Below are 115,343 nucleotides of genomic sequence, written 5' to 3'. Positions count from 1 at the left end.
CGCCGGACTGGCGGCGGGGCTGACGGGCCTGGGCATCAAGCTGGCCCTGGCCCGGGCGCTGGGGACCATGCCGGGGGTGGAGGCGGAGTGGGGTGGAAGCCTGCTCGCCCCGCCACACCTACATCCGATCGTCCTCTTCCTGGCGGTGGTCCTGCCCTTCGGGGCGGTCTACTTCGGCGTCACGGGCGCCCTGGGCATCCCCGAGGCGAAGGCCGTCTTCCAGCGCCTCCTCCGTCGCGGAGCCGCGCGCTGACCGGGCGGGCGAGCCCGATTCCGGCGGTGGGGGATGGGACGGGCGACATGTCGCGTTATGGAGGGGTTCCGGGTGCGCTTGACAGAAGATGACCACATGCGTCTTCCGTCCAAGCACGGCGCATGTGTAGAGTGCGCCGCCTTTTTACCCAGCATGGGGGTACGGTCCCCCAAGGCTGGATTCCGATTACGTTCAGGAAGGTCCTGGCAGTGAGCGACGAGAAGAACGGTTCCGTTGGTTCTGGTGGCGGTGGCGGTCCTGGGGGATTTGGTCCCAAGAAGCCCAAGGCCACCTTTGGCGACGTGATGCTCGGCATCCCGGCGGGCCGTGGCGGCGAGCGCGAGGAGCGCGGCGGCCGTGATCGCGACCGCGGTTCGGATCGCCCGCGCGGCGAGCGGGGTGGCGAGCGCGAGGCCCGTCCGGCGAAGCCGGAGGGTGAAGCCGGTGCCCAGCCGCAGCAGGGTGCGCCGCGCGAGGGCGGTGGCCGTGACGATCGCCGTCCTCGGGGTGACCGGGGCGGTGAGCGCGGTGGCCGTGGCGGCGATCGGGGTGGCAAGGGGGGCGGCGAGCGCCGTCCCCAGGGCCCCATGGTGGTCGTCAAGCGCGCCTCGGGTGCGGTGGAGACGCGGGGCCCGGTGACCCCGGAGCCGTCGTCGACCGCTCCGGCCGAGCCCGCCACCGAGGCCTCGGCTCCGGCCGAGACGGCCGCTCCGGTGGCTTCCGCGGCTCCGGCCCCCAGGAAGGCCCCTCCCGCGCCGGCTCCCAGCACGGCGCTGTACGAGGAGGTCCCCGAGTCCGAGTCCTTCGCCGAGATGTTCGAGGCGCAGCAGAAGGACGGTGGCATGCCGGCCCGGCGCGCGGTGCGCATCGGCGAGAAGGTGTCGGGCACGATCTTCCAGCTCGGCGCGGACACGGCCTTCGTGACGCTGTCCAACGCCAAGAGCGAGGCGATGATCGAGCTGCGCGAGCTCAAGGACGACGAGGGCGTGCTGCGCTACGGCGTGGGTGACACCATCGAGGCGCACGTCATCGAGGCGGGTGCCCGGGGCATCCTGCTCAGCCGCGCGCTGGCCAAGGGCAGCGCCAACATGGCCATGCTCGCCGAGGCCCGCGCCTCCGGCATGCCCGTGGAGGGCATGGTCCTCTCCGTGAACAAGGGCGGCGTGGAGGTCGCGATCGGCGACGTGCGCGCCTTCTGCCCCATCAGCCAGCTGGACATCCGCTTCGTGGAGAAGCCGGATGCGTTCATCGGCGAGAAGCTCACCTTCCGCGTCACCGAGGTGCGCGATCGCAACGTGGTGCTCTCGCGCCGCTCGCTGCTCGAGGACGAGCAGCGCAAGCTGGCCGCCAAGACGCGCGAGACGCTCGCCGAGGGCAAGGTCGTCAAGGGCAAGGTCACCGGCGTGCGTGACTTCGGCGCCTTCGTGGACCTGGGCGGAGTCGAGGGCATGATCCCCGTCTCCGAGATGTCCTACATGCGCGTGGCCCACCCGAGCGACGTGGTGAAGCAGGGTGACGAGGTCGAGGTGGAGATCCTCCGCATGGAGGCCGCCCAGCCCAACTCGCCCGACAAGGCCAAGCAGAAGGAGCGGATCACCCTCTCCATGCGCGCCCGCCAGGAGGATCCCTTCAAGACGGCGCTCGCGGAGATCAAGGAGGGTGACCGGCTGCAGGGCAAGGTGGTGCGGCTGCAGCCCTTCGGCGCCTTCGTGGAGCTGCGTCCGGGCGTGGATGGCCTGGTGCACATCTCCGCGCTGTCCGAGCGCCGCATCGCGCACCCGCGCGACGTGGTGCAGGTGGGCGAGACCATCTGGGTGCAGGTGGAGAAGCTCGAGCCCAACGACAAGCGCATCGGCCTGCGCCGGATCACCGAGGAGGAGGCCCAGCGCCCCGCCGAGGAGCGTCCGGCTCCCGCCGCCGCCCAGGAGAAGAAGCCCGCCGAGCCCGCGGCGCCTCGCCCGAAGGTGGGCCAGGTGGTGGTGGGCAAGGTGGACCGCATCGAGCCCTACGGCGTGTTCCTCGTGTTCCCGGGCGGCAAGGGGCTCATCCCCGCCTCCGAGACGGGCACCGAGCGCGGCACGGACCTGCGCAAGAAGTTCTCGCTCGGCCAGGAGCTGAAGGTGGCCCTCGTGGACATCGACGCCTCCGGGAAGATCCGCCTCTCCATCACCGCCGCCGAGCGGGCCGAGGAGCGCGCGGAGGTCGAGGCGTGGACGAAGAGCCAGCAGCCTGTCGGCGGCGGCAAGAAGGGATTCGGCACGTTCGCCGACCTGTTGAAGAAGTCGGGCAAGTAACGCCCGGCGCGCTGGGCGCACACGGGAGGCGCGGGGAATGGAGCACGCGCCTTCCTCTGTTCGAGGAAAGTTGTTGACGGTACAGGGGGAGGGCGGTACTTAGCCTCCCGCTTCGACGCCGCGGGGTGGAGCAGCCTGGTAGCTCGTCGGGCTCATAACCCGAAGGTCGCAGGTTCAAATCCTGCCCCCGCAACTTCAGACAGGCCAGAGACCCTGTCGAAATAGATGACAAGGTCTCTGGTGTTTGAGATAGAGCAGCAGCCGAAAACGATATCGCGGGGTGGAGCAGCCTGGTAGCTCGTCGGGCTCATAACCCGAAGGTCGCAGGTTCAAATCCTGCCCCCGCAACTCGTGGATGAGGCCCCGCTGGTGCTGAGCCAGCGGGGCTTTATCGTTGCAAGCCGTACAGGGTGTAAGACATGTCGCGGGGTGGAGCAGCCTGGTAGCTCGTCGGGCTCATAACCCGAAGGTCGCAGGTTCAAATCCTGCCCCCGCAACTCGAAGAAAACGAAGCCCCGCCGGTGATGAGTCGGCGGGGTTTTGTCGTTTCCGGGCTCCGCGCGGCGCGGACCACACCACTTTCGGAGTCACCCGCCTTCAGGTGACGTTGCCGGTGGGGGTGGTTAGATTTGGCCCGATGAACCGGAAGCAGGGTGGCCAACAGCGACATGGGTCGACCTTGAGGGCCGAGCTCCGGGCCCGGCTGGAGTCCTGGCCCCGGGAGCGGCTGCTCGACTTCGCCGTGGAGCAATTCCTGGCGGATCCCCAGTTGCGGCATGTCCTCGACGGACCGGTGGAGGCGGGTGGGGCGGATGCGGCCCTGTCCCGGCGGTTGCGGCGGGCCATCGACGAGGCCATGGGGGTCCAGTACGTCGACTGGCGCGAGGTGCCTGGCTACATCGCGCGGTTGGAGCGGTTGCTCGGGGACATCCGCTCCTTCGCCGAGGGTTATCCGGTGGAGGGCGTGGCGGTGCTCCGCTACTTCGTGAAGGTCCTGCCGCGGGTGTTCGACAGCATCGCGGACGAGGACGAGCTGGCGCTCTTCTGCGCGCAGCTGGCCAGGGTGACACTGGGGCTCGCGGCGAGGGTGGCGGGAGCGGCACGGACGGTGGCCGAGGAACTGCTCGCGGCCTACGTCGCGGATGAGCACGGCCGCTTCTCGGAGGTGCCCGAGCTGCTGGTGGAGGCGGAGCTGCCAGCGGACGTGCGGCGGGAGGTGGCCGCGGCGGCCGAGGCGCTCGCCATCCAGGTGACGCGGAGGGACAGTCACAAGTCGCGCGAGCTGGGCTCGCTGGTGGCCCGGTTGCGATAGGTCGTGTTGCGCATGCTCCCTCTCCCTCTGGGAGAGGGGACATCCACGGTGCCCACGGACCACCTCTATGTGCCGCGTTCGCGGTGCTCCTGCAGGTATGCCGCGAATCCCGCCTTGGACTGGATTCGGAACTCGGGCAGCCGCGCGAGCGCCTCGGGCTCGAAGGCGTACTGCTCACACACGAGGCTCGCCCGCAGGGCCTCCGCTGGGCCTCCCGTGAAGGGCTGCACCTCGTGCGTCAGGTCTCCCCGGAAGTGCACCAGCATCCCCGGCCTCGGACGCACCTCGCCCGATGGCTGTGCCCCACGCGAGAGCACCAGCGCGCCTCCCTTCGCGCCCTCGGGCACGTTCAGGTAGAGCACGCTCACATGCTCCGGCGTCGCTCCCGGGACTCCGCTCGGCTCCTGCAGCGTCGCGTCGATGTGCCGGCCCACACTCCGCCCGGGCTCCAGCAACAGCAGGTTCACGTAGAAGGCGTTCGGCCCGCGCCGTTCCTTGCTCGGACCGAAGAGCCGCTCGCGCCAGGGCAACAGTCCCCGCGAGCTCGCCGGGTCCATCACCAGCGCCAGGTAGTCCCGGAGGAACGGGAAGCGCTCCTCCAGCTTCGCTCGCCCCGCCTCCGTGAAGATGAGCGCGAAACCCCGGCTGCTCTGGAACGTCCCCATCAGCGGACTCCGTGCCACGAAGCGCGAGGAGAGCAGGGCCTCCCGAAGGGCCTCCAGCTTCTCCGCGGGCATGGCGTCGCGATGGGTGACGAACTCGCTCACGCCCCGGAGCTTAGCGGGTCCACGCCCCCTTTTCCTTCATTGTTCCCGGCACCACATTCAGCCAAGAGCAGGTCTCGATCTTCCCGAGCGGAGCGCATGCCCAAGAATCGCGGTCACCACCTTCCAGAGACTCCAGGCGACACCCGGACGGGATTCGTCCGGGTGCGAGGGGCTCGAGAGCACAACCTGAAGAACGTGGACGTCGAACTTCCCCGTGACGCCCTGGTGGTCTTCACGGGTGTCTCTGGCTCGGGCAAGTCCTCGCTGGCCTTCGGGACGCTCTACGCGGAGGCGCAGCGGCGGTACTTCGAATCCGTGGCCCCGTACGCGCGGCGGCTGATCGACCAGGCGGGCGTCCCCGAGTTCGACTCGATCGACGGCCTGCCCCCGGCGGTGGCCCTCCAGCAGCACCGAGGCACGCCCACCACCCGCTCGTCGGTGGGCAGCGTGACCACGATCGCCAACTCCCTGCGCCTGCTGTACTCGCGCGCCGGGACCTATCCGCCCGGCCAGCCGCACCTCGACTCCGATGCGTTCTCGCCCAACACTCCGGCGGGCGCCTGTCCCAACTGTCATGGACTCGGCCGCGTCTATGACGTGACCGAGAAGTCGATGGTGCCGGATGACTCGCTGACCATCCGCGAGCGCGCGATCGCCGCGTGGCCTCCCGCGTGGCACGGCCAGAACCTGCGCGACATCCTGGTGTCGCTCGGCTACGACGTGGACCGCCCCTGGCGGGATCTTCCCCAGAAGGACCGGGAGTGGATCCTCTTCACGGACGAGCAGCCGACCGCCCCGGTCTACGCGGGCTTCACACCGGCGGAGACGCGCCGTGCGCTCAAGCGCAAGGACCCCCCGAGCTACATTGGGACGTTCACCGGCGCCCGGAAGTACGTGCTGCAGACCTTCGCCACGACGCAGAGCGCGCTGATGAAGAAGCGCGTGTCGCAGTACATGGTGAGCGGGGAGTGCCGCCTCTGCCAGGGCAAGCGGCTGCGTCGCGAGTCCCTGTCCGTCACCTTCGCGGGGCTCGACATCGGAGAACTCTCCCGGCTGCCACTGAAGCGCGTGGCCAGCATCCTTCAGCCCGCCGCGGACGGAACGGTACCCGGGGCGGCGAAGCTGGCGCGAGAACATCCGGAGAAGGCACTGGTCACCCAACGGATCGCCAGGGATCTGCTGGCGCGTATCCAGGTCCTCAGTGAGCTCGGGCTGGGCTACCTCTCGCTCGAGCGCAGCACGCCGACCCTGTCACCCGGCGAGCTCCAACGGCTGCGGCTCGCCACCCAGGTGCGCTCCAACCTGTTCGGCGTGGTGTACGTGCTCGACGAGCCCTCCGCGGGGCTCCATCCGGCGGACACCGAGTCGCTGCTCAAGGCGCTCGATCAGCTCAAGGGCTCGGGGAACTCGCTGTTCGTGGTGGAGCATGAGGTGGACGTCATCCGTCACGCCGACTGGATCGTCGACGTCGGGCCGGCCGCGGGCGAGAAGGGCGGACAGATCCTCTACAGCGGTCCGCTCGAAGGGCTCGCGGCCGTGGAGGCATCCCAGACGCGGCGTTACCTCTTCGGGGCCGGGAAGACAGCGAAGCGCCGCACGCCTCGCGAGCCCAAGGGGTGGCTCCGCCTCGAGGGCGTCTCCCGCAACAACCTCCACGACCTCGATGTCGACTTCCCACTGGGTGTCTTCACCTCCGTCACCGGCGTCTCCGGCTCGGGCAAGTCGAGCCTCGTGAGCCAGGTCCTGGTGGAGCTGGTCGCCGAGCAGCTCGGCCATGAGGTTGCCGAGGAGGAAGAGGAGGGGGAGGAGCTGGAGCGTTCCGTGGTGCTCACCACGGGCGGCCGGATCGTCTCGGGGATGGAGGGCATCAAGCGGCTGGTGCGGGTCGATCAGAAGCCGATCGGTCGCACGCCGCGCTCCAACCTGGCGACCTACACGGGGCTCTTCGACAACGTCCGCAAGCTCTTCGCGGCGACGAAGGCCGCGCGGGCCCGGAACTTCGACGTCGGGCGCTTCTCGTTCAACGTGGCCAAGGGCCGTTGCGAGACCTGCGAGGGCGAGGGCTTCGTGAGCGTCGAGCTGCTCTTCCTGCCCAGCGTCTACGCGCCGTGTCCCACGTGCCATGGGGCGCGCTACAACGCCAAGACGCTGGAGATCCAGTACCGCGGAAAGAACATCGCCGAGGTGCTGGGGATGACCGTCGACGCAGCCCACACGTTCTTCGCCGAGGAGCCGCAGGTGCTGCGCTCGCTCGGAGTTCTGCGGGAAGTGGGCCTGGGCTACCTGCGGCTGGGCCAGCCCGCGACGGAGCTCTCCGGCGGCGAGGCCCAGCGCATCAAGCTCGCGACGGAGCTGCAACGGCTCCAGCGCGGCAACACGCTCTACATCCTGGACGAGCCCACCACGGGGCTGCATCCCGCTGACGTGGACAAGCTCATGGCGCAGCTCGATGGGCTGGTCGAGGCGGGCAACACCGTCATCCTCGTCGAGCACGACATGCGGGTGGTCGCGGCGAGCGACTGGGTCATCGACATCGGCCCCGGCGCGGGTGACGAGGGCGGCCGGGTGGTGGTGGCCGGAACGCCCGCGGAGGTCGCCGCCTCGTCCGCGAGCCGCACGGCGCCTTTTCTGTCGGAAGGCATTGGGTGACAGCAGCGGGGCAGGGGAGGCCTACACCGCGGGCCGCTTGCCTTCCTCCAGCATCTCCAGCAGCGCCTTCTCCGCGCAGTGCAGCACCGGCTTCTCGTGCTGGGCCAGCTCGTCCACCGAATTGAAGTAGCGGTCCACCACCTGGCCCTTCTCGAACATCGCCAGCACCGAGGGATAGATGTACGAGTCCCTCGCCACCGCGGGCGTGTTCCCCAGGTGCTCGGACACCTCCTTCACCGCCGCCACCATCGTCTTCTTCGTCAGCTTCTTTCCCTCCTTCGCGGCCTCGTGGTGCACCCGCTCCTTCGCCCGGGCCAGCGCGCACGCGCAGATGAGCGTCCCGCCCCACGTGCGGAAGTCCTTCGCGCTGTAGCGCGCCCCCATCACCTCCTGGATGTACTCGTTGATGTGGCGCCGCCTCACGTCCACCACGAACCCATCGTCCAGCACGAACTTGAAGACGTCCCGCCCCGGCCGCTTCAGGCACTCGCGCACCACGCGCGCCACCTGCCGATCCTTCAGCTCCCGGTACTGCTGCTTCCCGCTCTTGCCCGGGAAGTCGAAGATGACCGTGTCCCCCTTCACCTTCACGTGCTTCGCCCGCAGCGTCGCCAGTCCGAAGCTCTTGTTCTCGTCCGCGTACTGCTGGCTCCCCACCCGGATGAAGCACGTCCCCAATATCCGCAGCAGGCACGCCATCACCTTGTCTCGCCCCAGCCCCGGCTGGCGCAGATCCGCCGCCACCCGCCGCCGCAGCTTCGGCAGGGCCCTCGCGAAGTCCACCACCCGCTTGTACTTCTCCGCGTCCCGCCGCTTCGTGAAGGACTCGTGGTAGCGGTACTGCCACCGGCCCGCGCTGTCCTTGCCCATCGCCTGCAGCTTCGACGTCGCCGACGGGCTGATCAGCACATCCGTCCACGCGGGCGGCAGCTTCAGCGCCTCGATGCGCTCGCGCTCCTTCGCCGGCACCGGCTTCCCGTTCGCCAGCACGTAGCGGAACCCTCGCTGGGGGCTCCCGCGCCGGCGGATACCGTCCTGCCGCAGTCTTTCGATATGCGTCATGCCCGTGCCCTGGCTCCCAGCCGTGCGCCCCGTGCGCCGCCGTCTGGAATGCCTGTGCAGCCGGACGCACCCCGTCAACGCAGCTCCGGCCCGCCCGCCTGGAGGGGAACCGGGCCGGAAATCGTCGGGAAGGATTGCCGTATCCCCGCCAGACTGGACTAGACTCCCAGCCACCTCTCCGCTTGCAGGCCCGATGACCGAGTTTCTCGCCGCCATCCTCGCCTTTCCCACCATCCTCTTCACCATCCCGCTCGGGGTGGTGGTCGGCTATTGGCTCATCGTCATGGTGGGTGCCGTGGGGGTCGACCTGCTCGATGGGGACATTGGCGACTTCGCCCTGGGAGCCAAGGCGGGCGCGGCCGAGGCGCTCGAAGGCGGCGTGAAGGGCGCCGTGGAGGGGGGAGCCAAGGCCGCCATGGAGGGCGGTGCCAAGGCGGCGCTCGAGGGCGGTGCCAAGGCCGGCGCCAGCATCTTCGAGGTGCTTGGCTTCGGCGGCGTCCCCGTGACGGTGTCCGTCAGCGCCGTGGTCTTCCTCTCCTGGCTGATGTCGCTGACCTTCGCCGGCCCGGCCAAGGATGCGCTCGGCTTCCTGCCTGGCGCGCTCGTCGGCGGTGGCATCGCCGCGCTGTGCCTCGCGGTGGGCCTGGTGTCCGCGGGCTTCGCGGTGCGGCCCCTGCGGCCCATGTTCGCCACGCACCAGGCGCCTCGCCGCGCCGAGCTGATGGGCCGCGTCTGTGTCATCGCCAGCGGTAAGGTGGACGGCAAGTTCGGCCACGCCACCTTCGAGGACGGCGGCGCCGGCCTCCTGCTCAACGTGGTGTGTGACAAGGGCAACCAACTCACGCGCGGTGAAAAGGCGCTCATCCTCAACTACGACGCCACCCGCGACGCCTACGAGGTGGAGCCGGTGGACTGGCTCCTGCCGCAGGAACTGGAGCACCTGAAGGATCCGCTCACCGCCTCCGCGCTCGCACGGGACAAGTCCCGCGCCCGGTAGCTCGCTGCCTCATCCGCTTCTTCCAGACTTCTCATTGCCGCGCCGGGGCTGTTAGCGGGGGACTCCGGCCGCGTGATAGGTTCCCCCGGTCTACTCGCTCGGGAATCGTACCGACATGGATCCAATCGTCACTGCTGGTATTGGAATCACCGGAGGATTGTTCATCCTCTTCTGTTCCGCGTTCATCGTCTCCAGGTTCTACCGGCAGGTGGATCAGGGACGGGCGCTGATCATCAATCCCTTCAAGGGAGAGCCGGTCGTCACCTTCACCGGCTCCGTCGTCTGGCCCATCATCAACCGGGCCGAGGTGATGGACATCTCCCTCAAGACGATCGACATCGATCGCCGCGGCAAGGAGGGCCTGATCTGCCAGGACAACATCCGCGCGGACATCAAGGTGACCTTCTTCGTCCGCGTGAACAAGACGCGTGAGGACGTGCTCAAGGTGGCCCAGTCCATCGGCTGCACCCGCGCCAGCGATCCGGAGACGCTCGAGAACCTCTTCGAGGCCAAGTTCTCCGAGGCCCTCAAGACGGCCGGCAAGAAGTTCGACTTCAAGGACCTCTACACCGAGCGTGAGGCCATCAAGGACGAGGTCCTCCGGGTGATCGGCAAGGACCTCAACGGCTACATGCTCGAGGACTGCGCCATCGACTTCCTGGAGCAGACCCCGGTGGAGATGCTCGACAAGGACAACATCCTCGACGCCGAGGGCATCCGGAAGATCACCGAGCTCACGTCCGTCCAGAACGTCCAGACGAACGAGTTCCGGCAGAACGAGCGCATGAACATGACCAAGCGCAACGTCGAGTCGGACGAGGCCATCTTCGCCCTCGAGCGCCAGCGCGCCGAGGCCGCCGCCAAGCAGAAGCGCGAGATCGACTCCATCACGGCCCGTGAGACCGCCGAGGCCGAGCGCGTGAAGGCCGAGGAGTACGCCAAGCAGCAGCTGGCGCGCATCAAGGCCGAGGAGGAGATCCTCATCAACGAGCAGAACAAGCACCGCCAGGTGGAAGTGGCGCAGAAGAACCGCGAGCGCGTGGTGGGCGTGGAGGCCGAGCGCGTGGAGAAGGATCGCGCCCTCGAGGCCATCAACCGCGAGCGCGAGGTGGAGCTGTCGCGCATCGGCAAGGAGAAGCAGCTCGAGGCCGAGAAGAAGGCCATCGCCGACGTGGTGCGCACCCGCATCGCCGTGGAGAAGGGCGTGGCGGAGGAGGAGGAGCGCATCAAGGACCTGCGCGTGAAGGCCGAGGCCACCCGCCGCAAGGACGCGCTGCTCATCACCGCCGAGGCCCAGGCCCAGGAGAAGCTCGTCAAGGACATCAAGGCCGCCGAGGCCAGCAACGAGGTGTCCAAGTACTCCGCCAAGGAGAAGCTCACCCTGGCCGAGGCCGAGCTGCAGGCCTCCGACATGACGGCCAAGGCGAAGATTCGGCTGTCCGAGGGCGTCCAGGCCGAGGAGGCCGCCCACGGCCTGGCCGAGGCCCGCGTGAAGGAGGCGGACGCCCTCGCCACCGAGAAGCAGGGCATGGCCGCGATGCGCGTGAAGGAGGCCGAGGCCGCCGTCATCGAGAAGCAGGGCATGGCCCAGGCCTCCGCCCTCAAGGAGCGCGGTCTGGCCGAGGCCTCCGCCGTCCGCGAGAAGCTGCTGGCCGAGGCCGCGGGTGAGAAGGAGAAGGGGCTGGCCCGCACGAGCATTGGCGAGGCCGAGGCCCAGGTCATCCAGAAGCGCGGCGAGGCCGAGGCCGTCGCCATCCGCGAGAAGCTGCTCGCCGAGGCCAAGTCCATCGAGGAGAAGCTGCTCGCCGAGGCTCGCGGTCTGGCCGAGAAGGCCGAGTCCATGAAGCTGCTCCAGGGCGCCACCCGCGAGCACGAGGAGTTCCGCCTGCGCCTCCAGAAGGAGCGCGACGTGGAGCTCGCCACCATCCAGGTGCGCAAGGACATCGCCGAGTCCCAGTCCAAGGTGCTCGCCGAGACCATGGGCCACGCGAAGATCAACATCGTCGGCGGCGACGGCCAGTTCTTCGAGCGCTTCATCAAGGCCATCTCCGTGGGCCAGTCCGTGGACGGCGCGCTCGACCAGAGCGAGACGCTGCGCAAGGCCTTCAGTGGCTACCTGAACGGTGAGAAGGACTTCCCGGCCGACCTCAAGGAGATCCTCTCCAAGCCGGGCCTCACCAGCGACGCGCAGAACCTGGCCATGGCCGCCCTGCTGCACCGCATGGCCCCCAACCCCGCCGCCGCGGCCGCCTCCAACCTCAAGTCCCTCGTGGAGTCCGAGCCCGCCCGGGTTTCGGCCCCCGAGAAGACCCAGGGCTGAGCCGGTTCGTCGTTCGCGGTAACACAGCTGGAAGACCCTCACCCTCGCCCTCTCCCAGAGGGAGAGGGGACCCACACAGTGGAACCTGGGTTCGTCCCTCTCCCCCTGGGAGAGGGTCGGGGTGAGGGTACGTGGATCCCTGGTTCCCTCCCTTTCCCGGTGAACTGAAGATGGCAACTGAAAGCACCCCCCCCGCGTCGGGCGAGGCCACGCTGGCGGGTGGCAGCTACGAGGTCATCCGCGCGCGCCTGCTCAACCAGGCCGAGACGCTCAACGCCAAGGCCACGGACCTCAACGAGCGGCGCAAGAAGCTCTTCGGCGGCACCGAGCTCACCGTCATCGGCAACGAGCGCGTCCGCACCGAGAACAACTGCATCCCGCGTGACATCGTCGGCGTCGGGAAGTACCTGCTCTTCGGCTACAACGTCTTCATCGGCCTCAAGAAGGAGATGACCGTCGCCGACGTCTTCTCGCTGCACAAGTTCGAGAAGACCGCCGAGGGCTTCGATTTCTCCGAGGTGCCGTCCACCGAGGCCGGCGGATTCCTCAAGGATCCGCGCTTCGTCAAGGACTTCAGCGAGCTCTACAAGTACTACAAGGACGCGCGGCTGCTGCAGTTGCGCCGCAACGAGACGCGGCTGCTCGCCATCTTCCAGACGGGCAAGTCCGATCGCGACATCAAGGTCTTCCGCTTCGGGCTCGATGTGGAGGGCAACGCCACCTACATCGACAACCAGGGCGAGCGCGATCACGTCTTCCCCCCGTCCCATGACTTCGAGTGGAAGGTGGCCACGCGCGAGGACTACGTGCTGGGCCAGCACCCGCACGTCAACGTCCTCGACCAGGTGTTCGTCGAGACGGTGAAGGGGGACCTCACCGTCAAGGTGGAGGACAACACCGCGGACGGCCTGGGCATCTACCGCGAGCCCGTGGACGACCCGGACCAGTCGCTGGATGACGCCGAGTTCGCCTACGCCCAGGTGGGCGCCCTCATCCTGCTGCGCGTGCTGCCGTTCCGCGAGACGAAACACCGCTACCTCGTCTTCAACACCCGCACCCAGCACGTGGTGCGCATCGACGCCATCGGCAACGCCTGCATCCGCCTGCCCGAGGATCAGGGCATCGTCTTCCCCGGTGGCTACTACCTGCAGACGGGCGACTTCAAGGTCTTCGAGGGGATTGGCGAGGGCCTCCAGTTCAAGCGCGCCATCCGCTCGCCCAATGGCGAGGACGTGCTCTACGTCTTCTTCCGCCGGGAGGAGGGCGCCTACGTCCTCTTCCCGTACAACCTCGTGCGCAAGGAGGTGCAGAACCCGCTGCTGGGCAACGGCTTCAGCCTCTTCGGGGACGGGCGCATGGTGCTCTTCCGCGCCGTCTCCAACGAGCCCACCCGCGTGCACCCCATGCAGGTGTGGCAGACGCCCTTCGTCTCCGCCGAGCACGCCGCGAAGATGCCTCCCGCCCCCGGCTACCTCGGCAAGGTGGGCAACGCCGAGCTCGTGCGCGGCATCTCCGACGCGCTGACGCTCGTGCGCATGGCCCGCACGGACAAGCCCTCCCGGCGCACCTACGAGGACCTGGCCTCCGCCGCCACCCGCATGCTCGATGCCTTCTATTGGCTCGGGCACGAGGAGACGAAGCTCCAGGAGGGGATCGAAACGCTGCGGCGCACCTCCGAGCTCATCATCGACGAGTTCGAGAAGGTGCTCGCGCTGCAGAAGCGCGCCACCGAGGCCATGACCGAGGCCCAGAAGGCCCAGGAGCAGGTGCTGCTGCGCGTGCGGCCCGAGGAGCTCCAGAACGCCGAGGGCTTCATGAATGCCCTCTCGGAGCTGCGCAAGCAGCGCGGTCACCTCATCACCCTCAAGGAGATCCGCTACATCGACACGGCGCGGCTCGATGCCCTCGAGAAGCAGGTCATCGAGGAGACCGACCGCGTCAGCTCCGACGCCGTGCAGTTCCTCCAGCGGGGTGAGGCGCTCAACCCGCTGGCCGAGCGCCTGGACGTGCTGTTGCAGAAGCTGGAGCCCATCCAGACCACCCAGGAGCTGGCCCCGCTCGGCGAGGACGTCGAGCAGGTGGGCAAGGGCCTGGAGGTGCTCAGCGAGACGGTGGGCGGCCTGCAGGTGGGCGATCCGCTCGCGCGCGCCAGGATCCTGGAGGGCATCTCCGAGCTGTTCTCCCGCCTCAACCGCGTGCGCGCGGGCCTGATCGTCAAGCGCAAGGAGCTGGTGGGCCGCGAGAAGCGGGCCGAGTTCGGCGCCCAGTTCAAGCTGCTCGGCCAGGCGGTGGAGAGCGCCCTGTCCGTGGCGGACTCGCCGGAGAAGTGCGACGAGGGCCTGTCCCGCCTCACCGTGCAGTTGGAGGAGATGGAGGGGCGCTTCGGCGAGTTCGACGAGTTCCTCGGCCAGCTCACCCAGAAGCGCGAGGAGCTGCTCGAGGCCTTCGGCCAGAAGAAGCAGGCCCTGGTGGACGAGCGCCAGCGCCGCGCGCAGAACCTCTTCGGCGCCGCCGAGCGCATCCTCACCGGCGTCAGCCGCCGCGCGAAGTCCTTCAAGTCCGAGGACGAGCTCAACACGTACTTCGCCTCGGACTCGATGGTGCTCAAGCTGCGGCAGCTCGCCGAGCAGCTCCTCGAGCTCCAGGACAGCGTGCGCTCGGACGAGGTGCAGAGCCGCGTGAAGACGGCGCGCCAGGACGCCCTGCGCGCGCTGCGCGACCGCAACGACCTCTACGAGGAGGGCTCGGGCGCGCCGGTCATCAAGTTCGGCAAGCACCGCTTCAACGTCAACACGCAGCAGCTGGACCTGACGCTGCTGCCGCGTGACGGCGCGCTGTACCTGCAGCTCACCGGCACCGACTACGCCCAGAAGCTGGAGGAGCCGGAGCTGGAGAAGTACCGCGAGCTGTGGGATCAGCACCTCATCTCCGAGACGCCCCAGGTGTACCGCGCCGAGTACCTCGCGGCGCAGGTGCTGCTGGACGCGGAGGAGGGGAAGGGGAGCGTGACGCTGGCCTCGCTGCACCAGGCGGTGGTGGAGCAGGGTGGGCTGCTGGAGAAGGTGCGCGCGTACTCGGCGGACAAGTACGACGAGGGCTACGAGCGCGGCATCCACGACGTGGACGCGGCGGCCATCCTGGAGAAGTTGCTGGCGATGCACACGGGAGCGGGGCTGTTGCGCTTCGCGCCCACGCCGCGCGCCTGGGCATCCCTGTACTGGGCCTTCGGTGGCGAGGGCGACGAGAAGGCCCTCATCCACCGGCGCGCGCGCAGCCTGCACCGGCTCCGCGCGGCCTTCGGTGAGTCGGCGGAATTGGTGGCCCTCGGTACCGAGGCGGGCGAGCGGATCGGCGCCTTCCTGACGGCCTCGGGCGTGGCGTGTGGCCCCGCGGAGGCGCGGCTCGCCGGGCGTTACCTCGTCGAGGAGCTGGCCGGAGACCGGCCGCGCTTCACCACCAGCGGCGAGGCCGTGGCGCTCAAGGACGCGCTGCTGGCGCAGCTGGACAGGGCGGGCACGCGCTCGGCCTTCGAGGATGATCTGCGCGGCCTGGAGAAGAACCTCCCCGAGCGGCTGCGCACCGTGCGCGCGTGGGTGGAGGCGTACCTGGCGCGGCGCGAGGGCGGCCCGGGCGCGGCGGCCCACGTGGCGGTGGAGGCCGCGGTGGTGCTGCTCACCGAGCGCAAGGTGGACCGCGAGGTGGCCGGTGCACTCACCTCCACCGAAGTGCCGGGCATGCTGGGCCAGCACCCCCGCATCCAGGACCGGAAGCTGCCGCTGCGGCTGGATGAGTTCCTCACCCGCCTGAGTGACTTCCGGCAGGTGCGCGTGCCGGCCTACCACGCCTACCGCGCGCTGCTGCGCGACCTGCTGGACCGCGAGCGCCGCCGGCTGCGCCTGGAGGAGTTCACGCCGAAGGTGCTGACGTCCTTCGTGCGCAACAAGCTCATCGACGAGGTGTACCTGCCGCTCATCGGCGCCAACCTGGCCAAGCAGCTCGGCTCGGCGGGCGAGAACAAGCGCACGGATCGCATGGGCATGCTGCTGCTCATGTCGCCACCGGGCTATGGCAAGACGACGTTGATGGAGTACGTGGCCAGCCGGCTCGGCCTCACCTTCGTGAAGGTGAACGGCCCGGCGCTGGGTCATTCGGTGAAGTCGCTGGATCCGTCCGAGGCTCCCAACGCCACGGCCCGCCAGGAGGTGGAGCGCATCAACCTGTCCTTCGAGATGGGCAACAACGTGATGCTCTACCTCGACGACATCCAGCACACGGATCCCGAGCTGCTCCAGAAGTTCATCTCGCTGTGCGACGGCCAGCGCCGGATTGAAGGCGTGTGGAACGGCAAGACGCGCACGTATGACCTGCGCGGCAAGAAGTTCTGCGTGGTGATGGCCGGCAACCCGTACACCGAGACGGGTGAGCGCTTCCGGATTCCGGACATGCTCGCCAACCGTGCCGACACCTACAACCTGGGCGACATCCTTGATGGCAAGGAGGACCTGTTCGCGCTGAGCTACATCGAGAACGCGCTCACGTCGAACAGCGTGCTGGCGCCGCTGGCCACGCGCGAGCCGGGGGACATCCACAAGCTCATCCGCATGGCGAAGGGCGAGGAGGTGCCCACGGGCGAGCTGTCGTACGGCTACGCGGCGGCGGAGTTGCAGGAGATCGTCGCGGTGTTCCAGCGGCTGTTCCGCGTGCAGGATGTGCTGCTGAAGGTGAACCTGCAGTACATCGCCTCGGCGGCGCAGGACGAGCGCTTCCGCACGGAGCCCGCGTTCAAGTTGCAGGGCAGCTACCGCAACATGGGCAAGGTCACCGAGAAGGTGGTGGCGGCCATGACGGACGATGAGCTGGAGCGGCTCATCGACGATCACTACCAGGGCGAGTCGCAGACGCTCACGACGGCGGCCGAGCAGAACCTGCTCAAGTTGCAGGAGATGCGTGGGCGGCTGACGCCGGAGAAGGCGAAGCGCTGGGAGGAGATCAAGCAGGGCTTCGCGCGGGTGAAGCGGATGGGCGGGAAGGAGGACGATCCGGTGGCCCGGGTGACGGGTCAGCTGAGCGCGATCGAAGAGCAGCTCGGCTCGGTGGCGGGCGCGGTGGTGAAGGCGGCCGAGGTGGCACGGCAACCGTCGGGTCCGAGCCCGGTGGCCGAGGTGGTGCCGAGGCTGGAGTCGCTGCGCGAGGCGCTGTTGGAGCTGGCGAAGAAGGAGACGCCGGCGCCGGTGGTGCAGGGGCCGGACCTGACGCCGTACTTGCAGCACCTGGCGAAGGTGCTGCGGGCGCTGGCCGAGCGCGCGGTGGCGGCGCCTGCCCAGACGGTGGACATGGGCCCGGTGATGGAGCAGCTGACGCAGGCGGTGAAGACGATGGCGGAGCGCCAGCCGGTGGCGGCGCCCGTGGCCGCGCCGCCCGCGGATCTGGGACGGTACATGGAGCAGATGTCCCAGGCGGTGAAGTCCATGGCGGAGCGGGCGCCGGTGCCCTCGCCGCAACGGACCTCGGCGCCACTGCCCGCGGACCTGGGCCGGCAGATCGTGCTGGTGGAGAACGCGCTGGCCCCGTTGGAGCGCCTGGCGAAGCGGACGCTGCAGGGCGGCGACGAGAGCCTCAAGGCCATGCAGGTCTGGCAGGCCGTCACCGAGGCGCTGGAGTTGCTCCAGGCGATGCAGCGCCCCACGACCTGAAGCAATCAGCGTCCACCGTCCCCTCACTCCGACCAACAACCCCTCGCCCTCCGGGAGAGGGACGGGGTGAGGGTCTCTCGGACATCGGGTTGGATCCCGACGGCGCGTTACTCGTCTTCCTCGGCGAGTCCCAGCTCTTCCAGCGTTGGTCTGCGCACCAGTACCCGGAGCTCGCTGTCGCGCGCGTAGCCCACGGAGTAGTGCTGGCCAGCGATGTCCACTCCTGCGCCGTGGGGAGGCCTGGGGTGGGCGTTCAACCAGGTATCGGCCTCCTTCCGGGAGCTGAAGGTACAGAGCGGGGGGCGGGGAGTGTCCGAATCAAAATTCTCGAGGAAACTCTTGAAGTGGGATGACTGGTTGCTCTCCAGGATGAAATGGATGGCGAGCAGGGCGATGTCGACCGACTCCTTGTCCTCGGGAGCGTGAGCATGCGCACGAGCCTGGCGGAGGACCGCAAAGGCCTCACTCATGAGCGCACTCAGGGGATGAATGGTTGTGGCCAGCCCTGCTCTTTCGGGGATGCGGACCAGGAATCGGCTTCCATGCTCGGGCGAGTAACCGACAGCGTATCGACTGCCTGAGATGACAACGCGATGTGCGACTCGAGGATCCATCGGTTGCTGTAGCGAAGCCTCGGCCCGCTCGCGTGTATCGAAGGAGGAGGGCGGGGGATGGGAATCCCCTGGCCTGAAACACGCCAGATAGTCCTCGAAATTGTGGAGATGACCGCTGCCCCAGATGAAATGGAGCGCGAGTGCTGCCGTCCTGAGCAACTCCGTATCTGATGGCGAGCCGAATTTCTCCTGGAGCTTTTCGAGGACGCCGCAAGTCGCGTCTATGTCGAGGCTCATGACAGCAGCACCAGGGGGGCGAGGACTATCAGTCCCGCGCCGGTGGAGATGACAACGAAAGCGGTTCCCGCGGCAACGACGGTGGCGCCGACCATGATTTCTTTCTGATGGCGCCACAGCCAATCCGCAGCCTGGCCAATGGCTGTAAAGCTGCACGCTGCAAGAATGCCGAGAAGTCCCATGAGGGTGATACGGAACATGGCCCGGGTGTACCTCACTTCTTCAACTCCTTCTTGGGCTTCCGGCTCTGGGCGGCTTCCATCCTGGCCGCGCGAGGCCCTTCCCCGAGCCACCACCCTGCGGCTACCGTGCGGCCCCCGAGCGCGCACAGGCGGGCCCGCTCTCCTTCGCCCCCCATCTCCGTTCCGCCCGCCCGAGGTCCCCCCGCATGTCCCGCGCCACCCCTGACTTCGATCCCTCGACCGTCGACGTGGAGGCCTTCCTGGCCGACATCCGCGCCTTGCGCGATGAGATCGACGCCTCCGTCAGCGAGGCGGACCTCGCCCACCTGCGGAAGATCGAGAACTGGGGCCGCGCCGCCTCCGTGCTCGGCCTGGCCACCTGCTGGGTGATGCCCAACCCGCTGAGCGCCGCCGCCATGGGGCTCGGCCGCTCCACCCGCTGGCTGCTCATGCACCACGTGGGTCACCGCGGCTACGACCGCGTCCCCGGTGCCCCCGTCGAGCGCACCAGCAAGGGCTTCGCCAAGGGCAATCGCCGCTTCCTCGACTGGCTCGATTGGATCCTCCCCGAGGCCTGGGTCTACGAGCACAACGTCCTCCACCACTCGCACACCGGCGAGGACGCGGATCCGGATCTCCTCGAGCGCAACGCCGAGGGCTCCCTCCGCAACCCCAACCGCCCGCTCGCCCTGCGCTACCTCCAGCTCGCCCTGCTCGCCATCACCTGGCGCGCCAGCTACTACTCCCCCGAGACGCTCGCCTCGCTCCGCCGCAAGCACCGCCCCAACGGGCCCCTCACCCGCGAGGAGTGGCGCGAGGTGCTGCTCAGCGGCTACGCCCCCTACGTCCTCTGGAACTTCGCCGTCCTCCCCGCGCTCTTCCTGCCCCTGAGCGCCTGGGCCGGCTTCAGCGCCCTGTGCAACTCGCTCATGGCCGAGGTCATCACCAACGTGCACACCTTCCTCGTCGTGGGGCCCAACCACACCGGCGAGGACCTCTACCGCTTCGACTCCAAGCCCGAGAACAAGGGCGAGCGCTACCTCCAGCAGGTGATCGGCAGCGCCAACTACCGCACCGGGGGAGATCTCAACGACTACCTCCACCTCTGGCTCAACTACCAGATCGAGCACCACATCTTCCCCGACGTCTCCATGCTCCAGTACCAGCGCATGCAGCCCAAGGTGCGCGCGATCTGCGAGAAGCACGGCATCCCCTACGTGCAGGAGAGCGTCTGGACGCGCGCGCGCAAGATGGTGGACATCGTCGTGGGCAAGGCCTCCATGCGGCGGCTCTCCCGCCGTGACGCCGCTCCGGCTGCCGGCCCGCTCCCCGAAGTCGCGTGATAGGGTGACTTCCCGTGCACACCATCTTCGTCATGATCAAGTGTGAGCTGGGGCAGACCTACAAGACCGCGGCGATGATCGCCGACCAGGTCGACGAGGCCTCCGAGGTCTACTCCACCTCCGGGGGCTACGATCTGCTGGCCAGGTTCCACCTCGACAAGGACCAGGACATCGGCCGCTTCGTCACCGAGCGCATCCAGACCCTGCCGGGTGTCAAGGACACCTACACCATCACCACCTTCAAGGCCTTCTGACTTCAAGGCCTTCTGAACCCGGACTTCGGGTGAAGCACGCCGTGTCGGACAAGCTCTCCATTCCCGTGAATCAGGAATTCTGTGGAATGAGCTAAAAATATCGTGCACCATGGATGCCGGAGTTGATAGGGGCCGCTCCCGGGCCCGGGGGGCATCCAAGGAGGCAGCGCACGTGACCACGCCGACCACCCCCATCCGCTTCATGATCTACCCGGCTCTGGGTGACGTGAGGGAGCACGTCCGCGTGGAGCTGTTCGGGCGGGCGTTGTCGGAGCGGCTGGGCCGGACGGTGATGGTGGAGATAGCGCCCACGTACGAGGCGCTGGAGGCGGAGCTGGTGGCGGGCCACGTGGACATGGCGTGGGCCACGGCCGAGCAGTGTGATGCCATCGCGCCGAGGGCGAGGGCGGTGCTGCGCGCGGTGCGCTCGGGGAGCTACCACTACCACTCGGCGCTGGTGTGCCGCGCGGACGAGCCGCTCACCCTGGAGACGCTCCAGGGCAAGCGCGTGGCCTGGGTGGCGCCGCGCTCCACCGGGGGGCACCTGCTGCCGGTGCGCTACCTGGAGTCGCGGGGGCTGCGCACGAACGAGCTCTTCTCCCAGCAGCGCTTCTGGGGCACCTACCGCAAGGCGATCCACGCGGTGCTGACCGGAGAGGCGGACGTGACGGCCATCTACTCCAACCACGCGGACGAGCATGCCATGCGCGCCACCCTGGCCACCTACGTGGGGGCGGAGGATGAGCCCCGGCTGATGACGTTCGCCTTCACCGCGCCCACGCTGGCCGATGGCATCGTCCTCACCCGGCGCCTGTCCGAGCCGGACGTCGCCTCGCTGGTGTCCGTCCTCACGCGGATGAACACGGATGGCTCCGGCCTGGAGATGCTGATGGGGCCGTTCCGGGTGGAGGGTTTCGTCCTGCCGTCGGAGGGGCGGGAGCAGGCCCCGGTGCCGCGCAAGTCCCGGAGCGCCGAGTACGTGGTGGCGGAGCTGGACGGAGAGGATCGGTGCCACCGGTTGTGGTCACCCACGGGCAGGGCCTTTGGCCGGGACGTGAGCGGCGCCGAGGGGCGCACGCTGACGGAGGTGTTGGGGGCTGAGGCGGCCGAGCCGTTGCTGTCGCTGATGTGCGCGGTGCGCCATGGCGGGGCGGACGGACGGCAGGAGTACCGGTTGGAGGTGGAGGGCGAGACGCGCTGGTACGCGGCGGAGGTCACCCCGTGCGCGCCGGTGCCTGGCGAGACGCGGCAGCGCCTGGGGTTGATGGTGCGCGACGTGTCGGGGATGCGCGCGCTGGAGGAGCCCATGTACCGGCTGGCCTCCTTCCCGCTGCTGCACCCGGAGCCGTTGCTGGAGCTGAGCATGGAGGGCGAGCTGCGCTACGCCAACCCGGCCGCGCACAGGGCCTTCCCGGAGATGGTGGTGCAGGGAGGGCGGCACCCGCTGGTGCAGGCGGCGCTGCAGTGGTCCTGGCGGGGTGCGCCCGCGGGCGAGCCCGCTCCCCTGGTTCAGCTGGCGGGCCACTACTGGGAGCTGACGGTGGAGCAGTTGTCGGATCCCGCGGGCCTGCGGGTGTTCGCCCGGGACGTGACGCTGCGCAAGCAGATGGAGACGCGGCTCCTCCAGGCGGATCGGCTCTCGGCGCTGGGCTCGTTGGCGGCGGCGGTGGGGCACGAGATGAACAACCCGCTGGCCTTCATGCTGGCCAACCTCTCCTACGCGCGCGAGGAGCTGGAGCGCATGGGCGAGTCGCTGCGCGGCCAGGGCGCGGCGGTATCCGAGGAGCTGGACGAGGTGATGGAGGCCCTGTCCGAGACGTCCGAGGGGGCGCTGCGGCTCAAGCATATTGTCCAGGATCTCCGGACGCTCTCTCGCAAGCCGCCGGAGCACCAGGCGCGGGTGGAGCTGCAGCCGGTGCTGGAGAACGCGTTGAAGCTCATCCGCGGCCAGGTGAGCCAGCGGGCCCGGCTGGAGCGGGACTTCTTCGAGTTGCCCGCGGTGGACGCGGACGAGGCCCGGCTCACCCAGCTCTTCCTCAACCTGCTGCTCAACGCGGTGCAGTCGATGAACCCCGCGGACGCCGCGCGCAACGTGCTGCGGGTGGCCGCCTACACCAGCGAGGATGGCGAGGCGGTGGTGGAGGTCCAGGACACGGGCAAGGGACTGGCGCCCGATGCGCTCTCCCGCATCTTCGAGCCCTTCGTCGCCACGGTGCCCGGCAGCTCGGGGCTGGGGCTGTCGGTGAGCCACGCCATCGTCACCAGCCTGGGCGGCACGCTGCGCGCGGAGAGCCGCGAGGGCCGGGGCACTCTCATCACCGTCACCCTGCCCGCGGCGGCCGAGGTCTCCCAGCCCCGTCAGCAGGTGCGGCTGGCCGCCGGGTAGGGTGTTGGCCGCGGCCTACGGGCCCGGCGTCCCCTGTAGGCTCGAGTCTACAGCTCACCGGCACCACGTGGTGACGCAGACCTTGTTGCGGCAGGCACCCGTGGGGCCGCAGTCTCCGTCCGCCAGGCAGCTCCCTCCCGGGGTGACGTACTGCTGGCAGACGAGCTGGAGGAAGGCACCGAAGGCGCACCGGCTCCCCATGCACATGGCCAGCTCCTTCGTGCCATCCGGGTCATAACAGGTCTGTCCGAGCTCCCTCCAGGGACGGCAGCGCGCCGTGGCGGCCTCGCAGTAGAGCAGGCCGCCACACTCGGAGGCTCCGGGCGTGCAGGACTCGTCCAGCCCCCGGGCCGGGCGGCACTCGCGCGGGGCGTCCGGGCCCGCGTCCACGTTGAGCTTCACGCAGGCCATGCCGGGCTCGCACTCGTCGGCGCTCTTGCACGTACCGGACGCCTTGCGCGCGACGCACCGGTTGTCCACGCACGCGGCGTTGGCCTCCGGCGCGCAGCGGATGCCCCAGGCGCAGGACTCGCCCAGGTTCGCGTGCGCGCGGCACACGTTGAGCGAGCAGGTGGAGCCGGGCTGGCACGGGACGCCGCCGTCACACCCGCTCCCCGCGGGCACGTAGCGCTTGCACACCCCCGAGGCGCAGCCGGCGCTCGTGTCGCACCAGCCGCCCTGGCAGTCCAGGTTGCTGCCACACGGGTTGCCTTCCGCCACCTGGGATTCCAGGGCCTCGCAGCGCGCCAGCAGGTTGCCCTGGCTGAAGTCATCGAGCGTCATCGCGCCACAGGGCAGGTCGCGCAGTTGGCGCACGCAGGCGCCGAACCGCTCCGGGACGAAGGCCTGCCGGCCCCCCTCGACGCTCGCCACCACCGAGGCGCACACCGACTCCGCGTCCGCCAGCCGCGGGTAGCTCTCCGGGGTCTTCCCGCCGTAACACTGGTCCGCGCGCCGGGCGAGCGTCTCCATCGCCGTGCGGCAGGACTCGAGCAGGTGCTCCCCGGAGCGGGCGCCCGCCACGCACTGCCCCTCGGGAGTGCAGCGCTGGGCACTCGGGCACTGCAGGTCGTCCTGGCACGGCGCGCCCGTCACCTGCACGCTACAGCCCGCCAGGGCCATCATCACCACCGTCAGCCACGCGCGCACGTCAGAAGCTCCCCTCGAAGTAGAACAGGGCCGTGCCCGCCAGCAGGGCCACGCCCGCGGTACCGGTGAGGATGTTGGAGGCCCTCGCCCGGCCCAGGGCCGAGTCGTGCAGCTGTTGCGCCTCGGCGCGCTCGTGCGGCCGGGCCAGCAGCTCCCTCGAGTCCGAGCGCGCCAGCAGACCGAGCGTCACCGCCCCCACCGCCGCCGCGCCCGCCGCGCTCGCCGCCACCCACGTCCAGACGCGCCGCCGTGGTTGGCCCGGCTGGAGCTTGCCCGCCACGCCGCTCTTCGGGAGGGGCGTGAGCATCAGTTGCAGCTCGAGGGGCTCGCCGGGCCGCAGCTCCACGTCGCGCCGCAGCGGCTGGTAGCCCTCGTGGGTCACCTCGAGCCGGTGCGGGCCCACCACCAGCTTGTCGCTCCAGGGCGTCACCCCGCGCGCCTCGCCGTCCACCTGCACCCGTGCACCCGACGGCTCGCTGGAGACGGTCACCTGGGGACGGCGCTCCTCCTCGTGGCGTTTCTCCAGCCGGGCGATGAGGGACTCGACGAGCGGCCGGTCCTCCGCGCCAGGCACCATGCGCAGGTAGTCGCGGTAGTAGCCGATGGCCCGCTGGAGATCGCCGAGCTTCTCGTAGCACTGGCCCAGGTTGTAGAGCACCACGCCGTTGGCGAGCGTCTGGTAGGCGGCCTCGAAGGCGGCGGCGGCCTCGGCGTAGCGGCCCTCCTGGTAGAGGGTGGTACCGCGCTCGAAGTGCTTGCGAGCGGCGGCGCGGGCGGCTCCGGGCTCGGCGGCGCTCGCCCCCGTACCTCCCAGGGCGAGCAGCAGCGCGACGAGGAGCGCCGGGAAGGACATGCGGCGGTGGCGGGTGGTCATCGTCGATTCAGAAGGGGTTGGGCTTGAGGTCCTGGACCTTGTCCTGGGCCTTACCGGGCCGGGGCTTGTCGGGCTTCACGCGCGGCGGCTGCTTCTTCGGCGGGGCTTCGGGTTGCTCGCCCTCGGGCGGGCGTTCGGCCGGAGCCGGCGTGGGAGCGGACTCCTTCGGGATTTCGGCTACGGGAGCGGGGGCCTCCACCGGTGAGGAGACGGCGGGGGGCTCCACGGCCGGAGTGCGTGAGGTGGCCGCCCAGAGTCCCATGCCGCCGAGGAGCAGCAGTGTGCCCACGCCTCCCACGAGGAGCCCTCCGCGCCTGGCACGGTGGACCGCCTCCAGGTTCTGGGTGGACACGACGATGGGCTCGATGGGCTCGGCCACGGCGGGCGGGAGCGCGGGCACGCGGCTGGTGGCCATGGCCGGCGTGAGCTGGAGGGGCACGCGGCCCGGGACGAGCGCCTCCAGGCCGGCGCGGAACGCCTCCAGGGTGGGGCGCGCGGCCGGGTCCTTGGCGAGCGCGCTCAGCACCAGCACGTCCAGCTCCGGCGGCAGGCCGAGGTCCGGGCGGCGCCGGCTGGGGGGCTCGGCGGTGGCCTCCAGGTGCTGCAACAGGGTGGCGAAGGTGTTGTCCCCGCGGAAGGGCAGCGTACCGGTGCAGACCTCGTAGGTGAGCACTCCCACCGAGTACACATCCGCCCGGGCATCCACCGGCCCACCCGCCGCCTGCTCCGGGGCCATGTAGTTGGCGGTGCCGAGGATGGCGCCCGCCTCGGTGAGCCCGCTGGCCGGCTGCCCCTGCATCACCTTGGAGATGCCGAAGTCCACCACCTTGACGAAGTCCGCCTGCTCCTGCCGCCGCGGCAGCATCACGTTCTGTGGCTTCACGTCCCGGTGGACGATGCCTCGCGCGTGCGCCGCCTCGAGCGCCCGGCACACCTGCGTCAGGATCGGCACCGCGCGCCACAGCGGGAGGGAGCGCTCGCGCAGCAGCAGCGCGCCGAGGCTCTCTCCCTCCAGCAACTCCATGACGTAGAAGAGCTCGCCGGTGGGGGTGCGGCCCAGGTCCGTCACGTTGACGATGTGCTCGTGGCCGATCTGGCTGGCGGCGATGGCCTCCTGCTCGAAGCGGCGGGTGAAGGTGGGATCCCTCGACAGCTCGCCGCGCAGCAGCTTCACCGCCACGCTCTTGCGCAGGCCCAGGTGCTCGGCGAGGTACACCACGCCCATGCCTCCCGCGCCGAGCTGGGACAGCAACCGGTAGCGGCCCTCCAGCACGGCGGGCAGCAGCGCCGCGCCGTCACGGGGGCAGTACGAGACGTCCTCCGCGTACTCGCTCTGGCACGTCGGGCAGCGCGGCATGGCACCCGGTTTCATATCAGCGCACCGCGTGCTTGCGGAGCAGCTTGATGACGTGGGCGCGGTCCACCTCGGCCTCGCGCGCCATCTGGCTCACGTTGCCGCCCGAGGCCGCCAGGCGCTGGCGCAGGTACGTCTCCTCGAAGTGGGTGAGCCACGCCTCCTTCGCCTCCTTGTAGGGCAGGTCCACGCGCACGGTGGGAGTCCCGGCCGCCGCGGCCGGGGCACTGGCCGCCTGGAGGAACGAGGCATCCAGCGCGCCGGAGAGGGCCACGCTGCGCTCGACGAAGTTACGCAGCTCGCGCACGTTGCCGCGCCAGGGCAGGGTGGAGAGCTGGTGCAGCGTCTCGGGGCCGGGCGCGGTGAAGGGCCGCGGCGGCAGGCCGAGCGAGCGGAACGTCTCCGCCCACAGGTGCTCCAGCAGGTGCGGCAGATCCTCCAGGTGCGCGCGCAGCGGCGGCACGCGCACCATGCCCACGGCGAGACGGAAGTACAGGTCCTCGCGGAACTGCCCGCGGTTGACGGCCTCGCGCAAATCCCGGTGCGTGGCGGCCACGAAGCGCACGTCCACGCTCCGGTACCCATCCGCGCCCACGCGCTTCACCTGCCGGCGCTCCAGCGCGCGCAGCAGCTTGGGCTGCACGGCCAGGGGCAGCTCGCCCAGCTCGTCCAGGAAGAGGGTGCCCCCGTTGGAGGCCTCGAAGGCGCCCCGGCGCTCGTGGGTGGCACCGGTGAAGGCGCCCTTCTCGTGGCCGAAGAGCTCGCTCTCCACCAGCTCGGCGGGGATGGAGCCGCAGTCCACCACCACGAAGGGGCCCGAGGCCCGCGGGCTCGCCTGGTGGAGCGCCTCGGCCACCCGCTCCTTGCCCGTGCCGCTCTCGCCCTCGACGAGCACGGTGGCATCCGTGGCGGCCAGGCGCGCCAGTTGGGCGAACAGGGCCCGCATCACCGCGCTCTCGCCCACCAGCCCGCCGAAGCGGGGCTCGGGGTGCAGGGGCAGCACGTCCCGCGTGGCCACCAGGGAGAAGCGCACCGTGGTGCCGCCGAAGGCCAGCGTGGAGCCGTCCGCCACGTAGGCGTCCTGCACGCGCACGTGGTCCACCCGCGTGCCGTTGGTGCTGCCCAGATCCTTCACCCGGTAGCCACCGCGCTCGCGCACCAGCTCGGCGTGGAAGCGAGACACGGTGGCGTCGGAGAGCGCCAGATCATTTCCCGGAGCCGAGCCGATGGTGAGCTTCTCGGCGGAGCTGCTCACCGTGGTGCCCGCGTCCGGACCGGCCGATACCTCGAGGTTCACCCTCCGGAAGGAGAGCCCGCTGGCCGGTTCCTGCGCGGGGATGAGCTCGGTACGCCCTGACATGCCCATCGTCCTTAGCACCTTCCGTCCGGAGAGGGCACGCGGCGAGGAAGCGCGGTCCCGCCGGCGTCACGTCTCCTCGTCTCCCCGGCCTTCGAGCAGGGCGGCGGAGAACGGGCTCGCGGCCCGTTTCTCGGAAACCGAGGTCCCCGGTTCTCGCCCGGCGGCGAGTGTCTCCGCCACCAGCGCGGCCACGTGCCAGGGCTGCTCCGCTCCCCCGCCGGTGTCCACGTCCAGCAGGGCACGCGCCATGTCTCCCGCGGAGGCGAAGCGCTCGGTGGGGTGGGGGCGCAGGGCGCGTTGGACGACGCCCGCGAGGGCGGGGCCGGCCCGTTGCAACAGGTGCTCCGCGGGCTCCAGGCGCGCGTCCCGCACGGCGAGCAGCAGTTGCGCGTCCGTGGCCGCGGCGAAGGGGCTGCGGCCCACCACCGCCTCGTACAGCAGCACCCCGAGCGAGAAGAGATCGGCCCGCGCGTCCAGGGGGCCGCCACGCAGATGCTCGGGAGACATGTAGCGCAGCGTGCCGCGCGTGCTGCCGGGCGCGGTGCGCGAGGGCGTGCGCAGCCCCTTGGCGATGCCGAAGTCCCCCAGCTTCACGTCGCCGGTATGCCCCAGCAGCACGTTGGCGGGGCTCACGTCCCGGTGGACCAGCCCCAGCCACTCGCCTCGGGTGTCGCGCAGGCCATGCACGTGCTCCAGCGCGCGCAGCAGGCACAGGCCCAGGTGCCGCACGAGCGCCGGGGCCAGCGGTCCCCGCGTGGCGAGCGCCCGGGCCAGATCCACTCCCTCCACGTACTCCAGCACCAGGTAGGGCGCGCCCGCCTCCTGCCCGAAGTCCAGCACCGAGACGACGTGCGCGTGGCCGAAGGCGGCCATCAGCCGCGCCTCCTGGGCGAACATCTGCCGGTAGGCCTCTTGTCCCGCCAGCTCCGGCAACAATCGTTTGACCACCACCGGCTTCTCGAAGCCCTCGGGCCCGGGCAGGACGCCGAGGAACACCTCCGCCATTCCTCCTCGCGCCAGGCGGGACATCAGCCGGTAGCGGCCCACCGTGCCCGCCTCTCGTCCCTGCGTCATGGCGCCAACATAGCGGGCTCTCCACCCCCTCGCCCCGGTCACTTCTGGAGCGTATGAGCTGTTCAGCTAGGGTAGAAAGTGCCGTTGTCTCCACATGCCTGTTCCCGTGCTCACCCCCTCCCTCAGCGACTTCGTCGACAAGCTGTTGGTGCTCGAGCTCTCCCTGCGGCAGCCGGGCTCGGTCGCGGACGGGCAGGGTTTTCTCGAGAAGCTGCTCATCACCGTGGACACCGCGCCCGTGCTGCTGTCGTACGTGGACAGCGCCGGGCGTTACCGCTTCTGCAACCAGGCGTACGAGCGGTGGTTCGGGGAGAAGCGCGAGTTCATCGTCGGCAAGGCCATGCCCGAGGTCCTCGGCGAGGCCGCGTACGCGAGCATCCAGGAGGCCGTCCAGTCGGCGCTGTCGGGGCGGCGGGTGCACTTCGAGCGCGTGGTGCGCTACCGCTCCGGAGGCTCCCGCATGGTGCGCGCGGACTACGTGCCGCACGTGCTGCCGGATGGGCGGGTGGCCGGCTTCGTGGCCATGGTGGAGGACATCACCGAGCTGCGCCGGAGCGAGCAGCAACGACGTGCCCACCTGCGCGTGGAGCGGCTGTACGCCGTGTCGTCGGCGCTCTCCCAGGCGCTGCTGCCCGAGGAGGTGGCCCAGGTGGCCGTGCGAGAGGGGGCCTCGGCGCTCGAGGCCCTCTCGGCCTCGCTCGTGCTGGTGGACGCGGAGGGCACCTCCTTCGAGCTGAGCGCGGCCCATGGCTTCCCCGAGGGGGTGCTGGACGAGCGCTGGCGGCGCTTCCCGCTCGGCACACCGCTGATGTACCGCGAGGCCGTCCGCACCGGCCGGTCCGTGCTGTACGGGAACCTGGAGGCCTTCCTGCGCGACTACCCGGAGCAGGCGGGCTCTCCGGCGCTCCTGGGGCGTGCGTTCGTGGCGCTGCCGCTGCGCGTGCAGGGGAGCGTCATCGGCGCGTTCGGCTTCAGCTTCGAGCACGAGCGGGAGTTCTCCCCCGAGGAGCTCCAGTTCATGGAAGCGCTCGGGCAGCAGTGCGCCGTGGCCATCGAGCGCGCGCGCCTCTATGCGGCCGAGCGCCAGGCACGTGCCGAGGCCGAGCAGCTGAGGGATCGGCTCGCCGCCGAGAGCACCCTGCTGGAGACCGTGCTGAAGCAGTTGCCGGTGGGCGTCGTCATCGCCGAGCCCGGGGGCCGGCTCGTGCGGAGCAGCGCGGCGATCGAGACCATCTGGGGCCACGCCTTCGTGCCGTCGACGGGTATTTCGGAATACGGCGCCTACCAGGGCTATCACCCGGACGGGCGGCCCTATGCCCCCGAGGACTGGCCCCTGGCGCGCTCGCTGCTCCACGGTGAGACGGTGGTGCGCGAGCCGGTGACGATCATCCGTCCGGACGCTTCCCGCCGGCAGATCGACGTGAGCTCCACCCTGGTGCGCGATGCCGCGGGGCGTCCGGTGGCCGGTGTGGTGGTGAGCACCGACGTCACCCAGCACCACGAGCTCCGGGAGGCGCTGCGCCGCGAGGGGGAGGTGCGCGAGCGGCTGCTCGGCATCGTCAGCCATGATCTGCGCAACCCCCTGCAGGCCATCTCCACCGCCAGCCACCTGTTGCTGAGCTCCCTCGCGCCCCTCACGGCCTCGCAGCGCAAGTGGGTGTCACGCATCCGCACGAGTGTGCTGCGGATGGATCGCCTCATCCGGGATCTGCTCGACTTCGTGCGGATCCGCCAGGGCGGGACGCTCCCCATCCAGCGCCAGCCGATGAGCCTGGAGGAGGTGGGCCGCGCCGCCGTGGACGAGCTGCTGGCGGCCCACCCCCAGCGCCAGCTGCTGCTCGAGGCTCGCGGGGAGACGGGCGGGGAGTGGGATCCGGAGCGGTTGATCCAACTGCTGGGCAACCTGCTGTCCAATGCCCTGACCCATGGGGCGGAGGGGGCCCCCATCCAGGTCCGCGTCAACGGCGAGGGCGCCCAGGTGGTGCTCGAGGTGGCCAATCAGGGCATCCCCATCCCGCCGGAGTTGCTGCCCCGCATCTTCGAGCCCTTCACGCGCGCGAGCGGGGGAGGCAACGCCCTCAAGGGCGTGGGGCTCGGCCTGTTCATCGTGCACGAGATCGTCGCCGCGCACGGCGGCCACATCGACGTGAGCTCCTCGCGGGAGGCGGGCACCGTGTTCCGGGTGAGGCTTCCCCGGGTGCCGCTCGCCTGAGGTGCGCCCTCAGTCCCAGGAGAAGGTCACCTCGTTGTCGAGCGGTCCGATCTGCCGTCCGGACACCCGCCCGTTCTGGATGCCCAGCGTGCGGAACAGGCCCAGCAGCCCGCCCTCGTGGTTGAGGTAGAGGAGGAAGTCCCGCTTCGTGGTGAGCACGCCGCTCCTCGGCCCCGTCCAGTGCACCACCGCCTCGCCGAAGCTCGACGCCGCCCGGTACGCCACCGGCATGTTGTTGAGCAACTGTCTCGGGCCTTCCTTGGTCAGCAGCATGAAGGCCTTGCCCACCACCGAGCCCAGGAACCCGGGAGCAATCCCCCCGCCGATGCGCCGGACCGCGTTGTCGAAGCCGCCGTGCTTCTCGCCCAGCAGCCACGCCGCGCTGTACTGCAACCGCAGGTACTCGCTGACGGGGTAGGTGAAGAAGCTCTTGTAGACCTTCTCCTTGAGTGGCTCGAGGCAGCGCTCCAACGCCTCCTCACCCAGGTCCGCGCGCAACACGTCCAGCGTGGTGTGGAAGGACATGCCCCGCACGGTGTCCGCGGGGGTGGCCAGTGCCAGCCTCCGATTCAGCTCCAGCTCCGTTCCGAGGCCGGATTCAACGCTCGTGGAGGTCTGACCATCACTCATCCGAAGCGCTCCCCCATCTCTCGTCTGGACGGAAGAGTGTAGCTTATCTGGAATGGCCCTGGCCACGGCCCCCGGTACGAAGTCAGGGCCCCGGTGGGTTGGGGCTCAACCGAGCACGGCGTCGCGGACCTCCTGGAGATCGCCGAACACGTAGCGCCGCCGCTGCCCGTCATGGCCCAGCCACCGCTGGAGGAGCACGAGGTAGGCCTTGGCCTCGGGAGGCTGGCCGGGTTGGAGGACGAGCTTGAGGTGGTTGATGCGCCGCAGGAAGACGGGGAGGGCCTTGGGGCCGAGCGAGGCGGCGAGCGCCCGCAGGTTGCCAGGGAGGGCCTCGGGGTGTGCGCGCAGGTGCGTATGCCCCAGCCACGCCACGAGCGCGTCGCGCTTGGCGCGCAGGCACAGGCCCTGCTTGACGAGCACGTCCAACAGCGACGCCCAGCGCTCGGAGTCGGCCTCGTGCAGGCTGTCCGAGAGGTGGCACTCCACACCCAGCCTGGGCAGCACGGCCGGGCCCACGTCGAGGCTCAGCGCCATGCGCTCCACCCGGCCGGCCACCGGGGCGAGCAGCGCCTCCACGTCGCGGGTGTCTCCCGGCCAGTCGATGAGGGCCAGGTAGTCGGGCAGGGTGTCGGGCCCCAGGCCCTGGAGACACAACCGCACGCCGTCGAAGCGGCGGGAGAACATGGCGCCCACGGCGGACACGGAGCCCCCGGCGGGCAGGGCCGCCAGACACGCCACCACCCGCTCCCGGACGGCGGGCGCGAGCGGCTCGCCCCACAGCAGTGCCAGGGACTCCTCCATCGCCGCCAGGCGGCGCCAGGCCCGCCGGTCATACTCGATGAAGAAGGAAGGGATGGGCACCGGAGGCGGTGTCTCCTCGACGTCGAACTCCAGGAAGACGTCGCCGAGCTCCTCCTGCAACAAGCTCCCCGGGGTGTCCCAGCGCGCGCCGAAGCGGCGCAGGCGCTCCCAGACGGGGTGGGAGAAGAGCGGGGAGGGCAGGGCGGGGCCCGCGTCCACGCGGCCCGCGAGCAGGGCGCGGCTGCCATCGCTGGCGAGGAAGCGGACGCCGAGGTCGGCCTGGGCCTCCTCCCGGCCCAGCCGGCACTCGAAGCCGGAGGCGGACACGGGTGGCATCAGGCGGGCGAGTTGCTCGAGCCGGGCCAGCGCCGTGGGAGAGATGAGCCGGGGGGAGAGGTGGGGCTCGGCGAGTCTCAGGTACTCATTCAACGTGGTGGACATGGAATCCCCCTGGTTCAGAAAAGACAACGGACGGGCGCTCCGGATGCACCCGTCCGTGGTTACCGCGGGAATGCCTTCCTGGTGTGACTACTCCCAGGCCTGCGTCTTGCTGAGCTCCTGCGCGCCGCCGGAGATGAGATCATCCAGCGCCTCGTCGTTGAGCTCGGTGAGGTTGGCAGTCTGCTCGGCGATGTTCTCGTTCATCATGGCATTGCCCTCCCTTGGGTGTGGAACCCCAGACAAGACTCATCATCCGTCCGGGGGCTCCCGGCGGCGGGTCATCCCCGTCGTCGGCAGCGATTGAGAATGTAGAGATTGGCATTTCCAAAGTCAAATCAATCGGAGCCACCGGTGCACAAGGGATTGATGTCTTTGATTGGGTGTGAAAGATCCATGGGCGCGCGAACGGGGAAGCTGGGTGAGGTGGAATGTCAGGGTTTGCCACGCCAGCCGGAGCGCGAGGTGGAGAGAAGGTCGGCCAGGGCCGACACCACCGTGGCGGTGGTGAAGAGCCGGTTTCTGTCCGTCAGCACCGGTAGGAGGAGACACCCCTCGGGATCCTCCCAGGGCGCGTGCTCCTCGGGGCGGGGCATCCGCATGATGGGCACGTTCGCCCAGCTCCCATCCGGCTGCTGGGTCCGCAGCAACCACTGGAGGCCGGCGTCGATCGCGGCACCGTGTCGCGGATGACCCCCATCGAGCAGCAGCACCGAGAGGGAGAGCGCGGTGTGGAAGGCGGCGGCCTCGCTCCCCGTGCCGTTGCCCCAGCCTCCACCGGGTTGCCGCGCACCCAGCACCCACTGGGCGGCGCGCGCCACCGGTCCGCTCTCTCCCAGGAGGAACAGCAACCGCGCCGCGTGCGCGGTGGTGTACGTGCGGCCGTGCCACCAATAGCCATCCCAGAATCCCTCGGGGGACTGAGTGTCTCGCAACAGGCGGGCGCAGGCCTCGAGGACGGGGCGGTGGCGGGGATCTCCCGCGGCGTGCAGGGCCACTGCCGCCAGCGCGGTGACACACAGGTGGATGTCACACCAACTGCTGCCCGGGTAGCTGGCCCAGCCGTTCAGCGAGGGCCGCTCGGCGGGGCGGTAGGTGCGGAAGCCGCTCCCGGGCTCGTCCCAATAATGAAGCAATCGCGCGCGGGCCTCCCCGAGCGCCGCGTCCCATTCCGGCTCGCCCCGCCCATGCGAGAGGAAGCGCACCACATTGGCGGTGGAGTCCGCGTCCGCCGGCGTCGCCAGGCTGAAACCCCACCCACCCCCGGGGTGCGAATGACTCATCAACCAGTCCCGCGCGGGCGCCAGCGTGGCCGGGCCCGCCCCCGCCCGGGCCAGCGCCTCGCCGACATACGCCGTCACCCATTGCGAGCTGATGACATCCCGGTCTCCCACCACGAAGCGGAAGCGGAAATCCAACCAGCGTCCATCCACCGTCCGCGCCTTCTCCAGGAAGCGCACGGCCCTCGCGAGCGCCTCGGTGACAGCGGACTCCCCTGTGTCCTCGTGTTCCAGGATTGCCTGCATCGGTCCCTCCCCGTGTGCCGTACGTGCAAGTCCTTACATGCGATGGGTCAACCCATGATGGATATCGGCCTTCCTCCGGGGCTGCTCCTGCTTGTTTGGGATTGTGCTGGAGGGCGATGATTCCTCTCGAACCGAGACAGGATTCATCGGGAGGTGGGAGTTCCCGGGAGTCCTCCGAGCCCCTGTTCCCCGCCGCCCCGTGACCCTTAAACTGGCCCCGCGTCACGGAGACGCGCGTGAGAGGTGTGCATGCGGCGCGGATGGGTCATCGGAGTGGGAGCGGGACTGCTGGTCCTGCTGCTGTGGCTCGTCTGGCGGCCCGGAACGGCGCCGGAGTCCAACGCTCGGGCCGCGGCCCCATCGAGGAGTCCCCAGGTGGAGCGGACCCAGGCCGCTCCGAGCCTCTGGTCCAGTGCCACGCCGATTGAGCCGCGGGGCACGTTGTCCATTCAGGGCCAGGTGGTGGGTCCCTGGGGACTGGTGCCCGGGGCGGTCGTCGTCGCCCTCGCGCCCGTGCCCCGGGGGTTGCCCACCCTGCCTTCTCCCTGGAGGTCCTGGCGGGATCATGGGTTCATGTCGCCGTGCGCGCTGAGCAGGGACGCGCTGCCCCTGGACCTGGCGGCGGAGTTCCGGGGATGGCAGGTGCCGCTGGCTCGCACGACCACCGATGCCCAGGGCCAGTTCCGCCTCGAGGGACTGAAAGGGGGCGCCGTCACGCTCTGGGCCGAGAGCGGGGAGGGCATCGGCCTGCGGACGGAGGTGGCCGCCGGCAGCGTGGACGTCGAGGTTCCGCTGGGCCCCGGAAGGACGTTCTCCGGCGAGGTGTACGACGAGCAGGGCAGGCCGATCGCGGGAGCGATCGTCACCACCCTCCTGCGGGACGTGGGGCACTTCGTCGAGGCCTCCACGAACGCGGAGGGCCGGTTCCTGCTCGGTCCGCTCCCGTGGGGAAGCTACGACGTCCTCGTCTCGAAAGAGGGCCTGGTGCCCGTCCGGCTGTCGTCCTCCATGTTGGGGCGGGTGACGTTGCCGACGCCCCTGCGGCTCTCTGGACAGGTGGTGGACGCGCGGGGCGCGGTTTCGGGCGTCACCGTCGAGGTCGAGGGTGGTTCGCGCGTGGCGCCGGCGGTCACGGATGTGAAGGGACAGTTCCTTCTGGAGGGGTTGTGTCCGGGACGGCATGTGCTGACGGCCAGTCTCGCGGAGCGCTACTCCCAGCAGGAGGTATCCCTGGAGCCGCGGGGGGAGCGGGAGTCCGTCGTGCTGCTCCTGGAGAACCGCCTGCGGGTGAGCGGGCGAGTCGTGGACACGTCGGGCCAGCCCATCCCGGACGCCGCGGTGATCGCCTTGTCGGAGGCCCTGCGGTGGCGCGACGAGGTTCGCACGGACGCGCGGGGCGGCTTCCTGTTCGATCGGTTCGTCCCGGGAACGCACAAGTTGGTGCTCAATTCGGCGCGCCATGAGGTGCTGGAGGTGCCGCCGCGTGAGTTCGTGGAGTCGCAGGAGTTGCCTCCGTTCACCATGAAGGATCGGGAGGTGCACCCCCGGGCCGCGGTCGGGGATTCCACCCTCGAGGTCGAATGGGTGGACGCGGTGGGGCGGCCCGTGCCCCAGGCCCCCGTCCATCTCTCCAGTCAGAACAGTCGCCCAGGGAGCGGGAGCACGGTCACCACCGGTATGGACGGCCTGGCCGTCTTCCAGGGTCTCTTGTCCGGGAGCTACGTCGTGATGCCACGGGCCCGGGAGCAGTGGTTGCGCTACGCACCGGTGCAAGTGGAGTTGCGGAGCACGGAGACGCGGAGGATCCGCCTCCAATCCGAGGAGGGATGGAACCTCTCGGGCCAGATCGTGGATGACGGGGGGAAGCCCCTCGCGGGCGCCATCCTCGTGGCGTCGGGGATGGCCAGGCACGGAGCGCCGCTGGCGGACGCGTCCTCGGGACGTCTCCGGAGGAGCTCCGTCGAGGGGGTCTCCGGGCCGGAGGGAGCGTTCACGCTGGCCGGCCTGCCAGAGGGCCCGTGCACCCTCCGGGTCAGCCTGCGTGGGTATGCGCTCGATGCCAGTGCCTCGAGTGGCCTGGACGGGAGCACCACCAAGCCCGGGTCGAAGTGGCCAGCCCGGAGCGCTCGTTCAGCGCCGGGGCGGAGTCCACCACGTACACGCTGCCGGATGGGAGCTTCTCCGTGGAAGGTGTGAAGGCCGGGAGGAAGACGGTCCGGGTGAGCCATCCGGACTGGCCGCCAACACAGGTGGTGCTCGCGGAGGCGCAGCGGGAAGTGACGGTGGAGCTCGAGCCTGGAGCCACGCTGGAGGGGCGGGTCGAGTCGGCCGGTGCTCCGGTGCGGTCGGGCTTCGTGCGGCTCCGCCCGGAGCAGGGGGAGGTCACCACCCGGGGCTTCGGCGAGGGGCGGTACTCCCTGCGAGCCATCCCCGCGGGCCGCTACCTGGTCCAGGTGGAGGGGCAATCCGAGGACGGGGTGGTATCGCGGTTCCCGATGCGGCAGGTGACGCTGTCCCGGGGCGACAAGGTGACGCTGGACTTCACCGAGCGGAGCGAGGGCACGCTCCTGGAGGTGCATGTGCCGGAGCGGAACCTCGAGGTCCATCTGATTCCGGGAAACATGCCGCTCATGGGTCCCAGGGACGGTCTGTTCTTGAAGCTCGGCAGTGGCCTCATGGGGAAGACGGTGCGCGAGGGAGTCCGGAGCTTCCCGCGGCTGCCGGCTGGCAACTACACGCTCTTCGCCATGCGGCGGGGCGAGGACTCCACCGAGGTCCATCGCGAGGAGCTGGAGCTCCCCGCCGAAGGTGATGTCTCCTTCACGCTCCTGCCGGTGTGGACCTACTACGACGATTAGGGCCTGAGGGCGGACTGGGCGAACGCGGCGGCGGGAAGGGCCAGACACCTCCACAGCGGCATCATCTTCCAGGACATGCGATATCTCCTTTTCCCCCAAGGTGCTTCCCGCACGTGTTGGGAAGATGAACGGATTGTTGCGAAACATTGACGGTGCCCTGGAGCCGCCCATGAACCTGTTGCCCTCCGCCTGTCTCGCCGTGTTGCTCGCCCTCGCGCCCGCCGTCCACGCCGCGCCACCGAAGAAGGCGGCGAAACCGGAACCGGCCAGACTGGTGCGCGTGGTGCTCCAGACGGAGAAGGGTGAGATCGAGCTGGAGCTCGACGAGGCCCATGCGCCCCAGACGGTGCGCAACTTCCTCTTCTACGTGGACGGGGGCTTCTTCGACGGCGGGCTCTTCCACCGCACGGTGAAGCCCGACAACCAGCCGAACAACAAGGTGAAGATCGAGGTCATCCAGGGCGGCATCAACCCCGCCCGTGAGTCCGAGCAGCGCCCGCCGATCGCGCTGGAGCGCACGAGCGTGACGGGGCTGAAACACAAGGACGGCACGCTCTCCATGGCGCGCGACACGCCGGACACCGCGGTGTCGGACTTCTTCGTCTGCATCGGCGACCAGCCCGAGTTGGATTTCGGCGGCAAGCGCAACCCGGATGGCCAGGGCTTCGCCGCTTTCGGCCGGGTGGTGAAGGGCATGGACGTGGTCCGGGCCATCCAGCGGGCGCCGGCGGAAGGGCAGAAGCTCACTCCTCCAGTGAAGATCCAACGCGCCGCGCGCAAGCCCTAGGAGGGGACGAGGAGCGGATCGCTCCTTTGGATACGAGGAGTGCTCCTCGCGCGGGGAGGGAATATTTGGAGCACCCATGGGCCTTCAGGGGACTCCACTCCACCTGGGGCATGCCTTACGGTTGCCCGTCCCCATGCCGCCCTTCTCGACACCTCGAGCTTCCCTGGCCCGTTCGACGCTCATCAAGATGGGTGCGCGTATCGCGGCCGTCATCCTGCTGAGCACGCTCTTCAGCTACTTCCACATGCTCCACACCCTGCGCGCCGAGGCCCTCGTGCAGTTGGAGCAGCATGTCTCGGAGCGCGGCCAGCGCGAGGAGTCCATCTTCCTGCTGGCGCAGGACAACCATGCCTTCCTCTCGAAGGCCCTGGTGGAGCGCATCCGGGACCTGTCCCACGAGGATCCGAGCGCCCGGTTCGACGAACTGTTCGTACGGATGCCAGACGGCTCGGTCCGCAACCGTCCCGAGGGTTTCGACGGCACGCGGATGGTGCAGGTCTTCATTCCACCACAGGTGGTGCTCGATACCGCCTTCCGTACCCGGCTGCTGGCCGCGTACGACGTGCTGCGCTGGTACTCGCCCGCCCTCCATGTCCGCTTCGTGACGACCTTCATGATCCTGCCGGAGGGGGTGATCATGGGCTACGCGCCGGATCTCCCCAGGTGGACCCGGGACCTCGATGCCAGCTACCCGGCCACCGCCGCGGAGTACTTCACCATCAGCCGGCCCGAGCACAACCCCCGGAGGCAGACGGCCTGGACCGGTGTTTTCCAGGAAGTGCTCTCCCGGACGTGGTTGGCCGCGGTCTCCACGCCGGTGGACCTCGACGGCCGCCATATCGCGACCATCGGCCACTCCGTCTTCCTCAACGAGCTGATGGCCCGCACCCGCAACGAACACCTGCCCGGTGCCTACAACATCCTCTTCCGCGACGATGGCCAGCTCATCGCTCATCCCTCGCTGAAGCAGAATGGCTCCGGGACGGCCTACAACATCCTGAGCACCGCCGGACAGCCCGGCGCCGAGGCCAGTCATCTGGGCTCCCAGGAGGAGGAGGCCCGGCTGCGCGACCTCTTCGAGTGGGCGAGGGCCCGCGAGCCCGGCCAGACCGTGCTGGAGCTGCCGGAGACCGGCGAGTACGTCGCCGTGACGCGGTTGCGGGGACCTGGCTGGAACTTCGCCACGGTGTTGCCCGGGCACGTGGTGTCCCGGCCCGCCTTCCAGGCCGCGCGGATCGTGCTGCTGCTCGGCGTGGTGTCCCTGCTGTTGGAGCTGGCCATCATGTATTGGGTGCTCCAGCGGCAGATCACCCGCCCGTTGGTGGCCTTCACCGAGGCCACCGACAAGGTGGCGGCCGGTGACTTCCAGGTGGGGCTGGACACCTCACGTGGTGACGAGCTGGGGCAGTTGGCGCGGGCCTTCCAATTGATGGCCGGCGAGGTCCAGCGGCGCGAGGAAGCCCTGCGCGAGGCCAACGAAGGGCTGGAGCTCCGGGTGGAGGAGCGCACCCGCGAGCTCAAGGAAGTCCACCTGGAGCTGGTGCAGACGGCCCGGCGCGCGGGCATGGCGGAGATCGCCACCAACGTGCTGCACAACGTGGGCAACGTGCTCAACAGCGTCTACACCTCGGCCCAGCTGGCCAGGGAGCGGATGGGCGGCATGCGGCTGGAGCAGGTGGGCCGGGTGGCGGAGCTGCTCGAGGAGCGCCGGACGGAGCTCTCGACCTTCCTCACCCAGGACGAGCGCGGGAAGAACGTGCTGCCCTTCCTGAGCCGGCTGGGGGCGAACCTGCTCGAGGAGCGCCAGCGGATCACCACGCTGCTCGACGACGTGGGCCGGTACACCGAGCACGTGGGCGACATCGTCAAGGTGCAGCAGAACTACGCCCGCACCCCGCGGATCCAGGAGCCGGTCCAACTGGCGGGGTTGGTGGAGGACGCGCTGCGCATCAACGAGGCCGGGCTCCTGCGCCATCAGGTGAAGGTGCAGCGGCACCTGGCAGAGCTCCCACCGGTGCTGGCCGACAAGCACAAGGCGTTGATGATCCTGGTCAACCTGGTCAGCAACGCCAAGTACGCCATGGACGCGGTGCCCGCGGGGGAGCGGATCGTGACGGTCACGTTGGAGCGCACCGCCAACGAGCAGGTCCGCATCGCCATCCACGACAACGGCATGGGCATCGCGCCGGAGATGCTCAACCGGATCTTCCAATACGGCTTCACCACGCGGGATGAGGGGCATGGCTTCGGTCTGCACTCCAGCGCGCTGGCGGCCCAGGAGATGGGAGGCTCGCTGACCGTGCACAGCGATGGACCGGGCAAGGGAGCGACCTTCACCCTGGAGCTGCCGTACGTCCTGGCGGTGGAGGCCGCGTAAGTCTTACCGGCTTCGGGGCCGGTGGTGCCCACGGCCACGAGATAAGCCCTTGAAATGACACGCACCTGCTCCGGAGGTCCTGCTGGCACGCGGGATGCTCTAGCTCCTGCACGAGAAGTCAGCGGGGCAGGGCGGTTGGGGTGGTCGGGGTCGGTGGGGTGGTCGGGGTAGGACGGGCGGGTCGGTCGGGGTTGGGCGGGTCGGTGGGGTGGTTGGGGTAGGACGGGCGGGACGGTGGGGTTGGGCGGGACGGTGGGGTAGGACGGGCGGGACGGTCGGGGTTGGGCGGGTTGGGGTTGGGTGGGCTGAGACAGGACGGGCAGTACGGGGGTTGGGAAGTCTTTGGGGAGGGGCTGCCGTGGGGGCGGCTCCTCCCCGGTTCTTTTTCCACTTCGCTACGGGCGGAAGCGGACCACCTCGATGCCCTTGTCCGTCCCCACGGCGAAGCGGCACCCGGCGGGGTCCAGTGCGAGCGGCGGCTGTGGCGGGAGGTGGCGGATGATGCTGCTGCCCTGCGTCCCCGTGGCGAGCCCGGGCCAGCGCTCCACGACACGGCCGGTGGAGAGCTCGATGAGCTTGGGGTGCTCGAAGAATCCCACCGCGTGGTTCTCCATCACCATGAGGGCCCCCACGGGCTCCGTCAGGGGCACCATGGACAGGAAGCGCCGATCGGTGAGTGAGTACACCCCGAGGCCTCCGGCGTCCTCCGGCCGATCCTCCTGCGAGGGCAGCACCGCATCCCAGTCCACGCCGGAACACCAGATGACGAGCGTGTCCCGCGCTCCGAGCGCCGCCGTGTGGATTTCGAGGAACGACTCGCCCAGCTCGAGGTCCTGAGGCCGGTCCAACGACTCGGGCTGCTCGAGCGCCCGGTTCACGTCGAATGCACAGGCCGTATCCACGGGATGCCAGATCCATCCCGCGCTGAGCAGGTAGCGCCCATCACGGCTGAACTGGAGCCGGGAGTGGAAGATGTCGGGGGAGTCGCCGCCCCGCCGGGTGAGCCGCTCTCCGGTCTCGGCGTCCTCTATCTCCAGACGGCAATACTCGTCGGGACAGTGGGCCAGGAGCGTGCGGCCGTTCGGCAGGGTATGGAGGGCGATGGGATATTCGTAGGCATCCGCGTGGTAGTAGCTGCGGTTGAGCTCACGCACCTGCTTCCCGTCGCGCAACAGGATGGCCTTGGTCCCGAGCTTCTCGTGGACGGCGGCGTACCGGCCGTCCTGGGACGACACCGCGGCGTCGAAGCGGTAGCCGTACCGGATGGACGGATCGGCGACGCTTCCGTCCAACCCGTAGCGGATGCCGCCGGAGACCCAATCCATGAGCGCGTCACCGCTCCAGCAGAGGGACTCGGGAGTAGAGGGAGCCGTGGAAATGACGAGATGTTCAGCTTTCATGGGGCCCGGGACGAGGGGAGGCCTGGGAACCTGACACGCGAGGAACCGTCACCAACCGCCGTACGGGACGGTGAGGGCCTCCATGTAGTGGCCCGAGGGATCCTGGAAGTAGACCCCGCGGCCCCCGTCGTTGGTGTTGATCTCATTGCGGCGATGGCCGCGCGGGTCGGCCCAGTGTTCGATTCCGCGGGAGCGGATCTTGTCGATCAGGGAGTCGAACACGTCCTCCGAAACGAGGAAGGCGTAGTGCTGACCGACGAAGTCGTCCTTGGTTTCGATGTAGTCGATCGTCGCCCCATCCGACAGCTTGACCACCAGGAAGTGCCCGAGGGGTTTCGGCTCGGGGAGCCCGAGGAGCTCGGCGAGAAAATTCGCGGAACGCGCCTTGTCCTTCGCGGCGACGATCGTGTGATTGAAACGGACGCTCATGGGTGGGTCCTCCAGGGGCCAGAGGATGTTCACGTGGCGGATTTCGAGGCAAGCTGAGGCAGGAACCCGTCAGGAGGAACGTTCGAAATCATGGGTCAAATCGATCCCAACCGTATCCGCGGCCTCGCGAATCACACCCTGGAGAAGGCGCTCTCGAAGAGCGCGACGGAGCCGTTGTCGCTCGAATCCCTCTCGAATGCGTCGCTCACCGAGTCGCCCGTCGAAGGTTCGAGTGGTGAGCTACGCGCCAGTCTTTCCTTCACGATCCCGAACGATCCCACGCCTCAAGTGGTCGCCGCGAGGACGGATCCCATGCGTCTCGCCTTCGATCAGTTCGCGAGCAGGCTCGGTGTCGAGCACAGCCTGCGTATCGACATGAAAGACCCCTTCACCCTGAGCCTGGTGCTCGTCGCTCAGGGCTCCGAGGAGAAGGTTCGTGCGTTCACCAGGGCCGCCGTCGGGTTCCTGCGGGAGTGACGTCGTGGTTCCTGGGGCGTACGGCCCTATGTTCATCCGCCTCGAGCAACGGAGGCATGGGCCGAGAAGATCGTCCGCAGGCCGGCGATGAGCGCGTTGCCGGGATGGGGCTCGCCCAGCGTGTCCAGCGCGGCGTGCAGCGCGCCAAAGAGTGCGCTCGCATGATGGCTGTTCGGATTGTCCCTGTTGAGACGCCTGGCGAGTTGCTCGCTCTGCTTCTCGAACTTCGTCAGCGCCTCATCGTACGGCGCCGCCGTGGGGATGTTGATGCGGAGGAGCAGTCCCAGGAGCGCGATGACCTCCGTGAAATCGTAGCGCCGCGCCTTGAAGTCGTAGAAGTCCTCGAGATGAATCTCGTCGGTACTGAACCAGAAGCCGATGTGGTCGACAGCCCACTGAGCGCTGTCCTCCACGGCCACGCTCATCTGCGTGTGGAGCTCCGGGTCGACCTGCGTCACGAGGGAGCGCTGGACGGTGAGTTTTCGCAGCGAGGTGCTGTCGAAGCGCCGCGCCGGCAGCGTGCGCAGTAACGTCCCACGGAAGGTCAGCTCCTCGAGCTTCGGCAGACGCGTGAGCACCTCGGGGAAGTCCCACATCAACTCGACCTTCTGCCAGCCGCCGAAGGAGGCCCGGACATAGGAGTACGGGTTGTTGGTGAGCTCCACCGTGCGCAGCTCGACGCACCGGGCGAGGGACTCCGGGAGACGCCAGACGCAGTTGGCCTCGAGGTCCAGGTAGCGGAGCTTCGTCAGCTCGCCGATGGACTCGGGCAGCGTCTGCAGGCCATTACCTTGGAGACGGAGCTCGCGAAGCTCCGTGAGGAGTCCGAGTTCCTCGGGCAATGTCCGGAGCTTGTTGCGCGTGAGGTCGAGCTTCTCGAGGCGCCGGAAGAGGAAGAGCTCTTCCGGCAATGACGTGAGGGCCTTACCTGCCAGCGACAGGCTCTTCACCTTGTCGGGGTCCTCGAGCTTCTTGGCGATGAGCTTCCGGAATGCGCTCCGGACGCTGATGAACTCGGGTTGGGAGATGGGCTTGCCGGCCGCCAGGAGTTCTCGAGCCTTGCCGAGATCGACATGATCGTCCTTCACCACCGCCGGAACGAATACGCCCTTCGCCTCGTAGGGGTCTTGCCTGTCCTCGGCGCCGCCCGAGACGGCGAAGACCTTCGCGCCCCATCCGAGGTACCGGTGCGCGTCGAGCCGGCCCTCCGCCGTGATGGAGTGCTCGGCGGCGATGGTGCGGGCCACGAGGTTGCCGCCGGCCACGAAGCTGCCGTGGTTGTAGACGCCGACCATGTCCCCAGTCGTGACGTTCCCGTTGACCCGGATCCGTGCGCCGCCAACCGCGATTCCCCGCGCGATGAGATCGCCATGGACCTGCAGGAATGGCCCGAAGTCGTCCTCGAAATTGAGGAGGCAGCCCTCGATGGTCAGGTTGCCACGGACGATGAGCCCGGCGAAGGGAGGCTCGTTCTCGTTGGCCAGGGCGAGGATGCCGCTGCGGTAGTCGAGCCACAGATTGTGGGGCATGACGACATCCCCGGTGAGCACCAGGACGCGATCGCTCTCGCCCTCGGAGTTGCTGGGGACCTTCACCTCGTCCTTCACCTGCGACCAGGTGAAGGTCTCGAAGGTGAGCTCGCTGGAGTAATAGCCCTTGTCCACCCTGGCCGCGACAGTCTTCCGGGCGAAGGTCGCCGCTGCCTCCTCCGAGGGAAAGGCCTTGGACTCGCGCTTGCCCGCCGTGCCCACCACCCCGTGATGCAGGTCGAGGCTCGCGCCGCGTTGCTCGTATGACCAGAACTTGAGAACCGCCCCCTCGAGGCCAAGGATCCGCAACTGAGGGCGATGGGGGATCGTCGGGAGCAGGGGTGCACTCATGAGGCCGGGGGAACTACGTCAAAGCGATGACGTCGCGCAATGAAACCGGTTGGTCTCGGGTCTTTACTGCCTCACGAGCCGAAGCTCGATGATGACACCTGGGACGCCGTCGACAAGGCGGCGCCGCTCCTCGACCAGCGCTTCGCGGCGTGGATGAAGAAGTAGACCGGGTCCGCTGAAGCCTTCCTGGACACCCGCGGCGCTCCGCCGCTGACCTGGGGGTCGTGAAGATGTGGGAGAGAATCCAGTCGGACCGGTCGACGTAGCGCAGTGCGCTCCAGCCGCGCGGCGACGAGGGACCCCAGACGGCACCGCCGGTCGGCGCCGAGTTGTCGCGGAACACGTCCTCACCGCCGCCGATCACGGGCGTGGGCACCCCCCAGGCGGGAGAAACCTTGGTGATGCTGTAGCCGACCCACCGGCACTGCTGCGTGCCCGTGGGGCCACAGAGGTCTTGCTTGACCGCCACCTTGATGGCGTAGAGGGCCCCGGGAGATAGCCGCTCGGAACCGCGGTGTTCTGGGCGCAGGGCACACTGCCGATGATGAGCCCCGTGCCATAGGCCGCCGGGCGCTTGAGGCCCGGTGTGTCGTCCCAATCATTGAAGTACGGATAGTTGTTGTAGGAAGACCCGTCCGGCAATTCATAGGGCAGGAACGTCCTGGGCGCGATGGTGATGTGCGCGGCCGGATTCCTCGTGAAGAAGTCGTTCGTGTGCAACTCGAACTCCATCACGTGGAATCGCGCCGTTCCAAGAGGGTCTTGCGCATGGATGCTGCCGCGGACCACGCCGCCGTTCCGATGCAACTGGTACTGCGTTGACACGGCGCTACGCTCGAAAGCATGCATGATGCTCGTGACACACGGACCGTTGGCCGGGCAGAGCGTGGTCAGCGGAGGCTGGTAGGGCCAGTGCTCTCCTTGGAACGTGAACTCCGTTTCACCGGGATACGCGGGCTCTCCGGCCTGTGCGCTCGTATGAGCGAACGCCACCAACGCGGCACAAAGCAGCAACCTTGCGGACATGACTTCTCCTGAGTGTCGTTGAGGGTCAAAACGATGCGAGCCTTGGGTCTTCACATCCGAATCCCTGTGAAGGTAGGGCTTGTCGGTGCGGAGGGTTCAGGGTTCACCATTCATGAAGTCTGCCTGCCCGGACAGCTTGCCCACGAGGTGCGTGGTCACATCCATTTTCTTTCTTTTTCTGAAACCGAGGCTGGAGCGGAGGGGCCCGTGTAGGGAGGGGGAGTGGCCGTCTCCAGAGGCAATCTCCAGTCGTTGGCGATACCCTCCGGTGACTCCCTTTGCTCCTGGGAGCAATGACTATGGAGTGCTGTCTGGAGACCCTCGTGACCACTCAACGCGTGAACATCCTGGCGCCAGAAATCCAGGCCAATCCCCATCCCCACTACGCGGCGCTGCGCCGCAATACCCCTGTCGTCCAGGTGGATCCCGCTGGGTTCTGGGCCATCTCCCGGTATGACGACGTGGCCTTTGTCATCAAGAATCCCCAGCTCTTCTCCTCCGAGGGGTTCAAGGCGGCGTGGCAGCCCGCGTGGGTGGGATACAACCCTCTCGCCAACTCGATGCTCGCCCTGGACGGGACGAATCACTCCCGGCTGCGGACGCTGGTGAGCCGGGCCTTCAACGCCAGCGCCACGACCCGGCTGGAGGCGCCCATCCGGAAGGTCGCCCACCGGCTCGTGGACGAGCTGGCCCAGAAGGGCGAGGCGGACTTCGTCTCCATGTTCGCCATGCCGCTGCCGGCGTTCGTCATCGGCGAACTGCTCGGGCTGGACGCCTCGCTCCACCATCGGTTCAAGGCGTGGTCGGACGACTTCGTTGGCGTCACCCCCGAGCCCCAGGGCCCCGAGCACGCCCAGCGCACGCTCGCCTCGATCGCGGACCTCACGCGCTACACCACCGAGGTCATCGAGGCACGCCGCCGCTCGCCCTCGGATGATCTGGTCAGCGACCTGATGCGCGCGGAGGTGGAGGGACAGCACCTGACGGACCGGGAGATCGTCGACTTCCTGGTGCTGCTGCTCGTCGCGGGCCTGGAGACGACGGTGCACCTGCTGGCCAACTCGCTGCTCTTCCTGGCCGAGCGCCCTGACGAGTTGGCACGGCTGCGCGCGGAGCCCACGTTGGTGCCCAGGTTCATCGAGGAGATGCTGCGCTACGACTCTCCCGTCCAATCCGTGCCGCGCATCGCCATGTCCGACGTGACGATTTCCGGAGTGAAGATTCCCAAGGGGGATGTGGTGCTCGCCATCATCGCCTCGGCCAACCGGGACGAGCGCCATTTCACCGAGCCCGATCGCTTCGACCTCCACCGCGGGCAGCCCGGTCTGTCCTTCGGGTATGGCGCCCACTTCTGCATCGGCGCGCAGCTGGCCAGGATGGAGGCCCGCTGCGGCCTGGAAGCACTGCTCTCGCGCTTCAGCGGCTTCGAGCGGACCTCCGCGAGTCTGACCTGGAGCCAGGCCATCACGGTGCGGGGGCCGCACGCACTACCGCTCCGATTCATCCCGGCGTGATGCGCACGCCCTATACCTCGTTGTTGCTCGTGGGCCTGGGCGGGCTCTTCGCGGGCGTCACCGGTCCGCTCCTCAGTGCGTTCGTCCCGCTCCTGGTGCGAGACGCGCTCGGCGAGCAGCGCACCGCCATCGGGGCCGTCATGGCCATCGACAACGTGCTGCTGCTCCTGCTGGTGCCGTGGGCCGGTGCGGCCTCGGACCGTGCCAGCGCCCGCGGTCGGGGCCGTCTGCCCCTCGTGCTCTCCGGGCTCGTGCTGGCTTCGGTGGGCATGGCGCTGTTCCCTTTCTCGGCGAGGTTCGGCCTCGTCGGCCTGGTGGGCGCGATCGTCGTGCTGTACTCCGGCATCAACCTCCAGCGCTCGCCCTTTCAGGCGCTCATGGTCGATCTCGTGCCGTCGCGCTTCCGCTCGCTCGCGAACGGCTCCGTCACGTTCCAGATGTGCGTGGGAGCCATTGTCTTCCTGATGCTCGGCCGGATGCTCGGGATGCGGCTCGCCTTCCTGATCGCGGCGGGCGCCGTGCTGGCCATCGCCGGGGCCTTCGCCCTCGGGCTGCGCGAGCCGGCGGTGTCGGAGTCCTCCGCTGCCGAGGCCACGTTCCGCTCGCTCCTCGAGGCCGCGATGTCCGCCGCGCGGGGGGTGGTGCCGGGCATGCGAGCCATCTTCGTCGCGTCGCTCCTGCTCCAACTGACCTTCCAGACATTCACCACCTGGTATGCGCTTCACGGCACCGAGCGTTTTGGTGTCCGGCCAGAAGACGTGTCCCTCGGCTTCATCGCCTGGGCGGTGGGCGGGGTGATTGGCGCCTTGCCCGCTGGCGTCATCGGTGTGCGCATTGGCCGGCGCAATGCGATGTTGGTTGGATTTGGGCTGATGGCTGTCTGCCTGCTCGCGCTCGACCGCGTCACCCAGGCCTCACAGGCCGTGCCGCTGCTCGCGCTCGCGTCGGCCTGCTGGACGCTCCCGACCGTGAATGCGTATCCGCTGTTCGTCGAGCCGATTCCGCGTCAGCGCCGGGGCGTCCTCGCCGCGCTGTTCCTGCTGTGCATGGCGCTCAGTGGGGCCATGGGCGATCCGCTCAATGGCGGCCTCTTCGACCTCTTCGGGGGATATCGTCCGCTCTTCTGGATGATGACGGGATACACGGCGCTGGCCTTCGTGGCGGTGCTCTTCGTCCCGCGGGGCGCCGGCGAGGCCGGCACTGGCCCGGATTCGGCCCCGCCTTCGGTGCTGTCAGACTGACGCACCGGCCACGAGAGGCTGGGTGAGCGTCGCTTTGGTTTGGGCGGGAAAGGTGTGTTGCCTCTGGATATGCGGAGCAATGGCATGGGAGAGTGGACGGTCTCCCAGACCCAGACACCGCTGGAGTCACCACGCCATGATGAAAATGCTTCGCTTTGCCTCGATGGGGTGGGTGCTGTGTTTCGCCGCACCCGCGCTCGCCGCTCCTTATTGGGGCACCTTCCAGTCGGACGCCTGCACGGGCCTCGGCCAGCGTCAGAAGTCCTCTGTCCTCTGGGGCATCCCCTCGGGAACCTCGTGGGAGACCGCCTGCGCGAATACGGGCGCCACCATTGATGGGCGCTGGTACGCACGGCCGAATCGCTGCGTGCGGACCAGCACCAACATGTGGGGCCAGTTCGACGTGCCCGACACCTCGTGCAATCCCACCTGGAGCACCTTCAAGCAGGATCGGTGCACGGACTCGGGCCGGCGCCAGCACTCGGCGCAGTTGCTGAACATCCCGCCCAATACCTCCTGGGAGAGCGCGTGCCAGGCCACCGGCGCCACCGTGGCTGGCTACACCTTCCTGCGCCCGACCCGCTGCGTGAACAAGGGCACCTCCGGCATGTGGGGCGAGTTCGAGGTGAATGACACCACCTGCAACCCGGTGACGGAGTGCAACTCCGCCCTCCCGGCGGGCACCTTCACCAAGCCCGGGAACAACGGCTCGGTGAGCTGTGAGGCCTTCTGCGCCAACCGTGACGCCAACTGGGGCCAGCGCGGTGCGTGTGTGAGGGGGCTCGTCACCAGCGGCCCTCATGCGGGCAGCTGCCTGGCCTGCACCGACGTCGCCGCCGATCAAGGCGACACCGGCGTCACCTGCACCTGCAAGGCGCCCGCGAAGGGCTACGCGGATCTCCATGCGCACCCGTTCGCCAATCTCGGGTTCGGCGGCCTGGCCTTCTATGGCAAGGCCTACGGTCCCCTCAGCTCCACCCTGCCGTGGTGTGACACCGTCCATGGGCCGGGAGGCACTCGGGACTCCTTCGGCAGCATCATGGCGATGCTCGGTTACGGCACGGGCGGTGCGGGCCATAAGGTGGGCGGCTATCCGCAGTTTGACGGCTGGCCCCGCTGGAACAGCTACACGCACCAGTCCATGTATGAGGATTGGCTCTACCGCTCCGTGCAGGGCGGCCTGCGGCTGCTCGTGATGCTGGCCGTCAACAACCAGGACATCTTCGGCTTCCCCATCTACGCCACCAAGGCGCCGGGCCGCACGGGAGAGGACATGGAGGCGGTGGATCTCCAGATCGCCGAGGCCTACGCCATGCAGAGCTACCTCGACAACAAGGCGGGCGGCGCGGGGCGCGGCTGGTTCCGCATCGTGAAGACTCCCGCGGAGGCCCGTGCCGTCATCGCCCAGGGCAAGCTGGCGGTGGTGCTGGGCGCCGAGGTGGATTACCTCTTCGACTGCCGCCGCGACAGCTCGTGCACGAGCGCGTATGTGGAGGAGCGGCTGAACCATTACCAGGCCATGGGCCTGCGCCATCTCTTCCCCGTCCACTTCAAGCAGAACGCCTTCGCGGGCTCGGCGCTCACCAGCATCACGACCGAGGGAGACTCTCGCGACTGCAAGGCGGAGGGCTATGTCTACAAGCGGGACGTCGCCAGGGATCCCATCTGCGGCGCGCAGGGGCTCACGACGCTGGGCCGCACGCTGGTGCGCGGAATGATGCGCCGCAAGATGCTGATCGACATCGATCACATGTCGAAGCTGGCCTTCGATGACACGATGGGGATGGTGGAGCCCTACGGCTACCCGGTGGTGAGCGGCCACACCACGCTGTTCGATACGGCCCGCGGCAACAAGCGCCACGAGGGCAGCCTCAAGGCGGAGCAGCTCCAGCGCATCCGCAACGTGGGCGGCATGGTGTCGCTCATCCTGGACCAGGGCAATCGCGAAGAGATTCCCACCTGGCGTGGTGCGGGTCAGCCGGTGGTGGATCACCAGTGCGGCAGCACCTCGCAGAGCTGGGCCCAGGCGTACCTCTATCTGACGAAGCAGTTGAACGGGATGCCGGTGGGCTTCGGCTCGGACTTCAACGGCTTCGCGGGCCTGCCGAGCCCCCGCTTTGGCGCCGAGGCGTGCCACGGCGGCAGCACCGCCCCGCAGGTGGCCCGCACGAGCTACCCGCTGAGTGTCGCCGTGGAGAACAGCGTCACGAAGCTGGAGCGCAGCGTGGTGGGCAACAAGGTGTTCGACATCAACGAGGATGGCGTGGCCCACGCGGGCATGATGCCGGACTTCATCTCGGATCTCCGCCGCCAGGGTCTGCGCAGCCAGGATCTGGATCCGCTGATGAACTCGGCCGAGGGCTACCTCCAGGTCTGGGAGCGCGCCGAGGCCATTGGAGCCACCGTGCCCTGAGCGGGTGGAATGCAGCGGGGCCTCATCCACACCGAGGCCCCGCTGCCTGGCCCGCTGAGATCAGATACCTTGCCGGGGGCGGCCGCACCCGGCCGCCTTGGAGCACCCCATGCTTCGCATCCTCGGCAGCGTACTGGTTGTCCTCACCCTGAGCGGCTGTGCGGCGGCGCCTTCTCGCCCATCCGCCATCGCTCCACCCACAGGATCCTCACCCATGAACCTCGGCAACTTTTCCGTCAGCCTCGCCGTCAAGGACATCGCCGTCTCGCGTGCGTTCTACGAGAAGCTCGGCTTTCGTGCCATCGGCGGTGACCAGGCCCAGAACTGGCTCATCATGCAGAACGAGACCAGCACCATCGGCCTCTTCCAAGGCATGTTCGACAAGAACATCCTGACCTTCAACCCCGGCTGGGACCGCAACGCCAATTCACTCGCCGAATTCGAAGACGTCCGCGAGCTCCAGCGGACCCTCCAGGCCCGCGGCATCTCCCTCGTCTCCGCCGCCGACGAGTCCTCCACGGGCCCCGCGAGCCTCATGCTCATCGACCCCGATGGAAACCCCATCCTGATCGATCAGCACGTCCCGAAGCCGAAGCGCTAAGGGAGCAGCGGCTCGCTTGCCCCCTGCACCAGCATTCCAACGGGTGGGGACGGCCGTCCGCCATGGGGGTCGTTTGAGCTGAAATTCTCCAGGTCGCTCAAGCGGAAGAGGCCCGGCGGGCGGGAAGCGTGGACGCGGAGCTCTCGACGGCGAGCCTCCACGGCCGGCACGAGTCCGAGTGCGAGCGCGTCCGGAAGGATGGGAGCCGCTACTGGGCGCATGTCATCACCACGGCCCTGCGGGACTCGGACGGAAGGCTGCGCGGCTTCGCCAAGGTGACGCGTGACGTGACGGACAAGCGGAGGGCGGAGGAGGAGCGGGAGCGGCTTCTGCTGGAGCTCAAGGAGGCCGTCGCGGCCCGGGACGAGTTCCTGTCCATTGCCTCTCACGAGCTCAAGACCCCCTTGACCTCGGTGAAGCTGAACCTGCGCGCCCTGGAACACCGCACGGAAGTGGCTGCCGTGAAGACGGAGGGGGAGGGGAGCCGCAAGCTCGTGCGGATCCACGGGCAGATCGATCGGCTGGCGAAGCTCGTGAACAGCCTGCTGGATGTGTCCCGTATTACGGCGAACCGGCTCGACTTCCATCTTGAGGAGGTGGACCTCGGAGAGGTCCTCCAGGACGTGCTGGGACAGTTCAAGGAGGAGCTCGATCGGGCGGGATGCTCCCTGCACCTGAGGACGGACACGGGCGTCATTGGCAGGTGGGACCGGCTCCGCGTGGATCAGGTCGTCAGCAATCTGCTCTCCAATGCCATCAAGTACGGACCGGGCAGGCCCGTCGAGGTGGACCTGCAGCGGTTGGGGAGAAGCGCGCGTCTCGTCGTCCGGGACCATGGCATCGGCATCTCGGCGCAGGACCAGGAGCGCATCTTCCAGAGGTTCGAGCGGGCGGTGTCGATCCAGCATTACGGGGGCTTCGGCCTCGGGCTCTGGATCAGCCGGCAGATCGTCGACAACCTGGGGGGCTCCATCGCCGTTCACAGCGAACCGGGTCTGGGCTCGACCTTCATCGTCGAGCTCCCCCTGAGTGGGCCCTCAGGGGGATGATCGCGCCTCCTCGTTGGTAGGCGAGAGCCTGCCATGACCCACTGAGCGGGGCCCTCCCCGGGAGATGCGGCCGCGCCTACCAGGAGATAGCCGGGTACTGGCTCGTGGAGATCCGCATGTGCATGCCCAGCTTGAACTCACAGATGTCCTGCTTGCCCACCGTTTCGGTTCCGATCGTGTCCTTGGTCGTCTTCGCCGACGAGTGCTGGATCAGAGAGGGAGGGGAGAGCTGCTGAGAGGTGTGCCAGGGTTGAGGCACCTGTCGGCAGCCCGCCTACCTCTTCGCACCAGACCAGGCCGCGTGGTGCGGCCTGGGCAGGCGTGTACCTCAAGGGGCTGCGCGGCCCGTCCACGCGCCCCGGCGGCGTCCGGACACGGCGCGCGCCAGGACGAGCAGGCCCAGCAGCAGTCCCGCGTCACTTCCGGACGTGGCCCCACACCCACAACCCTGGGCCTGGGTGGTGACGCTCACCGGCGCGGAGGTCGCCGTGTTGCCCGAGCCATCGGTGATGACCGCCGTGAGGGTGTGCTCGCCCGCGGGCAGCTGGGTGCTGTCCCAGACGGTGCTCAACGTGGTGTCCGTGCCCTGGGCGAGCGCCAGCTTGTAGTCGTCCAGGTACTCGCCGTTCCACGAATGGGTTGACGCGGAAGTTCCTGGTGTTCTCGCTGCTCTCCCTGGCGGGGTGTGATTGGGAAACGGTTACGCTCGCGCGACCCCGCCCCTTGGGAGATCACCCGATGACACCGCTCCACCTCGCCGCCGCGAGTCTCGCCCTCTTCCTCAGCCTTGCCGCGTCCGCCCAGACGGCGGCCCCCACCCCGCCGGCGACCGGGAAGAACATGAGTGAGCGGGTTCAGGCCTTCATCAGCCCGTTCACCTGCGGATAGGGCATCGACTCGGCCGTGACCGGGGCCGACAGCCCATCCTTCAGGAAACCGCCCGCGAGCCGCGCCGCATGGGCGTACATGGCCTCGGAGATCGTGCTGCCCGCCGTGATGCGCCGCACTCCCAGCTTCTCCAACTCGGCGGCGGGGGCGAGGGTGGGGCGGGCCATGATGTTCACCGGCAGGCGGGTGCCCTTCACCATGGCGGCGATATCCCCCATGTCGGTCATGCCCGCGGGAAAGATGCCGTCGGCGCCCGCCTCCTCATAGAGGCCGGCGCGGCGGATGCATTCGGCGGCGCGCTGGCCCTCGGGAGCAAGCCCACGCAGATAGACGTCGGTGCGGGCATTGATGAAGATGTCGAGGCCTTCGCGCTTCAGGGCGGCGCGGATCGCCTTGATGCGGGCGACGAGGTTTTCGGGCGGCAGGTCGGCATCCTCGATGTTGAGGCCCGCGACGCCCAGACGCGCGACGGAGGTCACGGCGGAGGCCACTTCCTCCGGCGTGTTGCCGAAGCCGCGCTCCATGTCGAGGGTCAGGGGCACATCGATGGCGCGGGTGAGGGCGCTGGCGGTCTGCAGCAGGCGCTCGAGCGGCAGGGCGTGGCCGTCCTTGTAGCCCCAGGCCCAGGCGACTCCGGCGCTGGTGGTGGCGACGGCCTTGCCGCCCAGGCTCTCGATGAGGCGCGCGCTCCCGGCATCCCAGGCGTTGGCCAGGATCAGGATGCCGGACTGATGCAGGCGGCGGAAGTCGGCGGTCTTGGTCATTGTTTCCTCCCCAGGTGTTCGACTGGCCGCTTCTATCGCACGGGCCGCGGCGCGGTGCTGGCTGTTTTCGGACCTGAACTGCACCGCGAAGCGGGACCGTCCGCGTCTCCCAGTTCACAGAGGCGCTCGCGCTCTTACCGCTGAAGCACCCTCTTCCGCTGGGAGTGCTCTACGCTTCCGAGTGGGGGGACGCTCGGAATGAACATGGGGCAAATCCTCGTGGTGTCTGGCGCGCAGGCGTTTCACGCGGGCTGCACGTTCTCGACGGTGGTTCCGTTCTGCATCGTGTCCTGGCTGCTGTACGTCATCGGAGAGGAGCGCTGCCAGCTGCTGCTCTCGTCATTGGAGGCTTCGCGCGAGAATCACCGGCAGCTCCAGCGGATGCATGCCCGGCTCGTGGCGCAGGAGAAGCTGTCCAGCCTGGGCATGTTGGCGGCGGGCGTGGCGCATGAGATCAACAACCCCATGGCCTTCGTGACCAGCAACGTCCACGCGCTCTCCAGGGATCTGCGGGGGCTGCACCAGCGCCCGGAGGAGTTGCGCGAGTACGTGGAGGAAGTGCTGCCCGCGACGCTCGACGGCATCCGCCGCGTCAATGCCATCGTGGCGGACCTGCGGCGCTTCGCTCGCGATGACCCGGGCAAGCCCGCCCTGTTCGAGCTCAACGCGGAGGTCTGCTCGGCGCTCCGGCTCTCGCAGGGCGAGCTCAAGGGCCACTGCGACGTGCAGGTGGAGCTCGGCGAGCTGCCCCCGCTGGTGGGCCAGGCCCGGCAGATAGGGCAGGTGCTCGTGAACCTCATCGTCAACGCCTCGCAAGCCTTGCCCGAGAAGGGCGGCGTGGTGAAGGTGAGCACCCATGCCGAGCCTGGAGCGGTGCTCGTGCGCGTCTGTCGCCGGAGGAGCCCACCCCCAGGATGCGTCCTCCCCTGGGCGTGCGGAGGAGCTCGCCCGCCTGATGGAGGAGGTCCGTGCCGCGACGCCTCCGCGTGCGCCTTGGCCGCGGGCGCCTGCTTCCCGGCGAATGCGCGAACGGGGCAGGTGGCGTGGTCACCTCAGTGCGGTGCTTCTGCCTCAGCGCGGGCTCCTCGATGTCCGCGAGCACCACGCGCATGCCTTCGCGCAGGCCAATAGCACTGGAGATGGTGACGCAAGCGTGCTCTCCAACAACCTCACAGGCCCCCTCAGTGGGGTGTCACCGAGGTCCTGCCCCTCCATCCGAGACGTGGCGGAGGATGGCGGCCAGGAATCCGAGTGCGGCCAGACTCAGGGCCGAGAACCCCGAGATGGGCCCCACGATCTCTCTGGGGGTGAACGGCACTCCCGCCAACACCTGATTCACCGTCCCCACGGCGACCCCGGGTCCCAGCAGCACGAGGACACCGAGAAGGGAGCAGGCCATGAGGTAGCCCAGGGGAGCACGCCGGAGGAGCAGGCCGCCCGATAGGAACGTGGCCGGCGTGATGATGGCCAGATCCAGGGCCTCGGTCACCATCGTCGTATAGCTGTCGAGCAGCTTGGGAGGCTGGCCCTGGAGCAGCGAGACCAGCAGCGGCCCGAGCCAGACACCGAGGGTCACCAGGCCACAGGCGAACATGAAGAAGGCGAGGCCTCGGCGCGGCAGGTGGGGCGTGAAATGCGAGGGCATGACCTGACGGTCGATGGATGCGAAGGCCAGCATGAACGCGAAGAGGCTGGCCGAGAGGAGGGAGACATAGGAGAGGAAGAGCGGATTGTAGGCCGTCCCGAGCGCCATCGAGGCATGGACATACAGGAAATAGGCGAGTGTCCCCAACAGCAGCAATGCCCCTCGCAGCGAGCCTCGGCGGTAGAGCAGGGCCGAGAGGATGAGCAGAGGGACGCCCAGGACGAGCACCACGGTGGCGACCCCCTTGTTGCCAGCGCCGATGAAGAGGGTGTCATGACGGTACAGTCCCCGCCCGTACATCTGCACGGTGTGCCCCCGGAGCGTCGTGAAGGTGAGCGGGCCCTTTCCCTCCTGCCAGAACAGGCCGAGGCCGGCGGAGACCGAAGCCAACACCACGATCAGCGCCGAGAGCCAGAGGACGGCGCTCGACGTCTTCACGGCCGGGTTCCCTGGATCGGCACGCATTCAGGTCACTCCTCCTTCCGAGCCCAGCCGCGGCTCGCGCGCCGACGCAGAGTACGAGATGCATCGTGGCCAGGGCCTTGTTCGCCTCGCGGGCCCGGTGCCAGAGCGAGTCCTACTTGGCCGCCGCGATGGATTTCCGGAAGAGCGCCAGGCTGTACATGAAGAACCCGAGACCTATCGCACTCACCATCAGGAACTGGCTCCAGACCGCGCTCAGGCCGCCGCCGCGATAGATGATCACCTGCGAGAAGCTGACGAAATGCCGCGCGGGCAGGAGGTAGGTGAGGTACTGCAGCCATTTCGGCTGACTCTCCACCGGTGTGCTCCCGCCCGACAGAAGCATCAGCACGAGGATCACCAGGGTGATCAAGAGCGCGAACTGGGCCATCGACCGCGAGACCGTACCCAGGAAGATCCCGAGCGCCGTCGCGAAGAAGAGATAGAGGACCACCCCAAGGAACCACAGGAGGACCGACCCGGCGAACGGCACCTTCAGCGCCATCCGCACCACCAGGAAGAGCGAGGCCCCGGTCGCGACGAGAATCACGATGCTGTTGGCCCACACCTTCGCCATCGCGATCTCGAATGCGCTCAGCGGCATCACGAGCAGGTGTTCCAGCGTTCCATGTTCGCGTTCGCGGATCACCGCGGCGCCCGTGAGAACGACCGTCAGGAGCGTGATCTGATTGATGATGGCCACCACGCTCTTGAACCACGAGGAGACGCCGTTCGGGTTGAACAGCTTGCGAACGACCAGGTTGATCGGCTTGCTGGGCGAGGCTTCCGTGCGCGCGAGGAAGGACGAGACGCGGTCGTTGATGATGTTCTTGATGTAGCCGGTGCCGATGCCTGCCTGCTGCATGGCGGTCGCGTCGATGTTCACCTGGATGGCGGGATTGCGCCCCGCGCGAAGGTCACGCTCGAAGCGGGGTGGGATCACGACGACGAACATGTACTGGCCCTTGTCCATCGTCCCCTGGACCTGGTCGGCCGAGATATTCTCCGGCAGCTTGAACCGCGGTGGATAGAAGGCGTTGAACAGTTCCTTGGACAAGGCAGAACCGTCCTCGTCCACGAAGGCAATCGATGCGTTGTTGACCTCGCTCGAGGTTCCCGTCGCCTGGACATAGATCGCGAAGCTGAACGCATAGATGACGAAGGCGACCATCACGAGATCGCTCGTCAAGCTGCGGATTTCCTTCAGCCCCAGCCAGAAGATGTTCAGCAGTGCTTTCACAGCTACTTCTCCTGCTTTCTCAGGCCAGCCACACTGATCGCCCAGAAGATTGGAATGCAGCAGGCCAGGAAGGCAATGTCTCCTAGCAAGAGGGAAACACCGAGGCCCTTGGTATAGGCACCCACACTCGTGTGCATGTAGTAGGAGGCCGGCCAGATCGACCCGATGAAGCCGGCGCTTCCCTCGAGCGTCGAGACGGGCTGCAGCAGCCCGGAGAACTGGATCGTCGGCACGATGGTGAGAATGGCCGTCACGAAGACGGCCGCGACCTGGCTGCTCGTGAAGATCGACGTGATCATCCCGAGGCCCGTGGTCGCCGTGACGTACAGCAACGTGCAGAGCGTCAACATCAAGAAACTGCCCTTGATGGGGACACGAAACACGATCAGCGCCAGGAGGGTCAGGATGAGGAAGTTGATCATCCCGATCGCGATATAGGGAAGCTGCTTCCCCAGCAGGTACTCGAACCTCCCGGTCGGGGTGACATAGAAATTGATCATCGAGCCCAGCTCCTTCTCACGCACGATGCTGACCGCCATGAGAATCGCCGGTATCAAGAGCAGCAGCAGCGCCGGAACGCTCGGCACGATGGAGTAGATGCTCTGGAACGTCGGGTTGTACATGTACCGCTCTTGGATGTCCGCCTGGCCTGCCTGGGGTGTGGCCGTCCGCAGTCCACTGGCGGGATCGCTCAGCGCGGTGTTATGCACCCCCTGGACGTACTGCTCGACCGTATCGCCGCGGAAGGTCATGGCACCGTCCACCTGAGCCATGATCTCCGGCCCGACGCCGCGGCGGAAGTCCCTGCCGAAGTTGGGCGGGATCTCCAGGACGACCGAGATGTCATCCGATTGCAGGCGCCTGAAGGCGTCCTCGTCCGAGTACGCCGGCGGGGTCGCGGAAAAGAACCGGCCGGACCCGGCGAATTGCTCGAGATACATCCGGCTATCGGGAGACTGGTCGAGGTCGAGCCATGAATAGCGGATGCGCTCGACATCGGTGGTGATCCCAAATCCGAAGACCAGCATCAACAGCGCCGACCCCAGGAAGGCAAACGTCAATCGAATGGGATCGCGAAGGATCTGCATCGTCTCGTTGCGGGTATACGCGAGCATCCGGCCAATCCGCAGCCGGAGGCCGGACAGCTCCGGCGGCGGTGTGGGCGGGGGCGCCGCCTTCTCCGCCGCTGTTTCCTGGACGGGAGCTCCGCGGCGTGACGCGGCGTCGGCAATCGCATCTTCCATGTAGCCGATGAAGGCCTGCTCCAGGCTGGAGGCGTTCCGTGCTTCGATCAGCTTCTGGGGCGCGTCACAGGCCAGCACCTTTCCCGCGTTCATGAGGGAGATGCGGTCGCAGCGCATCCCTTCATTCATGAAGTGAGTCGTCACGAAGATGGTCACGCCCTGCTTGCGCGAGAGATCGATCAGCAGCTCCCAGAAGCTGTCCCGAGCGACGGGATCGACGCCCGAGGTCGGTTCATCCAGGATCAATATCTGGGGCTCGTGCAGAACGGCGACGGCCAGGGAAAGCCGCTGGCGCAAGCCCATGGGCAGGTCCTCGGCCAACGCATCGAGGTGCGCGCGCAGCCCGAACCTCTCGGTCAACTCATCGATGCGGGCTTTCGCCTTCTCGGGCTCAATGTGATACAGGCGCGCATGCAAGGCGAGGTTCTGGTTGACGCTCAGCTCGCCGTAGAGAGAGAAGGCCTGCGTCATGTACCCGAGGTTTTCGCGCACCTCCATGCTGCCGGCTTCGACCGAGCTGCCGAAGAGCTTCGCGCTCCCCTCGGTGGGCGGCAAGAGCCCGGTCAGCATCTTCATGGTCGTCGACTTCCCGCAGCCGTTGGAGCCGAGGAAGCCGAAGATCTCGCCGCGCTCGATCGCCAGGGTGACATGGTCCACCGCGGTGAAATTGCCAAAGCGCATCGTCAAGCCATTGGCTTCGATGGCGAGCTCGGACGTGCCAGAGACCCGGGGCGGAATCGACAGCTCCGTATGCCCCCGCCGCATCTCTTCCGGAAGCAGGGCGATGAAGCATCGCTCCAGATCCTTCGTGCCCGTCCGCTCCATCAGCTCGGCGGGAGACCCCGTTGCCAGCACGCGCCCGGCGTCCATGGCCACGATCCAGTCCCAGTTCTGCGCCTCGTCCATGTAGGCGGTGGAAATGAGGACGCTCATGCTGGGGCGTCCCGCCCGGATCTCGTCGATGAGCGTCCAGAACTGGCGCCTGGAGAGCGGATCCACACCCGTGGTGGGCTCGTCGAGAATGAGGAGGTCCGGCTCGTGGACCAGCGCGCCGCAGAGCCCCACCTTCTGCTTCATTCCGCCCGAGAGTTTGCCGGCCGGGCGATCGGGAAACGGGTCGAGCCCGGTGGCGGCGAGCAGCTCCTTGATCTTGCTCTGACGCTCCTGGGCCGACAACCCGAACAAACGCGCCATGAAGTCGACGTTGTCGTAGACGCTCAGCTCGAGATAGAGATTCTTTCCAAGGCCCTGAGGCATGTAGGCGACCCTCGGGCCAACGGCGCGCCGATGCCGCACGTCCCGCATGTCCCCATCGAGGACCATGACATTCCCGTCCTGTATCTCCTTGGAGCCGGCGATCAGCGCCATGAGCGTCGACTTGCCGACGCCATCGGAGCCCACGATTCCCGCCATGATGCCGCTGGGGATATCGAGGGAGATTCCGTTGAGCGCCACGACCTTGCCATAGCGGTGGGTCACGTCCTTGACGGAAACAACGGGTTTGCCGCTCGCTCCGGCGGAAGACGCGGATGAGACCATGGATGAGTCTCCGGGCTGCTCAACGGATGGCGCTCACTACCGGGACGCGACGACATTCTGGAGCCAGCCAGGCCAGCGCGCGGAGGAGTCGGTCTTGACATAGCCAACACCTCGAACGCCTGTCTTGACGCTCTCGATGTATTGGCTCGCCAGCTCCTTGGGCACCTGAATCTTGACGCGGAACATCAGCGTCTCGCGCTCGCTGCGCGTCTCGACCTGCTTGGGCGTGAACTGGGCCTCCGGGGACACGAAACTGACGTGCCCGGGAATGGAGCGGTCGGGAGCGTAGTCAAGGGTGATCCGCCCTTCGGCCCCAATCGCCACGCGGGCCGCTTGTTCCGAAGGGAGGAATATCTCCATATAGACGTCCTCCAGATTCACCAACGTCAGCGCCTTTCCGCCGGCGGCGAGGACCTCCCCGGGCTCGGCCAGGCGATAGAGGACTCTTCCGAGCGCGGGGGACTTCAGCGTCGCGTCGTCGATGCGCGTCTGGATCGTCGCCGCGTTCGCCCGGGCTACCTCCACCTGCTGCTTGGAGGTCTGCAGCATCGCTTCGGCTTCCGCGAGGCTGGCCTTGGCCGTCTCCACCTTCGCGTTGCGGACGTCGAACTCCCGCTGCGAGCCAGCGCCTTCCTTGACCAATCGACGGGAACGTTCGAGCTCAATCTCGGCGAGCTCGATCTCGCTCTTCTGCTTGACGATGGAGGCCTCGGAGAACGCCAGTTTTTCCTCGGCGGCCGCGATGCTCTCGTTGGCCTCGGTCAGTTGAGCCTGAAGGGTGGTGGTGTCCAGCCGCACCAGCACCTGTCCGGGTTGCACGACGGCTCCCTCGTCCACCATGATTTCGAGGACCCTCAGCGGTTCCTTGGCGGCCACGTCGACGAGCTTCGCCTCCAGCCGGCCGTTCCCCGAGGCGATCCCCTCTGGCAACGCGGATTGCTTCCCCTTCCAATACCGGAAGCCCAAGAGCGCGGCCACCGCGACCACGGCCACCACCAGGATCCACTTGACACCCTTCTTCGAGAAAATCTTGGACACGTTCGACCCTCTAGTGCTTCGCGGGCTCGGGAGACTTCTTGGTTTCGGGCGCGCTTGGCTGCGTGAGCATCTCGCCCCAGTTGGTCCGTTTCTTCATCTCGTCCAACGTGGGCTCCGTGACGATGGGTTGGTCCTGGCGCGACTCCCAACCTCCGCCCAACGCTTTGTAGAGGGCTATCAAACTGGTAGCGACCGAGGAGCGCGCCTGCGCCAGGTTGTTCTGCTGCTGCAGGAGTGAGCGCTGCGCGTCGAGCACGCGCTGGTAGTCCACCGCGCCTTCCCGGTATTGCACGAGGGAGAGCTGCACCGACTTCTGGGCGGCATTCACGGCACGTTGCTCGAAGACCACGCTCTCCTGCGCGTTGAGGTAGCCGGCCAGGGCGTTCTCCACCTCCTGAGCCGCCTGGAGCACGGCATTGCGGTAGCCCACCAGCAATTGCTGGAAGCGTGCGTCCTCGACGCGCACGGTGTTCTTGATGCGTCCGTAATTGAAGAAGGGCCAACGAATCCGAGGACCCAGGGAGTAGAACAAGCTGTCACCCAGATTGAAGGATGTGCCCGCGCCGCTGGTTGCTTGAAGCCCGATCGTGCCGAACAGGGTAAACGACGGATAGAGGTCCGCCTTGGCGACGCCGACTCGGGCACACTGCGCGGCGGCGAAGAACTCGGCGGCGCGGATATCGGGACGCCGCCGCAGTATCTCCGCGGGCATGCCGACGGCGACAAGCGCGGGAGCCTGCGGAATCTCCTGGGGTCCCGCGAGCAGCTCCTCGACCATGCCCGGCGGCTGTCCCAGCAGGGTGCTCAAGGCATTGCGGGCTTGTTGCAGCCCGGCCTGAAGCTGGGGGATGGTTGCCCGGGTACTTTCCAGGAGGGTGGTGGCCTGGGCCACATCGAGCTCCGAGGTCGCGCCGTTGCGAAAGCGCGATTCGGCGATCTGCAGGCTCTCTTGCTGGACTCTTTCGTTTTCGCGAGCCTGCCCGATGAGCACCTCGAAGGTCCGAATCACGGTATAGGTTCGCGCGACCTCCGCCGTCAGCGAGACGAGTGAGGAGTAGTAGTCAGCGACCGACGCGAGCACGTTGTCGCTTTCCGCTTCCACGCCCCGTCTGTATCTGCCCCAGAAATCCAACTCCCAGACCGCATCGAACCCCAACTCATAATTGACGAAATGGGTGTCGAGACCGGACACATTGGCGGCGTTCTTGCTGATTCCCTGCGCCGTCACGTTGCCGAAGGCCGCCTGCACCTGCGGGTACTGCTGGCCCGTGGCGACCCCCAACCGCGCACGCGCCTCCACGATTCTCAGGCCGGCGACCTGCAAGGGTAGATTCTGCTGGTTGGCGAGCTCGACCAGGCGATCGAGTGCCGGATCGTTGAAAGCCTTCCACCACTGAATGTCGGTGGCCGTCTGGGTGGCGATCCGCGGATCGCCTTTCGCACCCCAGTTCTCGGTCAGTGAGACTTCGGGCCGCGTGAAATCGGGACCCACGGTGGTACACCCGCCGAGCGCCACGACAACGAAAAGCAGTGGCGCCGTGCCAAGGAAAGAGGGGCCCCCTCTGGATTTCGCTCGCCTGGCACCGTCATGACCACGCATACCTGACTCCCCCTGTGGGGGAGAAGAGTGGGCATGTCCACGAGCACGCCCGGCGCCGTCTGCCTTCTCCCCCCGCGGCGACCTTTGCCCGTAACCGCGCGTGCGAGCAAGAACCCGTTTCTCCCGACCCGAGGTTGTGTCCACAACCCGCCACGCTTGACCAGGCAGGTGTCCTGAACCTCCAAATACGCAAAAGCGTTGCAGGCTTCCGTGTCTCCTCGCCCGGCGCGAGGTTCAGCCAGGGACTCAGTCGCCCAGGTTGATTCCCAACGCGCGCGCGGTGAGAACGGTGTCGCTGTCGAGCGGCACGGATCTCATTCGTTCGATGGCCGAAGCCAATGGGATGGTCCTCACCGTGGGAGGATCGAGCACGACCATCACATCGACCTGACCCTCCGCGAGAGTGCGCACCGCCGCGGCGCCGAAGCGCAAGGCGATCAGGCGATCGAAGGTCGTGGGGCCGCCGCCGCGCTGCAAGTGCCCGAGCACCAGGCTGCGCGTCTCCTTGCCCGTCCTTCGCGAGATTTCGTCGGCGACGTACTGGCCAATGCCACCGAGCAGGACCTCACGGCCGGCTTCCTTGGGACCGCGGACCATCAACTGTCCCCCCTTGGGGGTGGCCCCCTCGGCGACCACCACGATGGAGAAGGTGCGGCCGGCGCGCTCGCGCTGCATGACCTTCTCGCAGACCTTCTCGAGCTCGAACGGGATCTCCGGCATGAGGATGACATCGGCGGTCCCGGCGACGCCCGAGGCCAGCGCGATCCAGCCCGCGTACCGGCCCATCACCTCGACGACCATCACCCGCTCGTGTGCCTCCGCGGTGGAGTGCACCTTGTCGATGGCATCGGTCGCCGTGCTCACCGCGGTGTCGAAACCGAACGTCGTCACCGTGCCCGAGAGGTCGTTGTCGATCGTCTTCGGCACCCCGACGATGGGAATGCCCTTCTGGATGAACTTCTGCGCGAGGCGCATCGAGCCGTCACCCCCAATGCAGATGAGGGCGTCGAGTTGCTTCGCACGAAAGTTCTCGACCACCTTATCGGAGATGTCGGTGAGCCGGACGCCCTCGGGCGTCTGGATGGGGTACTCGAAGGGGTTGCCCTTGTTGGCGGTGCCCAGGATGGTGCCACCGAGGTGCGTGATACCGCGCACGGTGTCGCGGGTCAGTGGGATGAGTTCCCGGGTGTCGAGGAGGCCGCGGTAGCCGTGGCGGATGCCGTAGACCTCCCAGCCACGTTCGATCGCCGCCAGGGTGGCCGCCCGGATGACGGCGTTGAGACCCGGCGCGTCGCCGCCGCCGGTATTGATTGCGATTCGCTTGATCTTCTTGGGGTCAAGCATGACCGTGGCTCCCCTTCATGTCAGCCGCTGTTCACGTTGGCCATCGTCCCCACCTCGAACAAGGAAAGGGCCTGCCGGCGCTAGAGGGCAAGGCGGGCCGCCAGCGCTGCCGCGCCGAGCAGTCCGGCGTCGCTGTTGAGCACGACCTTCACCGGTGTCGCCTCGAGCAGGGGGCTGAGCCGGCCCTTGGCGACAAAAGAGGAACGGAAGGTCCCGTCGAGGAGCTTGGGCAGGATCTTCGGGGCGATGCCTCCCGCGATGAAGACCCCTCCGCGGGCCACGACCTTGAGCGCGAGATTCCCCGCTTCCGCGCCGTAGATGGAGACGAACAGCGAGAGCGCCTGAGCGCAGAGCGGATCGTCGCCGGCGAGCCCGTGGCGGGAGATGATCGGGGCGGCGTCGCCGGACGCGCCGGCAATCTCCTCGCGCACCACGGGGGACTCGGCCCCGGGAGCGCGGCCCCGCATGAACTCGTAGAGCGCCACCAGCCCGCGCCCGCAGACGACCCGCTCATAGGAGACGCGCGCGTGGCTCTTCAACAGGAACCTCAACAGCTCGATCTCCAACTCGTTTCGCGGCGCGAAGTCCGCGTGGCCGCCTTCGGAGGCGAGCACCTCGTAGCCGTTCCCCGTGTGGACGACGATCGCCTCTCCGAGTCCGGTCCCGGCGCCGATCAACGCCCACGGCCCCTTGGGATCCGACGGTGAGTCGTTCAGGACGGCGAGCGCGGATGCGGGCAGAACGGTGATCCCAATGGCCAGGGCATGGAAATCATTGACCAGGGTGACGCGCGGTATCCCGAGGGTGCGCTCGAGGCTCCTCGCCTCGACGACCCAGCGCAGGTTGGTGGTCCGGCAGCTGTCCTCGCTCACCGGGCCGGCGATGCCAAAGCATGCTCGCGAGATCTCCTTGCCCCGCTGGCCCACGAAATCGCTCACCAATGCCTCGAGGCTCGCGTACGCGGCGCTCGGATAGACGCGCCGCTCGATGATGACCCCACCTTGCGCCAAGGCAAGCGCGGTCTTCGTTCCGCCTACATCTCCGGCAAGTACCAGCATGCGGCGTGACTCCCTCTCAGACTCCGCCGTCGAAAACGAAGCACACCTTGGCGGCCTCGCCCTGGTCGGCCATCTTGTAGCCACGTGCCGCCTCGCTCAGCGGCAAGCGGGTGGTGCAGATCTTCTCCGGATGCAGCCCCCATCGGTCGAGGCGATCCAGGAGATCGCTCATGTGCTTGAGCGAGGTCACCCAGGAGCCGAACAACGTGATCTGCGGATGAATCAGCAAGGGCGAGACATCGAACTCGATCTTGCCGCCTTCACCGACGAACGCGCATCGTCCCCACTGCCGGGTGGCTTGCAGGGCCAGCAGCCGCCCCCCCGCCGTCCCCGAGCAATCGATGCTGGCCTCGCAACCCCGGCCGCGTGTGAGGTCCTTGATCCGGGCCAGCGTTCTGTCATCCACTTCCAGGGCCTCGTCGACCAGGCCAAGGTCCAGGGCCAGCTTTCGCCGCACCGCCGACATCTCCGTTCCGATGACCTTGTTGGCGCCCAATGCCTTTCCCAGCATCGCGACGCCCATGCCAACCGGCCCCAGGCCCGTCACCAGCAGGGCGTCCCCACCGTTGACGCCAATGCGCGTCAGGGACTCCCATGCGGTACCGACACCGCAAGCGCACATGGCGCCGTCAACGTATGACAGACTCGCGGGCAGCGGGATGCAGTCGCGCTCGTCCGCCAGCATCCACGGCGCATGGCCTCCATGCCTTTGCCAGCCATACGCCGCCCGCACCGGGCTGGTGCAACTGATTTGATAGCCGTGGCGGCAGTCGTCGCAGACCCCACAGCCGCTGATATGGTAGACGGACACGCGATCGCCGACCTTCAGCGCCTGACAACCCGGTCCCACCGCGGCGATCTGCCCGCACGGCTCGTGTCCCGCGATCATCCCGGGGATGTAACGCTCGGCCCCTTCTCCGATGTGAGCCCGATAGATGGCGCGGATGTCGCTTCCGCAGATGGCCGAGGCCATGATCTTGACCAGCACCTGGCCGTGCTGCGGCTGGGGGACGGGGAACTCCTTGAACTCCACCGTCCTGTTGCCGGGCAGGATCACGCCCCGCATCACCTCTTCTCGTTGCCTGGCGGCTGCTTGTGCCATCGCTCGTGCCTCCCCATCGTCACGGAGCTTCCAGCCCCGGAGCGGAGTCCCGCTCGCCGGTGTTGATGAACTCGAGGCGGTAGTTCGCCCGCGGGTCGCTCTTCGAGGGACCCGAGACGAGCATGACCAGGGGTCCTGGGACTTGCTGCCGGCGGACCCAGTCCACCGAAAACCTTCGCCAGTCCGCCGGCTCGTCCGGCTGCAGGATGGCCAGCACTCCATACGAGAATGCCAGGCCACGGCAGACCTCCGGGTCGCTGCTCGCCGCGACCACCCACACCGCTGGCTTGAACCGGGAGATCATCCGGGCGGTCGTCCCACTCTGCGTCGGCACCACCACCGCCGCGCATGGGGCGGTCTCCAGCGCGTCTTCCACGACCGACGCAATGGCCTCCGCCGCCGTCGTCGCCTTGTACTCGGGGGAGAGGTGGACGAGCCGGCTGGCCGGGCGCTTCGCCTCGGTCGCGGTCGCGATGCTCGCGAGCATCGCGACGGCCTCCACCGGATAGAGGCCCATGGCCGACTCGGCGGACAGCATGACGCAGTCGGTGCCGTCGAGGATCGCATTGGCCACATCCGTGGCCTCCGCGCGCGTCGGGAGGCGGCTGGACACCATGGACTCGAGCATCTGCGTGGCGGTGATGACCGGCTTGCCCGCGAGGTTCGCCAGGGAGATCAACCGCTTCTGGATCAAGGTAACCTCCTGGATCGGCACCTCGACGCCCAGGTCTCCGCGCGCCACCATGATTCCGTCAGCGGCGTCCAGGATCTCCTCGATGTGCTTGAGGGCGCCGGCGCGCTCGATCTTCGCGATGATGAAGGGCTGCTTCCCCCGCGCGGCGGCCGCCTCGCGCACGACCCCGATGTCCGCCGCCGTCTCCACGAAGGATTGGCTGACGGCGTCCACCCCGTGCTCCAGGGCGAAGTTGAGGCAGGCGCGATCCCGATCGGTGAAGGCGCTGATTCCCAGGCGGATTCCCGGAAGGTTCAGCCCCTTGCGGGAACGGAGCTCGCCGCCCACCGCCACCACGCACTCCACATCGTTGCCCTTCACGCGCTCGACGACGAGCTGGACCAGTCCATCGTTCAGGAACAGGCGGTCACCGGGTTTGACCACCTTCGGCAGCGCCTCGAAGCTCATCGAGACGCGTCTCGCGTTGCCGGTGATCTGCTCCGTGGTCAGGGTGAAGCGGTCGTTCGCCAGGAGATTGATCGGCTCCGGATCGATCTTGCCGAGCCGCATCTTGGGCCCGGGCAGGTCCGCCATGATGGTGACCGGGCGCCCCACGGCCTTCTCCGCCGCCCGGAGGCGGGCAATCGTCGCGGCGTGTGTCGTGAACTCGCCGTGTGAGAAGTTCAGCCGTGCGATGTTCAACCCGGCGGCGATCATCCGCTCGAGCACCTCGGGCTTGTCGGAAGCCGGCCCGATCGTCGCGACGATCTTGGTCTTCTGGTCAGGCAGTGACATGGAGCCTCCGTATCGAATCGAACAGGGTTTCCCGAGACTCGGTTCCGCTACTGGATGGTGGGACCTTCGGACAGCGCGGAGCTGGAGAAGAGGGGAGCGCCCTCGGTCAGCACGGAACCGTCGACGAAGGGACGGCCCTCGGCCAGCGCCTCGAGGTTCGCCACCGTCGTCCGGGCGATGTCGTTCAGTGCCTCCTGGGTCAGGAACGCCTGGTGGGCGGTGGCCAGGACCTTGGGGAACGTCAGGAGCCGCGCCAGCGTATCGTCCTGGAGCACCTCGCCGGACAGGTCCTCGAAGAAGATGCCTTCCTCCTCCTCGTAGACGTCCAGCGCCACGCCGCCCAGCTTGTCTTCCTTCAATGCGGCGATCAGCGCGGTGGTATCGACCAGTCCGCCACGGCTCACGTTGATCAGGATGACCCCCGGCTTCATCAGCGCCAGGGTCTCACCGCGGATGATGTGCCGCGTCTCGGGCGTCAGTGGAATGTGGAGGGAGATGACATCACTCTCGCGCGCGAGGGTTCTGGCGTCGACGTACTCCACACCCATCTGCCGCGCCCACTCCTCCGCGGGGTACGCGTCGAAGGCCAGGATGCGCATGCCGAAGCCGCGCAGGATCTGGGCGGTGATGCGGCCGATCTTGCCGGTGCCGAATATCCCGGCGGTCTTGCCGTGCAGGTCGGTGCCCACCAGGCCGTTCAGCGAGAAGTTCTGCTCGCGGACACGGTTGAATGCGCGGTGGATCTTCCGATTGAGCGTCAGCAGCAGGGCCACCGCGTGCTCGGCCACGGCGTAGGGGGAGTACACGGGCACGCGAGTGACGGTGATGCCCGCCTCCCGTGCGGCGTGGAGATCCACGTTGTTATGCCCCGTACAACGAAGGGCGAGCAGCTTCACGCCCAGCTCGCCGAGCGTTCGCAGGCACGGCCGATCCACCGCGTCGTTCACGAAGACGCAGACGGCCTGTGCCCCGCTCGCGGTCCGCGCGGTCTCGGCGCTGAGCCGGAAATCCCAGAACTGCCACTGGAGGATGTCCCGAGGAGCCGCCGCGAGCAGGTGTGTCTGGTCGTAAGGCTTTGTGTCATAGACGGCGGTGAGCATATTCATGCCTCCTAACCGATGAGATAGAGCACCAGCACGAGCGCGATCAGGATCTGCAGGGCCACCGTCCAGGCCGTGACTTCTCCGAGCGGGAGGAGAAATCCCTCCCCGGTCTGCTCGCGCTCGAGCTGCACCCTCATCTTCCGGCCCTTCTTCAATGCGGACCACATCAGTGCGTAACCCAGGAAGACGAAGGCGGAAGAGAGGGTGAGCACCACCCAGCGGGGCCACCCCTTGATGAGCAGTTCGGTGACGAGCGCGCCGCCACCCGAGATTGCCGCGCCTGTCCTCACCATCGAGAGCAGGGTCCGCGTCGCCGCCATGTGTGTGTTTTCGAGCGTGAACCGGGAGGGCTTGTCACTCGAAGGCGGAGAGGAGGTGTTCATGCGAGACCCGCTCGATTTTCGGGCCTACGCATACATCGTGGGTTTGCGCTCGTCTTCGAGATGGTAGGCGCTGTTCACGAGCGCCAGGTGGCTGAAGGCCTGAGGGAAGTTGCCGATCTGCCGGCGCGCCCCGGGCAGGTACTCTTCCGCGAGCAGCCCCACGTCGTTGCAGAGTCCCGACAGCTTGTCGAAGAGACGCCGCGCGTCCTCGTTCCGCCCCATGAGGTAGTAGGTATTCACCAGCCAGAAGGAGCAGGCGAGGAAGGCCCCCTCCTCTCCGACGAGACCGTCGACACTCTCCTCCGTCCGGTAGCGCAGCACCAGCCCCTCCGGCATCAATTCCTCCTCGATGGCCCGCACCGTTCCAGCGACACGGGGATCATCCGCCGGGAGGAACCCGGAGAGCGGGATGACGAGCAGGCTCGCGTCCACTCCCTCGGAGCCGTAGTATTGCGTGAACGTGTTGCGTTTGGCGTCGTAACCCTTGCTACACACCTCATCGAAGATGGTCTGCCGCAGCTCCACCCAGGGCGCTTTGTCTTCCTTCAAGCCGTACTCATCGATCGCACGCACCCACCGATCGATGGCGATCCACGCCGCCACCTTGGACGCGGTGAATGAATGCTTTGGCCCCCGCATCTCCCAGATGCCATGGTCTGGTTCCATCCAAACCTTGGAAGCCTGGGTCGCGATGGCCTTGAGGACCTTCTGGCCGCGTTCGGGCAACGTGCCCAGCAGCTGCGCGTAGAGGTAGAGGACCCAGGCGAACTCGCCCAGGACATCGAGCTGGAATTGTGAATAGGCACCGTTCCCGATCCGCACGGGCCGAGCTCCTTCATAGCCTCGCAGCCAGCCCAGCTCGACCTCGGTGAGGCGCCGCTCGCCCCGGATGCCGTACATGATCTGCATCTGGCCCTGCGCGCCTCCGATGGCGTTCACCAACCAATCGCCGAACGCCTTCGCCTCCTCCTTGAGGCCGGCTCGCATGAACGCGTTCAAGGTCAAGGCCGCGTCACGGATCCAGCAGAACCGGTAGTCCCAGTTGCGCTCTCCGCCCGGGGTCTCCGGAAGCCCGAACGTAGGAGCGGCGACGATCGCCCCCGTGGAGTGGAAGGTGCATGCCTTGAGGGTGAGCAGCGAGCGGATGACCACGTCCTCATGTTCCCTGGGCGGGCGGATCCGCGCGGACCACTCCTCCCAATAGGACTCCGTCTCGCGCAAGGCCGCCTCCGGGTCGAGCGGCTCCGGGATGCCCTCGTAGGGCCGTGCCCAGGAGAGCACGAAGGGAATCCGCTGGCCTGCCTGAACGGTGAACTCCGAGTCGAACGGGGGTGGCGCTTCGCCGGTGCCGCCGCGCAGATAGACCGCGTCCGGACCGGCCACGGCGGCGAAGCTCCCGTCCCGCCTGCTCACCAGGGGAACGGTGTAGCCATTGGCGAATCGAGGGCGCAGCTCCGAGCGCATCGTCACCTTGCCCCGGACCCCCTCCACCCACCGCACCAGGTGGGGGACTCCCTTCCGCAGGGGCATGAAGTCCACGAGCCGTACCACGCCCTCGTCCGTCACGAACTCCGTTTCCAGGATGAGGGTCTTGCCGCGGTAGCGTCGCCGCACGTCGCGTACGGCCACCTTCGGAGCAATCTTCCACCGCCCGTTGTCGGGTGTTCCCAGCAGCGACACGAAGCACGCATCTGAGTCGAAGTCCGGCAGGCAGAGAAAGTTGACGGACCCATCTCGAGCAATGAGCGCGGCCGTATACAGATCTCCGATGAGCGCATGATCTTCGATGAGGGCGGCAGGCTCTGGCCGGATATCGCTTCCCCATCCGGTCCGATGCATTTCCCCGCCTTGCGTCGTCTCTATCGTAGACATATCCTCGCCCTCCAGAGCCTGGTCTGCTTCACCTGGAAAAAAGTGGGCCGCTCCCACCTGGGCGTCAACTTGCACCAGGGGCTTGCCCTGACGCCGCCTCACCCCTTTGGGCCAGGCAGGCAGCAGACTGAGAGACTCCGGGTGGCGCGCCAATCGTCTGGCAGCCTTCCCGCAGGGCAGTCTCACCTGCCTTCGAGGCCGCACTGGCGCTCTCCTGGGCGTCGACACAAGGTGAAAGCCATGGCGACCATCGAAATTGGCAAGGACGACTTCAAGGACATCGTGTCGAAGGAGGGAATCGTCATCCTTCATTGGTGGGCCGTCTGGTGTGGCCCGTGTCGCTCCTTCGACCCCGTCTTCGAGCAGGCCAGCGAGCAGCATCCAGACATCCGCTTCGGGACGATCGACATCGAAAAGGAGCCAGAGCTGGCCGACGCGTTCGCGGTCCGCTCCCTTCCCACGGTGATGGCCCTCCGCGACGGCCTCATGCTCTTCGAGCGGGCGGGAGAGCTGTCGGCGGCGGAACTCGAGGAACTCATCCGCCAGGTGCGCGCACTGGACATGAACGAGGTCCGCCAGCGGGTCGTGGAGCTTCGGTCTCAGCAATGATAAAGCCATGACGACAATCACTCACCCGGAACCCCTGAAGCGAAAGGCCTATGAAAAAGAGCTTCGCAAGCTCCAGGCCCAGCTCTGCCTGCTTCAGGATTGGGTCAAGCAGAAGGGGTTGCGTGTCGTCGTGGTGTTCGAAGGAAGGGACGCCGCGGGCAAGGGCGGCACGATTCGCGCCATCACGGAGCGGGTGAGTCCCCGGGTATTTCGCGTGGTGGCCCTCCCGGCGCCCTCGGACCGGGAGAAGAGCCAGATGTTCCTCCAGCGGTACGTGCCCCATTTCCCCGCCGCGGGCGAGATCGTGATCTTCGACCGCAGTTGGTACAACCGGGCGGGAGTCGAGCTCGTGATGGGCTTCTGCACTCCCGAGGAGCACAAGCGCTTCTTGAAAGGCTGCCCCGTCTTCGAGAAGTACATGGTCGAGAGTGGAATACTCCTGCTGAAGATCTGGCTCGAGGTGGGCATGGAGGAGCAGCAGAGGCGATTCGAAGCACGGATCGCGGACCCCCTCCGGCAGTGGAAGCTGAGCCCGATGGACATCGAGTCCTGGACGCGCTGGTACGACTACTCCCGTGCGCGTGACATGATGTTCGCCGCGACGGACACGCCGTATGCGCCCTGGTTCATCTTGCGGTCCGACGACAAGAAAAGGGCGCGGCTCAACTGCATCCGCTTCCTGCTGGACAAGATTCCCCACAAGAAAGTGAAGCGCCAGAAGGTCAAGCTGCCCCGCCGTTCCATGCGTGAGGCCTATGACGATGGCGCTTCACTCGAGGGGAAGAATCACATACCCGAGAGGTACTGACGTCCACCCATCACGGGCAGTTGAGCTCGTAGCGCTTCGTGTCTCCGTCGGGCCCGGTGACGGTGGCGGTCGAGGAGCCGTTGAACTCCGTGGTGAAGGCGCCGTCCTTGCTCTCCACCGTCACCTTGCCCGCGGAGGGGCACTGGTTCTCGCAGCGCTGGAAGTTGGAGACGGTCGCGGTGGTGGTCAAATCGTCGCGGGTGCTACCGCCCTGGCCATTCATGGTCACGCATCCGCTCCCTTGCTCCCAGTTCATGGTGATCTGCTCATTCCGGGAGTCAGCCGTGTCTGGAGAGCGGCTGCGTGACGTCATCGTCACCACTCGCTGGGTGCCCGAGCGCGTGGCGACCGCGTCCAGATCGAGGATATAGGGGCGTCCACCCGCGGTCAGGTCCGTGGAGGAGGCCTTGAGGACGAGCTGGCCGTTGGTCTCCGAGAGCTCGAGCCGCACGGTCCCGGAGACCGAGTTCAGCCCGAAGGCGCCAGAGCAGTTGTTGAAGTTGTAGGTCACCGTGGAGCCCGAGGCCACCGCCCCCGCGCACCCGGCAGGGGTGTAGTACGTGTTGGCCCGGTCGGCGATCGCCGTCGCGGCCGCGTTCACATCGACCTGAGCCGTGACCGGCGCGGAGAAGTAGTAGACGCCATAGGGATCGACCCAACTGTAGGCGTAGTACGCGTCGTAGCCGTACCAGTATGGGTCGTAATAGGCGTAGTCGTAATAGTAGGGGTCGTAGTAGGTGGCGTAACACCCGGTCATGGTCATCGCGAAAAGAGAGACCATCGCCTTGAAGCGCTTCATCGTTGGCTCCTTGCCGAAGGTAGAGCCCCCGCATCCGCGCCTTCGAGGATTCCGAGGCAGAGGCCGCAACGAGGGCGTCTATTCGTCTTGTGTGCGAGCAAGGTAGTGAGCGGGATCGGGGTCGTAATGGGTCCTCCAGGATGAGACCCCCGTTGGCCTGGAGACGGCGCCCAGGTGCTGCGGTTGTTGGAAGGATCTACTCCCAGGCCAGCGCGAGCTCGGTGTGCCACGAGGAAGCGGGCGGCGCGCCCACCCGTAGGAACGTCTGCAGGTCCCGCGGCTGGCGAGGACGGCCGCGCGCCACGGAGCTGCCGGGGGCAGGCCCGGGCCGCCGTGCACGACGACGAGGTCTCGCCCCTGGCCCACGGCCACGTGGTGCAGCTGCACACCCGGGGCCACCTGCCAGCTCGAGGCGTCGGCTCGCTGTCCGGGTGGCACCTCCAGTGTCTCGCCCCGCTCCGCCAACGCTTGCTCCACGGTGCCCGGCTCGAAGAGCGCGCGCCCCATCCACCACCACGTGCCCACCGTCGCGTCCACCAGCAGGGCGAGTGCTCCGAGTGCTACAACCATGAGGGTCCTCCGCGATCTGTGTCTGGGTGACATGCGCGGAGGGTGGAGGTCTGCCCCTGGGGCAGAGTCAAGCGCATGCTGGAGTTCCAGCGCGGCTCCCGCCCCCGGATGGAGAGTCATGCAGCATCTGGTCCAGGAGGCGTGTACCCTGGGGCCCCTGCGCCCGCCCACCAGAACACGCTCATGAAACAGAAGCTCGTCGACTACTTCCGCCGCATCGCACCTCTGTCGGACGAGGAAGCCCAGGCCATCCTGGACAGCATGGTGGTGAAGTCCTGTCCGAAGGGCACGCACCTGCTCATGGCGGGCCAGGTCTGCACCGAGGCCTACTTCGTCCTCCAGGGCTGCGTCCGCCAGTACTACGTCGTCGACGGTGAAGAGCGGAGCAACGGCTTCTTCACCGAGGACGACTGGGTCCTCTCGATTCACAGCCTGATGAACCAGACCCCGGCGGATCACTTCCTGGTCTGCGCGGAGGACACCACGGTGGTGGTAGGCAACGCGCAACGCGAGCAGGACCTGTATCGACGCTTCCCGCGCTTCGAAAGCATCTCCCGGATGGCGATGCAGAAGGTCCTGGCGGAACAGCAGGAGCGGCTCGCCTCCTATCTCACCGATAGCCCGGAGCAGCGCTACCTCAAACTCTCGAAGACGCGGCCGGAGATCTTCCAGCGGATTCCCCAGTACCAGCTGGCCAGCTACATCGGCGTGAAGCCCGAGTCGCTGAGCCGGATCCGGAAGCGCATCGCCACGCGCGGCAAGCCGGCTACGCCGCGACGGAAGGCGTGACCGTCCGGAACCCCTTGGCGATGAGCCAGCCGCCGAGGAACAGCTCGAACAGGCCTCCGGGCCCGGAGAAGAGGACGCCCCACGGCAGCCCGAAGAGCTCGACCACGGACCCCAGCGCCAGAAGCCCGTAGCCCACCGCGCCCACCAGCGGGAGGAACGAGGGCAGCAGCCGGGACCGGTACAGCGACAGGCAGAACGGCACGCTTCCGGCCCCCAGGATGATCATCGCGAGCTGGTACGCCCAGAAGTTCCCCTTCGAGAGGAGTTTGACCAGGGTGACCAGATCCGGCGTCGTCTGCCCTTGTGCGGATTCTCCGAGTGGAAGGATGGACAGAAGGAACACCACCCCGACGAGGAGGAGCAACGCCTCCATCACCCGCGTGCAGACGTACGCGACGGCGATGCTCGGGCTCCGCTCACGGAGTATCGGAAAGAACAGCACGCCAATCCCGACGACGGTGATGGAGTTCAACAGGAGCAGCAGCGCGCCCCCGACGAATGGAGTCCTCTGACCGACCACCGCGGCCAGGTGCACCGGCTCCTTCAGGACGGAGGTGACGAGCGCGGTGCCGATGCCGTAGGCGAAGAACGGCAGGAGGAAGAGAATCCCCAGGGAGCGGGAGTGAAGGCGAGTGGTGTTCATTTCGAGGGTTCTAGAGCGTTCAGCGACGGTGTGGCCTCGACAGTAGGGCAGGGGCGCCCTCGCCCGCATTGACGAGGATCAATAAATGCGGGTCGCGCTCCCCACCCGCGAAGAGCAACCTGCTGAACAGCCTCTTGCACTTCAGGCCCGGCTCCCCTCGCGAGCCAACTCGGGCATGCTCGTGGGCTGCTCCAAACGTGGAGCGATACGCGAGGAGGGGGGAATGAAGCTCTTCACGATGGGAGACAGTCTCGCGCAGGGGTTCCGCTCCCTGTCGAGCGCCCGGACGGATCAGTGCTACTCGACGTTGATCGCCCAGGTGCTTCAGGCCGACCCCTATCGCTACCCAGTCTGGCCGCACGGCGGTCTGCCCGTGGATCTCGAGCGGGTCATGCGCCGGTTGGAGGCGCGCTATGGAGGCAACATCCGCAGCTTCGAGTGGCTGACGGTTCTCCAGACCATCAACGATGTGCTCGACGAATCGGAGACCTTCTACGAAAGAGGCGAGGGCCGCGAGAACACGCCCTATCCCGGCGGGGACCGTTTCTGGCACAACGCGGCGTTCTGGGGGGCCACCGTCGCCGATGCCTGGCAGGTGACGCCCGCCGTCTGCAAGCAGGCCATCCGGGCCGCCAAGGGCCGCCGGGATGAGTTCCTGGGCGTACCGAATGCCTCGTACTACCGGACCGCGCTCAAGGTGCTGAATCCGCAGCTGGATCCGGCGCTCGATGGCATCAGCCAGCTCGGCTGGCTGGAACATCATGCCCGGGCCGAGGGCGTGGAGAACCTGCTGCTCTGGCTGGGCGCGAACAACGCACTGGCCACGGTGATTCAGCTCCGCATCCAGCAGACCCCGAACGATCCCAGGAATCGCCCCTACCGGCTCGGCTATTTCGAGCGTGACTCTTTCGGCTGGAACCTCTGGCACCCCGAAGACTTCGCCCCGGAGTACGAACACCTCATGAACGAGGTCACTCGGATCATGGCCACCAACAAGGCGCAGGACTGGCGCGTCTTCGTGGGGACGGTGCCGGAGGTGACCATCGCCCCCCTGGCCAAGGGAGTGGGCGAGACCTACGAGATCGACGGCTCCATCTATTACAAGTACTACACGTACTTCCCCTTCGAGGAGGAGTTCGCCCACACCTCGAAGTACCAGCTGTCCCTCCAGGATGCGTTGCACATCGATCGGTGCATCCACCGGTACAACGACACCATCAAGAGCCTGGTCAAGGCCGCGAACGCGCGAGCGGGGAAGCCGAGATTCTTCATCGTCGATCTCTGCAAGGCGTTTCACGACATCGCCTGGAAGAGGAACGACGCCCAGCCGCCGTATCAATATCCGAGCGGCTTCGAATTCATCTACCCCAAGGTCGATTCCAAGTATTACCACGCGGACGAGACCGGCCGGCTCCGTCAGGGCGGGTTGATCGGTCTCGACGGAGTCCACCCGGGCGCGATCGGTCATGGACTCATGGCCTGGGAGTTCTTGAAGGTGATGCGAGACGCCGGTGTGAAGGTCGATGGCGCGGATATCAATCCAGATGCCCTGGATTGGTCCGCGATCTTCGCCAGCGACTCGCTCTACTCGTCGCCCATCCGGATCATGAGGGAGATCTACCAGAACACCCGGCTGGCGGAGACCCTGCTCAAGCTGCTCGACGCCTGGAAGGACTGAGCGTTCGTTTCGCAGGTTCCACTGCGCCAGGTCGTCATGGTGTCCAGCAAGGGCAGGGGGGAGCGGAGGGCGGCCCCGAGGACCGCCTCCCGCTGGACACCCATCAGCCCGCGATGTCCGCCGCGACCTTCATCGAGACGATCTTGTCCGGGTCCCGCACCGGCTCGCCGCGCTTGATCTTGTCCACGTTCTCCATGCCCTCGATGACCTGGCCCCAGAGCGTGTACTGCTTGTCCAGGAAGGTCGCGTTGTCGAAGACGATGAAGAACTGCGAGTTGGCGGAGTGGGGATCCTGCGCCCGCGCCATCGAGCACGCCCCGCGGGTGTGCTTGGCGTTGTTGAACTCGGACTTCAGGTCCGGCTTGCTGGAGCCGCCCATGCCGGCGCGGCTCGGGTTGAAGTCGGGGCCGGAGGTCTTGCCGAACTTGACGTCACCGGTCTGGGCCATGAAGCCGTCGATCACGCGGTGGAAGACGACGCCGTCATAGGCCCCCTCCCGCGCCAGCTCCTTGATGCGGGCGCAGTGGTTGGGCGCGAGGTCGGGGCGCAGCTCGATGACGACCTTGCCCTTGGTCGTCTCCATCACGAGGGTGTTCTCGGGGTCCTTGATGTTCGCCATGTTCTTTCCTTCCTTTTATGGAACGGGTGGGGAAGCGATGTCCGCGCGGAGCATGTAGTCCAGGTCCGCGACTGTTCCAGTTTGTAGACCACCCGCGCGCTCGTTACCCAGCGCCATGGCGCGCCGGGCCATCGATCGGGGGCTGGAATGCTCACTACGAGGCTTGTTCCTGGCCGCCGCGGACGTCCTGGGTGTCTCGCGCACGACCGTCCGGTGTATCCCGTCCGAGCTGTAAAAATGCAGGCCCCTGAGGGGCGAACGCGTCCGAGGCGATTTCGAACGGCCGACCGATGATTTTGGCGGCCGGGGGCCGTCCATGAGGCAAAACAAGGAGCAATTCATGCGGAGAGTCGTGGCCGGAGCTTTCGTCAGTCTCGATGGCGTGATGCAGGCGCCGGGTGGTCCGGAGGAGGATCCGAGCGGTGGCTTCAAGTTCGGCGGCTGGACGGTGCCGTATTGGGATGACGCCATTGGTGCGTCGCTCGGCGAAGGCTTTTCACAGCCCTTCGACCTCCTTCTCGGCCGGCGCACCTATGACATCTTCGCGGCGCATTGGCCCCACATCGAGACCGATCCCACGAAGAGCACCTTCGACGCGGTGAACGCCCAGGTCGCGGAGACGTTCAACCGCGCGACCAAGTACGTGGCCACCCACGCTCCCGAGACGCTCACCTGGAAGAACACGCAGTGGCTCGGCAAGGACGTCGCGGACGCGGTGCGCGCGCTCAAGAAGCAGGAGGGTCCGGTGTTGCTCGTTCAGGGCAGCAGCGAGTTGCTCCAGACGTTGCTCGCCCATCAGCTCGTCGATGAGCTGCGTCTCCTCATCTACCCGGTGCTGCTGGGTCGAGGGAAACGGCTGTTCGGGACCGACATCGCGCCCGGTGCCCTGAAGCTCACCAGGTCCGCGGCCGCACCCACTGGCGTCGTCATCGCGACGTACGAACGCGCCGGGGAGGTGAAGAGCGGGTCATTCGCGTTGGAGACGCCGACCGAAGCGGAGCTTGCCCGGCGGAAGACGCTCACTTCCGGCGGGGAGCGAGCCGGGTCGGCCAGGGAGAACGGAAGTCCGGCCGTTGACACCGCCTCGGGGACGCCCGAGAAGGTGACTCCATGAGCCTCGCGAAGAAGTTGAACCTCAAGGACGGTATGAAGCTCCGTGTCCTCGGCAAGCCCAGGGACGTGGACCTCGACGACGTCACGACCACGACCTCGGCCAAGGAAGGTGTCCTCGTCTTCGTCAAGACGCTCGCCGAGGTGGACAGCAAGTGCGCGCCCCTTGTCGAGGCCGCGAAGCAGGACCGCATCGCGTGGGCGGCCTACCCCAAGGCGGGACAGCTGGACACGGACCTCAACCGGGACATTCTGTGGAAGCACCTGGAGCGCCAGGGCATCGAGGGCGTGCGCCAGGTCGCGCTCGACTCCGTGTGGAGTGTCATGCGCTTCCGGCCGGGCAGTGGCGAGACGCCCCGCGCGAAGGCCGTCCCGAAGTCCCCACCGGCCAAGAAGGGCGCCAAGGCAGACAAGCCCTCCAGCATCGACGCGTACATCGCCGCGGCTCCCGAGGACGTCCAGGCCATCCTCCAGAAGGTGCGCAAGACGATCCGCAAGGTGCTCCCCAGGGCCGACGAGAAGATCAGCTATGGGATGCCCGCGCTCATGCTCGACGAGCGGAACGCGGTGTACTTCGCGGCCTGGAAACACCACATCGGGCTCTACCCGGTCTACCGCTCGGACGATCCCATCGAGAAGGAGCTCGCGCCGTACCGCGACGCGAAGGACACGCTCAAGTTCCCGCTGAACGCGCCCATTCCGTACGCGCTCATCGAGCGGGTGGTCGCCTTCCTCCAGAAGCGGCGCGCCGAAGCAGCGAAGTAGGGCGGAGGTGTCAGCTCCCCTCCAGGCCCGGCGTCCTCTTACGGCCATGGTCATGCGCTTCCGTCCGTACGCCAAGATGCCAGCTTCGGGTGAGCCCAGGGCGCAGCCCGCACCCGGAGGGTCCTGGGTGGCCCTGGAGAAGCTCCATGGTGCCCAGCTCGTGGTGGCGGTGGGCGCGGGGCAGGTCCACTTCGGCAAGCGCAAGGCCTGGCTGACGGAGGAGGAGCCCTTCTTCGGGTGGCAACTGCTGCGTGCCCAGCTTGGCGCCGCGGCTCGGACCATCGCCCGCTCGGTGGGGGCTGAAGGGGATGCCGTGTACATCTACGGCGAGCTTTTCGGCGGCCACTACCCGCATCCGGACGTGCCCGCGATGCCGGGGATGTCTCCGGTGCAGACGGGCATCTGGTATGCGCCGGACTTGCGGTGGTCCCCGTTCGACATCCTGGTGGCGCACTCGGAGGAGGACGAGGGCGTGCTGCTGGCCCACCACGAAGTGGAGGCGGTGGCCCGCGAGGCGGGTCTGCTGACGCCGCCCGTGGTGCGGCGGGGGACTCGCTCCGAGATGGGGGCAGTGCCCACGCGTGCGCCGACCCGTATCCCCGCGCTGCTGGGACTTCCGCTCATCGAGAACAACGTGGCCGAGGGCCTCGTCATCAAGGTCGATCAACGCGCGGCCCCAGGCCAGCGAGTCTCCTTCAAGCGGAAGATCGACGAGTTCAACGAGGGTCGCTTCGACGAGAGCGAGGCCTGGAATCCCCACCAGCCGCTGTCTCTCGACGCGCTGGTGGGGTGGGCCGAACGCCTGGTCAACCCGGCGCGTCTCGCCAGCGCGGTGTCGAAGGTGGGGCGGAGTGACGCGGGCCAGGTGCTCGACGAGCTGGTGCTGGATGTGCGCGTCGACCTGGAGCTGGCCTTCCCGCTGGCGTGCCGCTCGCTCGACACCACCGCGGACGAGGAGCTGTCCACCCGTATCCGCGAGCTTGCCATGCCGCTCGTCCTGACTGCGCTCGGCCTGTCCACTTCGAGCCCGTCCCGCTGACGTGAGCCGCGCCACCCACCCTCAGCGGCTCACCGCGCCAGGGAGCCGCGGTTCCAGGCGACGCGCGACGGCCAGTCGCCTTCCTTCGTGCTCAATCGAACACGAGCAGCGGATGCGGGGAGACTCCTCTCGACCCGGCTTCAACGCGCTCAGCCTGGACCGCTGAAACGCTCCGGGTGGGCCGTGAGGTAGACCGCCACCGTGGCGACGGCGAGCAGCAGGGGGGCGGCGCGAGCGAAGGCGCGGTGACCGGAGAGCAGGGCGAAGCCCACGGGCACGCCGAAGAGGAAGCCTCCGAGGTGTCCGGCCCAGCTCACCCCGGGCAGCAGGCTGAGCACCGCCACCTGGGCCAGCCAGACGAAGAGGCTCTTGCGGAACTCGCGCGTGGCGATGACGACCATGGCCCCCGCCCAGCCCAGGATCATCCCCGATGCCCCCACGGTGGGCACGTCGAAGTTGAAGAAGAGGGCGAAGGCCGAGGAGCCGAGCGCGGCCATGAGGGAGAGCACCAGGAAGCGCCCGCTGCCGATGGCCCGCTCCAAGGGGAAGCCGATGGAGTAGCCCACCCACATGTTGAAGGCCAGGTGGAGGGGGCCTCCGTGCGAGAAGACGCAGCTCAGCACCCGCCAGTACTCCCCGTTCTGGACGAGCGGCCCGAAGAGGGCAATCCGCTGGAAGACGGGCCCGAGCGCCCCCGGGTTGGCTCCGGACCGGGCGAGCAGGAGGTCCAGGACGAAGAGGGCCACCGAGCCCCCGAGGACGGCCGCGCACACCGGAGGCCACGGCTGGCGCACCGGGGGAGGAGCGGCTGGCTCGGGTTCCGCCTTGTACGGGCCTTGAGGCAGGTCTTCGGGGTTCATCCAGGGCTCGGGGCTCGTGGCGGACGACGGTGTCGCTCTGAGAGGGTGGTCACCTCGCGGAGGTTGCGCAACCCGAGCTGGCCCCTGGGGAGCCAGGACGTGAACACCTCGGTGGTGAAGCGGGGTAGCCTCCCCGCCCGCCCCGGCGGTCCGGGGCCTCGGAGGCTCTGATGGCAGCACGCAAGGCGATGGCGAAGAAGACACCCAGGAAGAAAACACCCACGAAGAATCCCCCCGCCAGGAAGAGCGCCGCGAGGAAGACGCCCGCGAGGAAGACGCCCGCGAAGACCCCGGCGAAGGGCGCGGCCGCCAAGAAGACTCCTGCCCGCCAATACCTGCGCCGCGAGGACCTCGGAGCCCCGGCGGACGCCTTCTTCGCGCAGCAGCCCCCGGAGCTGCGCGAGTACCTCGAGGCCCTGCGTGCCCTGGTGAAGAAGGCCGCCCCCGGCGCCCGCGAGTCCATGAAGTGGGGCATGCCCTACTTCGAGCTGAAGGGCGGGTTCTGTGCGCTCTACGCCTCGACGACCTACGCCGCCCTCAGCATCATGGCGCCCCCGGAGAAGCTCGACGACCCGGAAGGAAAGCTCGAGGGCTCCGGGAAGACCATGCGCCACCTCAAGGTGCGCAGCGCCGCGGACATCGACGAGGCGAGCATCCTGCGCTGGGTGAAGGCCGCGGTGGCGCACCACTCCTGAGGGAGAGGGGGAAGCCGCCCGCGGAGAAATAGCGCAGCAGGCACCTGCAATGGAGGTGCTGCTGGCACGTGATGTCCGTCATGCGCACCCCAGGAATTCTCTCCCGAGCCCTCGCCCTCCTCACCTTCTTCCTGAGCACCACCGCCGCCGCGCAGGCCGCGGGCGTGGGCTTCCGCGAGCTGGCACTCAAGGACCCCGTCAATGGAGGTCCCATGGCGGGCCTCGTCTTCTACCCCGCCGCCCAGCCCGCGGAGCCGCTCCCCGTGGGGGCGTGGCGCGCCGACGCGGGCAAGGAGCTGGAGCCCGTCCCCGGCCGCTACCCGCTGGTGCTCATCTCCCACGGGCATGGTGGCAGCCGCTGGGGACACCATGACGTCGCCACGGCGCTCGCGCGCGAGGGCTTCGTCGTCGCGTCGCTCGACCACCCGGGCGCCAGCTTCAAGGACGCCCAGGGGCCGCTGGCCGGCACGGACGCGGTGTGGCTCGGGCGGGCGCTCCAGGTGAAGGCCCTGCTCGACGGCGTGCTGGCGGACCCGACGGTGGGCTCCTCCGTGGACGTGGGCCGCGTGGGGGCCCTGGGCTTCTCCGCCGGCGGCTACACCACGCTGCTGCTGGCGGGCGCGGTGCCGGACGAAGAGGCAGGCGGTGCTCTGCGGGCTGCTGCCGAAGGTGCGCGTCACGCGTCCGGACCTGAAGGACACCGCGGAGCCGCGCATCCGCGCCATCTTCACCATGGCGCCGGTGGGCGTCTTCTTCGACAAGGCCGGCCTGAAGAACGTGAAGGTGCCCGTGCGCCTGTACGCCGCCGCGAAGGACGAGGTGCTCCCGGTGGCGGACCACGCGGGCCACGTGCGCGCCTCGCTGCCCGCGGCACCCGAGTACACGCTCGTCCCGCGCGCGGGGCACTACGTCTTCCTCGCGCCCTGCATGCCCGAGGCGAAGCAGGAGGCGCGGGACATCTGCGTGGACCCGCCCGGCGTGGACCGCGAGAAGCTCCACCGCGAGTGGACCGGGGACGCGGTGCGCTTCTTCACCCGCACGCTGGCACCGGCCCCCGCGAAGCCCTGAAGCGAGCCGCGCCCTCCCACGGCTCGCACAGGCCCACCGTTGCGCTCGCCCGGTAGTAGCAGCCCCGTCAGGTACCGAAGCGGACGGCGTACCGGCTCCGCGCTTGCGTGAGCGTCTCCGCGTCCAGCAGCGCCGCCGTCTTTTCCTGCGTGGAGAGAGGCTCGGGCGTTCCCTCCAACAGCTTGCGGCGTGCCGAGGCGAGCACGAGCGGCATCGCCCCCGAGCCCGGGAGCGACTCCAGCAGCGCCAGGTGCAGGGCATGGGCGCGTGGATCCGTCAGCACCCGCTCCAGTCCGTCCTCCACCGGCGCCAGTGGCCGTTGCGCGAGCTCGAGCGCCCGGGTCAGCACCGGTGGAGCATCCGACTCCTCGGGGATGAGGAACAGGCCGTGCCGCCGCGCCCACGTGCCCAGCGAAGCGCGCGCCGTCCACACCGACAACGGAATGGACAGCAACAGCCCCACCACCACGGGCGACAGCCACGCGAGCAGTCCCGGGGACGACACGAGCACCACCGCCGTCAGCACCACGCCCGCCAGCGTGTGCACCGCGTGGCGCCGCGCCGCCTCCGCCCACGGCAATTCCTCATCATCGCGCTGCTGGCTCGTCCAGGACACCCGGTAGCCGAGCAGCGTCCCGAAAACGAAGTGCGACTGGAAGAGCATCATCACCGGGGCGAGCAGCGTGGACATCCCGATCTCCGCCAGCGCGCTCAGCACCAGCCGCACCCGGCCGCCCATGCGCTCCGCCTCTTCCCGCCGCGCCAGCGCCAGCACCAGGCCGAACACCTTGGGCAGCAGCAGCATGGCCATGGACACACCCATCAGCCACAGCGCGCCCTCGCTGTCGAGCATGGAGGACTCCAGGTCCACGACGCGGCCGTGCAGCGCCGCCCCCAGTCCCGCCAGCAGGAAGAGCAGCCACAGCGGTGAGGCCACGTAGGACATCACCCCCATGAGGAAGTGGGCCCGGCTCACCGGGTGCAGCCCGCCCGCGAGCACCAGCCGCAGGTGCTGGAGGTTGCCCTGGCACCAGCGCCGATCCCGCTGCGCGTACGCCAGCAGGTGGGGCGGGGACTGCTCGTAGCTGCCGTCCAGCTCCGGCACCAGCCACACCGTGTAGCCCGCGCGCCGCATCAGCGCCGCCTCCACGAAGTCATGGCTGAGGATGTGGCCGCCGAAGGGCTGCTGCCCCGGCAGCACCGGAAGTCCGCAGTGCTCGGTGAAGGCGGACACGCGCAGGATGGCGTTGTGGCCCCAGTAGTTGGACTCGCCGAGCTGCCACGCCGCCGCGCCCGCCGCCACCACCGGCCCGTACACCCGCCCGGCGAACTGTTGCAGCCGCGCGAAGAGCGTGGTCTTCCCCACGCACCGCGGCGGCGCCTGGAGGATGCCCGCGCGCGGATTGAGCTCCATCAGCCGCGCCATCTTCACCAGCGTCTCGCCCGCCATGATGCTGTCGGCGTCCAGCACCACCATGAAGTCGTAGCGCCGGCCCCAGCGCTCGCAGAAGTCGGCGAGGTTGCCCGCCTTCTTCCCCGTGTTGTCCGAGCGCCGCCGGTAGAAGATGCGCCCCTGTCCGCCCACCCGCTGGCACAGGTCCGCCCACGCCAGCTCCTCGGCCACCCAGGCCTCCGCGCGCGTGGAATCGCTCAGCACGTAGAAGTCGAAGCAGTCCAGCCGCCCCGTGGCCGCCAGGGACTCGTAGGTGGCCTGCACGTTGGCGAAGACCGACGCCGGATCCTCGTTGTGGATGGGCATCACCACCGCGGTGCGGCCGTTCAGCGGAGCGGCTTCCTCCTTCGCGTCCGGCCACCGGAGGCCCGGCACCCGCCCTCCGAGCGCGAGCTCGAGGAAGCCCGCCACCGCCGTCCAGAAGGACAGGGAGATCCAGGCGAAGCACAGGGCGAAGAGTCCCAGCATCACCACCTCGGGAGCGGTGAGTCCCCAGTCGCTCAGCAGCCAGTACATCTCCCACGTTCCGAGCAGGGTGGAGCTCGCGGCCAGGCCGAGGACACACCCCCGCCGAAGCCCGGTGGTGTCGGGCGAGAACGAATGCGCGTGCATGGTGCTCCCGAGGCTCAGCGAGAGATGGAGACGTCCGGCTCTCCCGCCCGCCACCAGCGGCGGAAGAGCTCACCCAGGGGCCACAGCACCAACTGCTGCTCTGGCATCACCGTGGGCAGCTCCCTCGGCGCGGGGACGGGTACCGCGGCGCGCAGGGCCCGCGTGAGCTCCGGCGGCACCTCGCCTGGGCCCAGGGTGAGGACGTCCGCGCCCCAGCGCGCCGCCTCGCACAGCACGAAGGCCGCACGGCCGCGGGACAGCAGCGCGCCACCCCTCGCGAGGCCCGCGCCGAGCACTCCGGACAGCCAGTCCTCCATCCGGGCCCGGGCGAGCTCCACCGCGTCTCGCGCCTCCTGGCCCCGCGTGCCGAGCACCCACGCCGACAACCGGGAGAGGTCCGCGTCCGTGGTGAAGCCGAAGGACTCGAAGAAGGCATCGAGCGCCTCGCGCGCGTCCGCGGAGGAGGGGAAGAAGGTCGGCGTCATCACGGGGTCCATAGGTAACTCCAGGTCTCGGTGAGGGTTTCGGATCCACGTCGGAGGAAGCAGCGCAGCTCTGCGGGGGCGCCTGTCCCGGGTAGCAGCTCGAAGGTGACCCTCCAGCCGCCGGTGACGTCGTTGTGCTGTGCGGTGGGGCGGAGCACCTGGCCCGTCGAGGTGGTGACGACCGCCTCCACCGGGCCCGAGCCCTCGGTACCGCCGCGCGAGAACTCGAGGATGAAGCGCCGGGCCCCGGGCGTACTGCCCGCAGCCTCGCGCGTGGCGGTGGTGTGGGCCACCGTGGAGGGCTCGGGCGGCGTGCTCCCCCAGTGCAGCCGCCAGCCCAGGCGCAGCTCGGTGCCGGGCTTGAAGGGCGCCTCGGGCACCCAGTAGGCCACGATGTTGTCGTGCACCTCCTCCGGGGTGGGGAGCTCCACCAACTGCACCACGCCCCGGCCCCAATCGCCCACCGGCTCCACCCAGACACCGGGGCGCTTGTCGTAGCGCGCCTCGAGGTCCTCGTAGCTGGTGAAGGCTTGATCGCGTTGCAGCAGGCCGAAGGTGCGCGGGCCGTCCACCTGGAAGCTGGAGACGCTCAGCTGGCCGGGGTTGCGCAGTGGGCGCCACAACCGCTCGCCGCCCTTCGTCCACAGGAAGAGCCCGTCCGAGTCATGCACCTCGGGCCGGAAGTCGTCCGGGGTGCCACGGTCGTTCTCCCCGAAGAGGTACATGCTGGTGAGCGGTGCCACTCCGAGCCGCTTCACCGCCTTGCGCGCGTGGAGAGACGCCTCCACCTCCATCACCGTGCGCTCGCCGGGGATGATGACGAAGCGGTACGCGCCGGTGACGCTCGGGCTGTCGAGCAGCGCATGCACCACGATGCGGTCCGCGCCGGGCGCCGGCTTCTCCAGCCAGAACTCGCGGAACGAGGGGAACTCCTCGCCCTCGGGGAGCGCCGTGTCGATGGCCAGCCCGCGCGCGGACAGTCCGTACACGTTGCCCCGGCCCAGGGAGCGGAAGTAGCTGGCCCCGAGGAACGACACCACCTCGTCGAAGTGGTCCGGCCGGTTGAGCGGGTGGGTGAGCCGGAAGCCCGCGAAGCCCTCCATCCGCGCGGGGGCCGGCGCCAGCGCGCCATGAGCATAGAGGTCCGGTGAGAACCGCACCGTCTCCACGCGCCCGCCCACCACCTCGTGCACCGTGACGGGCGAGGTGTAGAGGAAGCCGGGGTGGAAGAACTGCGCCTGGAAGGGCAGGCCGGCGTCGCGCCACCGGGCGCGCTCGTTGCGGTAGCGGATGTCGCGGTACTGGTCGTACGTGAGCCGTGCGTACTCGGGAGGGAGGGCCGCCACCGGGGCCTGGTAGGGGCGTCCGGCCAGCTCCCGGGCCCGTTCCCGCACCCGCTCGGCGCTGAACGCGGGCTTGGGTGCGGCCACGGCCACCACGGACCACAGAGCACCGAGCACGCAGGCCAGACGTGCTCCTCGTACAGCCCACTTCATCGACTTCACTTCCGACTCCCTCCGGGCGGTGACGCGTTGCGTTCGGGCACGTAGCAGCCCCCGTGCCATTCACCGCGCGCACTCCGGATGTCGGGAAACCCCCGTTATTTTTCGCATCACGGCATGAGAATCTCGTTGTTGCTCAAATAAATCCGGGGGGTTGGCGAGGCGCCGCCGTGAGGCGCGAGCGGGGAGTGGAGAGCGAGGGGTGCGGAGGAGAGGAACAGCGCCAGGCGAGGCGCTGTCCGTTTGGTCCACAACAGGGGGGGCAGGTGGGGTTCATCCTCGCCTCGCGTTTCTTCCGCGCAGCTCATCGCGCGCGAGCTCCTGCTCATCCGCGAGGAGCGGCTCAGCGCCCGGGTCCAACAGCCCTGACTGTCGGGCAGGTAGCCCCCACACCGTCGCGCCCGCACAAGTCCGGGCGGAATCCGTTCTCCAATGGGCAGCGTCCGCTCCCGTGCGGAGGTGGGCGCTCGCATGCCAGTGAACCGATGTTTACCCCGGAGGGCGCCTAGGAGGAGTGCCTGTGGACAAGAAGACCCCGGAGACGGTGAGCATCAACGAGCGCAGCAAGGACCAGGAACTGGAGAAGAACCGTTCGGACCCCACGGGACAGCGGATGACGACGGGGCAGGGTGTTCCCGTCGAGGATACGGACAATTCCTTACGGATCGGGGCGCGGGGTCCCACGCTGCTGGAGGACTTCCACCTCCGTGAGAAGATCATGCGCTTCGATCACGAGCGCATCCCGGAGCGGGTGGTTCATGCGCGAGGCTCGGCGGCGCACGGCTACTTCCAGGTCTACGAGTCCCTGGCCGAGTACACCAAGGCGAAGGTCTTCCAGGATCCGTCCAAGAAGACGCCCGTCTTCGTGCGCTTCTCCACCGTGGCGGGCTCGCGAGGCTCGGCGGATACGGTGCGGGACGTGCGGGGCTTCGCCGTGAAGTTCTACACGGAGGAGGGGAACTGGGATCTGGTGGGCAACAACATCCCCGTCTTCTTCATCCAGGACGGCATCAAGTTCCCGGACGTGGTCCACGCGGCCAAGCCCGAGCCGCACCACGAGATGCCCCAGGCCGCCACCGCGCACGACTCCTTCTGGGACTTCGTGTCGCTCGTGCCGGAGACGGCGCACATGATCATGTGGATCATGTCCGACCGGGCCATCCCCCGCAGCTACCGGATGATGGAGGGCTTCGGGGTCCACACCTTCCGCCTGGTCAACGCGCAGGGCGTGTCACGCTTCGTGAAGTTCCACTGGAAGCCGGTGCTCGGTGTGCACTCGCTCGTGTGGGACGAGAGCCAGAAGCTCGCGGGCAAGGACCCGGACTTCCACCGCCGAGACCTCTGGGAGGCCATCGAGAAGGGCAACTTCCCCGAGTGGGAGCTCGGCCTGCAGATCATCGAGGAGAAGGACGCGGACAAGCTGGGCATCGAGCTGCTGGACGCGACGAAGCTCATCCCGGAGGAGCTCGTGCCGGTGCGCCGCGTGGGCAAGCTGGTGCTCAACCGCAATCCGACGAACTTCTTCGCGGAGACGGAGCAGGTGGCGTTCTGCACCGCGCACGTCGTGCCGGGAATCGACTTCACGGATGATCCGCTGCTGCAGGCGCGCAACTTCTCGTACCTGGACACGCAGCTCACGCGGCTGGGCGGGCCGAACTTCACGGAGATTCCCATCAACCGCCCCATCGCGCCGGTCCACAACTTCCACCAGGACGGCTTCCACCGGCAGACCATCGACGCGGGTCGGGCCAACTACTTCCCCAACTCGCTGGGGGGGGGCTGCCCGTTCATGGCCGCGGCGGAGAAGGGTGGCTACCGGCACTTCCCGGAGAAGGTGTCCGGCGAGAAGGTGCGCCAGCGCGCGGAGAGCTTCCAGGATCACTTCAGTCAGGCGGGCCTGTTCTTCCGCAGCATGTCCAAGCCCGAGCGCGAGCACCTCATCATGGCGCTCCAGTTCGAGCTGGGAAAGGTCGAGCGGGAGGAGGTGCGCAAGCGCGTGGTCGAGCAGATCCTCGCGAAGATCGACGCGGAGCTCGTCACGGAGGTGGCGCAGGGCCTGGGGATGACGGTGCCCACGATGACGGCGGTGAAGGGCAAGCTCGAGAAGGTGGCCGATACGCTCGGGCTGCCGGTGATCGACAAGTCGCCCGCGCTGAGCCAGGAGAACCAGAAGAAGGACTCCATCAAGACGCGGCGCATCGGCGTGCTCGTGGGGGATGGCTTCGACGCGGCGGATCTCCAGTCCACGAAGGCGGCCATCGAGCAGGCGGGCGGTGAGCTGGTGATCATCTCCCGGCGCCTGGGGACGGTGAAGGGCTCGGACGGGCAGCCGGTCAAGGTGGACAAGAGCGCGCTCACCACGGGCTCGTTCGAGTACGACGCCGTCTTCGTGCCCGGGGGCGCCGCGAGCGTGGCCGTGCTCAAGAAGGACGGGGACTCGGTGCACTTCATCCAGGAGGCCTACCGTCACTGCAAGGCCATCGGGGTGACGAAGGAGGCCGCCGAGTTGCTACGGACCGCGGGCGTGTCCACCCCGGCGCTGGGCGTCGTCGTGGGCGACGCGGGTGGCCAGGACTTCGCCACGAAGTTCATCGCCGCCATCGCGCAGCACCGGCACTGGGCGCGTCACGACAAGGATGTGATCTCGGGCTGATCACCCCCCCCCAAAGAAGAACCCCGGCTCGCCTGATGGCGGCCGGGGCCCTTGCTACCTCACCTCGAGAGCGGCTCTCTAGTAGCGGTAGTGGTCGCTCTTGTACGGCCCTTCCTTGGTGACGCCGATGTACTTCGCCTGCGAGTCGGTGAGCTCGGTGAGCTCCGCGCCCAGCTTGGTGAGCTGGAGGCGGGCCACCTTCTCATCCAGGTGCCGCGGCAGCATGTACACGCCCGGCTTGTACTTGCCCGGGTTGGAGAAGATCTCCACCTGCGCCAGCACCTGGTTGGCGAAGGACGAGCTCATCACGTAGCTGGGGTGACCGGTGCCGCAGCCCAGGTTCACCAGACGCCCCTCGGCCAGCAGGATGATGCGCTTCTTGTCCGGGAAGATGATGTGGTCGACCTGGGGCTTGATGTTCTCCCACTGGTACTGCTTGAGGCCCGCCACATCGATCTCGTTGTCGAAGTGGCCGATGTTGCACACGATGGCGTTGTTCTTCATCCGCTTCATGTGATCGTGGGTGATGACCTGGAAGTTGCCCGTGGCGGTCACGAAGATGTCGGCCTTGTCCGCCGCGTACTCCATGGTGACGACCCGGTAGCCCTCCATCGCCGCCTGGAGCGCGCAGATGGGATCGATCTCGGTCACCCACACCTGGGCCTGGAGGCCGCGCAGCGCCTGGGCCGAGCCCTTGCCCACCTCACCGTAGCCGCACACCACGGCGACCTTGCCGGCGATCATCACGTCGGTGGCGCGCTTGATGGCGTCCACCAGGGACTCGCGGCAGCCGTAGATGTTGTCGAACTTGGACTTGGTGACCGAGTCGTTGACGTTGATGGCGGGGAACTTGAGCTTGCCCTCCTTGGCCATCTGGTACAGGCGGTGCACGCCCGTGGTGGTCTCCTCGGTGACGCCCTGGATGTTCTTGAGGATCTTCGAGTACCACCCCGGCCTGGCCGCCAGCTGCTTCTTGATGGAGGCGAAGAGGATGGTCTCCTCCTCGCTGCCCGGGTTGTTGAGCACGGAGGGATCCGTCTCGGCACGGGTGCCCAGGTGGATGAGCAGCGTGGCATCGCCGCCGTCATCGAGGATCATGTTGGGGGTGCCACCGTCGGCCCAGTCGAAGATGCGGTGGGTGAACTCCCAGTACTCCTCGAGCGACTCGCCCTTGTAGGCGAACACGGGGGTGCCGCCGGCGGCGATGGCGGCCGCGGCGTGGTCCTGCGTGGAGAAGATGTTGCAGGACGCCCAGCGGACCTCGGCCCCGAGGGACTCCAGGGTCTGGATGAGCACCGCGGTCTGGATCGTCATGTGGAGCGAGCCAGCGACGCGAGCGCCCTTGAGGGGCTGGGTCTTGGTGAACTCGTCGCGGATGGCCATGAGACCGGGCATCTCGGTCTCGGCGATCGCGATCTCCTTGCGGCCCCAGTCGGCCAGCTTGATGTCGGCGATGCGGTAGTCGGTGAACTTGGACAGATCGACAGCGGCCCTCATGCGGTGCTCCTCGGCAGGGGGCTGGATGTGGGCGACGGGACCTGCTCGCCTCCCGGGCATCCAGCCACGAGTCAGCGAGCGCCGTTGCACGAACCTGAGCCTGGCGGGGAGGGACCCCCGTTGCAGCGCTCCTCAGGGTGGGCGGACCCTACAACAAGAGGGTGGGGTGTCGCCACAGAAGTGAACCCCCCGAGGCGCCGGGCGAGGGGGTGGACGAAGACTTCCTCAGGGAGGGCTTCTTTGTCACGGTGGGTGGAGCCGGCCGGAACAGCGAGTGGCCGGGAGCTGGGGAGACATCCATGAGCAGGAGATTGGAAGGCAAGGCAGCGCTGGTGACGGGGGCGGGCTCGGGGATTGGCCGTGCGGCGGCGGCGGTGTTCGCGCGCGAGGGGGCGAGGGTGATCGTCTCCGACGTGAACGTGGAGGGAGGGGAGGAGACGGTGGCGGCCATCCAGAAGCAGGGGGGCGAGGCGCGCTTCATCCGCTGCGACATCTCGAAGCCCGCCGAGGTGGAGGCGCTGATCCGGGGAACGGTGGAGGCGTTCGGGCGGCTGGACTGCGCGGTGAACAACGCGGGCATCGCCGGGGTGATGGCGCCCACGGCGGATTATCCGGAGGAGCTCTGGGATCGCATCATGGCCACCAACCTCAAGGGGGTGTGGCTGTGCATGAAGCAGGAGATCCAGCAGATGCTGAAGCAGGGGGGATGCAGCATCGTCAACACGGCCTCGGCGGCGGGCTAGTGGGCATGCCGATGGCGCCGGCGTACGTGGCGGCCAAGCACGGCGTGGTGGGGCTCACGAAGACGGCAGCGCTGGAGTACGCGAAGGCCAACATCCGCATCAACGCGGTGTGCCCGGGAGTGGTCCGCACGCCGATGATCACGTCGGGCACCAACGGCAGTCCGGAGCTGGATGCCATGGTGGTTTCGATCGAGCCGGTGGGGCGGATGGCGCAGCCGGAGGAGATCGGCGAGGCCCTGGTGTGGCTGAGCTCGAGCGCGGCGTCCTTCATCACGGGGGCCGCGCTGCCGGTGGACGGGGGAATCGTCGCGCAGTAGCGGTGCTGGAGTGGGTGGGCAGGTGGCGCCCAATCTGTTGTCCCTCGCACCCATTCTGTTGTCTCCCCGCTACGTCCCACAGTACGATGACTGCCCTCTCTTCGGGAGGTAACCATGCTGAAGGTGAGTGCGAGCCAACGGGCCGCGATGTCCATTGCCGTGGATGCCCGGCGCGCCAGGGAACTCGCCGACGCCATCCATCCCGAACTGCGCGCCCAGGGTCCTGACGTCATGAAGGCCTACGCCGAGGATGTTGCGCATGGCACCATCCTGGACACCATCACCCAGTGCTACGCGCGCGGCATTCGTGACAAGGACCAGATCCTCAACCTCTGCTATATCCGCTTCATCATCAACGCGGATGTCTTCAAGCACGAGTCCTTCGCTTACATCCTGAACAATGGCCTCATGCATCCCTATGCGAAGGCCCGTCATTTGATTCTGTCTTTCTTCGCCATCAACGCGATGCGCGCGGGAGCCTGACATGGGAACACTCGTCGCTGGTGCACCCCTGCTGGCCGGTGGCCCCCCGGGTGGTTGGCGTATGGGTTGCTCGCTGTGGGCACGGTGGCGGTGGGAGGTGCCATCTACATGAGCCAGCCCCGGAGCGAGTCTGGGTCCCAGTCCACCAGCAGAAGTACGACCCGGACTGCGGACTGCATCCCCTGCCGACAGTGGACGGTCAGAACGCATGCGCAGGGGACGGATATGGGAGGCACCTCGCGCTCGACTCTCGGAGCCTCCCCTATCACGCTCTCGGTCCCTATCCCCGCGCTGACCGGAGCGGCCAATGCCCAGACCACCTATGCCATGCTGGACAACACCCAGCGAGGGATCCGGGAGGCGGCATTCGCCAAAGCGCTGAAGTGGCTGAGTGAGCGCCCGGCCAACGGCGGCTTCCTGGGCCAGAAGTCCTTCGAGGTGAGTGGCGTCAGAGGGGGCATCCGCTTCGATATCGACTCATTCGGGCCGTCCAACAACTTCGTTACCTGAGGGGCCATGAACCTCGAGCAGCTCCGGAAGCATCCGTCCTTTCCCTTCCTGGCCTTCAAACAGAACGATCTTGAGTTCTTGCTGCTGGAGATGTTCTGGGCCGAGTTCTTCCGGGACTGTCTCGGGAAGCTCAAGGACGCACAGGACTGGGTTCCGCTGTTCCCCGCCGAACGGGATGGCGTGCCAATCCTCGTTGTTGCCAACACCCGCCGCAATCGGGCCGTGCGCATCCACCTGCGAAGCAATGAGGACGACAAGCCTCTTTACCCCTCAGGCAGTCCAGAGATGCCCGGCGAATACTTCCTACCACTGGACCTGTGGCTCGACGAGGTTCGCGATGCCGCGGGCGCCACGGCGTACCCCGCAGTGGTCATCTCCACGGACATGTCACCGTCCGCGTTGGACATGACGCGGCAGGTGCTGACGCAGTTTTGCCGGGAAGATGAACCCACGGGGCCCACCCAGGCGTGGCTTGACAGGTATTACGAGGAACTGTCAAAGCGTGGCTACCATTGGAAGTGAGCCGTCACACTTCCATTCGGCAATTTGACGCCTCGGACCGCGAGGGGGTCCGGCACATCCTGCGTGAGGCTTGGGCCCAGTGCTACGCGGGACTGGGTGTGATCGAGCTGATGTATACGCTGCTCGAGGACGACTCGCTCACCTTCCTCCTCCCGAAGGCGGGCGAGACGGCCCTGATGGCCAGTGTCGACGGCCAGCCGGCGGGCGTCCTGGTGGTCCGGCGTGTGCGGGGGGTGGACTGCATCCTGGCGTTGTACATCCACCCGAAGTTCCAGCGGCGGGGGCTTGGCAAAGCGCTGCTCTCCCACGCCGTCTCGAAGGAACCGGAAGCGGCCATCGTGGAAGCTCAGGTTCTGGAGGCGAGCACGCAGGCCCTTGCTTTCTATGGTTCCCTGGGGTTCGCGGAGGCCAGCCGGCGCCGCATGGCGCTCCCCGCAGCGGGGACTGCGGGTGTCGTCGTCATGCGGCTGGCGCGGGCAGCGCTCACCTCGTCGCTTTGAACCGTAGGGCCTCGCCCTTTTCCCCTCCGCCAGGTGGACCCCAGGGACCCACAGCCGGGGGAGCTGCGCGCCGCGATGGACGCTCCCATCGGATGCTGATGAGGAGTAAGGGGCTGCGGGGCATGGAGGGGGCCTTTCGTCGCGGTTCGTCGCCGGACTGCATGACGTGGGCCAGCCCCAACAGTGGCGGTTTCAGGAGCGCCGGGGGAGGATTAGGAACAATTTGCGTCACCTGAGGGGGCGAAAATTGTCAACAGCTCATGCGCTCGAGCCTCTCGACGCAAGAGCCTCCAGCCTGCTTGCTGGCGGGCTGTCTCTCGCACGCTCCGGCAGGGAATTCCCATTACCGCGTGCCTGTCCTTTCTGGCCATCGCCATGCAGACCTCACCCAGTCCTCGTGCCTCCCTGGCCCGCTCGACGCTCCTCCGCATGAGCGCTCGCATCGCGGTCGTCATCGTCCTGTCCACCCTGGCCAGCTACCTCCACATACAGCACACCCTGCGCCAGGAGGCCCTCGAGCAGTTGGCACAGCATGCCGCGGAACGCAGTGCGCGGGAGGAGGCCATCTTCCTGCTGGCCGCGGACAACCACGCGCTCTTCGTGAAGGCGATGGCGGAGAGGATCCACTCCCTCACACCGGAAGAGGTGAATGGCCGGTTCGACAGCCTCTTCGTGAGACTTCCAGACGGCACGGTCCGCAATCGTCGCGAGCTCTTCGACGGCACCCGGCTGCCGGGCGTCTTCATCCAGAGGAATGTCTCCGTCGACCTGGACATGCGCCGGCGGATCCTCGCTTCGTATGACACGCTCCTTCAGTACGCGCCCGCGTTCCGTACTCGCTTCAAGGACACCTTCATCACACTTCCGGAAGGACCCATCATCTCCTACTGGCCGGAGCGCCCCGATTATTGTCTGGATACGGGGCCCGACTTCTCGTCCACGGGTTGGGAGTACTTCCTCTCCAGCCTGCCCGGGAACAACCCGGAGCGGAAGCCGGCCTGGTCTGGCATGTACACGGAAGACATGAGCGGAAAGGCGATGACGACGGTCACCACTCCGCTGGACCTCGAGGGCCGCCATGTCGCGTCGATCAGCCACGACGTCCTCCTCGAGGAGTTGGTGGCCCGCACCCGCGCTCACCACCTGCCCGGCGCATACAACGTGCTCTTCCGGGATGATGGCGCGCTCATCGCCCATCCCGACTTGACGGAGTGTTGATGGTCACCAGGAAGCGCGGATTCCTGGTCATGGGTCGCCGGGAGTTGCCTGACTTCAAGACCACCCCCTGAGGTGGGTTCGGCCGAGAAGTGGAGAGGGGGAGAGTGCGCCGGTGGAGTCTGCGGTTGCGCGCGTCCTGAATCGGCATAGGGGGTAGCGAGGTCGTCTCGCTACTCCCCTGCCACACTACCGGACAAGCGGGTCCGCATCCGGCGGTTCGATAGGTTGAGGTTAGCTGGCAAGTCTCGGAACTCCCAGCCGGTCGAAGAAACTCGTGGGCAGGGCGACATGGAGGTACATGCCCGAGTTCCTCCACCAGCGGCGGGTGTTGGCGGCGATCCGGCGGGCCATGTGTGCGTGCCCCGGGCGCGCAGCTCTCGGTACACCGTCGTTCCCCGTTTCCACTGCTTGAGTTGGAGGGCGCTCAGGCGATGGCGCAGCCATTCGTCCAGTTGCCGGAAGACACCGGGAGTATCCGCCAGTTGGAAATACTGCTTCCATCCCAGCAGATACGCCCGCAGGTCCTTGGCCACCGTTTCCAGGCTCCGCCCCCGGATACGGGACGTCATCTCCCGCACCCGCTCCTTAGCTCCTTGTCCACCTCGTCGAGGAGTACGTTGGCCAGCAGCGGCGAGAGAGGGCCCCCTTGCGGCGTCCCCTCGTACCGCTCCATCACCACCCCGTTGGCCATGACTCCGGCCTCCAGGTAGCGGCGAATCAGCCTCAGCATCCGCTTGTCCCCGATTCTCTTCTCCAGCCTCCCCATCAGCACATCGTGGTTGACGCGGTCGAAGAATTTCTCCAGGTCCACGTCCACCACCCAGCTGCGGCCCTCCTGGATGTAGCGCTGCGCCTCGCACACTGCCTCGTGTGCGCTGCGTCCAGGCCGGAAGCCGTAGCTGTGCTCCGAGAAGGTGGGGTCGAACATCGGTTGCAGCACTTGCAGGATGCTCTGCTGGATGAGCCGGTCGAGCACCGTCGGAATCCCCAGCTTCCGGACTCCTCCGCCGCTCTTGGGTATCTCCTGCTCCCGTACCGGTTGGGGCTGGTAGCTGCCGTCCAGCAGTTGCGCCCGGACGGCTTCCCAGTTGTCCCAAAGCCACGGCTCCAGCTCTTCCACTTGCATCCCATCGATGCCGGGGCTGCCCTTGTTCCGCCTCACTCGCTCCAACGCCGCCTTGACGTTGCCGCGCTCGACCACCCGCTCCATCAGGCGGTCGTCTCCCAGGTGTCCGGTTCCGCTCGCCGCCGTCAGTGCTTCGCCGCTGCGCTGGTCCTTCGGGGCTTCACCCCTATGCCCCAGCGGGAGCTCCCCTTGTCGGGACTTCTGGCGCCTGGCACCTTCGAGACTCACGTTCGTGACCCCCTCCCTACCGTTTGGCCCTTCGCGGTTCGTCGGCTTCCCGGCTCCGGTGAGGCTTCCGCGCCATCCCTGCCGGACCGCTCGCCGCTACTACGGCCTCTGCTGACTGCTCGCTCCGCCTCTCGGCGTCGCCCTTTCAGGCGAGAGGCGAGCTCTCCCCGGGTAAGAACATCGACCTTCACCGCACGAGCGCCGGCTCTACGTCACCTCGCCTTGGTCACCGGGGCTTCGCGGTTACTTGCCCGCTCGCCCCGCTCGGTGCCGCCTCACAGCCGGTTCCTGTTCGTCGCCCCGCGGCTTCGTTCCCCGCTTCCTTCACGTCAGCCTCTCGGTCTGGCGCTCTGCGGTCCCCTTCGTTCGCGGTGACCTGCTTCCGGGAGGACTTCCACCTCCAAGTTGATGCCCATGCCGGGCGCACAAGAAAAAGCCCAGTAACCCCTCGGGATTACCGGGCTTCTGAGTGTGGAGGCGGCGGGAATCGAAGCCGCCGCCGGAGGCTTCCGGCGAGAGCGCTCCAGCGCGGTTGAGAGCGGTTCTCGTAGGATCTCCAGCCGCTTACGCTGCTCCCTGCTCCGCGCCGACGTGTGTTGAGAGCGCTCCAGCGCGGGTCTGCTGTAGCAATGTAGCAAAGCACGTCACAGCGGCCCTGGAGACCCTGGAAGGGGGCAATCCGGCGCGGGCTGCGGCCCTCCTCGGCCTCTTGCTGTCGTAGGCCCCGAGGCGGATGAGTCGCGGGGGACGTCTTCTCATCCACCAGAGCTATTCATCCCCTGCGACTATGTCCAATTACTTCGTAGACAGTCCATTAGCTGCCGGGAAGGGGGGCCTGGGCCTGAGCGAGGCGGACGTGAAGTCGGTGAGCAGCTCCTGCAGGGCGGTGGCGCTGTTGCGGAAGCGCTCCCGGGCCTCGTACTCGCCTGCGGTAGCGGTGGTCTGGGCGTACTCTCCGATCAGATCCCGCAGGGAGAGGACGGGGTCGCCCCAGATGTAGGAGATCCCCGGCCACCCCTCGTTCCGGACCACCGAGATCTTGACCACCACGGGCTTGTACTTGAACTGCGGCCCGTTGGGCGCCGGGGTCCACTCGATCTCCGCCGGCAGGGAGATGAACACCTCCGCGTCCTTGACCGTCGCCTGGGCAGCGAAGTTGGTGCTCAGGTTCTCATTGAGCCCCGGCAGCACCATCAATTCGAGCACCGTCTTCGGGTCGGCCGCGGGGTTGAGGGTGTAGAACTTGAGATCGATGGAGACCACGGGGTCGAACGCCTTCCGACGCTCCTCGGGGAGGTTCGCGTAATCGGCGTGGAGATAGCTGGCGAAGGAGCCGGCGGCAGCGAGCTGGATCTCGAACTCCTCCTTCTGGTTGAGGAGGAGGGCATTCGAGTAGATCGCCTGCACGAAGCTGATGATCCAGTTTCTCCGCTGCGCCGCCTTCTTCTGCGCCTCCGCGCCGCTGGCACCGTCGTACGCGGCGAACCCGAGATCCGCCGCGCGCATCTTGAAGTGCGCCTCGAAGTCCGCCGACACCCGGGCGGCGATGGCGATCCACTTGAGGAGCAGCCCGTGGGTCTCCTGCCTGAACTGGTTGTCCCCCGCGATGGCCTGCTGCAGGTCCTGCGGATAGATGGGCACCTGCTGGCTGACGGAGAGGAAGTGTTGGCCGAAGACGCTGGCCAGCCCCTGTGACTCGCTCAAGCGGTACGCCTTGTTGAACTGCTCGAGGATGACCGTGAGCACGATGGAGATCTGCTTGTTGCCCTGCCCGGTCAGGATCTCGAGCGGCTTGTTGCCCAAGGTCGCCGGAATGTGCGAGCGCAACTCCTTGATCCGCGCGTCGAAGTCGGGGCTGTCGAGGCTGAGGATGTCCCAGAGGCGCCGGATCCGCTTGGGCGTCTTGGAGAGCGAGGGGGAGCGTCCCGCCAGGGCCTCCCGGACCATCATCACGTACTCATCCACGTAATAGAGGAAACCCGGGATGGGGATCTCCTCGGTGTTCTCGTTCTTGATGAGGTCGTCACGGGTGTGGAGCCACTGCTCCAGAGCCTCGACAGTGTCGCGGCGAGGGATGCCGATGTCGATCAGCTCCGCCTTGCAGCTCTTCACGTACTTCGGGGCGATGCCGGGCAGCGGGATCTCCTCATCGTCCCCGAGGATGGGCGGGTCCTCCTCCTCTAGGGCGGCATCCAGCTCCACGTCCTCGTCCACTCCATTGGGGTTCTGAGGCTGCGGCTGCTGGAGCGAGGCCTCCAGCTGCCGAGCGTGCTCCTGAAGGAGGACGAGGAAATCGCGCTTGAACTGCTGGAGCAGCTCCAGCACCGCGTCGTGGACCTTGTTGAAGCAGTCGTACCAGCGGACCGAGGGCAGATTGGGATTGATGACGATGGACGTATCCCAGTCGTTCTCGCCGTCCTCCGGCTTCCCCAGGAGGTAGGCCAGGGCGCGCCCCCCCTTGAGGTGGAAGAAGGCGTCGCCGCCGCCGACACGGGTGATGGTCTCATCGAGCTCACAGAGCTTCCTCTTGATCCAGGTGATGAGCCAGCCGCGCCCGTTGTTGAGGCTGGCGGTGAGCTGGCCACTGGCCCTCTGCCGGTCGCTGACGGAGATCTCCTGATCGGACTCGATCTGGAAGTTCACCAGGAGCCGGAAGAGCAGGAACGGCTCGATGTTGTAGAACATCTGCACGCGCGCATTGCCGTCGATGGCCTGCTTGAGGTCGCGCCGCGCCGGCTCCAGCCTGTCGCGGATGATGGCCTTGAGGTCGTCCCCGGAGGTGGCGTCCCGGATCTCGGTGAGGGCTCCGTCGAGATGGGTCAGCTGCGGCTCCTCGAGCAGGGGGACGTTCGTGTCGGGACGGAAGAACCCGAAACAGGTGTTCATCTTGCCGTGGGCGACGCGGAGCGCCGCCTTCAGCACCTTGAGCCGGTCATTGCTGGGGGGGCCGTTGGAGAGCTCGTGGGACACCTTGGTCAGCAGGCTCCTTGCGTCGGAGAGCAACGTCTCGGGGGGAAGGCGGGCATTGGCGGCGATGGGCCCGATGGGCAGGGGCGGGGTGGACTGGAAAAAGAAGAAGCGGCTCAGTGCCTCCTGCTCGGCGTCGGTGCGGGCATCGCCTTCCTTCCCGCGACTGGCTTCGAGGGCGGCATGCTGCTGGGGGTTCTCCAGGATCTGGAGCGGATGCACCGAGAAGCCCCGCCAGGACAGGCTGGAGTCCTTCTGGGTGCCGAGGACGATGTTCAATCCGGTGGTGGCCGAGACGGCCGTGGCCAAGGCCTCCAGGGCGGCCTTGCCGTCGTTCTGTGCTGGCATATCTGCTCTCTCCAAGGCGCAGGAGTGCGCCCGTGTCCACCAGACGGGTGGCGGGAGCCTCTGTGAATCCAGGAGCCTCCGCCTCCTGGCAGACAGGCGCATCGGGGACAGGTAGGATGTAGGGCGCCGGGCATGAAGTGAGGCCCCCTCGGCCAGTCCTCCCCGGACCCTGCCCCCCATCCCCGCAGTGCTCCTGGCCATTGTGAGCGTGCAGGGCGGCGCCACCTTCGCGAAGGAGTTGTTCCCGGCGCTGGGCTTGGCGGGCACGGCGGGCATGCGCATCGCCCTGGTGAAGGACATGGAGGCACTCGGCCTGCGACACTGACGGATGGCCCCCGGAAGGACATCCTCGAGCGCTGTACCCACACTCCGCGCAAGAGCGGCAACACCATCGACCTCTACACCACGTTCCCGTGGGAGGCCCTCTGCTCCGAGGTGTCGAAACTCCAGGTGCAGCGCCAGGAGCGCGGCCAGCTCGTCCGGCTGCCCCTCGCGGCCTCGGCCGAAAAAGAAAACCCCGGCTCGCCTGATGGCGGCCGGGGCCTTGCTACTTCCAGTGGAGGCGGCGGGAATCGAAGCCGCCGCTCCCTGTCTCTATTGGCTCAGCGGGCCTCTCGAGCCATGGAGTTGCCCAGCAGGCCACGCGCCCGGGCCACCAGATTCGCGAACTCCCCTCGGTCCGACTGTCCGTCGATGGCGCCCTCGGCGAGCTTCTGCGCCGTGGCCAGGTTCCACCCCTGGGCGCTCGGGCTGCCGCGCAGCACGTCCGCCGTGGCCGCCACCGCCACCGCGAAGCGGAAGTCCGGCGAGGCCCCATCCAGCGTCGCCCGCATCATCTTCTGCTCGAAGGGGAAGGCCTGCTCGGCCGCCTCGGTGCCGTTGGGCGCCTTGGCGCGGATGCGCACCGTGCCCAGCGGCGCCTTCTCACCCGTCAGCTCCACCTCGTACACCGCCGTCACGCTGTGGCCCGCGCCGATCTCTCCCGCGTCCACCTTGTCGTCACGGAAGTCCTTGTCCGCGATGTCCCGGTTCTCGTAGCCCACCAGCCGGTAACGGTTCACCACCTTCGGATCGAACTCCACCTGGAGCTTCACGTCCTTGGCGATCACCTCCAGCGTCCCGGTGAGCTGCGACTCGAAGACCTTCTTCGCCTCCTTGTAGCTGTCGATGTAGAAGCAGTTGCCGTTGCCCTTGTTGGCCAGCTTCTCCATCAGGTCGTCCCGGTAGTTGCCCATGCCGAAGCCGATGGTGGACAGCGTGACGCCCTCCTTCACGTACCCCTGGATGCTGTTGAGCATGGAGTCCGCGGAGACGTTGGGGCCGATGTTGGCGTCACCGTCCGTGAGCACCACCACGCGCGACACCGCGTTGCCCGAGGCCTTCTTCACCGCGTGCTTGTAGGCCATCTGCATGCCCGAGCCCATCGCCGTACCGCCGCCGGACTCCAGCGTGTCGATGGCCTTGTAGATGGCCTCCAGGTTGGTGGCCGGCGTGGGCGAGAGCACGTCCCGCGTGCTGCCCGCGTAGGTGACGAGCGCCACCGTGTCGTTCTCGTTGAGGTTCTTCACCGCCAGCTTCATCGCCTCCTTGGCCAGCGGCAGCTTGTCCGGCTGGCTCATGGAGCCGCTGGTGTCCACCAGGAAGACCAGGTGCGCGGGCTTGCGCTGCGAGCGCGAGACGATCTTTCCCTGCACGCCCACGCGCACGAAGTGGCGGTTCGCGTTGAAGGGCGAGGGCGCTCCCTCGAGGTGCACCGTGAAGGCGCCCTGCTCGGGCGGCGTGTAGCGGTACTTGAAGTAGTTGACGAACTCCTCCACCCGGACGGCCGCGTGCGGCGGCAGGGCCCCCTGGTTGAGGTAGCGGCGCGACACCGCGTACGACGCCGTGTCCACGTCCACCGCGAAGGTGGAGAACCGATCCTTGGCCGTCTCGGTGAAGGCATTGGCGGCGTGGTGGGTGAAGCTGTTGCCCTGCGATGGGGGCTCCGGTTGCATCTGCACGGCCATGGCCCCCGCGGCCATCCTCTTCGCCGGAGCAGGAGGCGGCGGCGTGGCGGGAGTGCCCGCGGAAGGGGCCATCTCCGCTTCGGAATGCATTTCCGCCGTCACCGGCAGGGCGACGGAGGGTTCCGGAGCGGGCTTCGTGGGCACCTTCTTCGGGCTCACCCGGGCGACGTCGGCCTTCGCGTCGAAATCCTTGGACTTCTCGCGCGCCGAATCGTCCGCCGAAACGGCCCCAGTCGAGGCCTGCGCGGGCCCGGCTTCTTCCGGTGCGGGGGCGGCCTCGCTCTTCGAGACCTCGCGCGTCTGGGACTGCCACGCGACCGACTGCGCGGCGTCGGCGGACGCCCTCGTCCCAGGCGCGTAGCTACAGGCGGGGGCGAGGCTCAGGGCGAGGGCGGCGCTCCCCCAGCGGGTCAGGCGGCGGTTCAGCTTGGTCGAGGACATGTGCGCTCCGGTTGTTTCCGTGGGAACGGACGCTCGGAACGCACCAGCCTCGATTTGGGTTTATTCCGATCGGGCGATTTTCTCCCCGAAGCCCCCGCGGAGCGTCTCCACGAGGAACCGGCCCGCCCGACGCACCACGTTCCGGGCCGCATCCAACCCGACGCACAGCCCGTACGTCAGGCCGATCAGCGCCACCGTCAGCAGCGTGTATTGGCCCCAACCGCTGCGGCCTCCCCACACCTTCTCGAAGGAGAAGCCGAAGATGTGGAAGTAGAGCAGCGCCTCGTGGAAGAAGTACGCGGACATGGACGACGTGCCGAACGTCTCCACGAAGCGCCGCACCCGGGAGGGCTCTCCCGTGGAGGCCGTCCGCCGCTCCAGCTCCATCAGCCCGAGCAACAGGAGGCTCACCCACATCCAGCGCTCGGCCGCGTTGGAGGGGTTGGTGACGAAGAAGCGGTGCTCCGGGTACATGTCGCGGAGGGGCTCCGCCGCCATCCAGCCCGCGAACCCGAGCCCCACGAGGAACACCAGGGCTCGGACCAGCCCCGCGCGGCCCTGCTCGCCGGCCACAGCCCCCGCGTACGCTCCGAGCCACGTGAAGCCGAGCCACGGCAGCAGGGGGAAGACGGCCCCGGTGGACTTGTTGAGCACGTAGGCCCACGGCCCCTGCGCGGCCTCGCCCAGCGGCGAGAGGAAGAAGACGATGAGCGCCAGCGCCAGCGCCACGCCCCGCAGCACCCGCGGCCGAGAGGCCAGCCAGGCGGCCACCGGCAGGACGAGCAGCAGCGACAGCCCCACGCAGTGGAGGATGTCCAGGCGCACCAGCCACTTCGGCTCCCGGAACAGGGGGAACCACATCCAGTTGACCAGCGTGGCCACGCCGAGCACTTGCAGGGCCCGGCGCAGGTTGCGCCCGAGCCGCTCGCTCCGTTTGCCGCTCGCGGCGCTGCGGACCAGCAGCATGGCGAGCGCGAAGCCCGCGGCGAAGAGGAAGGACGGAGCCACCAGCCCGTCGATCATGAGCAGGTACTTCGTCGTCTTGCTCTGGCGCAGCTCGGGGGTCAGCAGCACCAGCGCGTGGCACTGGACCATGAACAGCACGGCGATGCCGCGCAGCCAGTCGATGGCGCGGACGCGCTCGGAGTTAGGGGCGGAACTCATGGCAGGCAGGCGAGCTCGGGTTCGGGGGCTTGGGCGTCCTGGTGCTGCAGGAGGCAGCGGATGGCGTTCGCGTCTGGCGCGTCCGCCCCCCAGGAGCGCCGCCACAGCAGGGCGGCCACTCGCGTGGGAATCCGCGAGTCCGGGGCGACGAGGGCACGGATGGCTCCGTTGCTGCCCGTCTTCGCCTCCTGACGCAGCGATTCCAACGTGGCGACGACCTCGGGGCAGCCCTCGGGGCAGTTGTAGAGGAAGACCGCGTGCCCGTGCTCCAGGTTGTGCAGCCACACGCACCGGTTCTGCTCGGTGTCGTGGACCCGGCAGCGCAGCGTGTCGCCACAGTGGTCCCCGCTCGTGGGCGGGTTCTGCCCGTCTCCGCACGCGGTGCTCGAGCAGGTGAGGTGCCTCGCGCTCGCGGGCGGCGGGGACAGGGAAATGCCGTAGCGGGAGCAGTCCTCGGGCTCGCTCGGACCACAGGCGAGCAGGGAGGACAGCAGCAGGGCGGGGAGCGCACGGTGGAGCACGGACATCGGGGTCCCTCTTACCACGGGTGCATCTCACGGGCTCAACCCGGGACGCGCGATACCCTCACCCCAACCCTCTCCCGGAGGGCGAGGGAGCGTGGGGAGTCCCTGTCGCCCGGGGCGGCTCCCCAGCGGTGAACATCCCGTCACTTTGAAGGTGCGTTGCCCGAGGGCCTTCCTCTACGGTTGCGCCCCGACATGAACAGCACCTCTCCCATCAAGTCCCTCGTGCGCGCGGCCCTCGTGGTCGTCCCGCTCATCGCCTCTCCTGGCTGTACGTCCTCGGCCCATGGTTCCACCACCGGTTCTCCCGAGGAGACGCGCCCCGCCGCCGCCGCGCCCGCCGCGGAGCCGCAGAAGCCCGCCGAAGCCGCGCCGTCCACCGCCGAGGACGCGCGTCAGTTCGCCACCCGGGTGAACGAAGATCTCAAGCGTCTGTGGACGCGGCAGGCCACGGCGGACTGGATCAAGTCCACGTACATCACCGATGACACCGAGCGGAACGCCGCCCTGGTCAACGAGGAGGTGCTCGCCTACGTCAGCCAGGCCATCAAGGAGGCCGCGCGCTTCAAGGACGTGCAGGGCCTGGACGCGGACACCTCGCGCACGCTGCACCTGTTGCGGGTGTCCTCCACGCTGCCCGCGCCGAGCGATGCGCAGAAGCGCGCGGAGCTGGCCGGTATCGCCGCGAAGCTCGACGGCATCTACGGCAAGGGCAAGTACTGCGGCAAGGATGGCAAGGGGCAGTGCAAGGACCTGGGCGATCTGTCCGATGTGATGGCCAGGAGCCGCAACTACGACGAGCTGCTGGAGGCGTGGACGGGCTGGCACACCATCTCGACGCCGATGCGCCCGCTCTACCAGCGGCTGGTACAGCTCTCCAACGAGGGCGCCCAGGAGATCGGCTTCGCGGACACGGGCGCGCTCTGGCGCTCCAACTACGACATGCCGCCCGAGGCCTTCGAGAAGGAGGCACAGCGGTTGTGGGGGCAGGTGAAGCCCCTCTATGACGATCTGCACTGCTACGTGCGCGCCCGGCTGGCGAAGCAGTACGGCGAGGACAAGGTGCCCGCCGGCAAGCCCATTCCCGCGCACCTGCTCGGCAACATGTGGTCCCAGGAGTGGAACAACATCTACGCCATGGTGGAGCCCTACAAGGGCCAGCCCAGCCTGGACGTGGACGCCGAGCTGAAGCGGCAGAACTACGATGCCCTGCGCATGGTGAAGATGGGCGAGAGCTTCTTCACCTCGCTGGGGCTCAAGTCGCTTCCGGAGACGTTCTGGCAGCGCTCGCAGTTCACCAAGCCGAGGGACCGCGAGGTGGTGTGCCACGCCAGCGCCTGGGACATCACCTACGACAACGACGTGCGCATCAAGATGTGCATCAAGCCCACCGAGGAGGATCTGGTCACCATCCACCACGAGCTGGGCCACGACTACTACTACACGTATTACTACAAGCTTCCGGTGCTCTATCAGGCCGGCGCGCATGACGGCTTCCACGAGGCCATCGGCGATGCGCTCACCCTCTCCATCACCCCGGGTTACCTCAAGCAGGTGGGCCTGCTGAAGGAGGTCCCCAAGGGAGACAAGGGCCTCATCAACCTGCAGATGAAGGACGCCATGGAGAAGGTGGCCTTCCTGCCCTTCGGCCTGCTGGTGGACCAGTGGCGCTGGGAGGTCTTCTCCGGGCGGGTGAAGCCGGAGGACTACAACAAGGCCTGGTGGGCGCTGCGTGAGAAGTACCAGGGCGTGCGCGCCCCGGTGGAGCGCACCGAGAATGACTTCGATCCGGGCGCCAAGTACCACGTCCCCGCCAACGTCCCCTACACGCGCTACTTCCTGGCGCGCATCCTCCAGTTCCAGTTCCACCGCGCGCTCTGCCAGGCCGCGGGCCAGAAGGGCGCCCTCCACGAGTGCTCCATCTACGGCAACAAGGAGGCCGGCCGCCGCCTGCAGGCCATGCTGGAGATGGGTGCCAGCAAGCCCTGGCCGGATGCGCTCCAGGCCCTCACCGGTGAGCGCGAGATGGATGCCTCGGCGATGCTGGAGTACTTCGCTCCGCTGCGCACCTGGCTCCAGGAGCAGAACAAGGGCCAGAAGTGTGGGTGGTAGGGGCTCGCCAGGAGTAGACAGGGTTGGCGGCCCCGCTTAAATTCGTGCCCGCTTGGCTGGGTATCGACCAGCCGGGCCGGGCGGCAGATTTCCGCGCCCGTCTGTCTGAAAGAAGAAGAGCAAATGGCGACTGGTACCGTGAAGTGGTTCAACGATGCGAAGGGGTTCGGATTCATCACGCAGGATGGCGGTGGCGAGGACGTGTTCTGCCACCACTCCGCCATCAACATGGATGGCTTCCGCACCCTGGCCGAAGGCCAGCGGGTGGAGTTCGAGGTGGGCCGCGGTCCGAAGGGCCTGCAGGCGCAGAACGTCCGCGCCGTCTGATTCCGGCTGTTTCGTACGTTGTTCCTGAAAAGGGTCCGACCCACTGGGGCCGGGCCCTTTTTCATGTCTGGAGTCCTCGCGTGTCCCTCTCACCGTCCAGGTTTCTCATGAAGCGTGCCGCGTTGTTTCCATTGCTGGCCGCGCTTGGTTGCGCGTCCGGCCCGTCCCCTGTCCCAGCGGGTGCTTCGCCCGCGGAGGCCCGTCCCATGAAGCACACCGCCGATCTCCCGGCCCTGAAGGCCGAGCTCGTCTCCCGTCATGGCGAGGCGCAGCGGGTCCGCATCGAGCGGGGCGTGGACCAGGTGGCCTCATTGTGGCGCGTTGAGGACGGGGACCTGGGCGCCTTCGTGTGCGAGCACTTCATCGCCGACGAGAAGCAGCTCGATGCCACCCTGGCCCGGCTGGAGACGACCTTCGAGCAGCTCGATGGTCACCTGCATGAGATCAACACGGAGCTGCGGCGCCCCACGGACCTGGACCTCGGGCCGCTGCTGCCGGTGGATCCGCTGCTGGCCGCGTATGATCCGGCGGCGCACGTTACCGAGGATCTCTTCCGGGCGAAGGTGGGCTTCGTGGCGCTGCTCAACTTCCCACTCACCACGCTGGCTGAGCGGATGGAGAAGGGCCCCGGCTACACGCGCCGCCAGTGGGCCGAGGCCCGGCTCACCGGCCGATTCAACAGCCGCGTGCCCGCGGAGGTGCGGCAGGCCTCCTCGCGGGCGGGCGCGGACGCGGACCTCTACATCGCCGAGTACAACATCTGGATGCACCACCTGCTGGACGAGCAGGGACGCCGGCTCTTCCCCTCGGGGATGCGGCTGATCAGCCACTGGAACCTGCGTGACGAGCTGAAGTCCCGTTACGCGGATCCCGAGGGCGTGGCGAAGCAGCGGATGATCGTCAAGGTGATGGAGCGCATCGTCACGCAGAGCATCCCCGCGGCGGTCATCGACAACCCGAGGGTGGACTGGAATCCGTTCACCAACGAGGTGAAGGAAGCGCCGGCCAGCGAGGTGGAGAAGGACGCGCCCCAGCGTCCGGTGGTGCTGGAGGGCAAGCGCGAGGAGGACGTGCGCTACGCGAAGCTGCTCGCGCAGTTCCACGCGGCGCGGATGGAGGATCCGTATGTGCCGGTGGCGCCCACGGCCGTGGCCCGCAGTTTCGAGCTGGGGCGCGAGCTGCCCGAGGCCCGGGTGAAGGCGTTGCTGGAGCAGGTGCTGGCGTCGCCGCTGGTGCCCCGGGTGGCGAAGGAGATCGAGTCCCGGTTGGGCCGGAAGCTGGAACCGCAGGACCTGTGGTACGCCGGTTTCAAGGCGAGCGGGAAGCTGTCCGAGGACGAGCTGAACACGCTGACGCGCCAGCGCTACCCGACGGCGGATGCGTTCGCCAGGGATCTGCCGCGCATCCTCCAGGGGCTGGGTTTCTCGAAGGAGAAGGCGGCCTTCCTGGCGGCGCACATCCGGGTGGATGCCTCGCGTGGGGCGGGGCATGCGATGCAGGCGATGCGGCGCGGGGACTTCCCCCGGCTGCGTACGCGGGTGGGCCCCCAGGGCATGGACTACAAGGGCTACAACATCGCCGTGCATGAGTTGGGGCACAACGTGGAGCAGGTGTTCTCGCTCTATTCGGTGGACCACACGTTGCTGACGGGCGTGCCCAACAGCGCCTTCACCGAGGCGCTGGCCTTCGTCTTCCAGGCGAGGGACCTGGAGCTGTTGGGACAGGCGAAGCCGGACGCGGCCAGCGAGCGCGAGCGGGTGCTCAACGACTTCTGGCAGACGTGGGAGATCGCCGGGGTGGCGCTGGTGGATGTCGCCGTGTGGCACTGGCTCTACGAGCACCCGGATGCCACGCCCGCGCGGTTGCGCGAGGCGGTGGTGCGCATCGCCCAGGAGACGTGGGACCGGTACTACGCGCCGGTGCTGGGAGGGCAGGGGACGCCGCTGCTCGGCATCTACAGCCACATGATCTCCTATCCCCTGTACCTGGCCGACTATCCGTTGGGGCACCTGATCTCCTTCCAGATGGAGGAGCACCTGAAGAAGGCAGGCAACCTGGGGGCGGAGTTCGAGCGGATGGCGAGCCAGGGTGCGTTGACCCCGGACGTGTGGATGACGAACGCCACGGGCGCTCCGGTGAGCGCCGAGCCGCTGCTGCGAGCCACCGAAGCCGCGCTCGCCCGCTGATGGCCCCGGGCCCGGGTGTTCAGCTCCAAGCGGATGTTGTATGGATTCTCACCTCATCGGGCCCGGCGTGAACATCCGGGCCCCCGCTGGCGAGAAAGCCCTTGAGCACCACGGATGAACTGAGCGCCCTGACGGCAGGTGTGGATCCGCGAGCCTTCGATCCCTTCTCCTGGTTCAACATCATCGGGGAGATCGGCTGCGTCTTCTGGATCATCGCCTATGTCTTCGCCATCCGGCAGGGATTCAGGGATCGGGCCCCTGGGTTCCCCCTGGTCGCCATCTGTCTGAATTTCGCCTGGGAGTTCCTGGCGTCCTGGGTCATCCCGAATCCCGTGCCGCTGTGGCATGCGTTCGATCGCATCTGGTTCTTCGTGGATGTGCTCATCGTCTACCAGCTGCTGCGCTACGGGGCCTCGCTGCAGCGCATCCCCGAGGTGCGCCGCTACTTCCATCCGATCGTGGCGGTCACCACGGTGATGGGAGGCATCGGGCTCTACACCTTCTATCTCCAGTACCGGGACATCCTGGCACTGGTCGGCGCGTTCATGATCAACCTCATCATGAGCGTGGCCTTCATCTTCTTCTTCTTCGAGCGCCGCCACCAGGGAGGCCGCGGGCTGTCGGTGCCAGCGGCGTGGTTCAAGCTGTTGGGGACACTCGGCACGTCCATCGAGTGCCATTACGTCATCGGCCTGGCCGAGCCCTGGCTGCCCAGCCTCTCCTTCCTGCACTTCGTCTGCGCGTCCATCTTCCTGGTGGATCTGCTCTACGCGGTGATGGTGACGAGGTGGGCCGCCCAGAGGGCGCGTGGACAGACGCCGCTCGAGGAGCAGGATGCTCGGGCGCCCATGCGCGAGGCCGCCTGAATCCCATACTGGAGATCCTTCATGATGCAGCCGTCCGAATTGGCCGAGGTTCCCTTTCCGCCCGCCCCCTGGCGGATGAGCGGGGAGTGCTGGGGAGGGTTGGTGAAGGCGGACCGGGACGTCCCCTGCCCGGCGCCCTGGAAGCCGCTGCTCTCCTCGCGCATGGCCATGGTGGTGTTGATGCGCTACCGCGCGGGCACGCTCCAGTATGACGAGCTGATGGTGGGCCCGCTGGTGCGGCACGGTCTGCACGTGGGCCTGTGGATCCCCCATATCTGGGTGACCAGCGAGGCCTCGCTCTGGGGCGGCCGCCGCATGTGGCGCCTTCCGAAGGAGCTGGCCACCTTCACCTGGGAGGAGGGGCGCGTGCGGGTGGCGGACGCCTCGGGTCCCATCGCCACGTTCGGGATGAATCAGCGCCCGGGTTTCTGGCCCCCGCTCCCGGTGCCCATGCCCGGCGTCGGAGGTGCGCCGGGTGGGTGGACCACCTTCGTGGGATGGATGAGTGCGCGGCTCGCGCCGGGAGGACTCCGGGTGGAGGAGTGGTCGGAGCGCTTCCCGTTTCGCCTCCAGGGTCCGGCCTCGTGGAGCGTCAGGGCCCACCCCATGTCCATCACCGTGCCCGGGCCCACGGTGGAGACCGCGTTCTAGCCGCCCGTGTGAGCGGCGGGGTGGGGGACGCGTTCTCCGCCCCCCACCCGGGACTGCCTACTTCTTCGGCTGCGGAGCCGCCCGGGGCACGTCCGCGCCCTGGCCGCCAATGCCGAGCAGCTCGATCTCGAACACCAGGGTGGCGTTGGGCGGGATGGTGGGAGGCGAGCCCTGGTCGCCGTAGGCCACCTTCGCCGGGCACACGAGCTGCGACTTGCCGCCCACCTTCATCTTCTGCACGCCCTCGGTCCAGCAGGGGATGACGCCGTTGAGGGGGAACTCCGCGGGCTCGCCGCGCTTGTACGAGCTGTCGAACTCGGTGCCAGTGATCAGGGTGCCGCGGTAGTTCACCTTCACCGTGTCGGTCGCCTTGGGGCTGGAACCGGTGCCGGCCTTGAGCTCCTTGTAGACGACGCCCGAGGGCAGCTTCGTGGCGCCCTTCTCCTTGGAGGCCGTCTCCAGGAACTTCTGCCCAGCGCGCTCCTGCCGGCTCTTGGCGAGCGGCTGCAGATTGGGCCCGTACTTCTCCAAGTCCACCGCCGGCTTCGCACCCGTGGCCGCGTCCGTCATGCCCTTCTTGACGAGCTCGAGCTCCGCCGGGCTCAAGTCGAACATCTTGATGCTCCGGCCGATCGACAGCCCCAGCGCGTAGACCGTCTTCTCCTCCTCGGTCTTGAGCTCCTGCGCGTTCGCCTGGAGCCCGGTGAGGGCGAGCATGACCGCTCCCAACATTCCCAATCGCATGTGTCTCCGCCTTTCTCAGTGGCAGCGGAACAATAGGTCCGCCCGTCTCTTCCCGCTGGCGGTTTTCTTGCCCTCCGGCCGGATGCTCCTACCCTCGCCACAGGCTGCTGCGGCGCTGAAGCGTCCTGTAGCGGCTCCGGCCACCCGGAGGGCGAGAGAGATGAGCGACAAGCGGAAGAACGCGCGGGTTCCCCTCGACATCTACCTGAACAAGTACATGGGGGGCGTGCCGTACATGGCGCGCGCCGCCGACATCAGCCACGAGGGCGTGAGTCTGGCGCGCCTGCTCGAGCCCGAGCAGGACACCCGGCGGGTGGGGCTCCAGTTCCAGCTTCCCGGCTCGACCGAGGTCATCTACGCCGAGGGCGAGGTGGTGCGCGAGTGGGTGGAGGCGGGGGCGCGCCGGGACGAGCGCTCGGGCGTGCGCTTCACGCTGCTCACCCAGCGGCACCGCCAGTTGATTGATGAGTACGTGACACGCAGCACGCAGGCACACTGAGCCGCGCTCCGTTGGCAGGTGGGCGGGCGGGCCTTCCTTGACCTGGCTTGGAGCGGGCCGGTTGAATCCGGTGCTTCGAAACAGGAGCGGGGAGGATACGTGAGGCGTGCACTGTGGGCGCTCGTGCTGGCGGTTCCGCTGTCGGCACTGGCGCAGGGCAACGGGGTGGATTGGCAGCGGCAGGTCCTCCGGGAGACGGGGGATGGACCGCCGGACGTGAAGGCCTCCAACCCGTCCCAGGCGAGATTGGGCGCGGAGCGCTCGGCGAAGGAGGATGTCCTCGCGGATCTGCTGGAGCAGGTGAAGGGCCTGCGTCTGCGCGCGGACAGGACCGTGGGCGAGGAGATGGCCCGCGAGGAGACCCGCCGCCAGATCGAGGACGTGCTGCGCGGCTACAAGGTCGTCCAGAAGCGCTACTTCTCCGATAGCGGCGTGCAGATGGCGGTGGAGGTGCCGCTCGGGGCGTTGACCTCGGTGCTGGTGACTCCGGCATCCGCTGGCACCACGACTACCGCGACGACGGAGCCGGCGGAGGCGAAACCGGCCGGGCCGAAGAAGGACGCGCGGGAGAAGCACACGGGGCTGGTGCTGGACGCGCGGAAGCTGGACATGACGCCGGTGCTGGCGCCCCGGGTGCTCGACGAGTCCGGGCAGTCCCTCTATGGCCTGGAGACGCTGTCCGCCGAGACCCGGAAGAGCACGGGCGTGGCGGGCTTCTTCAAGAGCCTGGAGGCGGCCCGGAAGTCGGAGCTGGTGGGCGCGAAGCCGCTGGTGCTCGAGGCGTCGCGGCTTCAGGGCTCGGATCTGCTGCTGGGGCCGGACGCGGCGAAGGCGCTCGCGGGGATGGACCCGAGTCTCCTGGCCGGGGGCCGGGTGGCGATCCTCATCAAGTAGAGGCGGACGAGATGGCCCCGGAGCGGATGAAGCGCAGTCGCGGGTGGTGGGCCCTGGTGGGGCTGGTGCTCGGGTGTGCCTCGGGTCCCGAGCAGGTGGATTCTCCGGCGGCGGACCGGGCGCGCGAGCTGATGCGCGCCATGCGGTCGCGCAACGGCAACCTGCTGCTGCGGTGCGAGCCCGAGGACGCCGAAGTGCATCTGGACGGGGTGCTCCAGGGCGTGTGCACCGACTTCGGTGGCAAGCCGAGCGGATTGCAGGTGGGCCTGGGGATGCACCGCATCGACGTGAAGAAGGACGGCTACTGGCCGTACACCACGTACTTCGAGCCCAACAGTGCCCGGGCGGGGCTGACGATCAAGCTGAAGTCGATGCAGCAGCAGAGCGGCGGCACGGACTGATCCAACGCGGGCGCTCCTCGCGCACAGGAGGCGGTTTTGCGTAGCGGCCTGTAGCACCCTGTAGCGGCTGCTACATGTATCGCGTGCGGGGGCCGATATTCCGGCTCCGCGGATCGTTCACGCCCGGCGGATCAGCGGAGCCGGGGCTAGACGATGCGGATGGGACGGCGCAGATCGCGGGGCATGGATCACGCCGATCAGTGCGGCCTTCTCGTGTTCGAGGAGGGTGGCACGGCGTTCCCTTCGAGCCGGACCCAGGGGAGGCGTTGAGCATGGCCGGGTTGGACTGGGTACAGGTGGACGTGGGCTTTCCCATGAGCCTCCCCGTGGTGTGCGCCGCTCGCACCCTGGGGATGGAGCGGCGGGCCTTCGTGGGGGCCATGGTGGAGCTGCAGATCTGGGCGGTGCAGGCGTTGCCCTCGGGACGGTTCGAGCCCTTCGGACTGTCCGGCGGACGGTCCACGGACGCGTCCGCGGACATGTCCATGGACGAGGCGGTGTGGCAGGAGGCGGTGGAGGGCGCGGTCCGATGGACGGGCGCTCCCGGCGCGTTCTGGGACGCGCTGCTGCGCGCGGGGATCCTGGTGAGGGAAGGGGACAGCGTCCGCTTCACCCTCTGTGATCGCTACGTGCAAGTCCTCGAGAAGAGGAGCAAGGAGGCCGAGCGCAAGCGCCGGGAACGGGCTGCCAAGGCCACGGGCGCGTCCGCCGGACGTCCCGTGGACACGTCCGGGACGTCCTCCTCCAGAAAGAGAAAAGAGAAGGAGAGTGAGAAGAAGACTTCTTCTTCTGCAGCAGCACTGGAGACGGGATCATCGGGCGGACGGCTCACTCCCGTCGCCCCGCCCTCGGACGAGGAAGTGCCCGTGGTGCCGGTGGAGGCCACGCCCGTCCAGCTCGCGCTGCCAGGAACGCACATGGTGCCGGTGTCCTCTCCGCCGCGAGACGTATGGCGGGCTCCGGAGTCCGAGGACGCGGCATCCGAGCCGTCCCCGGTCGAGGAGGAGTCTCCGGCCCGGGCCGCGGCTGCCTTCTTCGAGACATGCCAGGAGGAGCGCGGCCGGGCACTTCCCGGACTCCCCTCGGAGGAGCAGCCCAAGGCCTGGGCGAGCTGGTACCGCGGAGCCCTGCGCAAGGTGGGCGGGGACGAGGGACGTCTTCTGGACGCCTGGCGCGGGTACCTCCACTCCGACTGGGGGCGTAGCCGGGAGCCCCGCTGCACGGCGCAGGCGTTCTGTACGCCCCGGGTCTGGAGCCGTTACCTCGAGCCCGTGAAGCGGGAGGATCCCTCCGAGCTGTCCGGTGCACCGTCCGTGGACGTGTCCACGGAGGCGGGCCGCCACTGGCGGGAGTGCCTCGCGTGGCTGCACGACCATGGGAAGCGGTACGCCCTGACATGGCTGGCCCAGGCCCGGGCGGTGGGGGTGGAGAATGGCCGCCTGGTGCTCGAGGTGCCGGACGCGCACTTCCGCCAGTGGGTACAGGAGCACTACGGCCCGATGGTGGAGCAGCTCGCGCGGGAGCGTGGCCTCGAGGGCGTGTGCTGGCGGGAGGCCGAGGGCGTCTGTGCGCCGCTTCTCGGATAGACGGGGTACTATCCCGCGGACGATACGGAACAAGAGGAGCCCGCCATCGGACGTAACAAGAGAGGCAAGGCGCGCGCGGTGAAGGCGCCAGTGGCGCGGGTCGCTCCAGCGGAGACGTCCCTGCATGTGGTGAAGACCGAAGCGGTGGAGCCGCGGCCGGCCCCCGAGCCCGTTCCCGTGGAGCCACCGCCCGCCGAGGGCGAGCTCTCCGAGGCCGAGGCCCGGCGGGTGGATTTCGCCTGGTCGGCGGCCATGGTGGGCTCGCTGGCGCTGGTGTTCGCGCTGCTGTCGGTGTTCGGAGGCGTGGCGGTGCCGGTGCTGCTGGCGCTCGCCATGGCGTACGTGCTCAACCCGCTGGTCACCGCCATGGAGCGCCGGGGCCTCAACCGCACCCTGGGGACGAGCGTGGTGTTCACCGGGAGCCTGCTGCTGCTGATCGGCGCGGTGCTCTACCTCATCCCGGTCTTCCGGGAGGAGGCGGTGAAGCTGCCGGACTTCTTCCGCCGGGCGAGCGAGCGGGTGGTGCCGCAGGTGGAGTTGCTGCTGGGACGTCCGTTGCCGGATCTGCTGCGCCAGCGCATGACGGAGCTGGGGGCGCAGGCCTCGGAGATCCTCCAGAGCGCGGGGCCCACGGCGGCACGGCTGGTGGCGAGCTTCGCGGGCAACACCGCGCGGGTGGTGGCCACGCTACTGGGCCTGCTGGTGGTACCGGTACTGGGCTTCTTCTTCCTCCAGGACTACCCGCAGCTGGTGGGCATGGTGAAGGGACTGATGCCGCGCCGGGCGGTGGGGCTGGTCAGCCGGCGCTTCTCCGAGGTGGATGACGTCCTGTCCGCCTTCGTGCGTGGGCAGATCACCGTGGGGGCCATCCTCTCGGTGCTCTACGGCACGGGCTTGTGGTTCGCGCGCATCGACCTGGCCATCGTGATCGGCGTCATCGCCGGGTTCGGCAACATGGTGCCGTACCTGGGGACGGGGCTGGGGATTGTGCTGGCGGGGCTGGGGCTGATGCTGTCCTGGCAGGGACCGTGGCAGCTCGCCGCGGTGGCGGGCACCTTCGTGGTGGGCCAGATGGCCGAGGGCTTCTTCATCACCCCCAAGGTGGTGGGAGACAAGGTGGGCCGTCTCGTCGGTGGCCGTGAT

Annotated in this window: 95 protein-coding genes, 3 tRNA genes, 2 pseudogenes and 1 riboswitch (1 of these 101 running past the window's edge); of the genes and pseudogenes, 54 read left to right on the top strand and 46 right to left on the bottom strand. The window is 68.0% G+C overall.

What is annotated here, in order from left to right; translation table 11 throughout:
- The 6 genes from murJ to Q664_RS38560 form a co-directional block, all read left to right on the top strand.
- A protein-coding gene (gene murJ, locus Q664_RS38585) for a murein biosynthesis integral membrane protein MurJ (protein WP_268811438.1) crosses the window boundary here: on the top strand, window positions 1–253 show its end. Its footprint begins 1,397 nt before the window's first position; only the last 253 of its 1,650 coding nucleotides appear in the window; the start codon falls outside the window, past its left edge; the stop codon is at window positions 251–253.
- Window positions 254–462: 209 nt separating this feature from the next.
- Window positions 463–2,547 (top strand): S1 RNA-binding domain-containing protein, encoded by a 2,085-nt coding sequence (locus tag Q664_RS38580; RefSeq protein ID WP_043407786.1) that lies wholly within the window; start codon window positions 463–465, stop codon window positions 2,545–2,547.
- Window positions 2,548–2,666: 119 nt separating this feature from the next.
- Window positions 2,667–2,740, top strand: a tRNA-Met gene (locus Q664_RS38575).
- An 81-nt stretch (window positions 2,741–2,821) separates the two neighbouring features.
- Window positions 2,822–2,895, top strand: a tRNA-Met gene (locus Q664_RS38570).
- A gap of 75 nt (window positions 2,896–2,970) precedes the next feature.
- A tRNA-Met gene (locus Q664_RS38565) sits at window positions 2,971–3,044 on the top strand.
- A 182-nt stretch (window positions 3,045–3,226) separates the two neighbouring features.
- Window positions 3,227–3,859: a hypothetical protein gene (locus tag Q664_RS38560; protein WP_152622587.1), complete on the top strand. Its 633-nt coding sequence runs from the start codon at window positions 3,227–3,229 to the stop codon at window positions 3,857–3,859.
- 65 nt (window positions 3,860–3,924) lie between these two features.
- Here Q664_RS38560 and Q664_RS38555 read toward each other — a convergent pair whose 3' ends face one another.
- On the bottom strand, window positions 3,925–4,626 hold the full coding sequence (locus tag Q664_RS38555; protein WP_152622586.1) for a 2OG-Fe(II) oxygenase: 702 nt from the start codon (window positions 4,624–4,626) through the stop codon (window positions 3,925–3,927).
- A 96-nt stretch (window positions 4,627–4,722) separates the two neighbouring features.
- On the opposite strand from Q664_RS38555, the gene uvrA reads away from it, so the two are divergent.
- A complete protein-coding gene (uvrA, locus tag Q664_RS38550) occupies window positions 4,723–7,275 on the top strand; it encodes an excinuclease ABC subunit UvrA (RefSeq protein WP_043407781.1) in 2,553 nt (850 codons plus the stop codon).
- Between the two features lie 21 nt (window positions 7,276–7,296).
- Here uvrA and Q664_RS38545 read toward each other — a convergent pair whose 3' ends face one another.
- Window positions 7,297–8,337 carry a DNA topoisomerase IB gene (locus tag Q664_RS38545; protein WP_043407778.1) on the bottom strand — a complete coding sequence of 347 codons (1,041 nt, stop codon included), beginning with the start codon at window positions 8,335–8,337 and terminating at the stop codon, window positions 7,297–7,299.
- A gap of 193 nt (window positions 8,338–8,530) precedes the next feature.
- On the opposite strand from Q664_RS38545, the gene Q664_RS38540 reads away from it, so the two are divergent.
- The 3 genes from Q664_RS38540 (at window position 8,531) to Q664_RS38530 (ending at window position 17,347) form a co-directional block, all read left to right on the top strand.
- A complete protein-coding gene (locus tag Q664_RS38540) occupies window positions 8,531–9,334 on the top strand; it encodes a hypothetical protein (protein WP_043407775.1) in 804 nt (267 codons plus the stop codon).
- A 115-nt stretch (window positions 9,335–9,449) separates the two neighbouring features.
- Window positions 9,450–11,654 carry an SPFH domain-containing protein gene (locus Q664_RS38535; RefSeq protein ID WP_043407773.1) on the top strand — a complete coding sequence of 735 codons (2,205 nt, stop codon included), beginning with the start codon at window positions 9,450–9,452 and terminating at the stop codon, window positions 11,652–11,654.
- 170 nt (window positions 11,655–11,824) lie between these two features.
- Complete coding sequence (locus Q664_RS38530) at window positions 11,825–17,347, top strand: DNA repair ATPase (RefSeq protein WP_043407938.1); 5,523 nt, start codon at window positions 11,825–11,827, stop codon at window positions 17,345–17,347.
- A 107-nt stretch (window positions 17,348–17,454) separates the two neighbouring features.
- Here the strand turns inward: Q664_RS38530 and Q664_RS58405 are convergent, their stop codons facing one another.
- Window positions 17,455–18,198: a hypothetical protein gene (locus tag Q664_RS58405; RefSeq protein WP_152622585.1), complete on the bottom strand. Its 744-nt coding sequence runs from the start codon at window positions 18,196–18,198 to the stop codon at window positions 17,455–17,457.
- The gene (locus tag Q664_RS38520; RefSeq protein WP_075207639.1) at window positions 18,195–18,398 is read right to left on the bottom strand and encodes a hypothetical protein; all 204 of its coding nucleotides are present in this window, start codon (window positions 18,396–18,398) and stop codon (window positions 18,195–18,197) included. The genes Q664_RS58405 and Q664_RS38520 overlap by 4 nt, the downstream gene beginning before the upstream one ends.
- A gap of 188 nt (window positions 18,399–18,586) precedes the next feature.
- Here Q664_RS38520 and Q664_RS38515 point away from each other — a divergent pair, with 188 nt between their 5' ends.
- The 3 genes from Q664_RS38515 (at window position 18,587) to Q664_RS38505 (ending at window position 22,363) form a co-directional block, all read left to right on the top strand.
- The gene (locus tag Q664_RS38515) at window positions 18,587–19,723 is read left to right on the top strand and encodes a fatty acid desaturase family protein (protein ID WP_043407766.1); all 1,137 of its coding nucleotides are present in this window, start codon (window positions 18,587–18,589) and stop codon (window positions 19,721–19,723) included.
- Between the two features lie 14 nt (window positions 19,724–19,737).
- Window positions 19,738–19,977, top strand: a complete 240-nt coding sequence (locus Q664_RS38510) for an Lrp/AsnC ligand binding domain-containing protein (protein ID WP_043407764.1) — start codon at window positions 19,738–19,740, stop codon at window positions 19,975–19,977.
- Window positions 19,978–20,149: 172 nt separating this feature from the next.
- Complete coding sequence (locus tag Q664_RS38505; RefSeq protein WP_043407762.1) at window positions 20,150–22,363, top strand: sensor histidine kinase; 2,214 nt, start codon at window positions 20,150–20,152, stop codon at window positions 22,361–22,363.
- Window positions 22,364–22,417: 54 nt separating this feature from the next.
- Here Q664_RS38505 and Q664_RS38500 read toward each other — a convergent pair whose 3' ends face one another.
- The 5 genes from Q664_RS38500 to Q664_RS38480 form a co-directional block, all read right to left on the bottom strand.
- Entirely contained in the window at window positions 22,418–23,512 is a 1,095-nt protein-coding gene (locus tag Q664_RS38500; protein ID WP_043407759.1) for a hypothetical protein, read from the bottom strand.
- Window position 23,513: 1 nt separating this feature from the next.
- On the bottom strand, window positions 23,514–24,386 hold the full coding sequence (locus Q664_RS38495) for a PEGA domain-containing protein (RefSeq protein ID WP_043407757.1): 873 nt from the start codon (window positions 24,384–24,386) through the stop codon (window positions 23,514–23,516).
- Window positions 24,387–24,393: 7 nt separating this feature from the next.
- A complete protein-coding gene (locus Q664_RS38490; RefSeq protein ID WP_084610662.1) occupies window positions 24,394–25,758 on the bottom strand; it encodes a serine/threonine-protein kinase in 1,365 nt (454 codons plus the stop codon).
- A gap of 1 nt (window position 25,759) precedes the next feature.
- Window positions 25,760–27,100 carry a sigma 54-interacting transcriptional regulator gene (locus Q664_RS38485; RefSeq protein WP_160174592.1) on the bottom strand — a complete coding sequence of 447 codons (1,341 nt, stop codon included), beginning with the start codon at window positions 27,098–27,100 and terminating at the stop codon, window positions 25,760–25,762.
- 66 nt (window positions 27,101–27,166) lie between these two features.
- Window positions 27,167–28,174, bottom strand: a complete 1,008-nt coding sequence (locus tag Q664_RS38480; protein WP_052519189.1) for a serine/threonine-protein kinase — start codon at window positions 28,172–28,174, stop codon at window positions 27,167–27,169.
- Between the two features lie 106 nt (window positions 28,175–28,280).
- Here Q664_RS38480 and Q664_RS53210 point away from each other — a divergent pair, with 106 nt between their 5' ends.
- On the top strand, window positions 28,281–30,386 hold the full coding sequence (locus tag Q664_RS53210; RefSeq protein WP_052519188.1) for a PAS domain-containing sensor histidine kinase: 2,106 nt from the start codon (window positions 28,281–28,283) through the stop codon (window positions 30,384–30,386).
- 9 nt (window positions 30,387–30,395) lie between these two features.
- Here Q664_RS53210 and Q664_RS38470 read toward each other — a convergent pair whose 3' ends face one another.
- From Q664_RS38470 to Q664_RS38460, 3 genes are all read right to left on the bottom strand, one after another.
- Window positions 30,396–31,016, bottom strand: coding sequence for a TIGR02265 family protein (locus tag Q664_RS38470; RefSeq protein ID WP_043407753.1), 621 nt, complete (start codon window positions 31,014–31,016; stop codon window positions 30,396–30,398).
- A gap of 105 nt (window positions 31,017–31,121) precedes the next feature.
- Window positions 31,122–32,258 (bottom strand): hypothetical protein, encoded by a 1,137-nt coding sequence (locus Q664_RS38465; RefSeq protein ID WP_043407751.1) that lies wholly within the window; start codon window positions 32,256–32,258, stop codon window positions 31,122–31,124.
- 431 nt (window positions 32,259–32,689) lie between these two features.
- A complete protein-coding gene (locus Q664_RS38460; RefSeq protein ID WP_043407748.1) occupies window positions 32,690–33,781 on the bottom strand; it encodes a prenyltransferase/squalene oxidase repeat-containing protein in 1,092 nt (363 codons plus the stop codon).
- A gap of 249 nt (window positions 33,782–34,030) precedes the next feature.
- On the opposite strand from Q664_RS38460, the gene Q664_RS38455 reads away from it, so the two are divergent.
- From Q664_RS38455 to Q664_RS38440, 4 genes are all read left to right on the top strand, one after another.
- On the top strand, window positions 34,031–35,977 hold the full coding sequence (locus Q664_RS38455; protein WP_043407743.1) for an MSCRAMM family protein: 1,947 nt from the start codon (window positions 34,031–34,033) through the stop codon (window positions 35,975–35,977).
- Window positions 35,965–36,639, top strand: a complete 675-nt coding sequence (locus Q664_RS38450; RefSeq protein ID WP_160174591.1) for a carboxypeptidase-like regulatory domain-containing protein — start codon at window positions 35,965–35,967, stop codon at window positions 36,637–36,639. The genes Q664_RS38455 and Q664_RS38450 overlap by 13 nt, the downstream gene beginning before the upstream one ends.
- A 169-nt stretch (window positions 36,640–36,808) precedes the next feature.
- Window positions 36,809–37,426 (top strand): peptidylprolyl isomerase, encoded by a 618-nt coding sequence (locus Q664_RS38445; RefSeq protein ID WP_043407739.1) that lies wholly within the window; start codon window positions 36,809–36,811, stop codon window positions 37,424–37,426.
- 133 nt (window positions 37,427–37,559) lie between these two features.
- Window positions 37,560–39,803, top strand: coding sequence for a sensor histidine kinase (locus Q664_RS38440; RefSeq protein ID WP_235217048.1), 2,244 nt, complete (start codon window positions 37,560–37,562; stop codon window positions 39,801–39,803).
- A gap of 395 nt (window positions 39,804–40,198) precedes the next feature.
- Here the strand turns inward: Q664_RS38440 and Q664_RS38435 are convergent, their stop codons facing one another.
- Window positions 40,199–41,203, bottom strand: coding sequence for a hypothetical protein (locus Q664_RS38435; RefSeq protein WP_043407733.1), 1,005 nt, complete (start codon window positions 41,201–41,203; stop codon window positions 40,199–40,201).
- Between the two features lie 48 nt (window positions 41,204–41,251).
- Window positions 41,252–41,632, bottom strand: a complete 381-nt coding sequence (locus Q664_RS38430) for a VOC family protein (protein ID WP_043407930.1) — start codon at window positions 41,630–41,632, stop codon at window positions 41,252–41,254.
- A 90-nt stretch (window positions 41,633–41,722) separates the two neighbouring features.
- On the opposite strand from Q664_RS38430, the gene Q664_RS38425 reads away from it, so the two are divergent.
- The gene (locus tag Q664_RS38425; RefSeq protein ID WP_043407731.1) at window positions 41,723–42,109 is read left to right on the top strand and encodes a hypothetical protein; all 387 of its coding nucleotides are present in this window, start codon (window positions 41,723–41,725) and stop codon (window positions 42,107–42,109) included.
- A gap of 32 nt (window positions 42,110–42,141) precedes the next feature.
- Here Q664_RS38425 and Q664_RS53205 read toward each other — a convergent pair whose 3' ends face one another.
- Window positions 42,142–43,947, bottom strand: coding sequence for a leucine-rich repeat domain-containing protein (locus Q664_RS53205; protein ID WP_235217047.1), 1,806 nt, complete (start codon window positions 43,945–43,947; stop codon window positions 42,142–42,144).
- Between the two features lie 81 nt (window positions 43,948–44,028).
- Between Q664_RS53205 and Q664_RS62400 the strand changes: the two genes are divergently transcribed.
- The 6 genes from Q664_RS62400 to Q664_RS38395 all read left to right on the top strand — a co-directional run bounded on the left by Q664_RS62400 (window position 44,029) and on the right by Q664_RS38395 (window position 51,833).
- Complete coding sequence (locus Q664_RS62400) at window positions 44,029–44,154, top strand: hypothetical protein (protein ID WP_268811437.1); 126 nt, start codon at window positions 44,029–44,031, stop codon at window positions 44,152–44,154.
- Between the two features lie 1,184 nt (window positions 44,155–45,338).
- Window positions 45,339–46,529: a cytochrome P450 gene (locus Q664_RS38415; RefSeq protein WP_043407924.1), complete on the top strand. Its 1,191-nt coding sequence runs from the start codon at window positions 45,339–45,341 to the stop codon at window positions 46,527–46,529.
- Window positions 46,529–47,770: an MFS transporter gene (locus Q664_RS38410; protein WP_043407728.1), complete on the top strand. Its 1,242-nt coding sequence runs from the start codon at window positions 46,529–46,531 to the stop codon at window positions 47,768–47,770. The genes Q664_RS38415 and Q664_RS38410 overlap by 1 nt, the downstream gene beginning before the upstream one ends.
- Window positions 47,771–47,906: 136 nt before the next feature.
- A complete protein-coding gene (locus Q664_RS38405) occupies window positions 47,907–50,183 on the top strand; it encodes a membrane dipeptidase (RefSeq protein ID WP_043407725.1) in 2,277 nt (758 codons plus the stop codon).
- 214 nt (window positions 50,184–50,397) lie between these two features.
- Complete coding sequence (locus Q664_RS38400) at window positions 50,398–50,784, top strand: VOC family protein (protein ID WP_043407722.1); 387 nt, start codon at window positions 50,398–50,400, stop codon at window positions 50,782–50,784.
- A 128-nt stretch (window positions 50,785–50,912) separates the two neighbouring features.
- Entirely contained in the window at window positions 50,913–51,833 is a 921-nt protein-coding gene (locus Q664_RS38395) for a sensor histidine kinase (protein WP_052519186.1), read from the top strand.
- Between the two features lie 76 nt (window positions 51,834–51,909).
- Here Q664_RS38395 and Q664_RS38390 read toward each other — a convergent pair whose 3' ends face one another.
- The 3 genes from Q664_RS38390 to Q664_RS38385 all read right to left on the bottom strand — a co-directional run bounded on the left by Q664_RS38390 (window position 51,910) and on the right by Q664_RS38385 (window position 53,485).
- Window positions 51,910–52,092 carry a hypothetical protein gene (locus Q664_RS38390; RefSeq protein ID WP_043407719.1) on the bottom strand — a complete coding sequence of 61 codons (183 nt, stop codon included), beginning with the start codon at window positions 52,090–52,092 and terminating at the stop codon, window positions 51,910–51,912.
- Window positions 52,093–52,161: 69 nt separating this feature from the next.
- Entirely contained in the window at window positions 52,162–52,404 is a 243-nt protein-coding gene (locus tag Q664_RS58400) for an MYXO-CTERM sorting domain-containing protein (RefSeq protein WP_152622584.1), read from the bottom strand.
- 283 nt (window positions 52,405–52,687) lie between these two features.
- Window positions 52,688–53,485, bottom strand: coding sequence for an isocitrate lyase/PEP mutase family protein (locus tag Q664_RS38385; protein ID WP_043407716.1), 798 nt, complete (start codon window positions 53,483–53,485; stop codon window positions 52,688–52,690).
- 198 nt (window positions 53,486–53,683) lie between these two features.
- Between Q664_RS38385 and Q664_RS53200 the strand changes: the two genes are divergently transcribed.
- On the top strand, window positions 53,684–54,616 hold the full coding sequence (locus Q664_RS53200; RefSeq protein WP_052519185.1) for a sensor histidine kinase: 933 nt from the start codon (window positions 53,684–53,686) through the stop codon (window positions 54,614–54,616).
- 61 nt (window positions 54,617–54,677) lie between these two features.
- Here Q664_RS53200 and Q664_RS38375 read toward each other — a convergent pair whose 3' ends face one another.
- The 12 genes from Q664_RS38375 to Q664_RS38320 all read right to left on the bottom strand — a co-directional run bounded on the left by Q664_RS38375 (window position 54,678) and on the right by Q664_RS38320 (window position 70,550).
- Window positions 54,678–55,595 (bottom strand): hypothetical protein, encoded by a 918-nt coding sequence (locus tag Q664_RS38375; protein ID WP_052519184.1) that lies wholly within the window; start codon window positions 55,593–55,595, stop codon window positions 54,678–54,680.
- 112 nt (window positions 55,596–55,707) lie between these two features.
- A complete protein-coding gene (locus Q664_RS38370) occupies window positions 55,708–56,832 on the bottom strand; it encodes an ABC transporter permease (protein WP_043407713.1) in 1,125 nt (374 codons plus the stop codon).
- A 2-nt stretch (window positions 56,833–56,834) separates the two neighbouring features.
- Window positions 56,835–59,615: a ribosome-associated ATPase/putative transporter RbbA gene (gene rbbA, locus Q664_RS38365; protein WP_043407710.1), complete on the bottom strand. Its 2,781-nt coding sequence runs from the start codon at window positions 59,613–59,615 to the stop codon at window positions 56,835–56,837.
- Between the two features lie 36 nt (window positions 59,616–59,651).
- A complete protein-coding gene (locus Q664_RS38360; protein ID WP_235217046.1) occupies window positions 59,652–60,653 on the bottom strand; it encodes an HlyD family secretion protein in 1,002 nt (333 codons plus the stop codon).
- Between the two features lie 10 nt (window positions 60,654–60,663).
- Complete coding sequence (locus tag Q664_RS38355; RefSeq protein WP_043407707.1) at window positions 60,664–62,253, bottom strand: efflux transporter outer membrane subunit; 1,590 nt, start codon at window positions 62,251–62,253, stop codon at window positions 60,664–60,666.
- Between the two features lie 246 nt (window positions 62,254–62,499).
- The gene (locus tag Q664_RS38350; RefSeq protein WP_043407704.1) at window positions 62,500–63,597 is read right to left on the bottom strand and encodes a 6-phosphofructokinase; all 1,098 of its coding nucleotides are present in this window, start codon (window positions 63,595–63,597) and stop codon (window positions 62,500–62,502) included.
- Window positions 63,598–63,677: 80 nt separating this feature from the next.
- Window positions 63,678–64,655, bottom strand: coding sequence for a glucokinase (locus Q664_RS38345; protein WP_043407701.1), 978 nt, complete (start codon window positions 64,653–64,655; stop codon window positions 63,678–63,680).
- A gap of 16 nt (window positions 64,656–64,671) precedes the next feature.
- Window positions 64,672–65,757, bottom strand: a complete 1,086-nt coding sequence (locus Q664_RS38340; RefSeq protein WP_200883824.1) for a zinc-dependent alcohol dehydrogenase family protein — start codon at window positions 65,755–65,757, stop codon at window positions 64,672–64,674.
- 19 nt (window positions 65,758–65,776) lie between these two features.
- On the bottom strand, window positions 65,777–67,225 hold the full coding sequence (gene pyk / locus Q664_RS38335; RefSeq protein ID WP_043407695.1) for a pyruvate kinase: 1,449 nt from the start codon (window positions 67,223–67,225) through the stop codon (window positions 65,777–65,779).
- Between the two features lie 47 nt (window positions 67,226–67,272).
- Window positions 67,273–68,331 (bottom strand): 2-hydroxyacid dehydrogenase, encoded by a 1,059-nt coding sequence (locus tag Q664_RS38330; RefSeq protein ID WP_063934841.1) that lies wholly within the window; start codon window positions 68,329–68,331, stop codon window positions 67,273–67,275.
- 5 nt (window positions 68,332–68,336) lie between these two features.
- The gene (locus Q664_RS38325) at window positions 68,337–68,648 is read right to left on the bottom strand and encodes a DUF202 domain-containing protein (protein ID WP_152622583.1); all 312 of its coding nucleotides are present in this window, start codon (window positions 68,646–68,648) and stop codon (window positions 68,337–68,339) included.
- Window positions 68,649–68,735: 87 nt separating this feature from the next.
- A complete protein-coding gene (locus Q664_RS38320) occupies window positions 68,736–70,550 on the bottom strand; it encodes a glycoside hydrolase family 15 protein (protein ID WP_052519183.1) in 1,815 nt (604 codons plus the stop codon).
- 273 nt (window positions 70,551–70,823) lie between these two features.
- On the opposite strand from Q664_RS38320, the gene Q664_RS38315 reads away from it, so the two are divergent.
- The gene (locus tag Q664_RS38315; protein WP_043407685.1) at window positions 70,824–71,192 is read left to right on the top strand and encodes a thioredoxin family protein; all 369 of its coding nucleotides are present in this window, start codon (window positions 70,824–70,826) and stop codon (window positions 71,190–71,192) included.
- Window positions 71,193–71,199: 7 nt separating this feature from the next.
- On the top strand, window positions 71,200–72,000 hold the full coding sequence (ppk2, locus tag Q664_RS38310; RefSeq protein ID WP_043407682.1) for a polyphosphate kinase 2: 801 nt from the start codon (window positions 71,200–71,202) through the stop codon (window positions 71,998–72,000).
- Between the two features lie 10 nt (window positions 72,001–72,010).
- On the opposite strand, the gene Q664_RS38305 is transcribed toward ppk2, so the two are convergent.
- Entirely contained in the window at window positions 72,011–72,799 is a 789-nt protein-coding gene (locus tag Q664_RS38305) for a hypothetical protein (RefSeq protein WP_043407680.1), read from the bottom strand.
- Between the two features lie 78 nt (window positions 72,800–72,877).
- The gene (locus tag Q664_RS61660) at window positions 72,878–73,369 is read right to left on the bottom strand and encodes a hypothetical protein (protein WP_235217044.1); all 492 of its coding nucleotides are present in this window, start codon (window positions 73,367–73,369) and stop codon (window positions 72,878–72,880) included.
- A 183-nt stretch (window positions 73,370–73,552) separates the two neighbouring features.
- Here Q664_RS61660 and Q664_RS38300 point away from each other — a divergent pair, with 183 nt between their 5' ends.
- Complete coding sequence (locus tag Q664_RS38300; RefSeq protein WP_043407912.1) at window positions 73,553–74,158, top strand: Crp/Fnr family transcriptional regulator; 606 nt, start codon at window positions 73,553–73,555, stop codon at window positions 74,156–74,158.
- On the opposite strand, the gene Q664_RS38295 is transcribed toward Q664_RS38300, so the two are convergent.
- On the bottom strand, window positions 74,136–74,801 hold the full coding sequence (locus Q664_RS38295; protein WP_043407677.1) for a DUF4386 domain-containing protein: 666 nt from the start codon (window positions 74,799–74,801) through the stop codon (window positions 74,136–74,138). The genes Q664_RS38300 and Q664_RS38295 overlap by 23 nt on opposite strands.
- 223 nt (window positions 74,802–75,024) lie before the next feature.
- Here Q664_RS38295 and Q664_RS38290 point away from each other — a divergent pair, with 223 nt between their 5' ends.
- Entirely contained in the window at window positions 75,025–76,479 is a 1,455-nt protein-coding gene (locus Q664_RS38290; RefSeq protein ID WP_043407674.1) for a hypothetical protein, read from the top strand.
- 103 nt (window positions 76,480–76,582) lie between these two features.
- On the opposite strand, the gene Q664_RS38285 is transcribed toward Q664_RS38290, so the two are convergent.
- Window positions 76,583–77,098, bottom strand: coding sequence for a peptidylprolyl isomerase (locus Q664_RS38285; RefSeq protein WP_043407671.1), 516 nt, complete (start codon window positions 77,096–77,098; stop codon window positions 76,583–76,585).
- Window positions 77,099–77,438: 340 nt separating this feature from the next.
- Here Q664_RS38285 and Q664_RS38280 point away from each other — a divergent pair, with 340 nt between their 5' ends.
- The 3 genes from Q664_RS38280 (at window position 77,439) to Q664_RS38265 (ending at window position 80,012) form a co-directional block, all read left to right on the top strand.
- Entirely contained in the window at window positions 77,439–78,212 is a 774-nt protein-coding gene (locus Q664_RS38280) for a dihydrofolate reductase family protein (protein ID WP_063934840.1), read from the top strand.
- Window positions 78,209–78,973: an iron chaperone gene (locus tag Q664_RS61655; protein WP_235217043.1), complete on the top strand. Its 765-nt coding sequence runs from the start codon at window positions 78,209–78,211 to the stop codon at window positions 78,971–78,973. The genes Q664_RS38280 and Q664_RS61655 overlap by 4 nt, the downstream gene beginning before the upstream one ends.
- Before the next feature lie 127 nt (window positions 78,974–79,100).
- A complete protein-coding gene (locus tag Q664_RS38265; protein WP_235217042.1) occupies window positions 79,101–80,012 on the top strand; it encodes an RNA ligase family protein in 912 nt (303 codons plus the stop codon).
- 149 nt (window positions 80,013–80,161) lie between these two features.
- Here the strand turns inward: Q664_RS38265 and Q664_RS38260 are convergent, their stop codons facing one another.
- Window positions 80,162–80,872, bottom strand: coding sequence for a rhomboid family intramembrane serine protease (locus Q664_RS38260; RefSeq protein WP_052519182.1), 711 nt, complete (start codon window positions 80,870–80,872; stop codon window positions 80,162–80,164).
- A 170-nt stretch (window positions 80,873–81,042) separates the two neighbouring features.
- Here Q664_RS38260 and Q664_RS38255 point away from each other — a divergent pair, with 170 nt between their 5' ends.
- The 3 genes and pseudogenes from Q664_RS38255 to Q664_RS61650 all read left to right on the top strand — a co-directional run bounded on the left by Q664_RS38255 (window position 81,043) and on the right by Q664_RS61650 (window position 82,635).
- Complete coding sequence (locus Q664_RS38255; protein WP_152622582.1) at window positions 81,043–81,567, top strand: DUF1801 domain-containing protein; 525 nt, start codon at window positions 81,043–81,045, stop codon at window positions 81,565–81,567.
- Between the two features lie 71 nt (window positions 81,568–81,638).
- A pseudogene (locus Q664_RS63065) lies at window positions 81,639–81,986 on the top strand (alpha/beta hydrolase); the annotation flags it as partial.
- A gap of 226 nt (window positions 81,987–82,212) precedes the next feature.
- Window positions 82,213–82,635 carry an alpha/beta hydrolase family protein gene (locus Q664_RS61650; protein WP_043407665.1) on the top strand — a complete coding sequence of 141 codons (423 nt, stop codon included), beginning with the start codon at window positions 82,213–82,215 and terminating at the stop codon, window positions 82,633–82,635.
- 67 nt (window positions 82,636–82,702) lie between these two features.
- Here the strand turns inward: Q664_RS61650 and mdoH are convergent, their stop codons facing one another.
- From mdoH to Q664_RS38235, 3 genes are read right to left on the bottom strand one after another with little or no spacing between them, the layout of a single operon-like run.
- Window positions 82,703–84,700, bottom strand: a complete 1,998-nt coding sequence (mdoH, locus tag Q664_RS38245) for a glucans biosynthesis glucosyltransferase MdoH (RefSeq protein WP_043407662.1) — start codon at window positions 84,698–84,700, stop codon at window positions 82,703–82,705.
- A 14-nt stretch (window positions 84,701–84,714) separates the two neighbouring features.
- Window positions 84,715–85,197, bottom strand: coding sequence for a hypothetical protein (locus Q664_RS38240; RefSeq protein WP_043407659.1), 483 nt, complete (start codon window positions 85,195–85,197; stop codon window positions 84,715–84,717).
- On the bottom strand, window positions 85,185–86,681 hold the full coding sequence (locus tag Q664_RS38235; RefSeq protein WP_052519181.1) for an OpgD/OpgG family glucan biosynthesis protein: 1,497 nt from the start codon (window positions 86,679–86,681) through the stop codon (window positions 85,185–85,187). The genes Q664_RS38240 and Q664_RS38235 overlap by 13 nt, the downstream gene beginning before the upstream one ends.
- 526 nt (window positions 86,682–87,207) lie before the next feature.
- Here Q664_RS38235 and Q664_RS38230 point away from each other — a divergent pair.
- Window positions 87,208–89,340, top strand: a complete 2,133-nt coding sequence (locus tag Q664_RS38230) for a catalase (RefSeq protein WP_425117460.1) — start codon at window positions 87,208–87,210, stop codon at window positions 89,338–89,340.
- Between the two features lie 78 nt (window positions 89,341–89,418).
- Here Q664_RS38230 and ahcY read toward each other — a convergent pair whose 3' ends face one another.
- Complete coding sequence (gene ahcY, locus Q664_RS38225) at window positions 89,419–90,837, bottom strand: adenosylhomocysteinase (RefSeq protein ID WP_043407656.1); 1,419 nt, start codon at window positions 90,835–90,837, stop codon at window positions 89,419–89,421.
- Window positions 90,838–90,906: 69 nt separating this feature from the next.
- Window positions 90,907–90,977: riboswitch (S-adenosyl-L-homocysteine riboswitch) on the bottom strand.
- A gap of 159 nt (window positions 90,978–91,136) precedes the next feature.
- Here ahcY and Q664_RS63060 point away from each other — a divergent pair.
- From Q664_RS63060 to Q664_RS38185, 6 genes and pseudogenes are all read left to right on the top strand, one after another.
- A pseudogene (locus Q664_RS63060) lies at window positions 91,137–91,897 on the top strand (SDR family oxidoreductase).
- Between the two features lie 114 nt (window positions 91,898–92,011).
- Complete coding sequence (locus Q664_RS38215) at window positions 92,012–92,380, top strand: hypothetical protein (RefSeq protein ID WP_043407653.1); 369 nt, start codon at window positions 92,012–92,014, stop codon at window positions 92,378–92,380.
- 327 nt (window positions 92,381–92,707) lie between these two features.
- Complete coding sequence (locus Q664_RS59545; RefSeq protein ID WP_160174589.1) at window positions 92,708–92,890, top strand: hypothetical protein; 183 nt, start codon at window positions 92,708–92,710, stop codon at window positions 92,888–92,890.
- A gap of 6 nt (window positions 92,891–92,896) precedes the next feature.
- The gene (locus Q664_RS38205; protein WP_043407648.1) at window positions 92,897–93,412 is read left to right on the top strand and encodes a hypothetical protein; all 516 of its coding nucleotides are present in this window, start codon (window positions 92,897–92,899) and stop codon (window positions 93,410–93,412) included.
- A 98-nt stretch (window positions 93,413–93,510) separates the two neighbouring features.
- Window positions 93,511–93,912 (top strand): GNAT family N-acetyltransferase, encoded by a 402-nt coding sequence (locus tag Q664_RS53195; protein ID WP_152622580.1) that lies wholly within the window; start codon window positions 93,511–93,513, stop codon window positions 93,910–93,912.
- Between the two features lie 429 nt (window positions 93,913–94,341).
- Complete coding sequence (locus Q664_RS38185; protein ID WP_052519179.1) at window positions 94,342–95,130, top strand: cache domain-containing protein; 789 nt, start codon at window positions 94,342–94,344, stop codon at window positions 95,128–95,130.
- Between the two features lie 170 nt (window positions 95,131–95,300).
- Here Q664_RS38185 and Q664_RS63055 read toward each other — a convergent pair whose 3' ends face one another.
- The 3 genes from Q664_RS63055 to Q664_RS38175 form a co-directional block, all read right to left on the bottom strand.
- Window positions 95,301–95,699, bottom strand: coding sequence for a group II intron maturase-specific domain-containing protein (locus Q664_RS63055; RefSeq protein WP_200883823.1), 399 nt, complete (start codon window positions 95,697–95,699; stop codon window positions 95,301–95,303).
- Complete coding sequence (locus Q664_RS55585) at window positions 95,696–96,484, bottom strand: reverse transcriptase domain-containing protein (protein WP_235217039.1); 789 nt, start codon at window positions 96,482–96,484, stop codon at window positions 95,696–95,698. Before Q664_RS55585 ends, Q664_RS63055 begins: the two co-directional genes overlap by 4 nt.
- A 795-nt stretch (window positions 96,485–97,279) precedes the next feature.
- Window positions 97,280–99,799 carry a hypothetical protein gene (locus tag Q664_RS38175; protein ID WP_043407643.1) on the bottom strand — a complete coding sequence of 840 codons (2,520 nt, stop codon included), beginning with the start codon at window positions 99,797–99,799 and terminating at the stop codon, window positions 97,280–97,282.
- Window positions 99,800–99,986: 187 nt separating this feature from the next.
- Here Q664_RS38175 and Q664_RS58385 point away from each other — a divergent pair, with 187 nt between their 5' ends.
- Entirely contained in the window at window positions 99,987–100,124 is a 138-nt protein-coding gene (locus tag Q664_RS58385; protein ID WP_235217038.1) for a hypothetical protein, read from the top strand.
- A 277-nt stretch (window positions 100,125–100,401) separates the two neighbouring features.
- Here Q664_RS58385 and Q664_RS38170 read toward each other — a convergent pair whose 3' ends face one another.
- Genes Q664_RS38170 through Q664_RS38160 form a run of 3 tightly spaced genes read right to left on the bottom strand, consistent with a single transcriptional unit; the run spans window position 100,402 to window position 103,937 of the window.
- Complete coding sequence (locus Q664_RS38170; protein ID WP_043407640.1) at window positions 100,402–102,246, bottom strand: vWA domain-containing protein; 1,845 nt, start codon at window positions 102,244–102,246, stop codon at window positions 100,402–100,404.
- Window positions 102,247–102,306: 60 nt separating this feature from the next.
- Window positions 102,307–103,410: a heparan-alpha-glucosaminide N-acetyltransferase domain-containing protein gene (locus Q664_RS38165; RefSeq protein WP_043407636.1), complete on the bottom strand. Its 1,104-nt coding sequence runs from the start codon at window positions 103,408–103,410 to the stop codon at window positions 102,307–102,309.
- A complete protein-coding gene (locus tag Q664_RS38160) occupies window positions 103,407–103,937 on the bottom strand; it encodes a DUF3105 domain-containing protein (protein WP_043407633.1) in 531 nt (176 codons plus the stop codon). The genes Q664_RS38165 and Q664_RS38160 overlap by 4 nt, the downstream gene beginning before the upstream one ends.
- A 192-nt stretch (window positions 103,938–104,129) precedes the next feature.
- On the opposite strand from Q664_RS38160, the gene Q664_RS38155 reads away from it, so the two are divergent.
- From Q664_RS38155 to Q664_RS53190, 5 genes are all read left to right on the top strand, one after another.
- Window positions 104,130–106,046, top strand: coding sequence for a M2 family metallopeptidase (locus Q664_RS38155; RefSeq protein ID WP_043407882.1), 1,917 nt, complete (start codon window positions 104,130–104,132; stop codon window positions 106,044–106,046).
- A gap of 123 nt (window positions 106,047–106,169) precedes the next feature.
- Window positions 106,170–106,373 (top strand): cold-shock protein, encoded by a 204-nt coding sequence (locus Q664_RS38150; protein ID WP_043407630.1) that lies wholly within the window; start codon window positions 106,170–106,172, stop codon window positions 106,371–106,373.
- A 107-nt stretch (window positions 106,374–106,480) separates the two neighbouring features.
- Window positions 106,481–108,559: a hypothetical protein gene (locus Q664_RS38145; protein WP_052519177.1), complete on the top strand. Its 2,079-nt coding sequence runs from the start codon at window positions 106,481–106,483 to the stop codon at window positions 108,557–108,559.
- Window positions 108,560–108,660: 101 nt separating this feature from the next.
- Window positions 108,661–109,425: a transmembrane-type terpene cyclase gene (locus Q664_RS38140; protein ID WP_043407626.1), complete on the top strand. Its 765-nt coding sequence runs from the start codon at window positions 108,661–108,663 to the stop codon at window positions 109,423–109,425.
- Between the two features lie 21 nt (window positions 109,426–109,446).
- Window positions 109,447–110,076, top strand: coding sequence for an acetoacetate decarboxylase family protein (locus tag Q664_RS53190; RefSeq protein ID WP_052519176.1), 630 nt, complete (start codon window positions 109,447–109,449; stop codon window positions 110,074–110,076).
- A gap of 57 nt (window positions 110,077–110,133) precedes the next feature.
- Here Q664_RS53190 and bamJ read toward each other — a convergent pair whose 3' ends face one another.
- The gene (gene bamJ / locus Q664_RS38130; protein ID WP_043407876.1) at window positions 110,134–110,793 is read right to left on the bottom strand and encodes a BamJ family beta-barrel-assembly machinery protein; all 660 of its coding nucleotides are present in this window, start codon (window positions 110,791–110,793) and stop codon (window positions 110,134–110,136) included.
- 187 nt (window positions 110,794–110,980) lie between these two features.
- Between bamJ and Q664_RS38125 the strand changes: the two genes are divergently transcribed.
- From Q664_RS38125 to Q664_RS38105, 5 genes are all read left to right on the top strand, one after another.
- The gene (locus Q664_RS38125; protein ID WP_043407623.1) at window positions 110,981–111,319 is read left to right on the top strand and encodes a PilZ domain-containing protein; all 339 of its coding nucleotides are present in this window, start codon (window positions 110,981–110,983) and stop codon (window positions 111,317–111,319) included.
- A 99-nt stretch (window positions 111,320–111,418) separates the two neighbouring features.
- The gene (locus Q664_RS38120; protein ID WP_043407620.1) at window positions 111,419–112,213 is read left to right on the top strand and encodes a hypothetical protein; all 795 of its coding nucleotides are present in this window, start codon (window positions 111,419–111,421) and stop codon (window positions 112,211–112,213) included.
- Window positions 112,214–112,239: 26 nt separating this feature from the next.
- Window positions 112,240–112,614 (top strand): peptidase associated/transthyretin-like domain-containing protein, encoded by a 375-nt coding sequence (locus Q664_RS38115; RefSeq protein ID WP_052519192.1) that lies wholly within the window; start codon window positions 112,240–112,242, stop codon window positions 112,612–112,614.
- A gap of 272 nt (window positions 112,615–112,886) precedes the next feature.
- Complete coding sequence (locus Q664_RS38110) at window positions 112,887–114,200, top strand: DnaA N-terminal domain-containing protein (RefSeq protein WP_043407617.1); 1,314 nt, start codon at window positions 112,887–112,889, stop codon at window positions 114,198–114,200.
- 126 nt (window positions 114,201–114,326) lie between these two features.
- The coding region (locus Q664_RS38105; RefSeq protein WP_425117459.1) for an AI-2E family transporter at window positions 114,327–115,343 on the top strand (1,017 nt) is incomplete at its 3' end.

Source organism: Archangium violaceum Cb vi76 (assembly GCF_000733295.1).
GTDB classification, from domain to species: domain Bacteria; phylum Myxococcota; class Myxococcia; order Myxococcales; family Myxococcaceae; genus Archangium; species Archangium violaceum.
Note: the sequence above shows the minus strand (reverse complement) of the source record. Positions and strands in the feature narration are given on the sequence as shown.

Coding starts and splice junctions, on each gene's coding strand:
- Q664_RS38295 (WP_043407677.1), bottom strand. CDS start 74,801: ATGAACACCACTCGCCTTCACTCCCGCTCCCTGGGGATTCTCTTCCTC.
- uvrA (WP_043407781.1), top strand. CDS start 4,723: ATGCCCAAGAATCGCGGTCACCACCTTCCAGAGACTCCAGGCGACACC.
- Q664_RS38115 (WP_052519192.1), top strand. CDS start 112,240: ATGAAGCGCAGTCGCGGGTGGTGGGCCCTGGTGGGGCTGGTGCTCGGG.
- Q664_RS38175 (WP_043407643.1), bottom strand. CDS start 99,799: ATGCCAGCACAGAACGACGGCAAGGCCGCCCTGGAGGCCTTGGCCACG.
- Q664_RS38150 (WP_043407630.1), top strand. CDS start 106,170: ATGGCGACTGGTACCGTGAAGTGGTTCAACGATGCGAAGGGGTTCGGA.
- Q664_RS38320 (WP_052519183.1), bottom strand. CDS start 70,550: ATGCATCGGACCGGATGGGGAAGCGATATCCGGCCAGAGCCTGCCGCC.
- Q664_RS63055 (WP_200883823.1), bottom strand. CDS start 95,699: ATGACGTCCCGTATCCGGGGGCGGAGCCTGGAAACGGTGGCCAAGGAC.
- Q664_RS38170 (WP_043407640.1), bottom strand. CDS start 102,246: ATGTCCTCGACCAAGCTGAACCGCCGCCTGACCCGCTGGGGGAGCGCC.
- Q664_RS38465 (WP_043407751.1), bottom strand. CDS start 32,258: ATGTCCACCACGTTGAATGAGTACCTGAGACTCGCCGAGCCCCACCTC.
- Q664_RS38215 (WP_043407653.1), top strand. CDS start 92,012: ATGCTGAAGGTGAGTGCGAGCCAACGGGCCGCGATGTCCATTGCCGTG.
- Q664_RS38110 (WP_043407617.1), top strand. CDS start 112,887: ATGGCCGGGTTGGACTGGGTACAGGTGGACGTGGGCTTTCCCATGAGC.
- Q664_RS38400 (WP_043407722.1), top strand. CDS start 50,398: ATGAACCTCGGCAACTTTTCCGTCAGCCTCGCCGTCAAGGACATCGCC.
- Q664_RS58405 (WP_152622585.1), bottom strand. CDS start 18,198: ATGAGCCTCGACATAGACGCGACTTGCGGCGTCCTCGAAAAGCTCCAG.
- Q664_RS61655 (WP_235217043.1), top strand. CDS start 78,209: ATGAGCCTCGCGAAGAAGTTGAACCTCAAGGACGGTATGAAGCTCCGT.
- Q664_RS38255 (WP_152622582.1), top strand. CDS start 81,043: ATGGCAGCACGCAAGGCGATGGCGAAGAAGACACCCAGGAAGAAAACA.
- Q664_RS38385 (WP_043407716.1), bottom strand. CDS start 53,485: ATGACCAAGACCGCCGACTTCCGCCGCCTGCATCAGTCCGGCATCCTG.
- Q664_RS38470 (WP_043407753.1), bottom strand. CDS start 31,016: ATGAGTGATGGTCAGACCTCCACGAGCGTTGAATCCGGCCTCGGAACG.
- Q664_RS38540 (WP_043407775.1), top strand. CDS start 8,531: ATGACCGAGTTTCTCGCCGCCATCCTCGCCTTTCCCACCATCCTCTTC.
- Q664_RS53190 (WP_052519176.1), top strand. CDS start 109,447: ATGATGCAGCCGTCCGAATTGGCCGAGGTTCCCTTTCCGCCCGCCCCC.
- ahcY (WP_043407656.1), bottom strand. CDS start 90,837: ATGAGGGCCGCTGTCGATCTGTCCAAGTTCACCGACTACCGCATCGCC.
- Q664_RS38545 (WP_043407778.1), bottom strand. CDS start 8,337: ATGACGCATATCGAAAGACTGCGGCAGGACGGTATCCGCCGGCGCGGG.
- Q664_RS38125 (WP_043407623.1), top strand. CDS start 110,981: ATGAGCGACAAGCGGAAGAACGCGCGGGTTCCCCTCGACATCTACCTG.
- Q664_RS38145 (WP_052519177.1), top strand. CDS start 106,481: ATGAAGCGTGCCGCGTTGTTTCCATTGCTGGCCGCGCTTGGTTGCGCG.
- Q664_RS38535 (WP_043407773.1), top strand. CDS start 9,450: ATGGATCCAATCGTCACTGCTGGTATTGGAATCACCGGAGGATTGTTC.
- Q664_RS38260 (WP_052519182.1), bottom strand. CDS start 80,872: ATGAACCCCGAAGACCTGCCTCAAGGCCCGTACAAGGCGGAACCCGAG.
- Q664_RS53200 (WP_052519185.1), top strand. CDS start 53,684: ATGAACATGGGGCAAATCCTCGTGGTGTCTGGCGCGCAGGCGTTTCAC.
- Q664_RS38460 (WP_043407748.1), bottom strand. CDS start 33,781: ATGCAGGCAATCCTGGAACACGAGGACACAGGGGAGTCCGCTGTCACC.
- Q664_RS38290 (WP_043407674.1), top strand. CDS start 75,025: ATGAAGCTCTTCACGATGGGAGACAGTCTCGCGCAGGGGTTCCGCTCC.
- mdoH (WP_043407662.1), bottom strand. CDS start 84,700: ATGCACGCGCATTCGTTCTCGCCCGACACCACCGGGCTTCGGCGGGGG.
- Q664_RS38455 (WP_043407743.1), top strand. CDS start 34,031: ATGCGGCGCGGATGGGTCATCGGAGTGGGAGCGGGACTGCTGGTCCTG.
- Q664_RS38330 (WP_063934841.1), bottom strand. CDS start 68,331: ATGAATATGCTCACCGCCGTCTATGACACAAAGCCTTACGACCAGACA.
- Q664_RS38520 (WP_075207639.1), bottom strand. CDS start 18,398: ATGTTCCGTATCACCCTCATGGGACTTCTCGGCATTCTTGCAGCGTGC.
- Q664_RS38480 (WP_052519189.1), bottom strand. CDS start 28,174: ATGACGCAGGGACGAGAGGCGGGCACGGTGGGCCGCTACCGGCTGATG.
- Q664_RS38315 (WP_043407685.1), top strand. CDS start 70,824: ATGGCGACCATCGAAATTGGCAAGGACGACTTCAAGGACATCGTGTCG.
- rbbA (WP_043407710.1), bottom strand. CDS start 59,615: ATGGTCTCATCCGCGTCTTCCGCCGGAGCGAGCGGCAAACCCGTTGTT.
- Q664_RS38515 (WP_043407766.1), top strand. CDS start 18,587: ATGTCCCGCGCCACCCCTGACTTCGATCCCTCGACCGTCGACGTGGAG.
- Q664_RS61660 (WP_235217044.1), bottom strand. CDS start 73,369: ATGGTTGTAGCACTCGGAGCACTCGCCCTGCTGGTGGACGCGACGGTG.
- Q664_RS38240 (WP_043407659.1), bottom strand. CDS start 85,197: ATGGACCCCGTGATGACGCCGACCTTCTTCCCCTCCTCCGCGGACGCG.
- Q664_RS38530 (WP_043407938.1), top strand. CDS start 11,825: ATGGCAACTGAAAGCACCCCCCCCGCGTCGGGCGAGGCCACGCTGGCG.
- Q664_RS38235 (WP_052519181.1), bottom strand. CDS start 86,681: ATGAAGTGGGCTGTACGAGGAGCACGTCTGGCCTGCGTGCTCGGTGCT.
- Q664_RS38490 (WP_084610662.1), bottom strand. CDS start 25,758: ATGAAACCGGGTGCCATGCCGCGCTGCCCGACGTGCCAGAGCGAGTAC.
- Q664_RS38435 (WP_043407733.1), bottom strand. CDS start 41,203: ATGAAAGCTGAACATCTCGTCATTTCCACGGCTCCCTCTACTCCCGAG.
- Q664_RS38300 (WP_043407912.1), top strand. CDS start 73,553: ATGAAACAGAAGCTCGTCGACTACTTCCGCCGCATCGCACCTCTGTCG.
- Q664_RS38485 (WP_160174592.1), bottom strand. CDS start 27,100: ATGTCAGGGCGTACCGAGCTCATCCCCGCGCAGGAACCGGCCAGCGGG.
- ppk2 (WP_043407682.1), top strand. CDS start 71,200: ATGACGACAATCACTCACCCGGAACCCCTGAAGCGAAAGGCCTATGAA.
- Q664_RS38445 (WP_043407739.1), top strand. CDS start 36,809: ATGAACCTGTTGCCCTCCGCCTGTCTCGCCGTGTTGCTCGCCCTCGCG.
- Q664_RS38430 (WP_043407930.1), bottom strand. CDS start 41,632: ATGAGCGTCCGTTTCAATCACACGATCGTCGCCGCGAAGGACAAGGCG.
- Q664_RS38410 (WP_043407728.1), top strand. CDS start 46,529: ATGCGCACGCCCTATACCTCGTTGTTGCTCGTGGGCCTGGGCGGGCTC.
- Q664_RS38345 (WP_043407701.1), bottom strand. CDS start 64,655: ATGCTGGTACTTGCCGGAGATGTAGGCGGAACGAAGACCGCGCTTGCC.
- Q664_RS38155 (WP_043407882.1), top strand. CDS start 104,130: ATGAACAGCACCTCTCCCATCAAGTCCCTCGTGCGCGCGGCCCTCGTG.
- pyk (WP_043407695.1), bottom strand. CDS start 67,225: ATGTCACTGCCTGACCAGAAGACCAAGATCGTCGCGACGATCGGGCCG.
- Q664_RS38405 (WP_043407725.1), top strand. CDS start 47,907: ATGATGAAAATGCTTCGCTTTGCCTCGATGGGGTGGGTGCTGTGTTTC.
- Q664_RS38495 (WP_043407757.1), bottom strand. CDS start 24,386: ATGACCACCCGCCACCGCCGCATGTCCTTCCCGGCGCTCCTCGTCGCG.
- Q664_RS38325 (WP_152622583.1), bottom strand. CDS start 68,648: ATGGCGGCGACGCGGACCCTGCTCTCGATGGTGAGGACAGGCGCGGCA.
- Q664_RS59545 (WP_160174589.1), top strand. CDS start 92,708: ATGCTGGACAACACCCAGCGAGGGATCCGGGAGGCGGCATTCGCCAAA.
- Q664_RS38440 (WP_235217048.1), top strand. CDS start 37,560: ATGCCGCCCTTCTCGACACCTCGAGCTTCCCTGGCCCGTTCGACGCTC.
- Q664_RS38355 (WP_043407707.1), bottom strand. CDS start 62,253: ATGCGTGGTCATGACGGTGCCAGGCGAGCGAAATCCAGAGGGGGCCCC.
- Q664_RS38160 (WP_043407633.1), bottom strand. CDS start 103,937: ATGTCCGTGCTCCACCGTGCGCTCCCCGCCCTGCTGCTGTCCTCCCTG.
- Q664_RS38425 (WP_043407731.1), top strand. CDS start 41,723: ATGGGTCAAATCGATCCCAACCGTATCCGCGGCCTCGCGAATCACACC.
- Q664_RS38305 (WP_043407680.1), bottom strand. CDS start 72,799: ATGAAGCGCTTCAAGGCGATGGTCTCTCTTTTCGCGATGACCATGACC.
- Q664_RS38280 (WP_063934840.1), top strand. CDS start 77,439: ATGCGGAGAGTCGTGGCCGGAGCTTTCGTCAGTCTCGATGGCGTGATG.
- Q664_RS62400 (WP_268811437.1), top strand. CDS start 44,029: ATGAAACCGGTTGGTCTCGGGTCTTTACTGCCTCACGAGCCGAAGCTC.
- Q664_RS38185 (WP_052519179.1), top strand. CDS start 94,342: ATGAGCGCTCGCATCGCGGTCGTCATCGTCCTGTCCACCCTGGCCAGC.
- Q664_RS38285 (WP_043407671.1), bottom strand. CDS start 77,098: ATGGCGAACATCAAGGACCCCGAGAACACCCTCGTGATGGAGACGACC.
- Q664_RS38350 (WP_043407704.1), bottom strand. CDS start 63,597: ATGCTTGACCCCAAGAAGATCAAGCGAATCGCAATCAATACCGGCGGC.
- Q664_RS38165 (WP_043407636.1), bottom strand. CDS start 103,410: ATGAGTTCCGCCCCTAACTCCGAGCGCGTCCGCGCCATCGACTGGCTG.
- Q664_RS38340 (WP_200883824.1), bottom strand. CDS start 65,757: ATGGCACAAGCAGCCGCCAGGCAACGAGAAGAGGTGATGCGGGGCGTG.
- bamJ (WP_043407876.1), bottom strand. CDS start 110,793: ATGCTCGCCCTCACCGGGCTCCAGGCGAACGCGCAGGAGCTCAAGACC.
- Q664_RS38205 (WP_043407648.1), top strand. CDS start 92,897: ATGAACCTCGAGCAGCTCCGGAAGCATCCGTCCTTTCCCTTCCTGGCC.
- Q664_RS38375 (WP_052519184.1), bottom strand. CDS start 55,595: ATGCGTGCCGATCCAGGGAACCCGGCCGTGAAGACGTCGAGCGCCGTC.